This window comes from Allobosea sp. LjRoot9 (genome assembly GCF_964252745.1).
Taxonomy (GTDB): Bacteria; Pseudomonadota; Alphaproteobacteria; order Rhizobiales; family Beijerinckiaceae; genus Allobosea.
The window spans coordinates 1-114,256 of sequence record NZ_CAXUPC020000001.1 but is presented as its reverse complement, the minus strand read 5'-3'; the positions used below and the strand labels follow the sequence as shown (position 1 = coordinate 114,256).

Annotated in this window: 102 protein-coding genes and 1 tRNA gene (1 of these 103 cut by a window edge); 51 read left to right on the top strand and 52 right to left on the bottom strand. The window is 64.8% G+C overall.

Features of this window, described 5'->3' with window-relative positions:
* The 5 genes from ACSQ3P_RS00515 to lysM all read right to left on the bottom strand — a co-directional run.
* Window positions 1-1,961: the 5' portion of a xanthine dehydrogenase family protein molybdopterin-binding subunit gene (locus ACSQ3P_RS00515; RefSeq protein WP_436163761.1), read on the bottom strand. 349 nt of this gene lie to the left of the window's left edge; 1,961 of the gene's 2,310 nt are visible here — the first part of the coding sequence; it begins with the start codon at window positions 1,959-1,961; its stop codon lies beyond the left edge, outside the window.
* A 98-nt stretch (window positions 1,962-2,059) separates the two neighbouring features.
* A complete protein-coding gene (locus ACSQ3P_RS00510; protein ID WP_436163760.1) occupies window positions 2,060-3,010 on the bottom strand; it encodes a DUF3829 domain-containing protein in 951 nt (316 codons plus the stop codon).
* A 61-nt stretch (window positions 3,011-3,071) separates the two neighbouring features.
* Window positions 3,072-3,386: a rhodanese-like domain-containing protein gene (locus ACSQ3P_RS00505; RefSeq protein ID WP_436163759.1), complete on the bottom strand. Its 315-nt coding sequence runs from the start codon at window positions 3,384-3,386 to the stop codon at window positions 3,072-3,074.
* 14 nt (window positions 3,387-3,400) lie between these two features.
* The gene (locus ACSQ3P_RS00500) at window positions 3,401-3,523 is read right to left on the bottom strand and encodes a hypothetical protein (protein WP_436163758.1); all 123 of its coding nucleotides are present in this window, start codon (window positions 3,521-3,523) and stop codon (window positions 3,401-3,403) included.
* 197 nt (window positions 3,524-3,720) lie between these two features.
* The gene (gene lysM, locus ACSQ3P_RS00495; protein ID WP_310156890.1) at window positions 3,721-4,164 is read right to left on the bottom strand and encodes a peptidoglycan-binding protein LysM; all 444 of its coding nucleotides are present in this window, start codon (window positions 4,162-4,164) and stop codon (window positions 3,721-3,723) included.
* A 245-nt stretch (window positions 4,165-4,409) separates the two neighbouring features.
* On the opposite strand from lysM, the gene ACSQ3P_RS00490 reads away from it, so the two are divergent.
* The 3 genes from ACSQ3P_RS00490 to ACSQ3P_RS00480 all read left to right on the top strand — a co-directional run bounded on the left by ACSQ3P_RS00490 (window position 4,410) and on the right by ACSQ3P_RS00480 (window position 7,110).
* Window positions 4,410-4,838, top strand: a complete 429-nt coding sequence (locus ACSQ3P_RS00490; protein ID WP_436163757.1) for a GlcG/HbpS family heme-binding protein — start codon at window positions 4,410-4,412, stop codon at window positions 4,836-4,838.
* 86 nt (window positions 4,839-4,924) lie between these two features.
* Window positions 4,925-5,890: an IS481 family transposase gene (locus ACSQ3P_RS00485; RefSeq protein WP_436163756.1), complete on the top strand. Its 966-nt coding sequence runs from the start codon at window positions 4,925-4,927 to the stop codon at window positions 5,888-5,890.
* A 164-nt stretch (window positions 5,891-6,054) separates the two neighbouring features.
* Complete coding sequence (locus tag ACSQ3P_RS00480) at window positions 6,055-7,110, top strand: NAD(P)/FAD-dependent oxidoreductase (RefSeq protein ID WP_436163755.1); 1,056 nt, start codon at window positions 6,055-6,057, stop codon at window positions 7,108-7,110.
* A gap of 99 nt (window positions 7,111-7,209) precedes the next feature.
* On the opposite strand, the gene ACSQ3P_RS00475 is transcribed toward ACSQ3P_RS00480, so the two are convergent.
* On the bottom strand, window positions 7,210-9,711 hold the full coding sequence (locus tag ACSQ3P_RS00475; protein ID WP_436163754.1) for a hypothetical protein: 2,502 nt from the start codon (window positions 9,709-9,711) through the stop codon (window positions 7,210-7,212).
* A gap of 172 nt (window positions 9,712-9,883) precedes the next feature.
* Window positions 9,884-11,119 (bottom strand): urate hydroxylase PuuD, encoded by a 1,236-nt coding sequence (locus ACSQ3P_RS00470; RefSeq protein ID WP_436163753.1) that lies wholly within the window; start codon window positions 11,117-11,119, stop codon window positions 9,884-9,886.
* Window positions 11,120-11,445: 326 nt separating this feature from the next.
* Here ACSQ3P_RS00470 and uraH point away from each other — a divergent pair, with 326 nt between their 5' ends.
* Both uraH and puuE read left to right on the top strand, forming a co-directional pair.
* The gene (gene uraH, locus ACSQ3P_RS00465) at window positions 11,446-11,802 is read left to right on the top strand and encodes a hydroxyisourate hydrolase (RefSeq protein WP_436163752.1); all 357 of its coding nucleotides are present in this window, start codon (window positions 11,446-11,448) and stop codon (window positions 11,800-11,802) included.
* A gap of 5 nt (window positions 11,803-11,807) precedes the next feature.
* Window positions 11,808-13,229 carry an allantoinase PuuE gene (gene puuE / locus ACSQ3P_RS00460; protein WP_436163751.1) on the top strand — a complete coding sequence of 474 codons (1,422 nt, stop codon included), beginning with the start codon at window positions 11,808-11,810 and terminating at the stop codon, window positions 13,227-13,229.
* Between the two features lie 166 nt (window positions 13,230-13,395).
* On the opposite strand, the gene ACSQ3P_RS00455 is transcribed toward puuE, so the two are convergent.
* Entirely contained in the window at window positions 13,396-14,157 is a 762-nt protein-coding gene (locus tag ACSQ3P_RS00455) for an SDR family NAD(P)-dependent oxidoreductase (protein WP_436163750.1), read from the bottom strand.
* Between the two features lie 262 nt (window positions 14,158-14,419).
* Between ACSQ3P_RS00455 and ACSQ3P_RS00450 the strand changes: the two genes are divergently transcribed.
* The 3 genes from ACSQ3P_RS00450 (at window position 14,420) to glgX (ACSQ3P_RS00440) (ending at window position 19,241) form a co-directional block, all read left to right on the top strand.
* A complete protein-coding gene (locus tag ACSQ3P_RS00450; protein ID WP_436163749.1) occupies window positions 14,420-14,599 on the top strand; it encodes a hypothetical protein in 180 nt (59 codons plus the stop codon).
* Window positions 14,600-14,757: 158 nt separating this feature from the next.
* Window positions 14,758-17,235, top strand: coding sequence for a glycogen/starch/alpha-glucan phosphorylase (locus ACSQ3P_RS00445; RefSeq protein ID WP_436163748.1), 2,478 nt, complete (start codon window positions 14,758-14,760; stop codon window positions 17,233-17,235).
* Window positions 17,236-17,240: 5 nt separating this feature from the next.
* Complete coding sequence (gene glgX, locus ACSQ3P_RS00440) at window positions 17,241-19,241, top strand: glycogen debranching protein GlgX (protein ID WP_436163747.1); 2,001 nt, start codon at window positions 17,241-17,243, stop codon at window positions 19,239-19,241.
* A gap of 109 nt (window positions 19,242-19,350) precedes the next feature.
* Here glgX (ACSQ3P_RS00440) and glgX (ACSQ3P_RS00435) read toward each other — a convergent pair whose 3' ends face one another.
* Entirely contained in the window at window positions 19,351-21,438 is a 2,088-nt protein-coding gene (gene glgX, locus ACSQ3P_RS00435; RefSeq protein WP_436163746.1) for a glycogen debranching protein GlgX, read from the bottom strand.
* A gap of 222 nt (window positions 21,439-21,660) precedes the next feature.
* On the opposite strand from glgX (ACSQ3P_RS00435), the gene glgA reads away from it, so the two are divergent.
* Window positions 21,661-23,193, top strand: coding sequence for a glycogen synthase GlgA (glgA, locus tag ACSQ3P_RS00430; RefSeq protein ID WP_436163745.1), 1,533 nt, complete (start codon window positions 21,661-21,663; stop codon window positions 23,191-23,193).
* A gap of 50 nt (window positions 23,194-23,243) precedes the next feature.
* Here glgA and ACSQ3P_RS00425 read toward each other — a convergent pair whose 3' ends face one another.
* Window positions 23,244-23,486, bottom strand: coding sequence for a DUF2934 domain-containing protein (locus ACSQ3P_RS00425; protein WP_436163744.1), 243 nt, complete (start codon window positions 23,484-23,486; stop codon window positions 23,244-23,246).
* Window positions 23,487-23,671: 185 nt separating this feature from the next.
* Between ACSQ3P_RS00425 and glgB the strand changes: the two genes are divergently transcribed.
* Complete coding sequence (gene glgB, locus ACSQ3P_RS00420) at window positions 23,672-25,888, top strand: 1,4-alpha-glucan branching protein GlgB (protein WP_436163743.1); 2,217 nt, start codon at window positions 23,672-23,674, stop codon at window positions 25,886-25,888.
* A 62-nt stretch (window positions 25,889-25,950) separates the two neighbouring features.
* Window positions 25,951-28,014 (top strand): 4-alpha-glucanotransferase, encoded by a 2,064-nt coding sequence (gene malQ, locus ACSQ3P_RS00415; RefSeq protein WP_436163742.1) that lies wholly within the window; start codon window positions 25,951-25,953, stop codon window positions 28,012-28,014.
* Window positions 28,015-28,113: 99 nt separating this feature from the next.
* On the opposite strand, the gene ACSQ3P_RS00410 is transcribed toward malQ, so the two are convergent.
* Both ACSQ3P_RS00410 and ACSQ3P_RS00405 read right to left on the bottom strand, forming a co-directional pair.
* Window positions 28,114-29,553, bottom strand: a complete 1,440-nt coding sequence (locus ACSQ3P_RS00410) for an SNF2-related protein (RefSeq protein ID WP_436163741.1) — start codon at window positions 29,551-29,553, stop codon at window positions 28,114-28,116.
* The gene (locus ACSQ3P_RS00405; RefSeq protein ID WP_436163740.1) at window positions 29,550-30,518 is read right to left on the bottom strand and encodes a LysR family transcriptional regulator; all 969 of its coding nucleotides are present in this window, start codon (window positions 30,516-30,518) and stop codon (window positions 29,550-29,552) included. Before ACSQ3P_RS00405 ends, ACSQ3P_RS00410 begins: the two co-directional genes overlap by 4 nt.
* A gap of 158 nt (window positions 30,519-30,676) precedes the next feature.
* On the opposite strand from ACSQ3P_RS00405, the gene ACSQ3P_RS00400 reads away from it, so the two are divergent.
* The 4 genes from ACSQ3P_RS00400 (at window position 30,677) to ACSQ3P_RS00385 (ending at window position 35,688) form a co-directional block, all read left to right on the top strand.
* The gene (locus ACSQ3P_RS00400; RefSeq protein ID WP_436163739.1) at window positions 30,677-32,221 is read left to right on the top strand and encodes an ABC transporter substrate-binding protein; all 1,545 of its coding nucleotides are present in this window, start codon (window positions 30,677-30,679) and stop codon (window positions 32,219-32,221) included.
* A gap of 206 nt (window positions 32,222-32,427) precedes the next feature.
* Window positions 32,428-33,345 (top strand): ABC transporter permease, encoded by a 918-nt coding sequence (locus tag ACSQ3P_RS00395; protein WP_436163738.1) that lies wholly within the window; start codon window positions 32,428-32,430, stop codon window positions 33,343-33,345.
* A gap of 18 nt (window positions 33,346-33,363) precedes the next feature.
* Complete coding sequence (locus ACSQ3P_RS00390) at window positions 33,364-34,260, top strand: ABC transporter permease (RefSeq protein WP_436163737.1); 897 nt, start codon at window positions 33,364-33,366, stop codon at window positions 34,258-34,260.
* A 39-nt stretch (window positions 34,261-34,299) separates the two neighbouring features.
* The gene (locus ACSQ3P_RS00385) at window positions 34,300-35,688 is read left to right on the top strand and encodes a M20 family metallopeptidase (protein ID WP_436163736.1); all 1,389 of its coding nucleotides are present in this window, start codon (window positions 34,300-34,302) and stop codon (window positions 35,686-35,688) included.
* Window positions 35,689-35,700: 12 nt separating this feature from the next.
* Here the strand turns inward: ACSQ3P_RS00385 and ACSQ3P_RS00380 are convergent, their stop codons facing one another.
* The 6 genes from ACSQ3P_RS00380 to ACSQ3P_RS00355 form a co-directional block, all read right to left on the bottom strand.
* Complete coding sequence (locus tag ACSQ3P_RS00380) at window positions 35,701-35,958, bottom strand: hypothetical protein (protein WP_436163735.1); 258 nt, start codon at window positions 35,956-35,958, stop codon at window positions 35,701-35,703.
* A 179-nt stretch (window positions 35,959-36,137) separates the two neighbouring features.
* Window positions 36,138-41,387 carry an autotransporter-associated beta strand repeat-containing protein gene (locus tag ACSQ3P_RS00375; RefSeq protein WP_436163734.1) on the bottom strand — a complete coding sequence of 1,750 codons (5,250 nt, stop codon included), beginning with the start codon at window positions 41,385-41,387 and terminating at the stop codon, window positions 36,138-36,140.
* A gap of 1,535 nt (window positions 41,388-42,922) precedes the next feature.
* Window positions 42,923-42,998 (bottom strand) — tRNA-Lys (locus ACSQ3P_RS00370).
* 270 nt (window positions 42,999-43,268) lie between these two features.
* Entirely contained in the window at window positions 43,269-44,540 is a 1,272-nt protein-coding gene (locus tag ACSQ3P_RS00365; protein WP_436163733.1) for a solute carrier family 23 protein, read from the bottom strand.
* Window positions 44,541-44,974: 434 nt separating this feature from the next.
* Window positions 44,975-46,543 carry a 2-isopropylmalate synthase gene (locus ACSQ3P_RS00360; RefSeq protein ID WP_436163732.1) on the bottom strand — a complete coding sequence of 523 codons (1,569 nt, stop codon included), beginning with the start codon at window positions 46,541-46,543 and terminating at the stop codon, window positions 44,975-44,977.
* A 310-nt stretch (window positions 46,544-46,853) separates the two neighbouring features.
* A complete protein-coding gene (locus tag ACSQ3P_RS00355) occupies window positions 46,854-47,336 on the bottom strand; it encodes a hypothetical protein (protein WP_436163731.1) in 483 nt (160 codons plus the stop codon).
* A gap of 139 nt (window positions 47,337-47,475) precedes the next feature.
* On the opposite strand from ACSQ3P_RS00355, the gene ACSQ3P_RS00350 reads away from it, so the two are divergent.
* Window positions 47,476-47,811, top strand: coding sequence for a hypothetical protein (locus tag ACSQ3P_RS00350; protein WP_436163730.1), 336 nt, complete (start codon window positions 47,476-47,478; stop codon window positions 47,809-47,811).
* Window positions 47,812-47,823: 12 nt separating this feature from the next.
* Here ACSQ3P_RS00350 and ACSQ3P_RS00345 read toward each other — a convergent pair whose 3' ends face one another.
* The 11 genes from ACSQ3P_RS00345 to ACSQ3P_RS00295 form a co-directional block, all read right to left on the bottom strand.
* On the bottom strand, window positions 47,824-48,192 hold the full coding sequence (locus tag ACSQ3P_RS00345) for a hypothetical protein (RefSeq protein ID WP_436163729.1): 369 nt from the start codon (window positions 48,190-48,192) through the stop codon (window positions 47,824-47,826).
* A gap of 98 nt (window positions 48,193-48,290) precedes the next feature.
* Window positions 48,291-50,366, bottom strand: a complete 2,076-nt coding sequence (locus ACSQ3P_RS00340; RefSeq protein ID WP_436163728.1) for a M3 family metallopeptidase — start codon at window positions 50,364-50,366, stop codon at window positions 48,291-48,293.
* 157 nt (window positions 50,367-50,523) lie between these two features.
* Window positions 50,524-51,258, bottom strand: a complete 735-nt coding sequence (locus ACSQ3P_RS00335) for an NUDIX hydrolase (protein ID WP_436163727.1) — start codon at window positions 51,256-51,258, stop codon at window positions 50,524-50,526.
* Window positions 51,255-52,157, bottom strand: a complete 903-nt coding sequence (locus ACSQ3P_RS00330; protein ID WP_436163726.1) for a PhzF family phenazine biosynthesis protein — start codon at window positions 52,155-52,157, stop codon at window positions 51,255-51,257. The genes ACSQ3P_RS00335 and ACSQ3P_RS00330 overlap by 4 nt, the downstream gene beginning before the upstream one ends.
* Window positions 52,154-53,278, bottom strand: coding sequence for an endonuclease/exonuclease/phosphatase family protein (locus ACSQ3P_RS00325; protein ID WP_436163725.1), 1,125 nt, complete (start codon window positions 53,276-53,278; stop codon window positions 52,154-52,156). The genes ACSQ3P_RS00330 and ACSQ3P_RS00325 overlap by 4 nt, the downstream gene beginning before the upstream one ends.
* 6 nt (window positions 53,279-53,284) lie before the next feature.
* Window positions 53,285-54,133, bottom strand: a complete 849-nt coding sequence (pdxY, locus tag ACSQ3P_RS00320) for a pyridoxal kinase PdxY (RefSeq protein WP_436163724.1) — start codon at window positions 54,131-54,133, stop codon at window positions 53,285-53,287.
* A gap of 97 nt (window positions 54,134-54,230) precedes the next feature.
* Window positions 54,231-54,638, bottom strand: a complete 408-nt coding sequence (locus tag ACSQ3P_RS00315) for a nuclear transport factor 2 family protein (RefSeq protein WP_436163723.1) — start codon at window positions 54,636-54,638, stop codon at window positions 54,231-54,233.
* Between the two features lie 58 nt (window positions 54,639-54,696).
* Complete coding sequence (locus ACSQ3P_RS00310; RefSeq protein WP_436163722.1) at window positions 54,697-55,731, bottom strand: ABC transporter substrate-binding protein; 1,035 nt, start codon at window positions 55,729-55,731, stop codon at window positions 54,697-54,699.
* 124 nt (window positions 55,732-55,855) lie between these two features.
* Window positions 55,856-57,217 (bottom strand): DUF3592 domain-containing protein, encoded by a 1,362-nt coding sequence (locus tag ACSQ3P_RS00305; protein WP_436163721.1) that lies wholly within the window; start codon window positions 57,215-57,217, stop codon window positions 55,856-55,858.
* A 67-nt stretch (window positions 57,218-57,284) separates the two neighbouring features.
* Window positions 57,285-58,076 (bottom strand): ABC transporter permease, encoded by a 792-nt coding sequence (locus ACSQ3P_RS00300; RefSeq protein WP_436163720.1) that lies wholly within the window; start codon window positions 58,074-58,076, stop codon window positions 57,285-57,287.
* Window positions 58,073-58,897, bottom strand: a complete 825-nt coding sequence (locus tag ACSQ3P_RS00295) for an ABC transporter ATP-binding protein (protein WP_436165131.1) — start codon at window positions 58,895-58,897, stop codon at window positions 58,073-58,075. The genes ACSQ3P_RS00300 and ACSQ3P_RS00295 overlap by 4 nt, the downstream gene beginning before the upstream one ends.
* A 272-nt stretch (window positions 58,898-59,169) precedes the next feature.
* On the opposite strand from ACSQ3P_RS00295, the gene ACSQ3P_RS00290 reads away from it, so the two are divergent.
* Window positions 59,170-59,694 carry a DedA family protein gene (locus tag ACSQ3P_RS00290; RefSeq protein ID WP_436163719.1) on the top strand — a complete coding sequence of 175 codons (525 nt, stop codon included), beginning with the start codon at window positions 59,170-59,172 and terminating at the stop codon, window positions 59,692-59,694.
* Window positions 59,695-59,938: 244 nt separating this feature from the next.
* Window positions 59,939-60,304, top strand: coding sequence for a ComEA family DNA-binding protein (locus ACSQ3P_RS00285; protein WP_436163718.1), 366 nt, complete (start codon window positions 59,939-59,941; stop codon window positions 60,302-60,304).
* A gap of 368 nt (window positions 60,305-60,672) precedes the next feature.
* Here ACSQ3P_RS00285 and ACSQ3P_RS00280 read toward each other — a convergent pair whose 3' ends face one another.
* The 4 genes from ACSQ3P_RS00280 to ACSQ3P_RS00265 all read right to left on the bottom strand — a co-directional run bounded on the left by ACSQ3P_RS00280 (window position 60,673) and on the right by ACSQ3P_RS00265 (window position 63,308).
* Window positions 60,673-60,900: a hypothetical protein gene (locus ACSQ3P_RS00280; RefSeq protein ID WP_436163717.1), complete on the bottom strand. Its 228-nt coding sequence runs from the start codon at window positions 60,898-60,900 to the stop codon at window positions 60,673-60,675.
* 38 nt (window positions 60,901-60,938) lie between these two features.
* Window positions 60,939-61,160, bottom strand: a complete 222-nt coding sequence (locus tag ACSQ3P_RS00275) for a hypothetical protein (protein WP_436163716.1) — start codon at window positions 61,158-61,160, stop codon at window positions 60,939-60,941.
* A gap of 449 nt (window positions 61,161-61,609) precedes the next feature.
* Complete coding sequence (ilvC, locus tag ACSQ3P_RS00270) at window positions 61,610-62,629, bottom strand: ketol-acid reductoisomerase (protein ID WP_436163715.1); 1,020 nt, start codon at window positions 62,627-62,629, stop codon at window positions 61,610-61,612.
* 16 nt (window positions 62,630-62,645) lie between these two features.
* Window positions 62,646-63,308 (bottom strand): TetR/AcrR family transcriptional regulator C-terminal domain-containing protein, encoded by a 663-nt coding sequence (locus ACSQ3P_RS00265; RefSeq protein WP_436163714.1) that lies wholly within the window; start codon window positions 63,306-63,308, stop codon window positions 62,646-62,648.
* Window positions 63,309-63,492: 184 nt separating this feature from the next.
* On the opposite strand from ACSQ3P_RS00265, the gene ACSQ3P_RS00260 reads away from it, so the two are divergent.
* On the top strand, window positions 63,493-64,038 hold the full coding sequence (locus tag ACSQ3P_RS00260; protein ID WP_436163713.1) for a DUF924 family protein: 546 nt from the start codon (window positions 63,493-63,495) through the stop codon (window positions 64,036-64,038).
* A gap of 80 nt (window positions 64,039-64,118) precedes the next feature.
* Here the strand turns inward: ACSQ3P_RS00260 and ACSQ3P_RS00255 are convergent, their stop codons facing one another.
* Entirely contained in the window at window positions 64,119-64,844 is a 726-nt protein-coding gene (locus ACSQ3P_RS00255; protein WP_436163712.1) for a haloacid dehalogenase type II, read from the bottom strand.
* Window positions 64,845-64,951: 107 nt separating this feature from the next.
* The gene (locus ACSQ3P_RS00250; protein ID WP_436163711.1) at window positions 64,952-65,716 is read right to left on the bottom strand and encodes a helix-turn-helix domain-containing protein; all 765 of its coding nucleotides are present in this window, start codon (window positions 65,714-65,716) and stop codon (window positions 64,952-64,954) included.
* 485 nt (window positions 65,717-66,201) lie between these two features.
* Here ACSQ3P_RS00250 and ACSQ3P_RS00245 point away from each other — a divergent pair, with 485 nt between their 5' ends.
* Together ACSQ3P_RS00245 and ACSQ3P_RS00240 are read left to right on the top strand one after the other, a co-directional pair.
* Window positions 66,202-67,575 (top strand): AAA family ATPase, encoded by a 1,374-nt coding sequence (locus tag ACSQ3P_RS00245; protein WP_436163710.1) that lies wholly within the window; start codon window positions 66,202-66,204, stop codon window positions 67,573-67,575.
* On the top strand, window positions 67,559-68,422 hold the full coding sequence (locus ACSQ3P_RS00240) for a hypothetical protein (protein WP_436163709.1): 864 nt from the start codon (window positions 67,559-67,561) through the stop codon (window positions 68,420-68,422). Before ACSQ3P_RS00245 ends, ACSQ3P_RS00240 begins: the two co-directional genes overlap by 17 nt.
* A gap of 826 nt (window positions 68,423-69,248) precedes the next feature.
* On the opposite strand, the gene ACSQ3P_RS00235 is transcribed toward ACSQ3P_RS00240, so the two are convergent.
* From ACSQ3P_RS00235 to ACSQ3P_RS00215, 5 genes are all read right to left on the bottom strand, one after another.
* On the bottom strand, window positions 69,249-69,446 hold the full coding sequence (locus tag ACSQ3P_RS00235) for a hypothetical protein (protein WP_146055796.1): 198 nt from the start codon (window positions 69,444-69,446) through the stop codon (window positions 69,249-69,251).
* A gap of 23 nt (window positions 69,447-69,469) precedes the next feature.
* Window positions 69,470-70,012, bottom strand: coding sequence for an acetolactate synthase small subunit (gene ilvN, locus ACSQ3P_RS00230; RefSeq protein ID WP_069692444.1), 543 nt, complete (start codon window positions 70,010-70,012; stop codon window positions 69,470-69,472).
* A 36-nt stretch (window positions 70,013-70,048) separates the two neighbouring features.
* Complete coding sequence (locus tag ACSQ3P_RS00225; RefSeq protein ID WP_436163708.1) at window positions 70,049-70,738, bottom strand: glutathione S-transferase family protein; 690 nt, start codon at window positions 70,736-70,738, stop codon at window positions 70,049-70,051.
* Entirely contained in the window at window positions 70,735-71,442 is a 708-nt protein-coding gene (locus ACSQ3P_RS00220) for an aspartate/glutamate racemase family protein (protein WP_436163707.1), read from the bottom strand. Before ACSQ3P_RS00220 ends, ACSQ3P_RS00225 begins: the two co-directional genes overlap by 4 nt.
* A gap of 135 nt (window positions 71,443-71,577) precedes the next feature.
* Window positions 71,578-73,341: an acetolactate synthase 3 large subunit gene (locus tag ACSQ3P_RS00215; protein ID WP_436163706.1), complete on the bottom strand. Its 1,764-nt coding sequence runs from the start codon at window positions 73,339-73,341 to the stop codon at window positions 71,578-71,580.
* Between the two features lie 472 nt (window positions 73,342-73,813).
* Between ACSQ3P_RS00215 and ACSQ3P_RS00210 the strand changes: the two genes are divergently transcribed.
* On the top strand, window positions 73,814-75,286 hold the full coding sequence (locus ACSQ3P_RS00210; protein ID WP_436163705.1) for a diguanylate cyclase: 1,473 nt from the start codon (window positions 73,814-73,816) through the stop codon (window positions 75,284-75,286).
* A gap of 3 nt (window positions 75,287-75,289) precedes the next feature.
* Here ACSQ3P_RS00210 and miaA read toward each other — a convergent pair whose 3' ends face one another.
* Window positions 75,290-76,258, bottom strand: coding sequence for a tRNA (adenosine(37)-N6)-dimethylallyltransferase MiaA (miaA, locus tag ACSQ3P_RS00205; protein WP_436165130.1), 969 nt, complete (start codon window positions 76,256-76,258; stop codon window positions 75,290-75,292).
* Here miaA and serB point away from each other — a divergent pair.
* Window positions 76,229-77,113: a phosphoserine phosphatase SerB gene (serB, locus tag ACSQ3P_RS00200; protein ID WP_436163704.1), complete on the top strand. Its 885-nt coding sequence runs from the start codon at window positions 76,229-76,231 to the stop codon at window positions 77,111-77,113. The genes miaA and serB overlap by 30 nt on opposite strands.
* Window positions 77,114-77,228: 115 nt before the next feature.
* On the opposite strand, the gene ACSQ3P_RS00195 is transcribed toward serB, so the two are convergent.
* From ACSQ3P_RS00195 to ACSQ3P_RS00160, 8 genes are all read right to left on the bottom strand, one after another.
* Window positions 77,229-78,749 carry a Do family serine endopeptidase gene (locus tag ACSQ3P_RS00195; protein ID WP_436163703.1) on the bottom strand — a complete coding sequence of 507 codons (1,521 nt, stop codon included), beginning with the start codon at window positions 78,747-78,749 and terminating at the stop codon, window positions 77,229-77,231.
* 247 nt (window positions 78,750-78,996) lie between these two features.
* On the bottom strand, window positions 78,997-79,188 hold the full coding sequence (locus ACSQ3P_RS00190) for a DUF2065 domain-containing protein (protein WP_069692451.1): 192 nt from the start codon (window positions 79,186-79,188) through the stop codon (window positions 78,997-78,999).
* Window positions 79,189-79,208: 20 nt separating this feature from the next.
* Window positions 79,209-80,132, bottom strand: a complete 924-nt coding sequence (gene hflC, locus ACSQ3P_RS00185) for a protease modulator HflC (protein ID WP_092166790.1) — start codon at window positions 80,130-80,132, stop codon at window positions 79,209-79,211.
* A complete protein-coding gene (hflK, locus tag ACSQ3P_RS00180) occupies window positions 80,129-81,307 on the bottom strand; it encodes an FtsH protease activity modulator HflK (RefSeq protein WP_436163702.1) in 1,179 nt (392 codons plus the stop codon). Before hflK ends, hflC begins: the two co-directional genes overlap by 4 nt.
* 151 nt (window positions 81,308-81,458) lie before the next feature.
* A complete protein-coding gene (locus ACSQ3P_RS00175) occupies window positions 81,459-81,992 on the bottom strand; it encodes a dihydrofolate reductase (protein WP_436163701.1) in 534 nt (177 codons plus the stop codon).
* Between the two features lie 4 nt (window positions 81,993-81,996).
* Window positions 81,997-82,479, bottom strand: coding sequence for a GNAT family N-acetyltransferase (locus ACSQ3P_RS00170; RefSeq protein ID WP_092166793.1), 483 nt, complete (start codon window positions 82,477-82,479; stop codon window positions 81,997-81,999).
* Window positions 82,480-82,637: 158 nt separating this feature from the next.
* On the bottom strand, window positions 82,638-82,988 hold the full coding sequence (locus ACSQ3P_RS00165) for a RidA family protein (protein ID WP_436163700.1): 351 nt from the start codon (window positions 82,986-82,988) through the stop codon (window positions 82,638-82,640).
* Between the two features lie 35 nt (window positions 82,989-83,023).
* A complete protein-coding gene (locus ACSQ3P_RS00160; protein ID WP_436163699.1) occupies window positions 83,024-83,755 on the bottom strand; it encodes a GntR family transcriptional regulator in 732 nt (243 codons plus the stop codon).
* Between the two features lie 253 nt (window positions 83,756-84,008).
* On the opposite strand from ACSQ3P_RS00160, the gene ACSQ3P_RS00155 reads away from it, so the two are divergent.
* From ACSQ3P_RS00155 to ACSQ3P_RS00135, 5 genes are all read left to right on the top strand, one after another.
* Window positions 84,009-85,085 (top strand): ABC transporter substrate-binding protein, encoded by a 1,077-nt coding sequence (locus ACSQ3P_RS00155; RefSeq protein WP_436163698.1) that lies wholly within the window; start codon window positions 84,009-84,011, stop codon window positions 85,083-85,085.
* Window positions 85,086-85,105: 20 nt separating this feature from the next.
* Window positions 85,106-86,233, top strand: coding sequence for an ABC transporter ATP-binding protein (locus ACSQ3P_RS00150; protein ID WP_436163697.1), 1,128 nt, complete (start codon window positions 85,106-85,108; stop codon window positions 86,231-86,233).
* Window positions 86,230-88,023: an ABC transporter permease subunit gene (locus tag ACSQ3P_RS00145; RefSeq protein ID WP_436163696.1), complete on the top strand. Its 1,794-nt coding sequence runs from the start codon at window positions 86,230-86,232 to the stop codon at window positions 88,021-88,023. Before ACSQ3P_RS00150 ends, ACSQ3P_RS00145 begins: the two co-directional genes overlap by 4 nt.
* Before the next feature lie 42 nt (window positions 88,024-88,065).
* Window positions 88,066-88,782: an aspartate/glutamate racemase family protein gene (locus ACSQ3P_RS00140; protein WP_436163695.1), complete on the top strand. Its 717-nt coding sequence runs from the start codon at window positions 88,066-88,068 to the stop codon at window positions 88,780-88,782.
* Between the two features lie 277 nt (window positions 88,783-89,059).
* On the top strand, window positions 89,060-89,455 hold the full coding sequence (locus ACSQ3P_RS00135) for a carboxymuconolactone decarboxylase family protein (protein WP_436163694.1): 396 nt from the start codon (window positions 89,060-89,062) through the stop codon (window positions 89,453-89,455).
* Window positions 89,456-89,479: 24 nt separating this feature from the next.
* On the opposite strand, the gene thyA is transcribed toward ACSQ3P_RS00135, so the two are convergent.
* Window positions 89,480-90,037, bottom strand: a complete 558-nt coding sequence (thyA, locus tag ACSQ3P_RS00130) for a thymidylate synthase (protein WP_436163693.1) — start codon at window positions 90,035-90,037, stop codon at window positions 89,480-89,482.
* 196 nt (window positions 90,038-90,233) lie between these two features.
* Here thyA and thyX point away from each other — a divergent pair, with 196 nt between their 5' ends.
* On the top strand, window positions 90,234-91,175 hold the full coding sequence (gene thyX / locus ACSQ3P_RS00125; RefSeq protein ID WP_436163692.1) for an FAD-dependent thymidylate synthase: 942 nt from the start codon (window positions 90,234-90,236) through the stop codon (window positions 91,173-91,175).
* 550 nt (window positions 91,176-91,725) lie between these two features.
* Here the strand turns inward: thyX and ACSQ3P_RS00120 are convergent.
* Window positions 91,726-92,418 (bottom strand): hypothetical protein, encoded by a 693-nt coding sequence (locus ACSQ3P_RS00120; RefSeq protein ID WP_436163691.1) that lies wholly within the window; start codon window positions 92,416-92,418, stop codon window positions 91,726-91,728.
* A gap of 254 nt (window positions 92,419-92,672) precedes the next feature.
* On the opposite strand from ACSQ3P_RS00120, the gene ACSQ3P_RS00115 reads away from it, so the two are divergent.
* Window positions 92,673-93,065 (top strand): hypothetical protein, encoded by a 393-nt coding sequence (locus tag ACSQ3P_RS00115; RefSeq protein WP_436163690.1) that lies wholly within the window; start codon window positions 92,673-92,675, stop codon window positions 93,063-93,065.
* 73 nt (window positions 93,066-93,138) lie between these two features.
* Here the strand turns inward: ACSQ3P_RS00115 and ACSQ3P_RS00110 are convergent, their stop codons facing one another.
* Entirely contained in the window at window positions 93,139-94,149 is a 1,011-nt protein-coding gene (locus ACSQ3P_RS00110; protein ID WP_436163689.1) for a SphA family protein, read from the bottom strand.
* Window positions 94,150-94,423: 274 nt separating this feature from the next.
* Between ACSQ3P_RS00110 and ACSQ3P_RS00105 the strand changes: the two genes are divergently transcribed.
* The 21 genes from ACSQ3P_RS00105 (at window position 94,424) to ACSQ3P_RS00005 (ending at window position 114,128) form a co-directional block, all read left to right on the top strand.
* Window positions 94,424-94,669 (top strand): hypothetical protein, encoded by a 246-nt coding sequence (locus tag ACSQ3P_RS00105; protein ID WP_436163688.1) that lies wholly within the window; start codon window positions 94,424-94,426, stop codon window positions 94,667-94,669.
* Between the two features lie 122 nt (window positions 94,670-94,791).
* Window positions 94,792-95,622, top strand: a complete 831-nt coding sequence (locus ACSQ3P_RS00100) for a hypothetical protein (RefSeq protein ID WP_436163687.1) — start codon at window positions 94,792-94,794, stop codon at window positions 95,620-95,622.
* Window positions 95,623-95,770: 148 nt separating this feature from the next.
* Complete coding sequence (locus tag ACSQ3P_RS00095; protein WP_436163686.1) at window positions 95,771-97,360, top strand: arylsulfatase; 1,590 nt, start codon at window positions 95,771-95,773, stop codon at window positions 97,358-97,360.
* A 150-nt stretch (window positions 97,361-97,510) separates the two neighbouring features.
* A complete protein-coding gene (locus ACSQ3P_RS00090) occupies window positions 97,511-98,866 on the top strand; it encodes a DUF1254 domain-containing protein (protein WP_436165129.1) in 1,356 nt (451 codons plus the stop codon).
* Window positions 98,867-98,886: 20 nt separating this feature from the next.
* Window positions 98,887-99,915 (top strand): DUF1254 domain-containing protein, encoded by a 1,029-nt coding sequence (locus ACSQ3P_RS00085; protein ID WP_436163685.1) that lies wholly within the window; start codon window positions 98,887-98,889, stop codon window positions 99,913-99,915.
* 36 nt (window positions 99,916-99,951) lie between these two features.
* On the top strand, window positions 99,952-100,944 hold the full coding sequence (locus ACSQ3P_RS00080; protein WP_436163684.1) for an HAD family hydrolase: 993 nt from the start codon (window positions 99,952-99,954) through the stop codon (window positions 100,942-100,944).
* A gap of 32 nt (window positions 100,945-100,976) precedes the next feature.
* Window positions 100,977-101,495 carry a hypothetical protein gene (locus ACSQ3P_RS00075; protein ID WP_436163683.1) on the top strand — a complete coding sequence of 173 codons (519 nt, stop codon included), beginning with the start codon at window positions 100,977-100,979 and terminating at the stop codon, window positions 101,493-101,495.
* 76 nt (window positions 101,496-101,571) lie between these two features.
* Complete coding sequence (locus ACSQ3P_RS00070; protein ID WP_436163682.1) at window positions 101,572-102,600, top strand: DUF1254 domain-containing protein; 1,029 nt, start codon at window positions 101,572-101,574, stop codon at window positions 102,598-102,600.
* Between the two features lie 14 nt (window positions 102,601-102,614).
* Window positions 102,615-103,412 (top strand): hypothetical protein, encoded by a 798-nt coding sequence (locus tag ACSQ3P_RS00065; RefSeq protein ID WP_436163681.1) that lies wholly within the window; start codon window positions 102,615-102,617, stop codon window positions 103,410-103,412.
* An 18-nt stretch (window positions 103,413-103,430) separates the two neighbouring features.
* Window positions 103,431-104,372: a formylglycine-generating enzyme family protein gene (locus ACSQ3P_RS00060; RefSeq protein WP_436163680.1), complete on the top strand. Its 942-nt coding sequence runs from the start codon at window positions 103,431-103,433 to the stop codon at window positions 104,370-104,372.
* A 216-nt stretch (window positions 104,373-104,588) separates the two neighbouring features.
* On the top strand, window positions 104,589-105,575 hold the full coding sequence (locus ACSQ3P_RS00055) for an AAA family ATPase (protein ID WP_436163679.1): 987 nt from the start codon (window positions 104,589-104,591) through the stop codon (window positions 105,573-105,575).
* A 21-nt stretch (window positions 105,576-105,596) separates the two neighbouring features.
* Window positions 105,597-106,592: a DUF58 domain-containing protein gene (locus ACSQ3P_RS00050; protein WP_436163678.1), complete on the top strand. Its 996-nt coding sequence runs from the start codon at window positions 105,597-105,599 to the stop codon at window positions 106,590-106,592.
* A complete protein-coding gene (locus tag ACSQ3P_RS00045) occupies window positions 106,589-107,083 on the top strand; it encodes a DUF4381 domain-containing protein (protein ID WP_436163677.1) in 495 nt (164 codons plus the stop codon). Before ACSQ3P_RS00050 ends, ACSQ3P_RS00045 begins: the two co-directional genes overlap by 4 nt.
* A 2-nt stretch (window positions 107,084-107,085) precedes the next feature.
* Window positions 107,086-108,105 carry a VWA domain-containing protein gene (locus tag ACSQ3P_RS00040; RefSeq protein ID WP_436163676.1) on the top strand — a complete coding sequence of 340 codons (1,020 nt, stop codon included), beginning with the start codon at window positions 107,086-107,088 and terminating at the stop codon, window positions 108,103-108,105.
* On the top strand, window positions 108,102-109,019 hold the full coding sequence (locus ACSQ3P_RS00035; protein ID WP_436163675.1) for a VWA domain-containing protein: 918 nt from the start codon (window positions 108,102-108,104) through the stop codon (window positions 109,017-109,019). Before ACSQ3P_RS00040 ends, ACSQ3P_RS00035 begins: the two co-directional genes overlap by 4 nt.
* The gene (locus ACSQ3P_RS00030) at window positions 109,016-109,657 is read left to right on the top strand and encodes a tetratricopeptide repeat protein (RefSeq protein ID WP_436163674.1); all 642 of its coding nucleotides are present in this window, start codon (window positions 109,016-109,018) and stop codon (window positions 109,655-109,657) included. The genes ACSQ3P_RS00035 and ACSQ3P_RS00030 overlap by 4 nt, the downstream gene beginning before the upstream one ends.
* A complete protein-coding gene (locus ACSQ3P_RS00025; protein ID WP_436163673.1) occupies window positions 109,654-110,946 on the top strand; it encodes a hypothetical protein in 1,293 nt (430 codons plus the stop codon). Before ACSQ3P_RS00030 ends, ACSQ3P_RS00025 begins: the two co-directional genes overlap by 4 nt.
* A gap of 21 nt (window positions 110,947-110,967) precedes the next feature.
* Window positions 110,968-111,228, top strand: a complete 261-nt coding sequence (locus tag ACSQ3P_RS00020; protein ID WP_436163672.1) for a DUF3302 domain-containing protein — start codon at window positions 110,968-110,970, stop codon at window positions 111,226-111,228.
* The gene (locus ACSQ3P_RS00015) at window positions 111,225-112,166 is read left to right on the top strand and encodes an HlyD family secretion protein (protein WP_436163671.1); all 942 of its coding nucleotides are present in this window, start codon (window positions 111,225-111,227) and stop codon (window positions 112,164-112,166) included. Before ACSQ3P_RS00020 ends, ACSQ3P_RS00015 begins: the two co-directional genes overlap by 4 nt.
* Window positions 112,167-112,232: 66 nt before the next feature.
* On the top strand, window positions 112,233-112,682 hold the full coding sequence (locus ACSQ3P_RS00010) for a hypothetical protein (RefSeq protein ID WP_436163670.1): 450 nt from the start codon (window positions 112,233-112,235) through the stop codon (window positions 112,680-112,682).
* A 171-nt stretch (window positions 112,683-112,853) separates the two neighbouring features.
* Entirely contained in the window at window positions 112,854-114,128 is a 1,275-nt protein-coding gene (locus ACSQ3P_RS00005; RefSeq protein ID WP_436163669.1) for a porin, read from the top strand.
* Window positions 114,129-114,256: the final 128 nt, after the last annotated feature.

The window sequence follows — 114,256 nt, the reverse complement described above, 5'->3', positions numbered from 1 at the left end:
AGCATGATCGGGTTCAGCGTCACGCCAAAATCGTCAACCACGACATAGTTGAGGATCGCAGTCGCTCCGGTACCGGGATCGACCTCCAATTCGCAGACATGAGTGCCGTTGGGATAGGTCGCCTCCGGCGGCTCCCAACTCTGGTGCACCTTGAGCATGGCTGAGGTCGCGCCCGGCAGGGCGGCGATGGCGGCAAGGTCGAGCGCCTTGTCGGTGCCGACGACGCGCACCGCGCCATCGACGATTTCGAGATCGCCGACGCCAGCTTCGAGCTTCTCCGAGGCAAGCTGCTTGAGGTTGTCGGAGAGGATCGCAGTCGCCTTGTCGAGCGCCGCGCCGCCGACGGGGATCGAACGCGAACCGCCGGTGCCCGAACCCGTCTCGACCTTGTCGGTATCGCCCTGGATGACGCGGATGCGGTCCATCGGAATGTCGAGATGCTGAGAGACGAGCTGTGAATAGGCGGTCTCATGCCCCTGCCCGTTGGACTGCGTCCCGATCAGCACGGTCACCATGCCGTCCTTCTCGAGGATCACGGTCGAGCTCTCCGGCCCGCCGCCGCCACAGGCCTCGATATAGCAGGCGAGGCCGATGCCGCGGATCTTGCCGGCTTTGGTCGAGGCCTTGAGGCGGCTCTTGAAGCCCTTCCAGTCCGCTACCTCCATGGCGCGGCGCATATGCCCCTCGAACTCGCCGGAATCATAGACCGGCCCGGTCTGGGTCTTGTGCGGCATCTCGCCTGGCTTGACGAAGTTGAGCGCCCGCACGGCGTCGGGCGTCTTGCCGGTCTCGCGTGCGACCGCATCGACCAGCCGCTCGATCAGATAGGCGGCCTCGGGGCGGCCCGCACCGCGATAGGCATCGACCGGCGTCGTATTCGTCAGCACGCCCCTAAAGCGCACATGGACGGCGGGAATGCTGTAGCAGCCCGGCGTCATCGTGGTTCCGACCCAGGGAATGAAGGGTCCGTACTGGGAAAGATAGGAGCCCATCTCGGCCGCCAGATCGACCTTGAGGGCGATGAACTTACCCTTCTTGTCGAGCGCGACCGTCGCCGTCGCGAGGTTGGCGCGGCCATGGGTGTCGGCGAGGAAATGCTCGGTGCGGTCGGAGACCCAGCGCACCGGGCGCTTCAGCATCTCGGCCGCGACCATGGTCAGCGGGTATTCGCGATACATGAAGATCTTGGTGCCGAAGCCGCCGCCGACATCGGGCGTGACCACGCGGATGCGCTTGGGGTCGACCTTCAGGATATAGCTCGCCAGGATGTCGCGCGTGCCATGGCTGCCTTGGCTGCCGAGCGTCAGCGTCCAGCGCTTCGTCTCCTTGTCGTATTCGGCGATGCAGGCGCGCGTCTCCATATAGTTGGAGGCGAGCCGGTTGTTGACGATGGTGACGGAGACGGTGCGGTCAGCCTTGGCGAAAGCCGCCTCGGTCTTGGCCTTGTCGCCCTGCTCGGCCTCGAAGGCGACATTGCCCGGCCGGTCCGGCCAGACCTGCGGCGCCTTGGGCTCCAGCGCAGCGGCGATGCCGGTGATCGAGGGTAGTGTCTCCCAGGAAATATCGATGGCCTCGGCGGCGTCGCGCGCCTGGTCGAGCGTCTCGGCGACGATGAAGGCGACCGCCTCGCCGACATGGCGCACGGTATCGGTCGGCAGCACCGGCACGGGCAGCGGCACGACCGGCTCGCCCGAGATCGTCTTGATCAGCCCCTTGCAGGGAATGCCGCCGAGATGGGCGACGTCCTCACCCGTCAGGATCAGCTTCACGCCCTTCATCTTGCGGGCCGCGCTCTTGTCCCGGATCGTGAACTTGGCATGCGCATATTGCGAGCGCAGCACGAAGGCATGCAGCGCGCCCTCTACAGCCGTATCATCCGTGTAACGACCTGCGCCCGTGGTCAGGCGGTGATCCTCGACGCGCCGCACGGGCTGGCCGAATCCGAATTTCATGGGACGCATGAGCCGATATCCTCAGATAAGACGAATGAAAGACTGGCCTAGAAACGTGGCTCAGTCACCCCGGCGCGCGACACGCCGGGATGCATGCAGCGCATCGCTCAGCGGACGGTGCGGATTGCGGTCTCCGACAGCGAGACCATGGTGTTGTAGGAGCTGACGAGCCAGTTCGCGTCGTTGGCCGCACCGCGCCGGACATCGCCCTTGCCGCGACCGAGCTTGTCGCGAAAATCCCTCAGCCTGCCGAGCCAGGAACTCGCCTGGCTTTCGATGAAGGGCACGCCTTTGGGCTCGGTCTCCTTGAAGCGGTCCATCTCGCGCACCGCGCCGGCATAATCGGCCACGGCCGCGTCGAACGCCTTGAGGCCGACGAGCGGCTTCTCATTGCTCGGCATCAGGTCCATCACCCCCCGGGCGTTGATCATGACGTTGCGGACCTGCCAGCGCACTGAGCGACCTTCCCGCTGCTCGACAGCGGCGAGCTCGCGTTGATCGAGCCCTTTCTTGTAGACGCGCATCTGGGCATCGAGCGTCGCGCGCTCATCGAGGAAGGTTTTTGCGGCCGGCACCATGAGCATGTGCAGATTGCGCCCCTCAGTGGCGTTGTCGTCGCGATAATCCTTGCGCTCGTAATAGCGCTCCGCCTTGGTGATCAGGGGCGCGAGCTCCTGATAAGCCTTGATGTAGCGCCCGATCGTCTGGTCGATCTCCGGCAGCGCCGGCGCGCGGGTGACGGCCTCCTCGGCGCGTTTGATCTCGCCCGCAACGTCATAAAGGCTGTAGAGCCCGTAATCGATGTAGCGCTCCTTGCCGGTCGGCCCCTTCTTCATGTCGACCCAGCTCGCATAGCGCTCCCAGGACTGGATCGCACGCAGCGTCCGGTTCATCAGGGCGGTATAGGCGTTGGACTTGGCGATGGCGGCCTGGAGGCCAGCCTCGTCGGCAGCTGGCGCAGCGGTTGTCGCCACTCCCTGGGCCAGGGCGCCGGCAGGCGTCAGCGCCAGGAGCGCGAAGGCAAAGGCCGCGCTGCGGAAAAACATGGAAACCGTCATGTCTGAATCCTCGTCATCCGTCGCGGCTTGAAGGCCGCAGGCCGCCCGCCGGATCAAGCCTTCAGCGCTCGACCGGCCCGCCCCGCATCGCCCAATCCTTGAAGCCGCCGAGATAATGGCTGTCGATATCGAGGCCCGAGCTTTGCGCGAATTCGAGCGCGCGCAGCGAGCGCACGCCAGCGGCGCAGGAAAAGATGACGCGCTTGCCGGGCTCGTCGGGAATGGCGGCGGGGTCGAATTGCGAGAGCGGCAGCGAGGTCGAGCCGGGAATATGACCGGCCGCGAATTCATGCGGCTCGCGCACATCGACCACCAGGATCGAGCCATCCGCAAGTCCGGCCTTGACGGCGTCGATATCGAGATCCTTCACGATCAAGGCGCATCTCCAGCTCAATCCAGCAGATTTACCAGATAGAGCGTGAGCGCTGGAATTGCCACCACGATGCCGAGCCGGATCAAGCCTCGGATCAATTCGCCAACGATTGGATCTTCATCAAGCAGCTTGGCACGCATCGATCTGGTACAAGCGGAGCTTGGCGATCACCGCTCGAATGCGCGGCCGCTACGATCCGCGCATATCCCCATGCAGGAGATGGTGGAGAGTACGTCGCAAACAGGGCGCCTGCGGCCGCTCGGGGCCTGTCTTGCGGCTGCGCCCGGAGGGACGCAGCCTGTCTTGGGATCCGTTGCCGGATCGCGCAGAGCCGCGCTCAGGCCTTCGCCGGAATCCGCAGCACCCAGCCCGGCTGGATCAGGTCGGGATTTTTCACCGGCGGCGTGTTGGCCTTGACGATGTCGGTGTATTTGGCGCCCTGGCCCTTGCCGTAATGCTCTTCGGCGATCTTCCAGAGCGTGTCGCCCTTCTTGACCGTGTAGAACACGGCAGCGGCGGCTTCCTTGGTCACCGCGAGATCGGATTCGACCGAGGCAACTCCGGTCGTGTTCCCCAGCGCCAGGATGATCTTCTCGGCCTGCTCGGTCGAAACCGCCTTGCCCGAGACCTTCACCTTATCGCCATCGATCGAGATCGCGACGTCGGACGGCAAGCCATGACCGGCCAGCTCTTTCTGCAACTCGTCCGCCGTGGCGGCCTTGGCTGGGCTCGAGCCGAAAATTTTCGCGCCCGCATCCTTGATGAAACTGAACAGACCCATGAGGCTTCTCCATCTGTTGGGGGGCATATCAAGCCCTCTCAGCATGATAAGTTCAAGACAGACGTTGCATTTTTGCGCGAACACAACTCTTCCTTGCGTCACCTGACAGGCCCTTTTCGGCACAACTGCTCTGACGCGGCGGCCTCTTCCCCCCGCAATGACGCGCTGGCACAAGCGCCCCAGAACACCAGCCCCAAGACACCAGCCTCAAGACACCAGCCCCAAGACACCAACGGAGTTCACCGATGCTGACGCTCGCCCAGGCCCAGACCATTCTCGCAGCCGCCCTTAGCTATGCCGAAAAGGGTGGGTTCAAGCCGCTCACCATCGCAGTTCTCGACGCGCGCGGCGCGCAGAAGGTCTTCGCGGCGCAGGACGGCACCAGCCTGAAGCGCGGCGAGATCGCCCTTGGCAAGGCCCATGGCTCGGTCGCAATGGGCCTCGGCTCGCGCGCGCTCCACAAGATGGCGCAGGAGCGGCCCTATTTCATCGAGGCGGCGACGCATGCGGTCGGCGGCTCGCTCGTGCCCGTGCCCGGCGGCGTGCTGATCCGCGACACGAACAACATGCTGCTCGGCGCGGTCGGCGTCTCCGGCGACACCTCGGACAATGACGAAGCGGCCGCCCTCGCCGGAATCACCGCTGCCGGCCTCAGGGCTGACACTGGCGCCTAGATGTGAGCTCTCAATAGGTTGTCCATCCGGTCCCGAGCGAGGAAGCTGAGGTTGCGAAGCTTCAGTATCCCTCGGGGAGGAACCGGATGAACATCCACAAGAATGCCCGTCTGACGCGGCTGGGTCGAGAGCGGATTGTGCGCTTGGCGTCTGCTGGCTCGGCATCTGCTGTGATCGCCAGCGCGGTTGGTGTCAGCCTGAAGACGGTCCATAAATGGATCGCACGCTTCGCCACCGAGGGCGTGGCTGGGCTGGCGGATCGCTCGTCGCGTCCGCACCGGCTGCATCGCCCGACGCCTGCCAGCCAGGCCGAGCAGATCATCGCGCTGCGTCGCCAGCGCCTGAGCGGTCAGGCCATTGCCAAGCAGGTCGGCGTCTCACCGGCGACGGTGAGCCGGATCCTGCGGCGGGCGCGATTGAGCCGGATGCGAGACCTCGAACCGGCCGAGCCGGTGCGCCGTTACGAGCGCGCCCATCCCGGCGAGTTGATCCACATCGACATCAAGAAGCTCGGCCGCATCGACGGTGTCGGCCACCGCATCACCGGGGACCGGACCCGCCAGAGCAACCGGCGTGGACGCGGCGAAGGTCTCGGCTGGGAGTTCGCCCATGTCTGCATCGACGATGCCTCGCGGCTCGCCTTCGTCGAGATGAAGCCCGACGAGAAGGCCATAAGCGCGGTCGCTTTCCTCAGGGCGGCGGTGGCCTATTACGAACGCCTCGGCGTCACCGTCACCCGCGTCATGACCGACAACGGCTCATGCTACAAAGCCTTCGCCTTCCGCGATGCCTGCCGCGATCTCGGCCTGCGACACATCAGGACCAAGCCCTACACGCCCAAGACCAACGGCAAGGCCGAGCGCTTCATCCAGACCGCTCTGCGCGAATGGGCCTATGCCAGGCCCTATGACCACTCAGACCGCCGAACCGAAGAGCTGCCGCGCTGGCTCCACCACTACAATTGGCATCGACCACATGGCGGCATCCAGGCCAAAACCCCAATCAGCAGACTCGCTCTCGACGAGGACAACCTGTTGAGGCTCCACACCTAGAGCACGCGCCGATCAGGTCGATCCGACCTGATCGGATCCGGCTCTAGTCTCTGCCTGAAAACACGCGCGAACCCGAAAACACTTGCCAGACGCCGCGCGAGGCATCATGTCACGCGCGGCGCTGTTCGGTTTGCAGAATTTTTGAACGTTTCAAAGGAAATGAGATGAGCGACGTGGCCGTTCCCGGTGAGGTCATCACCACGGATGTCGTGATAGTCGGCGCGGGTCCGTGCGGGTTGTTTGCGGTGTTCGAGCTGGGTTTGCTCGACATCAAGGCGCATCTGGTCGACATCCTGCCCAAGGTCGGCGGGCAATGCGCCGAGCTCTATCCGGAGAAGCCGATCTACGACATTCCCGGCTTCCCGATCGTCACCGGCCAGGGCCTGGTCGACAACCTCGTCGAGCAGATCAAGCCCTTCGGCCCGACCTTCCACTTGAACCAGATGATCGAGGCGCTGGAGCCGATCGGCACGACTGAGGCCCCGCGCTTCCGCGTCACCACCGATGCCGGCACCGTGTTCGAGACCAAGACCGTCGTCGTCGCCGCCGGCGGCGGCTCGTTCCAGCCCAAGAAGCCGCCGATCCCCGGCATCGAGGCCTATGAGGGCAACTCGGTGTTCTATGCCGTGCGCAAGATGGAGGCCTTCCGCGGCCGCGACATCCTGATCGTCGGCGGCGGTGACTCGGCACTCGACTGGACGCTCAACCTGCAGCCCATCGCCAGGCGCGTCACGCTGATGCATCGCCGCGACGATTTCCGCGCCGCGCCCCATTCGGTCGAACAGATGCGCGCGCTCGTCGCTTCCGGCCAGATGGACATGAAGCTCGGCCAGGTCACCGGCCTCAAGGGCGAGGGCTCGGCGCTCCAGGCTGCGATCTGCCGTGACAGCGAAGGTCAGACCTTCGAGATCGCCTGCGATACGCTCCTGCCCTTCTTCGGGCTGACCATGAAGCTCGGGCCGATCGCCGATTGGGGCCTGAACCTCCACGAGAACCTGATCCCGGCCGACACCGAGAAATTCGAGACGAGCACACCCGGCATCTTCGCCATCGGCGACATCAACACCTATCCCGGCAAGCTCAAGCTCATCCTGTCGGGCTTCCATGAGGCAGCACTCGCCGCCCAAAAGGTCCATCGCTACGTCTATCCCGACAAGCGGCTGACCTTCCAGTACACGACCTCCTCCACATCCCTCCAGAAAAAGCTCGGAGTCGCGTGAGCGGACGACGGACGGGGCCACGCGCCCCATCTCTCATCTACAGAGTGAGAGCAGGCTGCGAAAAACCGGTTTCCACTTTTTCGCAGCCTGCTCTCGCGTTCAGTACTCCCGCGTCGAGGACATGTGCGAGCGCTCGCCAATCTGAGGCTGCGGCACCGAACCGAGACGCAGCGTCTCCAGCGTCGCGCGTGACGGAGTCGCCAGCGCAGGCTGGAAGCGACCAGCGGCATCTCCGGACGCGACCTGCGGCTGCAGCGGCCCGGGCACCGGCAGATCGTCCTCGATATCGCGCGGCGGATCGACGCGATCTCGGAACTCGGCCAGCGCGCCTTCGATCGGATGGAAGCTGAAACGGACCTTATGCGTCCCCGCCGGCACCTGCACGGCGCGGAACAGCACATTCGCCTTCAGGATCTCGGTATCGACACCATCGACCTGCGCCTGCCACCAGGGATGCCAGATGTCGTTGAGCACGACGAACCCGGCTTGTGTCGCCGTGACCTCGATCTCGATCTCGGTGTTCTGGTAGCGACCAAGCTTGACCTCGGCCTGGGCCGTGCTCGGCCCTTCCGGCAACGCATCGGGCGGCTCGGAATCGAGCAGCACGGCCTGATGCGGATCGACATCCGGCCAGCGCCCGCCAGCCTTCATGCCGTCGAAATCGGCCATCTGCCAGCCACCGACGAACATCACACGCGGCAGCGCGCGGGGGTTCTCGTAAATGTACCCCTCCTTGGTGCGCGCGACGAGCTTGAGGTCGCCGTCATGCAGCTTGTAGTCGACCTGGCCGATCGGCACCGGCGTCGCGATGTAGCGCAGGCCGAGCAGATCGGCCAGGCGGCAGCGATAGGACGGGAAAAGCGGCGTGAACTTGCGCTCTTTCGGGTCGCCGATCGAATCGCGCGTACCGACGGCGTCGGAGAAATCAGCGAGCCGCAAGGGATTGTAGCCCAGCGTATGGTCGAAGCCGTGCACCATGCCGACATTAGGCCATTCGAAGCCCATGCCGAGCAGCTCGACCCGGTCGCGGCGCGGCGAGCCCGTGGGCTGGGCGACGAGCCGCTTCAACGCCCGGACGGTCTCGTTTTGCGTGTCGGGACGCAGCACGTCATAAAGGTCGGGCGACAATGCGGTCGATTCATTGGGGCCGTTGTTGCGGCCGAGATCGGCGCCGATGACGCCCGTGACCAGGACGGCCGCGGCAAGCGGGCCGATGCCATTGCGCCAGCGCATCAGGACGCCCACCACCAGCAGCGACGCGCCAAACCATCCCACGGCGGAGGCTGCGGGCCACCAGGCATCGCGCAGATGCTGCTCATCGGCCGAGACCACGAGCGCCAGCACGATCACCGCCGCGACGACCCCAGCCCCGATCGCGAAATCGCGCTTCAACGAGCCCAGATTCTCCTCCGACAGCAGGCGGTGCAGCACATAGCCCGCGAGGATGGCGCCGAGCCCACCGATCAGGAAGGTCGAATCCGCCGGCCTGCGAAAGGCCTTCACGCCCGGCAGATAGTCGTAGAACAGGTGGAAGGCCGGCGTGTAGCGGCCAAGCGCGAACAGCACCATGAAGAGGAAGAGCAGGCTGAACGGCCGGGCGGCCTTGTCCCAGAGCCAGCCTCGCGTCAGGCCGGGCGCGATCAGCAGGAGCAGCGGCAACGCGCCGATATAGACCTGTCCCATGTTCTGCGACAGGAACAGCTCCTTGGCATTCCAGGCGGGGCTGTAAGGGCCCCAGAAATCGACCGCCGGATCGCGCGCGCCGAACAGATCCGCGACGAAGGCGGTCAGCAGCGAGGCGGGATGCAGCGAGCCGCGGCCTGCCTCGACGAAATCGATTTCCGGTCGCGTCGTCGCTTCGGCGAAGAGCCAGGTCCAGAGCAACGGCATGGCGATGGTCAGGATGCCGGCCAGGCTCGCCACCGTGATCGGCGCAAGGCTGGTGCGGACAGCCGCCCAGCCGCCCGAGAGCCAATGCGCCAAGACCATGCCGATCAGCACATAGGCGCCGAGCATCGCGACCTGGTCCGGCTCCAGCACCATCATGCCGCCGGCGAGGCCAGCGAGCGCGCCGGAGACCAGCGAGGAGCGTTGCAGCATGCGCGCCGTCAGCCAGAAGGCGATGGCGAAGAAGGCAAGGCTCGCAATCTGCCCGACATGCTGCACGCGCCACGCGGCCGAGGCGCCGAAAGCGAATACGATCGCCGCGAGCAGGCCGCCGGCGGGGTGCCATTTACGGTCGCGGAAGAACATCAGCAGGGCAAGGCCACCCGCAAGCAGATGCGCCAGCACATAGGCATCGACCTCGCGGAAGCTCGGCGACGATGTCAACAAAGCGAGCAGGATCGCGGGCGAAAAGATCAGCGATTGCGGATCGGCGACCTGGGGGGAGCCACCGAAGACATTATGCGTCCAGAACGGCGACTGGCCGCTGTGCAGCGCCTGCGCCAGGAACTGGATCTGCGCCTGGAAATGCGCCTTGGCGTCGAACGGAATCGTGACGGAACCTGAAAGCCATGGCCAGCACAGGATCACCCAGACACAAACAAAACCCACGGCCGCCAGCCGATAGCTGACGCCCTTCTTCAGAAAAGTGTTCAAGCGGACCCCCCGGCCCCCTCAGTACTGGACGATCCCGGAGTCGGAACCAGCCTCCATTCTGTCAGTGCCGGAGAAAATGCAGTGGTCGATGTGAACCGAAACTGAATGAAATCGGCGAGGCGTTCAGCTTCCACACGACAAGGTCAAGGCTTGGTGAGCGTCTTCATCCGTTTCAGCGGGTATTCCCGAGCCAGGCGGCCAGCACCCGGCGTTCATCCGGGGTCATGCCGGAGAGATTATTGGGCGGCATCGCATGCGTCATCACCGCTTGCACCCTGATGGCGCGGGCATGGGTGGCGATGAGTTCCGGCTCGTGCAGCAGCACCCCCTTGGGCGCGATCTGGATACCGGGCCAGGACGGCTCCGGCGCATGGCACATGGCGCAGCGCCCGCTGACGATGGTGCTGATCTCAACCGGCGGCAACGCCATTCCCGCCAGCAAGACGGGCTTGGCCGCAGCGAGCGGTGAAAGCCCCAGCCGCTCGCGCCCGCCCGGTGAGGACGCCATCGCGAGCCAGAAGGCGAGCCAGAGCGTCAGGATCGCGACGCCCCAGCACCACCAGGGCGACTTCGCATGGTCGGCGTGGCGGAGATTGTAGAAATGCCGGATCAGCGCGCCCGCGACGATGATCAGCGCCACCAGCGCCGGGATCACCGCCGAATTGGCGTAGGTCACCGGATAATGGTTCGACAGCATCAGGAACAGCACCGGCAGGGTGATGTAGTTGTTGTGCGTCGAGCGCTGCTTGGCTGCCTTGCCGTATTTCGGATCGGGCTTTTCGCCCGCCGTCAGCGCCGCGATCACCTTGCGCTGGCCCGGCATGATGTTGAAGAAGACATTGGCGGTCATGATCGTCGCCATCAGCGCGCCGGTATGGATCAATGCGCCGCGCCCGGAAAAGACGCTGGCGAAGGCCCAGCTCGCGGCGACGACATAGCCGAAGCCGAAGAGCCCGAGCAGCACATCGTTCCGGCCCAAAGGCGATTTGCATAGGAAGTCGTAGAACAGCCAGCCCAGGGCCAGCGCCGCGATGCCGATCGCGCCCGCCGCGAGCGGCGACAACGCCATCACCGCCGGATCGATCAGATAGAGCTCCGACTGCGCATAATAGACCCAGACCAGCAGGAAGAAGCCCGAGATCCAGGTCCAGTAGCTCTGCCATTTATGCCAGGTCAGCTCGGCCGGCATCACGGCGGGAGCAACCAGGTATTTGCGCATCTCGTAGAAGCCGCCGCCATGGACCTGCCAGGCGCGCCCGCCCTCGCCTGGAGGAATGTCCGCCGCAGGCCTCAAGCTGGCGTCGAGATGGATAAAGAAGAAGGACGAGCCGATCCAGGCGATCGCCGTGATCACATGCAGCCAGCGCAGCAGCATGCTGCCCCATTCCATGAGATAGGCGTCAAGCATCCCCCGCCGCCCTTCCCTTCTCCCCTTGCGGGAGAAGGTGGCGCGCAGCGCCGGATGAGGGGTCGCGCCGCGCTTGCCGGCTTGTCGTCTCGCGAAGGCCGCGATTGGAAAGGGCAGTGCGCCCCCTCACCCCAACCCTCTCCCGCGGGGGGAGAGGGGGCAGGTCGCGGTCCCCGCATGACATGATCGCCCTGGTCGCGAATGCGAGCGATTGACAGGGCCGAATCCGGGGTGGAACTCTCATGATGCGTCCAGACTAGGGTTGGCCTTTTCACGAAGGCAAGCTTCGTTCCGAGCCGCGCGCATCCGCAAAGGTATCATGACGAATGGGACGCCTCTCCACCCATGTACTGGACACGGTCAACGGCAGGCCGGCGCCGGGCGTGGCGATCACGCTCGACCGCCTGCTGCCGGATGGTTCCCGCCACCGCCTCGTCGAGACCCGGACCAATGCCGATGGCCGCACCGATGCGCCTCTCCTGAGCGGAGACGGGCTGACCACCGGCACCTATGAGCTGAGCTTCGCGATCGGCGCCTATTTCCGCACACTGAGCACAGCCCTGCCCGAGCCCGCCTTCCTCGACATCGTGCCGCTGCGTTTCGGCATCGCCGACGCGCAAGGCCATTATCACGTCCCGCTCCTGGCCTCGCCCTGGAGCTATTCAACCTATCGCGGCAGCTGAACCTCATGACCGACACCGCCTATCCGCGCGACCTCAAGGGCTATGGCCGCGACGCCCCCAATCCGCATTGGCCGGGCCAGGCCCGCATCGCCGTCCAGTTCGTGATCAATTACGAGGAGGGCGGCGAGAACAACATCCTGCATGGCGACGCGGCCTCGGAGGCCTTCCTGTCCGAGATCGTCGGCGCGGCGCCATGGCCCGGCCAGCGCCACATGAACATGGAGTCGATCTACGAATACGGCTCGCGCGCCGGCTATTGGCGGCTCTGGCGCATGTTCACCGAACGGAAGATGCCGGTCACCGTCTTCGCGGTGGCGAGCGCGCTTGCGCGCTATCCCGAGATCGTCGCCTCGATGCAGGAGGCCCATTGGGAGATCGCGACCCATGGCCTGAAATGGATCGACTATCGCGATGTGCCCGCCGAGCGCGAACGCGCTGACATTCTCGAAGCCATCCGCATCCAGACCGAACTCACCGGCGAGCGCCCGCTCGGCTGCTATCAGGGCCGCACCTCGCAGAACACGATTCCGCTCACCATGGCGGAAGGCGGCTTTCTCTACACGGCCGATATCTATGCCGACGAATTGCCCTATTGGCTCGCCGGCCCGAGCGGCCCGCAGCTCGCCGTGCCCTATACGCTCGACGCCAACGACATGCGCTTCGCCACGCCGCAGGGCTTCAATGCCGGCGACCAGTTCTTCGCCTATCTGAAGGACTCGTTCGACACGCTTTATGCAGAGGGCGAGACGGCGCCCAAGATGATGTCGGTCGGGCTGCATTGCCGGCTCGTCGGCCGGCCCGGACGCGCCGCGGCGCTGGCGCGCTTCCTCGACTATGTTCAGAGCCATGATCGCGTCTGGGTCGCAACAAGGCTCGAGATCGCTCGGCACTGGATCAGGCATCACCCGCCTGCAGGCGATTATGTGCCCTCGAAACTGCCCAAGGCGCTCTTCGTCGAGGTCTTTGGCCGGGTCTGGGAGCATTCGCCCTGGGTCGCGGCAGCCACCCATGACGCCGGCCTGGCCGCGGGCGAGGACAGCGCCGCCGGCCTGCATGCGGCGATGGCAAAAGCGATGCGCGCCGGCTCGCGCGACCAGCAGAAGGCGCTCCTGCTCGCCCATCCCGACCTTGCCGGCAAGCTCACAGCTGCAGGCGAATTGACGCCGGAATCGAGCCAGGAACAGGCCTCCGCCGGGCTCGACCGATTGACCAGCGACGAGCGCGTTCGCTTCACCGCATTGAACGAGGCCTACAAGGCCCGCTTCAGCATCCCCTTCATCATCGCCGTGAAGGGGATGGGCAAGGACGAGATTGTCGCGGCTTTCGAAGCGCGCCTGAAAAGTTCGCCTGAACAGGAATTCGAAACAGCGCTGGGTCAGGTCGAGACGATCGCGCTGCTGCGGCTGAGGGAGTTGCTGCCGGTTTAGTCGAGGAGCCACCCCGTCATTCCAGGGCTTCGCGCAGCGAAGAACCTGGAACCCAGAGCCGATACCGGTTCTCCATAATGCACTCACATGATGCGCTTCACGGATCGAGCGCATCGGTTCTGGGTTCCGGGCTCGATCCTTCGGATCGCCCCGGAAAGACGGAGAGTTACAGTCCGCTGACCAGATGCCCGCCATCGACAGCGATAACCGACCCGGTCATGAAGCGCGAGGCATCGGCGCAGAGCAGCAACAGCGCTCCGTCGAGATCGCCGAGATCGGCGGCGCGGCGCATCGGGATGCGCTTGATCAGCGCTTGCCCCGGCTCGGTCTCGAAGAAATCGCGGTTGAGATCGGTGATGACATAGCCCGGCGCCAGCGCATTCACCCGGACCTTGTGGCGCGCCCATTCCAGCGCCAACGCCTTGGTAAGCTGGATCAGGCCGGCCTTCGCCGCCGCATAGGGCGCGACCGAGATCGCGACCCGCTCGCCCAGGATCGAGGCGATATTGACGATCGCGCCGCCGCCATCCTGCTTGGCCATGATCCGCGCCGCGGCCTGCGCGGCAAAGAAGCAGCCCTTCAGATTGACGTCGAGATGCGCGTCCCATTGCGCCTCGCTCAGATCGAGCGCGCGCTCGGGCTCGGCGACGCCGGCATTGTTGATCAGCACGTCGAGCCCGCCCATCGCCGCACTCGCCTCGGCAAGCCCGGCCTCGATCGCAGCGACGGAAGCGACATCCAAGGCGAGCGGCCTTACCGTGCCGGGAAGGCCTTCGCAGGCTCGCGCCAGCGCGCTCAACCGGTCGAGCCGTCGTGCTGCCGCGACGACCTCGGCGCCCTGCCCCGCCAGCAGCGCGACGAAATGCGCGCCCAAGCCCGACGACGCGCCCGTCACCAGCACGCGCTTGCCCCTCAGATCCTCGAACATGCCGGTTCCCTGTTTCCTTCCCGCAGCGAGGGGACACCGCGAAGCCGGGCGGGTCAATCGGCTAGAGTGTTTTCGAGCGAAGTGGATACCGATTCCCTCGCGACAAACGCGAAGCGTTTGCGCGGGGAAAACGCGTTAAAACAAAAGATTAGAGCAATTGAACGATCCAATTGGATCGTTCAATTGCTCTCGCGGACGCCCCGGAAAGGAACCCTCCTGGCCGGGGCGCGTTGATTGGACTGGGTGGACATGGGAGGGATAGATGTTTCGTCTTCTTTTGATCATCGCGGTGCTCGCGATCGGCTATGACGCGGTCGTGCATCAGGGCGCCTATACGCGTAGCGCCTGGACCAGCATCGTCGGCCTCGCCGATTCAGCGGTGACCAACGCCAAGAACATGAGCGGGACAGCGCGCGAGGAACCCCGCAGCCAGACCAACTGAGCGGACGCGCATCCGCGAAAGCCGGCAGCCGGACGGTCGCCGGCTTTCATCCGTCTGGCCGAGCCCCCGCGAAAGATGCTGCAGTGCGGTGGTTTCGGCTGGACTTGATCGGGCGTTGCCTCGACACTCGCGGCAGCGAAACAGCCGGGGTTCCACGCTTGACCGAAACAGCCTCCGAAGCAAGGCCGGCATCCGCCGCTGAATCGAAAGATCTGGTCGAAACGCTGAAAGCCGAGATCGTCAGGAAGCTGACCTATTCGCTCGGCAAGAACCCCTCCGTCGCGCAGCCGCATGATTGGGTAACCGCGGTCATCCTCGCCGTGCGCGACCATGTCGTCGATGTCTGGCAACGCTCGACCCATGAGAGCTACCAGACCGGGCGCAAGCGGGTTTACTATCTCTCGCTCGAATTCCTGATCGGCCGTTCGCTCGCCGACGCGCTGAACAATCTCGGCCTCACCGGCCCGGTGGCGCAGGCCATGGCCGATCTCGGCGTCGATCTCGGCGCGATCGAGACGATCGAGCCCGATGCGGCGCTGGGCAATGGCGGCCTGGGGCGTCTTGCCGCCTGCTATCTTGAGGCCATGGCTTCAACCGGCGTTCCCGCGCTCGGCTACGGCATCCGTTACGACCACGGCCTGTTCAAGCAGGTGATCGATGGGGGCAAGCAGGTCGAGGTGCCCGAGGACTGGCTCTCCTTCCGCAACCCATGGGAGTTCGAACGCCGCGAAAGCGCCTATCAGATCGGCTTCGGCGGCTCGGTCTCCGGTACGGAGAAACCGGGAGAGGTCGTCTGGGAGCCGGAAGAGACGGTCTTCGCCGTCGCCTATGACACACCGATTATCGGCTGGCGCGGCCGCGACGCCACCACGTTGCGGCTCTGGCGCGCCCGCGCCATGCACCCGCTGAAACTCGACGCCTTCAACCAGGGCGACCTCATAGGGGCCGTCGCCGAGCGAAACCGCGCCGAGGCGATATCCAAGGTTCTGTATCCGAACGACTCGACGCCGGCCGGACAGGAATTGCGCCTGCGCCAGGAGTTCTTCTTCACCTCCGCCTCGCTGCAGGACCTTGTGCGCCGGCACTACCGCCAGTTCGGCAAGCTCGACAACCTGCCCGACAAGGCCGCGATCCAGCTCAACGACACGCATCCGGCGCTCGCCGTCGCCGAACTGATGCGCCTCCTGATAGACGAGCGCGGCTTCGCCTGGGAGGACGCCTGGGCCATCACTAACGGCACAATCTCCTACACCAACCACACCCTCCTGCCCGAGGCGCTGGAGACTTGGCCAGTCGCGCTGATGGAGCGGCTCTTGCCGCGCCACATGCAGATCATCTTCGGCATCAATGCGCGCTTCCTCGACGGCGTACGCCGCTCGACAGGCGGCGATAAGGTCGAGCTTTCGACGGTCTCGCTGATCGACGAATCCCATGGCCGGCGCGTGCGGATGGCCCATCTCGCCTTCGTCGGCTCGCATACAGTCAACGGCGTCTCGGCCCTGCATTCGCGCTTGATGCAGGAAACGGTCTTCGCGCCGCTCCACGCCATCTTCCCCGACCGCATCACCAACGTCACCAACGGCATCACGCCGCGGCGCTGGCTGCTCAGCGCCAATCCGGGCCTGACCAAGCTGCTGCAGGATGTCTGCGGTCCAGGCGTGAGCGACGACATCACCCAGATCCATAAGCTCGCGGCCCATGCCGGAGATACCGCCCTGCATGAGCGCCTGGTCGAAATCCGCCGCCAGAACAAACTGAAGCTGGCGCAGGTAATCCGCCAAGAGACCGGCGTCGTGGTCGATCCTGCGGCGCTGTTCGACGTGCAGATCAAGCGCATCCACGAATACAAGCGCCAGCTGCTCAACATCCTGGAGACGATCGCGCTCTATGACGCGATCCGCTCCGAGCCCTATCGCGACTGGGCACCGCGCGTGAAGATCTTCGCCGGCAAGGCCGCCTCGAACTACGGCACGGCGAAAGCGATCATCAACCTGATCAACGACGTCGCGAATGTGGTGAACAACGACATCACCACCCGCGACCGGCTCAAGGTCGTGTTCCTGCCGAACTACAATGTCAGCGCGGCCGAGATCATCATTCCCGCCGCTGATCTCTCCGAGCAGATCTCGACTGCCGGCATGGAGGCATCGGGCACAGGCAACATGAAGTTCGCGCTCAACGGCGCGCTGACCATCGGCACGCTCGACGGCGCCAATATCGAGATCGGCGAGCGCGTCGGCGCCAACAATATCATCATCTTCGGCATGACCGCGGAAGAGGTCGAGGCCGCCAAGCGCAATCCACGCCCGACCGAGGAGGTCATCCGCTCCACCCCGCATCTCGAAGGCGTGCTCGACGCCGTCGCCGGCGGCGCCTATTCGCCACGCGAGCGCGACCGCTATCAGGGCCTCGTCGCGGGCCTGCGCGCCAATGACTGGTTCATGGTGTTGAACGATTTCGAGAGCTATCGCCAGGCGCAGCGCCGCGTCGATACGCTCTGGGCCGACCAGGCGGGCTGGTGGAAGAGCTCCGTCATCAACACCGCTCATTGCGGCTGGTTCAGCGCCGACCGCTCGATCCGCGAATATGCCGAGCGCATCTGGCATGTGCCGGCGCGCCCGGCACCGCAAGGCTGACCCGCTTGGCCGACGCCTGGCGGATCGCGCCCTGCGCCCTGCCGGTGCGGATGGGCGCGAACATCACGCGGCACGGCGTCGCGTTCGCGGTGTTCTCGCGCAATGGCGACAGCGTTCAGCTCTGCCTGTTCGACGATGCCGGCGAGCGCGAGATCGCCCGCCTGCCCCTGCCCTGCCGCAGCGGCGATATCCATCACGGCCTGCTGCCGGGCGCGAAACCCGGCCTGCGCTATGGCCTGCGTGTCGAAGGGCCCTGGCAGCCCGAACGCGGCCACCGCTTCGATGCGACCAAGCTGCTGGTCGATCCCTATGCGACGCTGATCGGTCGGCCCTTTCGCTGGGATCCCGCCTTGGCGGCTCCGCCCTCGGCCGGGGCAGATACGGCTGCACTCGTGCCGCGCTGCATCGTCGTGGGAACCGAGCCAGCCCAGATCAGGTCGGGCCGGGAGCAGACGCCCGCCTTCATCTACGAACTCGGCGTCAAATCCTTCACGATGCGCCATCCCGGTGTCCCGCAGCCTCTGCGTGGAACGCTCGCGGCGCTCACCGCCGAACCTGTCCTCGCCCATCTGCAACGGCTCGGTGTCAGCCATGTCGAATTGATGCCGGTTGCAGCCTGGATGGATGAGCGCCATCTGCCGCCGCTCGGGCTGAGCAATGCCTGGGGCTACAACCCGGTCAATTTCTTCGCGCTCGATCCGCGCCTCGCTCCGAGCGGCGAGGCCGATCTGCGCGCGCTCTGCGCGACCTACGCCCAAGCCGGCATCGGCGTCATCCTCGACATCGTCCTCAACCACACGGCCGAGAGCGACGAGCATGGCGCGACGATCTGCCTGCGCGGCCTCGACAACGCCGTCTATTACCGTCACGCTATCGATGACCCCGGCTGCCTCGTCAACGATACCGGCTGCGGCCATACGCTGGCGCTGGACCGCGCGCCGGTCCTGCGTATGGCAACGGATGCGCTGCGGCATTGGCGGGCCTGCGGCGTTGCAGGCTTCCGCTTCGATCTCGGCACGGTGATGGGCCGCTCCGATAGCGGCTTCTCGGCCGAAGCCCCACTATTCGCCGCGCTCCTGCAGGATCCCGACCTCGCCAACGCGCTCTTGATCGCCGAGCCCTGGGACATCGGCCCCGGCGGCTATCGGCTCGGCGAATTCCCCGCTCCCTTCGCCGAATGGAACGGTCGCTATCGCGACGATGTCCGCCGCTTCTGGCGCGGCGACGCAGCTGCGGCAGGCGCGCTGGCGACGCGATTGTCAGGCTCGGCCGATCTCTTCGCCGGCCGGCATCGCGGCCCCAAGGCCAGCATCAATTTCATCGCCGCCCATGACGGCTTCACGCTCGCCGACCTCGTCGCCTACGCTGCCAAGCACAACGAGGCCAATGGCGAGGGCAACCGCGACGGCGACAATGACAGCCACAGCTGGAACAACGGCACGGAAGGCGCCAGCGACGACATAGCTGTGAAGGCCGCGCGTGACCGCGACATCCGCGCGCTGCTCGCAACTCTGTTTCTCTCGCGCGGCATTCCGATGCTGACGGCCGGCGACGAATTCGGCCGATCCCAGTTCGGCAACAACAACGCCTATGCCCAGGACAATGACAGCTTCTGGCTAGATTGGCCGAAAGCGGATCAGGAGTTGATCGCCTTCGTCGCCCGGCTGGCCGCCCTGCGCGAAGAGTACCCCCTGATCCGTGGCGAGAGCTTTCTGACGGGGCAGCCTTCGGAGGGCTCGGCGCGTCGGGACGCGACCTGGCTGCGCGCCGATGGGACGCCTCTCGCTGACGACGACTGGCGCGGCCTCGATGTTTTTGTGCTGCGGCTTACAGGTCCCAATGCCGCCGTGCTGATCGCGTTCAATCGCCGACATGAACCGGCAGTCTTTGCGCCGCCGGACGCCTTGGCGGGAAGAGCCTGGCGTCAAGTCTTCTGCAGCTCCGCTGCCGGAGACGCAGCCCAGCTGCCGCCACGCAGCATTTCGCTGTTCGCAGAGGCCTCCTGACCTACGCCGTCATTCTCGGGCGAAGCCCTCGGGTCCGATCTTCGATCGGCCCAAGGATAAACTCAGCGCCGGCCTGAGAATCTCTGAACAGATCTGCTCGGATGCTCGCTTACATCAGTACGATCAGGGACCTTGCCGAGAGTGTCAGTTCGCTCTCGGCCTTCAAGCCCTTACGTCCCTCATCCGAACCCGGTCCCGTCTCGGTGTCGAGCACAACCGACCAGGCTCCCTGCTTCACCCGCGTCGGCAACTCGAACACCACCTCGCCGTCGAAGGCATTGAACAGGATGAGCGCCTCGTCGCCGCCTTGCTCGACGTCTGGCGTGTGCATCAGGAGCCCGATGGCGCGCACGCCGTCATCGTCCCAATGCCCCTCTTGCTGGTCGCCGCCGGCCGGGTTGACCCAGCGCAGCACGCAACCGTCGCGGAAGCTGGCCCGACGGAAGATCGCGTGCTCTGCGCGCAAGCTGGTGATGCGCCGCACGAACGCGGTCAGCGCCTTGTCGCGCTCGGTTAGCTTGTCCCATTTGATCCAGGCGAGCTCGTTGTCCTGGCAGTAGACGTTGTTGTTGCCATCCTGCGAATGGCCGAGCTCGTCGCCTGCCAGGATCAGCGGCGTGCCATGCGAGAGCAGCAGGGTCGCGAGCAGATTGCGCTTCTGGCGTTCGCGCGCGGCGATGACGCTCTCGTCATCGCTCGGTCCCTCGACGCCGAAATTGAAGGACAGATTATGCCCGTGACCGTCCTTGTTGTCCTCGCCGTTCGCGTCGTTGTGCTTCTCGTTGTAGGAGACCACATCGTTCAGCGTGAAACCATCATGAGCAGTGATGAAGTTGACGCTCGACCAAGGCCTGCGCCCGCGCAGATCATAAACATCGCCCGAACCCGTCACGCGCGCCGCGAGATCGCGGATGATGCCCTCCTCGCTCTTCCAATAAGCTCGCGCGGTGTCACGATACTTGTCGTTCCACTCGGCCCAGCCGGGCGGAAAACCACCGACCTGATAACCCCCCGGCCCGATGTCCCAGGGCTCCCCGACCAGCTTGACCTTGCGCAGAACCGGATCCTGGCCCATCGCATCAAAAAAGCCGCCGCGTTGGTCGAAGCCGTGCGGCTCACGGCCTAGGATGGTGCCGAGGTCGAAGCGGAACCCGTCGACCTCCATCACCTCAGTCCAGTAGCGCAGCGAATCCAGTACCATCTGCAGCACGCGCGGATGGCTGGTGTTGACCGTGTTCCCGGTGCCGGTGTCGTTGACGTAGAAGCGCGCCTCGTCGGGCATTGTGCGATAATAGGAGAGGTTGTCGATGCCCTTGAAGGAGAGCGTCGGGCCAAGCTCGTTGCCCTCGGCCGTGTGATTGTAGACGACGTCGAGAATGACCTCGAGGCCGGCATCGTGGAATTTGCGCACCATGTCGCGGAAGGACGCCAATCCAGCCCGCCCCTCGTAGCGCTGCTCGGGCGCGAAGAAGCCGATCGTGTTGTAGCCCCAGTAATTGGTCAGGCCCTTGGCGACGAGATGGTGGTCGTCGAGATAGGCATGGACCGGCAGAAGCTCGACCGAGGTAACGCCAAGGTTCTTGATGTAGTCGACGATCGCCTGTTGCCCGAGCCCGTCGAAAGTTCCGCGCATGTCTTTGGGCACCGCCGGATGCAGCTTGGTGAAACCGCGCACATGGGTTTCGTAGAAGATCGTCCGATCCCACGGAATCAACGGCCTGGCCGGCGCCTCTGGATCGGCCAACAGATCACAGACGACGCATTTTTGCGTGAAGGGCGCGCTGTCGAGCTCGCTGAAGCTCAAATCCTGGTCGACCTCGGTGTTGACGTCATAGCCGTAATGGGCGGCATTCCAGGCGATATCGCCGGCGTATTCCCTGGCATAGGGGTCGAGCAGCAACTTGTTGGGGTTGAAACGATGGCCCTCTTCCGGCGCGAAACGGCCATGGACGCGATAGCCATAGCGTTGTCCCGGCCTCACGCCCGGCAAATAGCCGTGCCAGACTTCATTGGTATATTCCGGTAGAGTGATGCGGGCGATCTCGCTCTGCCCGCTCTCATCGAAAAGGCAAAGTTCGACGCGCTCGGCAGACGCCGAAAACAGCGCGAAATTCGTGCCGCCTCCGTCGAAGGCAGCGCCCAGATCTCCCGCCTGCCCAGCCTCGACATCAAAGCGCGCGCCATTATTGTCAGCCATGCCTGCCCCTCTTGGCGGAACAGGCGCAGCGGCGGTCGTAGCGGCAGCTGCTCCTTATCCGCCGCATCGTGCGTTACACCTGCCGCGACATCTGCAACGTCTCCGCCGCCCAAGCAGTTCCGGAGATCGGCCCGGAATTTGCATTAATTTTTTGCATTGCAACATGGAACCTTAACTTTTCCGAAGTGTTCTGAAAGCAGCGTTCAGGCAGGAATTGCGACGATGTCCGAAGTGCCTATGCAGGCCACAGTCGACACCAGTTCCGCTACCTCCGGCCACGCTTTGACCTACGCCGCGGCGGTCAAGGACGGAGCCCCCGATCCTCGTTCTGCCCTGCCGTCGGCCACCAAACTTCTCTTCGTGACCTCGGAGATGGGCGACTTCATCAAGGCCGGCGGCCTGGGCGAGGTCTCCTCGGCCCTGCCACGCCAATTGCGCGCGCTCTGCGATGTCCGCGTACTCATCCCCGGCTTCAGGAAGGTTCGTGCCGCCAAGCCGGCCATGGACATCGTCGCGCAGTTGCCGCGCACCGCGAGCCTGCCGCCCTGGTCGCTCGGCCGCTTCAACACGCCAGACGGGCTCACCATCTACGCGGTGCTCTGCGACGAGCTTTATGACCGCGAAGGCTCTCCCTATGGACCCTTCGCGGGCGGTGACTTCACCGACAACGACATCCGCTTCGCCAGGCTTTCATTGGCCGCGGCCGAGATCGCAGCCGGTGAGGCCGATCCGAACTGGAAGCCCGACATCATCCACGTCAATGACTGGCCCTCAGCCTTGGCGCCAGGCTATCTGCGCTGGAAGGGGCTCAGCACCCCCTCGATCCTGACCATCCACAACCTGGCCTATCAGGGTCTCTACCAGCCGGCTCGCATGGGCGCGCTGGGCATTCCCGACCTCGCCTTCTCGGTCAACGGCGCTGAATTCCACGGCAAGATCTCGTTCCTGAAGACCGGTATCTATTACGGCTCACATGTCACCACGGTGAGCGAGACCTATGCCCGCGAGATCACCACAGCCGAGCATGGCTGCGGCCTCGAGGGTTTGCTCAAAACGCGAATGGACGAAGGCCGCCTGACCGGCATCGTCAACGGCATCGACGATAGCTGGGCCTCGCCGATCGCCGGCGAAAAGACGCCTACGCGTTTGATCCGTCAGTGGAAACAGAAGAACGCGACCGATATCCGCCAGACCTTCGATCTGCCGCAATCGCGCGGTCCGCTGTTTTCGATCATCTCCCGCCTCGTCCACCAGAAAGGCATCGATCTGTCGATCGAGGCAGCCGAGACCATCGTCGCCAATGGCGGCCAGCTCATCGTCACCGGCCGCGGCGAGCCACGATTGGAGGATGCGATCGAGCGGCTCGCCCGGCAGAATCCGCAAGCCATCGCCGCCCGCATCGGCTTCGACGATGCCGAGGCGCGGCGCATCTTCGCTGCCAGCGATTTCCTGCTGATGCCGTCGCGCTTCGAGCCTTGCGGGCTGAGCCAGATGTACGCTCAGCGCTTCGGCACGCTACCGATCGCCTACCGCACCGGGGGATTGGTCGACACCATCGAGGACGGGCTCTCCGGCTTCCTGTTCTCCTCGCCGACCGGCGCCGGGCTGACCTCGGCGGTGACGCGTGCCTTGCAGGCGTTCAAGACGAAGCGGGCCTTCAAGCAGATGCGCGAGCACGCCATGGCCAAGCGCTTCGACTGGGCCCGCCCGACCCATCGTTATGCCGATGTCTATGCCAGGGCGCTCGCGGCTTGAATTCGCCCGCTTTTTTGCTCGCCGGCCACAGGACTACCGCGCTTTCTCGCTCAGCCCTTCCTGACGGGCGCAGCCTTGGTTGCGGCCGTCTTGGCGGGTGGCGCTGCTTTGGCCGAGGCCTTTGCGACGGAGACGGGCGCCTTGCCCTTGGCTATGAGCTTGGCTTTCGCAGCCGCGCTCGCGGCGACGCGCGCTTCGGCCTGCTGCCAATGCGCCAGATCGCGCCCCTCGGGCTTTCCCTCCGCCTCCCAGATCGCATAGGCGGTGTCACGAACGATCTGTTCTCGGCTCATCGCATTTCTCCCTTTCACACGCCGCCCGCGCCGTGTGACAACCGCAATTGTAAAGCTTGGTTCCATGTCCAGCGCGGCACCGAACACAATCTCCCCGGCGCGGAACGCAACGTGACTCTGTTGCGTTGCATCATCGAGAATTCCGCGCCGTCAGCGGGGTTCGATTCACGATGGGACCAGGATAGATGACGCGCCAGATTCCGCTCCGCCTCCCCAGCCTGCCGGCGCGCGATCTCGCCCTTCTGGAAGACGGCCGCCACCCTGATGCCTTCGCCGTGCTGGGCCGCCACACCGTGGGCGACGTCACCATCGTGCGCGCCTTCCTGCCCGGCGCGAACTATGTCGAGCTGATCCTCGGCGAAGGCCGTGACGCCGTTGCCATGATCGGCCAGGGCACCGGCCTGTTCGAGGCGCCCGCCCCTGCTGAGGGGCCATATCGATTGCGCGCGGCCTGGCAGGGCGGCATCACCGAGAGCGCTGACCCCTACAGCTTCGGCCTGCTGCTCTCCGAAGACGACATCTATCTCTTCGCCGAGGGCCGCCATTTCGACCTCGCGACGCGGCTCGGCGCCAACCTGCGCACAATCGACGGCGTCGAGGGCGCACTCTTTGCCGTCTGGGCTCCCAATGCCTCCCATGTCGCGGTCGTCGGCGATTTCAACAGCTGGGACGGCCGCCGCCATTCGATGCGCCGCAGGCTCGGCCCAGGCGTCTGGGAGCTGTTCATCCCCGGCGTCGAGGCCGGCGCGGTCTATAAATACGCGATCATCGCGGCATCGGGCGAACGCCTGCCCTGGAAGGCCGACCCGCTGGCCCGCCGCACTGAGGCGCCGCCGCGCACCGGCTCCGTCGTCGCTCAGCCAGCCGAGTACAGCTGGAGCGACGAAGCCTGGCTTGCACATCGCGAGCGCGCCCACCCGATGGCCGAGCCGATGGCCTGCTATGAGGTCCATGTCGGCTCCTGGCTGCGCACAGAATGGGGCCAGATGGGCTCCTGGGACGAGGCGGTCGACCGGCTGATCCCTTATCTCCAGCATATGGGCTTCAGCCATATCGAACTGATGCCGATCACCGAGCATCCTTTCGGCGGCTCCTGGGGCTACCAGCCGCTGGGCATGTACGCCCCGACCGCGCGGCTCGGCCCGCCCGAGGCTTTCGCCCGCTTCGTCGATCGCTGCCATGCCGCCGGCATCGGTGTGATCCTCGACTGGGTGCCGGCGCATTTCCCCTCCGATGAACACGGCCTCGCACGGTTCGACGGCAGCGCGCTCTACGAGCACGAGGATCCGCGCGAGGGCTTCCACCGCGACTGGAACACGCTGATCTACAATGTCGGCCGGCGCGAGGTGCGCGGCTTCCTGATCGCCTCGGCACTGTGGTGGGTCGAGACCTTCCATCTCGACGGCCTGCGCGTCGATGCGGTCGCCTCGATGCTCTACCGCGACTACAGCCGCCTGCCGGGCGAATGGGTGCCCAATCAATATGGCGGCCGCGAGAATCTGGAGGCCGTCAGTTTCTTTCAGGAACTCAACACGCTGATCGGCGCGCGCGGGCGCGGCGCAGTCACCATCGCCGAGGAATCAACCGCCTGGGCCGGCGTCACCTCGCCGGTCCACCATGGCGGGCTCGGCTTCCATTTCAAATGGAACATGGGCTGGATGCACGACACGCTGCGCTATTTCGCACGTGATCCGATCCATCGCGGCCATCACGGAGACGACGTCACCTTCGGGCTGCTCTACGCCTTCTCGGAGAATTTCGTGCTGCCGATCTCGCATGACGAGGTCGTGCACGGCAAAGGCTCGCTGCTCTCGCGCATGCCGGGCGACGACTGGCAGCGCTTCGCGAACCTGCGCCTCTGCCTGGCGCTGATGTGGAGCCATCCCGGCAAGAAGCTGCTCTTCATGGGCTGCGAGTTCGGCGCGGAGGACGAGTGGAACGTCGATGCTCCCTTCCCCTGGCCTCACCCCGATGACGAGCGACGCCGCGGCGCAATGCAACTCGTACGCGATCTCAACGCGCTCTACCGTTCGACCCCCGCCCTCCACCGCCTCGACCATGCGCCCGAGGGCTTCGCCTGGGTGATCGCCGACGATAGCGCCAACTCGGTCTTCGCCTTCCGCCGCTCAGGGGGCGCGGACACGCCCGACATCCTCGTCGTCGCCAATATGACGCCGGTGCCACGCCACGATTATCGCATCGGCGTGCCCAGGAGCGGGCTCTGGCGCGAGCGGCTCAACAGCGATGCGGGCGTCTATGGCGGTGCCGATATCGGCAATGGCGGGCAATGCCGAACCGGTTCTGTCGCTCGGCATGGCCAGCGCCAGAGCCTGTCGCTGACGCTGCCCCCCCTCGGCCTGGTCGTGCTCGAGCACGATGCGGCGGGGCATCTCAAGACCTAGATGCCTAACCACTCAATCACCGCGTCATCCCGGCGGAAGCTTAGATCCTTGCGGAGCCCTCGATGAGCGACGACACCCTGCGCCAGCTCGCGGCCAAGGCCGGCGTCGCGCCGCATTGGACAGACCAGACCGGGGCGGAGCGCGCGGTTACGCCTGAGAGCCTGCGCGCCATCCTGTCAGCGCTCGGCCTGCCGGCCGACAGCGATTCAGCCCTGCGCAACTCGCTCTCGATGCTGGAGAGCGGCGTGAATGCGGCAGCAGTCTCGCGCTTCACCACGGCGCGCATTGGCCAGCCAGTCAGCCTGCCGCTGAGCGCACCGGGCGGGACGACGGTCGAGATCGTGCTGGAAGGCGGCGCGCATCGCGTCGTGACCTCCGAAGAGGGCTATGACGGCGCTTTGACGCTGCCGGCCTTCGCCGAGCCCGGCTATCATACCGTCCGTACCTCGGAGGGCGATTTCTCCATTGCGACCGCGCCCGAGCGCTGTATCACCTTCGCCGACCTTAATGCGGGCGCCCCCAGCTGGGGGCTGGCGGCGCAGATCTATTCGCTGCGAACAGCCGGCGATGGCGGCATCGGCAACTTCGCCGGCGTCGCAGCCTTGGGCCGCAGCGCCGCCGGGCGGGGGGCCGATGCGTTGGCGATCAGTCCGGTCCATGCGCTTTATGGCGCCGAACCCGCCCTCTTCAGCCCCTACTCACCCTCCACGCGCCTGTTCTACAATCCGCTTCACGCCGCCCCCGGAGCCGTGCTTCCAGGCGAGCTGATTCAGGATCTGATCGCGAAGCTCGGCCTCGCCGACGAGATGGCGAAGCTCGAATCCCTGCCGCAGGTCGACTGGCTTGCCGCGACAGCGAAGCGCTGGACGCTGCTGCGGGCGCTGTTCGACGCCCTGCGCGATCCCGCCTGCGCAGCCGAGGCTCCGCGAGCCGATTTCGAACGCCATCTGGCTGAGGCCTCGCCGCTTCTGAAAGCCCATGCCGCCTTCGAGATCTTGCACACGGCTGAGCTGCGCCGCGACCCTGCCGTCAGGAACTGGCGCGACTGGCGGCCGGCCTATCGCGATCCCGACAGCCCCGAAGTCGCTGCCTTCGCCGCCGAGCATCAGGACGAGGTCGCCTATCAGATTTTCCTGCAATGGCTGACGGGCCGCTCCTATGGCGAGGCTCAGCGGGTCTGCCGCGAGAGCGGCATGAAGGTCGGGCTCGTCGCCGATCTCGCCATCGGCATGGACGGCTCCGGCAGCCACGCCTGGAGCCGCCAGCATGAGGTGCTGGGCGGCCTCAGCATCGGCGCACCGCCCGACTATTATGCGGAGGAGGGGCAGAACTGGGCCCTGACCACCTTCTCGCCGCGTGGCCTCGCTGCATCAGGCTTTGCGCCCTTCATCGAGACGCTGCGCGCGAGCCTGCGCTATGTCGGCGGCATCCGCATCGACCATGTTATGGGCATGAACAGGCTCTGGCTGATCCCCGAAGGCGCGGGCGCACTCGACGGCGCCTATGTCAGCTTCCCCACTGAGACACTGTTTCGCCTGATCGCGCTCGAATCCTGGCGGCACAAAGCGATCGTCATCGGCGAGGATCTCGGCACGCTGCCGAACGGCTTTCGCGACGATCTGCACGCGCAAGGCGTCGCCGGCCTACGCGTGCTGCGCTTCGAGAAGACGCAGCACAGCTATGTGCCGCCGGAACAATGGGATGCCGGTGCGGTCGCCCTGACCACGACCCATGACCTGCCGCCAACCGCCGGCTGGTGGGCCGGAGCCGATATCGACCCCGGCGACGACAGCATCGACCAGGAAAGCGTACGTGCCTGGGATCGCGGCGTGCTCTGGGGCGCCTTCCAGAATGCCGGGTTGGTCGAAGGCGAGCGCCCGGCGCCCGACGACACAGACCCGGTGGTCGATGCCGCGATCCGCTACATCGCCCGGACGCCCTGCACGCTGAAAATGCTGCCGATAGAGGACGCGCTTGGCATCAGGACGCAGCCCAACGTGCCCGGCACGACGACGGAGAAGCCGAACTGGCGGCATCGGCTCGACGGCGAAGCGGGCGCTCTGCTGGATGACGCAACCGTACAGGCAAGGCTGCGTCATCTCGGCTCACCGCGCGAGGAACCGTGACGCACTATCCGTCATTGCGCGCGTAAGCGAAGCAATCCGGGGTCTCGCACGGTCCTCCTGGATTGCTTCGTCGCTGTATGAGGCCCACCGCAACCGCGGCTAAGCCGCCGCCCGCGCCTCGACGATGCCCGCTATCGCCTCCAGCATGCGCGTATCGTCGCCTGCCAGCCCCTCCATCGCCGCCATGCGCGCGATGACGGTGCCGGCGACCGCCTCCTCAACCGTGTCCTCGGCATAGGCATAGAAGATCGTCGCGTGCTGGCCGTCGCGGTGGCAGCGCCCCTCGATCTGCTGGAGCTGGATCGCGGAGTGGCGCATGTCGTGGATGACGAGCGAGCGCTCGCGCTCGCCGCCCGGCATCTCGCCGCGATGCAATGAGATCGATTCCGTCACGGTGAAGATCACAGCGTCGAGGCGGCCGGTCTGGAAGGCGATGCGCGTCTCCTCATTGACCGCGCCGGAGCGCTCGCCATTGATCTCGCCGACCTTCCAGCCGCGCCCGCGCAAGGCCTCGGCCAGCATGGCACTGGTTTCCAGGAAGGCGACCGAGACCGCGACCTGCTCGTCATTGCCGAGCAGATCGTCGCAGAAATCGACCGTTCCCGGAATCCGCAGCAGGCTCGCTTTCTGGCGGAAGCGCAGATCGGCGGCCCAACCCTGCGGCTTGCGTGTCGAGCCCCCAACCAGCCCCAATTCGCGCCGGAATTCGCGCCAGGTCGCATCATAGAGTTTTCGCGCCGCGCTATCCAAAGCCACCGGCGCAAGCTCGCGCTGCACCTCCGGCCAGCCGGCGATCTCTTCGGGTCGACGGCGCAGGCCGATGGCGCGCTCGCCGCGATAGAGCAGCCCGGCCATTACCTTGCGATCGGCCTCGTTGGGCTCCCAGCTCCAATTCTTCCAGCGCCCTTTCGCCCGGCCGATCCTGAGCTGCTTCATCAGCACGCGAAACCCGTCGAGATCGGCGCTCGGCATGCCCGCCGCCCGCGCCAGCAACGGCCCGAGATAGGAGAGCTCATGCGGCGATTGGCCGGCGGTCGCGCTCATATAGATCGTGAAGCGCGCCGCCGCCGCCATCTGGCGACAGACCAGCCCCTGTTGCGAATTCGGGTTGCGGATGCGATGCGCCTCGTCGATCACGACCAGCGGCCAGACGCGCTTGGGCGCGCCACGCTTGGCAAGCTCGTTGTTCTTCGCCCGGATCGAGCGCTTCTTGCTGTCGGCCGGGGCTGCCAGCAGCGACTTCGTCCGCTCGAAATTCATCAGCGTGACGCGCTTGGCCGGCAGGCCCGACAGCGCCATCGTTCGCCGCCATTGCGGGATCGCTCCCTTCGGGCAGATCACCAGCACCTCATCCTCGGGCATCGCCGAGAGAGCGAGCCAGGCCGAGAGCGTCTTGCCGAGCCCAGTCAGGTCGCCGAGCAGGAAGCCCGGCGCAGCCTTGGCGCGTGCCGCGAGAATGGCGTCGCGCGCCACGAGCTGATGGGCGTGCGGCACCATCAGGGCGGCGCCGCCGGCTTGCGTCCCGGAGATCGAAGTCATGCCGTCTGCGTTGCCATGTCCACGGCCTGCGCCGCAAGTCCGGAGCCCCGCGCCGCCGCTGGCGCGAGCCTGTCAGCGCTCTCCAGCTCCTGCACCAGAAGCGCCAGGAAATTCGTCACCAGCCGCGGCAGGACACGGCCCGACATGGTTTGCAATTGCAGGCTGCGTGGGGGCATCTCGGCGTCCTTCAATGGCAATGCGACGAGCGAGCCGTCGCGTTCCGAAGCCCCGAAGGCGATGCTGCTGGCGAAGGTCACCGCCCCACCGAGCCGGCAGAAATGCAGCACGCTGGTGACATTGGTCGAGGTCAGCACCGGGTCCAGCGTCAGTCCCCGTGCCGCGCAATGGATGTCCATGACCTTGCGCACCGTCGCCTCACCATCGAGCATCGCAATCGGATAGGCGAAAACCTCCTCCATGCTGACCGGTGCCCGCGCCAGCAGCGGATGGTTCGAGGCGACATAGGCATAGGTCGGGACGGCGCGCTGCCAATGGGTCGCGACGCCACGCTCGGAGGTCAACACGAAGGTCGCGCCGATATCGACCGAGCCGATCCGCACCTGCTCCGTCACCACCAGCGGCGACATCACCTTGATGTCGAAGGCGACCTCCGCATGCCGCTTGCGGAAGGCGTGGATCATCTCGGGAATGAAGCTGATCGCCAGGCCCTCGGTAACGCCCAGCCGGATCAATCCCTTATCGGCGCTGTTGAGTTCGCGGATTTCGCTGACGACCTGCTCGCTCTCCAGCGCCAGGCGCTGCGCATAGGCGGCCAGCGTCTCTCCGGCCTGTGTCAGGATCATGCCGCGCGCGCGCCGCTCGAACAGCAGCGCGTCGAGCTCCTTCTCGAGATTGGAGACCTGTCGGCTGACCGCAGACGCGGCCACGCGCAGGCGCTGGGCCGCCGCGCTGACCGAACCGGTCCGCGCCACCTCGAGGAAATATCGCAGGGCCGATGACTGCATGGGAACGCCTGTAGCCGTCCCTTGCCCAAACGGCAACGATCCGTTCGATTCATTCTTATGGCGGCAAGCGCAATCCTTGGGCAGATTTGTTTCCGCACAAAGGAACGGCAGAGACGGCAAAGCCGCGACACCGCAAACCGCTTCGAGGGGACCGAAGAATGACATTGATAGCCAAGGCTTGCGCGCTGATGAAGGCTTGCGCGCTGATGCTGGCTTCGACCGCGCTGGTGGCGACGGCATCCAGCCCGGCGCTCGCCCAGAAGGCCGCCAACACCGTCCGCTTCGCCTATGATCAGGCGCCCGAGAACGTCGATCCGTTCTTCAACAATGTCCGCATCGGCGTGATCATCGGCGCCAATGTCTGGGACACGCTGATCTACCGCGACCCCGACACCAACGCGTATAAGGGCCAGCTCGCCAAGAGCTGGAAGCAGATCGACGACAAGACGATCGAGTTCGATTTGCGCGAGGGCGTCAAGTTCCACAATGGCGAGGAGTTCGACGCCGACGACGTCGTCTACACGCTGAACTTCATCGCCAAGCCCGAGAACAAGGTCGTCACCCAGGGCAACGTCAACTGGCTCGAGAAGGCCGAGAAGCTCGACAAATACAAGGTCCGCGTCACGACCAAGGAGATTTTCCCGGCCGCGATCGAATATCTCGCCGGCCCGGTCGTGATCCATCCCAACGAGTATTACGAGAAGGTCGGCCCCAAGGGCCAGAACGAGAAGCCGGTCGGCTCGGGCCCCTACAAGGTCATCAACTACGTCCCAGGCAAGTCGATAACGCTCGAGGCCAACAAGGACTATTTCAAGGATTCGCCGAAGAAGCCGGGCAAGGTCGGCAAGATCGAGATCCGCTTCATCCCCGATCGCCAGACCCAGATGGCCGAAGCGCTGTCGGGCGGCGTCGACCTGATCATGCATGTCCCCAAGGACCAGGCCGACCAGCTCAAGGCCGTGCCGACGCTGCAGGTCGTCTCGGGCGAGACGATGCGCATCGTCTTCATGCAGATCAACTCGCTGGAAAACACGCCCGCGCCGGCGCTGAAGGACGAGCGTGTCCGCAAGGCGATCAACCACGCCATCGACCGCGAGGCCATGGTCAAGAATATCGTCGGCGAGGGCTCGCGCGTTCTCAACACGATCTGCTTCCCCTCGCAGTTCGGCTGCACCGACGAGGGCGCGGCGCGCTACCCCTATGATCCCGCCAAGGCCAAGGCCTTGCTCGCCGAGGCCGGCGTCAAGGATCTGACGCTCGACATCGTCGCCTATCGCGAGCGCAACCAGACCGAAGCCCTGATCGGCTATCTCCAGCAGGTCGGCATCAAGACCAATCTGCGCTTCCTGCAATATGCCGCAATGCGCGAGGTCATCAGCAGCAACAAGGCCAACCTGACGCACCAGACCTGGGGTTCCTTCTCGGTCAATGACGTCTCGGCCAACACGCCGAACTACTTCGCCTTCCGCACCGAGGACATCACCAAGGACGCAACCGTCCGCGACCTGCTCAACAAGGGCAACAACTCGGTCGCGCCTGATATCCGCAAGGCGGCCTATCAGGAGGCGTTGAAGATCATCGCCGACAAGGCCTATGCCGTGCCGCTTTACTCGCTGCCGGTCTACTACGTCGCCAGCAAGGACCTGGGCTTCAAGGCCTATCCCGATGAGATGGTGCGCTTCTGGGAGATGGCCTGGAAGTAGGCTCGGCCCAGCCGCCAACCTCTCGCCGTCATTGCGAGCACCCGGGTCTTGCCTTCGGCAAGCCCGAGTACAGGCTCCGCGAAGCTATCCAGAAAGTCGCGCGCGACAGCCCCTGGATTGCTTCGTCGCTGCGCTTCTCGCAATGACGGTCTCGCGTCGGAAGGAGTTTGCATGCCGACGATTCTCAAAGCGCAGGGACCTACCCCTTGCTAGGCTTCATCCTCAAACGCCTCGGCCTCGCGGTTCTCGTCGCGCTGACGGTATCGGCGCTGGCCTTCATTCTGCTGCGCCTCTCCGGCGATGTCGCGGTCGCGATTGCCGGCGAAGGCGCGCAGCAGGCCGATATCGACCTGATCCGCGAGACCTACGGCCTCAACCGCCCCATCATCATCCAATATCTCGACTGGCTCTGGCGGACGCTGCAGGGCGATTTCGGCACTTCGATCTATTTCAAGACCGATGTCGCGGCTCTCGTCTTCTCCAAGCTCCCGGCCACGCTGATCCTCGGCCTGAGCTCGCTCGTCTTCGCGCTCGCGATCTCGATCCCGCTCGGCGTGCTGGCCGCTGTCTACGCCAATAGCTGGATCGACCGGCTGGCGCTCGCCATTGCCGTCGTCGGCCAGGCCCTGCCGAATTTCTTCTTCGCCTTGTGCCTTGTGATGCTGTTCTCGATCACGCTGCGCTGGCTCCCCGTCTCCGGCTCGCAGAGCTGGCAGCATTACGTCATGCCGACGATCGCGCTCGGCTACTACGCCGCGCCGGCCTTCATGCGGTTGATCCGTGCCGGCATGATCGAGGTGCTCTCGGCCGACTATATCCGTACCGCCCGCGCCAAGGGCGTCGCGCCGCGCAAGGTCGTCTTCACCCATGCGCTGCGCAACGCGCTCGTGCCGGTCGTGGCGCTGACCGCCGTGCAGCTCGGCTTCCTGCTCGGCGGCTCGGTGGTGATCGAGACGATCTTCGCGCTCGATGGGCTGGGTTATCTCGCCTATCAGAGCATCACCTATAAGGATTTCCCGGTCATGCAGATGGTCGTGATGCTGCTTTCGGCTGTCTATGTCCTGCTGACGCTCGCGGCCGACATCGCCAATGCCTGGCTCGATCCGCGCATCAGGGTGTCCTGAGATGCAGGATATTCCACGATGAGCGACGCTCCCCTCGCCCTGCCGCGGCCCACCGCCCTGCCCCAGGGCAAGACCCTGCTGCAGCGCATGCTTTCGCAGACGACGCTGATGATCGGGCTCGGCCTGCTGGCCTGCTTCATCGCCATCGCCGTGCTTGCGCCCTTGCTCGCCCCACACGACCCCTATGTCCAGAACCTGACGGCCCGCAACATCCCACCCTTCTGGTACGACAAGGGCAACTGGGCCCATCCGCTCGGCACCGACCCGCTCGGCCGCGACTATCTCTCGCGCCTGCTCTATGGCGCCCGTATCTCGCTGCTGATCGGCATTAGCGTGGTGATTCTGTCGGGGCTGATCGGCGCGACCATGGGCCTGCTCGCCGGCTATTTCGGCGGCCGCACCGACCTTGCCGTCACCTTCATGGTGACGACGCGGCTCGCCATGCCGGTGATCCTGGTCGCACTCGCGGTCGTCGCCATTATCGGCTCTTCGCTCTGGGTCGTGATCCTCGTGCTCGGCCTGCTGAAATGGGACCGCTTCGCCGTGGTGATGCGCAGCGCGACCCAGCAGGTGCGTTCGCTCGACTATATCGCGGCAGCTCAAGCCTCGGGCGCATCGACGCTCCGCATCATCCTGAAGGAGGTGCTGCCCAACGTCATGCCGCATCTCATCGTCGTCGCGACGCTGGAGGCTGCGAGCGCGATCCTGCTGGAGGCCGCGCTCTCTTTCCTTGGCCTCGGTGTGCAGCCGCCGCTGCCCTCCTGGGGCCTGATGATCTCCGAGGCGAAGGCTTACATGTTCTTCGGCTTCTGGCTCATCGCCCTGCCGGGCTCGGCGCTGGCGCTGCTGATCTTCGCGATCAACCTCGCCGGAGACGGTCTGCGCGACGCGCTTTCGCCACCCCGCAATGTTTGATTCCATCGACCCTTTCTGCCGCTGAACGGAGACTGCCCCATGACCCGCGCCCAGGCCATCGCGCATGCGCAAGACTATTTCGACTCCGGCAGCTTCAAGAGCGATCTCGCCCGCCTCGTCGCCATGCCGACCGAGAGCCAGAATCCGGAACGCGCGCCGATGCTCGCGGAATATCTCGAAACCGAGATGCGCCCGCTCCTGGAGGGCTTCGGCTTCACCTGCCAGACGCTGACCCACCCGCTGTCGCGCGGCCCCTTCCTGCTCGCCACCCGCATCGAGGACCCGGCCCTGCCGACGATCCTCGGCTATGGCCATGGCGACGTCATTCGTGGGCTCGACGCGCAATGGAGCGAAGGTCTCTCGCCCTGGCGGCTCGTCGAGAAGGACGGGCGCTGGTACGGCCGTGGCGTCGTCGACAACAAGGGCCAGCATGTCATCAACATCAACGCCCTGCGCGCCGTCCTCGAAACCCGCGGCAAGCTCGGCTTCAACGTCAAATACCTGATCGAGATGGGCGAGGAATCCGGCTCTCCCGGCCTGCGCGAACTCTGCACCGAGCAGAAGGAGCTGTTCAAGGCCGATGTGCTGATCGCCTCCGACGGGCCGCGCCTCAATGCGGAGCGGCCGACGGTTTTTCTCGGCGCACGCGGCGGCGTCACCTTCGATCTCTCGATCGTCGCCCGCGAGGGTGGCCATCATTCCGGCAATTGGGGCGGCATCCTCTCCGACCCGGCAATCCAGCTCGCCCACGCCATCGCCTCGATCACCTCCCCCAGCGGCCAGATCCGCATCCATGAATGGGTGCCCAAGGAGCTGCCGGCCGCCGTGCGCAAGGCGCTGGTCGGCTGCGAGATCGATGGTGGCCCGGACGGCCCGACGATCGACCCCGACTGGGGCGAGCCTGGCCTGACCCCGGCCGAGCAGGTCTTCGGCTGGTGTTCCTTCGACGTGCTGGCGATGAAGTCCGGCGTGCCGGAGACGCCCGTCAACGCCGTGCCGCCGAGCGCCTGGGCGCGCTGCCAGCTGCGTTTCGTCGTCGGCATCGACCAGAACGACATCGTGCCGGCCCTGCGCCGCCACCTGCAGCGCAACGGCTTCCCGATGGTCGAGGTTTCGTTGTCGCGCGAGGCGATCTTCGGCGCGACCCGGCTCGACCCGGAAGACCCCTGGGTCGATTTCGCCCTCGCTTCGATCGCCAGGAGCACCAACAAGAAGCCGGCGCTCCTGCCCAATCTCGGCGGCTCCTTGCCCAACGACATCTTTGCGGATGTGCTGGGACTGCGCACGATCTGGGTGCCGCATTCCTATCCCGGCTGCTCGCAGCATGCGCCGGACGAGCACCTTCCCGTCGCGATCGCCCGCGAGGGCCTGACGCTGATGGCCGGGCTCTACTGGGATATCGGCGACGGCTCGGCGCCTCCGGTCTGAGGGCCCGGGCGGCTATTCCTGCGGCTGGCGCGGATCGCGGCCGGGCGGCAGGTCGATCGGCGTCGCTGGGGGTCCTTCGGGCGGCGCGTTCGGCGGCAGCTCAGGCGGCGGCTCGGTCGGAATGCCGGCCGGCTCCTCATCCGGCGGCGATTCGACCGGAGGCGCCGGCGGAATCTCGGTCGGCATCAAGGGCGGCGCCTCGGGCGGCGGCTTCGGCGCTGCCGGCGTGCCGCCGGGATCGGCGGCCTGGTGTCGGAGCAAATCGATCATGCACTGTCCTCCACCGGAGGAAACGCCTGATCCGACCGAAGGTTCGCAACGAGAGCGCTTTCAAGCGAAGCGGACACCGGATCGCATGAGGAAAACGCGTTAAAGCAAATTGCTCTTGGGCGGAAAACAAACGGCCGCGCTGGAGCGCGGCCGTCATCTTGAGGCGGATCTGGAACCGCTCAGAACTGGTAGCGCAAACCACCATTGAAGGCGTAGCCTTCGATCCGTTCGCCGAAGCGCAGATCGGCACGCACGAAGCCCGACAGGCCGGGCGTCGTCGAGGAGACGGCGAGACCCGCGCTGAACTGCCCATAGGTCCCGACCCGGTCCGTGGTCGTCGGGAAGCTCAGGCCGCCGAACTCGCCCGAGGCCTTGCTCTTGCCGGCGAATTCGCGCCAGACGCTGGCCGCGATATAGGGCGCGAGCACGATCGTCTCGGTCGGCTGGATGAAGGTGCCGAGCTGCACGCCGAAGCGGCCGGTGACGCTCTCGATCGGCTGCCAGCTGACATTGGCCTGCGGCGTCCGCAGCGGGTCGACCTCGGCGCGCGAATAGAGCACCGCGACGGAGGGGTCGATATAGATGCTGTCGGTGATGTTGAAGCGCTGGCTCATCGAGGCCAGGCCGCTCCAGCCATCCGCCTTGAACTTCGCATTGGTGAGGCCGGCCGAGGGGGAGTTCAGCTTCAGGTCGAAATTATCCCGCCGCACCAGCACGTCGAAGGCGAAGCCCGAGCCGCTCCGAACCGCGCCATAAACGCCGTAGAAGGGCTGCTCGACCTCGAGGCGCGTCTCGGGGGTCGTGACCTTGGCATCGACCTTGCCGCCATGGATACCGAGATTGGCGGTCCAGCCGGTGCCGTTGATGTTGTAGAGGCCGGCATCGACGCCGAGCTGGAAGCCGTTAAAGCCGGCCTCGTTGACGCTTCGGAACGAGCGCGACACGCCGCCGACGCTGCCGACCGTGCTGTTCGAGGTGATGTCGAAATGCCCGCCGCGCGCACGCCCCCAGGTGCCGAACGAGAGAGTGTTCGGCTGCGGGTCGGCCGGGCCGTTGATGAAGGCCGAGGCCGGCTCGCTGAAGGCGTTGATCGAGGCCAGGGCGCTCGACACGGAGGCGACGAAGCCCGTGGCCGCGGTAACGTTGAGATCCGGCCGCACGACATAAGTGCCCGAGCCGGGCGTGGCCTCGCCGAACCAGTACTGCACCAGGCCGTTATTGGTGATGAGCTGGCCAGCGCCATTCGGGAACGGGCTCGGCCCGGTCGGAGTCAGCGCATTGGCGGCGACGAACTGGGCGCCAGCTGCGCCGTTGACCACCAGGACGTCGCGACTGATCACCGCGGATGTCACGCTCAGCTGTGCGAAATCGACCGTGGTCAGGCCCGAGGACGCTCCGCCGACGCTGATCCGGTCGGCCGCCGCATTGACGATGTCGAGATCGAGCCCGACCCGGCCATTGCCGGACCAGCCGCCGCCGACCGTGACGAGGTTGTTGGTGGCGCCGTTGCGCAGCTCGATCATGCCGGTGTTGGCGAGATTACCGGAGGTCGTCAGCCTCGCACCCTGGCCGAGGCTGACGCTGCCGGCATTCGAGAGCGAGGCAAGGCTGGCGGCGAGATTGGCCGCGATGGTCACCTGGCCGGTATTGCTGAGAGGGCCGACGACGTTGAGATTGCCGCTAATGAGGTTGATCGCGCCGGCATTGTTGACCTGCAGGCCGCTGCTCAGCGTCGCCGTCCCGCCGGGGCCGTTGAAGTTAATCACGCCGCCGGCGAGGTTGTTGATCGCGCCTGCATCGAGGATCACGCCGTCCGCGGCGACATTGATCGTCGCGGCGTTGTTCAGCGTGTTGGCGGTGCCTTGCAGCATCGCGCCGACATCAAGCGCGATCGTGCCGGCATTGTTGGTGATCGTGCCTGCCGACAGCGTCCGGCCGGCGCCGATCGTGATCGAGCCGGCGTTGACGAGGCTGGCGAGCCCGGTGAAATTGCCGCCGTTCACGGCCAGGATGGCGCCACCGGCATTGCTGAAGGCGCCATTGCCGGCAAGCACACCGCTCACCGTGAAGGTTCCGGCATTGTTGGCAATCGCGCCATTGATCGTGCCGGCCGCATTGACCGTGCCGCTATTGGTGACGCCGCTCTGGATCGTGCCGGTCGTCGTCAGCGTGCCCGTATTGGTCACGCTCCCCGCGATCAGGCCGCTGTTGTTCGTCGTGCCGCTATTGATCACCGAGGCGTTGACCGTGCCGGCATTGTTGAACGCGCCGACCGCGGCCACCGTCACATTCGAGGCCAGCACGCCGCCGGCGAGCAGGCCGAGCGTGCCGTCGGAGACCGTCGTGCCGCCGGTATAGGTGTTGACGCCGCTGAGATTGAGCGTGCCGGCGCCGACCTTGATCAGGCTCGTGCCCACGCCATCGACGATCGCCGAACTGATGGTTGCCGTCAGGCCAAGGCCGTTGACATTGATCGTGCCCCCGCCGGCGACGCCGATGCCGAGCTGGCCGCCATCCAGCGTATAGCCGTCGGTATTGAACTGCAGCGTGTCGAAAGCCTGCGTCCCCCCGACGGTGACGACGCCGGCCGTGCCCTGGAACACGGCGACCGAGCTCTGCCAGGAGGCGTTCACCCCGGCCTGGCCGGGCAGGCCGGTCCAGCTCGTATCGGTGGCGTTCCAGTTGCCCGCGCCGCCATCGACCGTGCCGTTGCCGAGCGTGTCGGCCCCGTCCCAGAACTGCATGATCTGGCCGGCGCCGAGCACGGCGAGGTTGACCTGCTCCGCCGCACCCGGGGCGTTGGTGTAGACCTGTCCGGTGAAGCCCGCGACATTGACCGTGGCGTAGTTCCCGGTGATCGCCCCGCCGCCGACGACGCTGATCAGCCTGTAGAAGCCCGCGGATGCCGCCGTCGCGGTCAGCGTACCGCCGAGCTGCACCGGCCCGTTGGAGATCACGAGATCGTTGGTGACGCCGCCGACCGTGCCCGGATTGTTGAGCTCGAACACCGAATTGGAGCCGGCGTTCAAGGTCAGCGAGCCGACTGTCAGCGTGCCCGGGCTTTGCCCGGCCGAAAGCGTGCCGCCGGCATTGACCGTGACCGCGCCGCCGAGCGTGCCGATGCCCGACAAGGTGCCGGTGTTGTTGACCGCGACAGCAGTATTGCCGAGCGAGCCGTCGACCCGCAACTCGCCGCCATTGATCGTCGTCGCCCCGGTATAGGTGTTGGCGCCGCTCAGCGTGAACCTGCCGGTGCCTTGCTTGACGAGGCCTCCGCCGCCGCCGTTAATGGCGCCGGAATACGTCGTCGAACTGTTGTCGCCGCCTGTCGTTAATGTGACGCCGGCGCTCAGATTGACGCTGGTTCCAGTGGCGCCGGTCAGCGAGCCGATCGTTTCATTTTGAACGACGTCGATCTGGCCGCCGTTCAGGATGACGGCGCTGGCGTCGCCGATCGCGGAGTTGACCGGCCCGGCCCCGAAGCTTACTTGCAACGTGCCTGCATTGACCGTGACAGAGCCGGTGAAGGTATTCACGCTGTTCAGCGCAAGAAGGCCGTTGCCATCCTTGATGAGCGCGCCGTTCCCGGTATTGAGTCCGGCGTTGATGATGACGGCGCCTCCACTGCCGCCGACCGTAAGCGTCTGGCCGGCGCCGGTGATCGCGCCATCCGTCTGCACGATTCCTGAGTCCGAGTTGATGCGCGTCGCTGAAAGCAACGTGATCGCGCCGCCATAGCTGTTGTTGCCGGAAATATTTCTCAGCGCGCCGCCCCCGGCGACGCCAGTGCCGCTCAGCGTCAGCGCCTCGGCCCCGACAAAGATGCCGCCCTGCATTTCCAGCGCCGCGCCGGACGCGACCGTGACGCCGCCGGCCACGGTGCCGAGCGCGGTGGCGTTGCGGATGTTCACCACACCGGCCGTGATCGTCGTGACGCCTGCATAACTGTTGGCGCCGGAGAGGATCAGCGCGCCGGCGCCCGAATTGGTCAGCCCGCCGGCGCCGGTGATCGCGGTCGTGCTGACGGTGGTGGTGCCTGGTCCATTGAAAAAGAGCGTGTTGGCGCCCAACGCGATGCCGCCGGTCAGCGTCAGCGCCTGGCTTGCCTGGACGGCAATGGAGCTGTTCGCCGTGAGGCTGATCGCATTGGCTACGGTGACGGCCGCCGCGCTGGAGTTGAGCGTGCCGCCGGCGAGCGTGATCGTCCCCGTGCCGAAGCCGCCGGCCACGGAGGTCGCCGCATTGGCCCCAGCGGCGATCGTCGTCCCGCCAACATAAGTACCCGCGGCGTCGATCAGGGCGATTCCGCTCCCGACAATAACCGAGCCCGCACCCGTAATGCCAGCCGTCGCGACGTTGATCAGACCGCCGCCGAATGTCAGCGTGTTCGCCCCGAGCGCGACACCGCCCGCCAGAGCAAGCGCGTCAGCCGCAGAGACGATCGAGGCATTGCTGCCAAGCGTGATCGCGCCGCCATAGGTGTTGATACCGCTGACATTGCGCAGCGCGCCGCCGCCCGCCACGCCGGTGCCGTTCAGTGTCAGCGCCTCGCCCGCGACAGTAATGCTGCCCTGCAGCTCCAGCGCGGCGCCGTTCGCGACCACGGTGCCAGCGGCCGTCGTGCCGAGTGCGGTCACGGCCTGGATGTTCAGCACGCCCTGGGAGATCGTCGTCAGGCCGGTATAGTTGGAGGCTCCGCCGGCATCGCTGAGTATCAGCGTTCCGGTGCCGGTCTTGGTCACGGTGAGGCCGACACCGGCACCCTCCTCGATGCGGCCAGCGAAGACCGTGGAGGTATTGAGAGCACCGATGGTCAAAGCTGCGCCGGCCGACGAGGCAAGCACGCGAGAGCCGCCCCCGCCGCTCAGTTCGCCGAGCGAAACTGCACTGGCCGTCTGGATGAAGATATTCCCGGCCCCGCCGAGCACGAAGCTGGCTGCGGCAGCCGAGCCGGTTCCCTGGAACGAGACGCCACCATTTCCAGCGGTGGTGTAAACCACATTGGATCCGGCATCAGCAGCACCACCGAAAACCACCCCTTGGCCGGCGCTGATCACGAAATTCTGCGTCACGCCGGAGTTGTTGACGACGCCGGCGCCCGTTAGGGCCAAGGTATTGCCGACGGTAATCGTATAGGCCTGCGCGCCGGCATCATAGGTGATGCCGCCAACCGTCGTGGAGGCCGAGATCGCGAGCGCCGCGGGCGCGATCGCACCCTGGAAAACCGCAGTCTCACCGGCGGTGTCGGGGACATTGGCGGGTCCAGCCCAGTTCGCGGCCGTGTTCCAGTCGGTACCGGGTCCAGTCCAGACCTGCTGCGCCTGCGCGGCGCCGGGCTGGAACAGCATCATTCCGACGATCACGCCCGTCGCCAGGGCGGTCGTCGCTACGAGTCGCCGCAAACCTTCGCTGGCGGTCCCGGTCGGCATAGACGCGCTCAGTCTGCGAGCGTCCAGAACGTCGGCCGTCTTCAGCATCTAGGACCTCGAGATCGCATTTGCAGCGTGTCTGTGCCGTCGGCCTGGCGCCCGAGAGAAGCGAAGTGGAAACAACTCAGCCGCCAAATCGACAAGATTTCACCCGAATCCATCCCCTGTTTGCTCCCCTTAAGTCAATACCATGCCCGAAAGTCAGAGGCCGACGTCGCCAGCTTTGCGCGCACATGACGCAAGTGCAATATTTAGCTTATTCTTTTTAAATCAAAATGTTGCCGCAAATTCCTCAAGAACCGACAACGCACTTGCGAACTCCGGCGAGATCACGGCGGCCATTTTTGCGGACGCGTTACAGAAATACCACGCAGATGCCGGCTAAATGGCCATTCATCGGCCCGCAGCAGCGTCTTACTTTGCTCGTCATCATGCGCGCCGCCCGCTGCGCGTCGACGGACGTAGAGAAAATCGATGTGAATCTCTCAACTTACACGGGTTTCTCAATGTTGCCGATACACAAATACCCGACGGAAGCGCGCGCCGGGCAGTATTCGCGCCTCAGACATCGTTGCCGCGCGGATATCCCGCAGGGTCAGGGCTAGGCTGGGCGGCGAACCCCGGCGCGCTGCACGGAGTGCGTCTCTCGCCACATTCAGCGCCTCACGCCCGCCGCGAAGCGTGATTCGAGCGAGCACGACGCAAGGCCGGCAACGCCAAGCGACCTGTGCCAACTCCATGCCGTGAGCCACCTGATGCGGCTTGGCTCCAGCCTCAAACAAAAAAGGGAGCGCTCAACGCGCTCCCCAATCCGCAAACGGTGCAGTGAAGGAATGCCCCGTTGTCAGGGCTCCCCGTCCGATCAGTATCTGTCGTAGCGGCGGTAGCCGGGAGGCGGGCCATCGTAGCCGCGCCGCGGTCCGTATCCGTAGCCAGGTCCGCGCCCGTAGCCAGGCCCGCGCCCGTAACCTCTGCGCCCGTAGCGCTGCTGGCGCTGGGTTTCTTCGATAATCATGAGGCGGCGCTGCTTGGCCGCAGTCATCGTGAACTCTACAGCCTGCCCGTCGAGTTGATGAGCCACAGTGGCAGGCAATGTCTCGGCGGCGTTAACTGCCGTCGAGGCAGCAATCGCAGCACTCGCGAGAGCAATGGCACCGACCAAGCCGGCAAAGATAGACTTCCTATTCATATTAAATCCTCTCGTGCCACATCAGGCGGGCAAACAACAACGCGAAGAGCGTCGAATCGTTCCATTCAACTTACCGGGAAGGTTGCGCCGCGTTCAAGCCTCGCCGCACTGCGGCCCGGGCGCCATGAGCGCTCCGGCGCTACGTCTATACTTCTCCAGCGCCCCGGATGAATGCCGTCATCGCGACGGTAGAAGCGGCCATCGGCAGGATCGCCGGAGCGATCAACAGTGCCGTTTCGGCGTTCGACGTGCGGAAGTTGCGAAATAAAACACAAAACGCACAGACCGTTCCGGCTTTGTGTCGCCGGCCGATCTGTCTATGCTTTCGTTTTCGCGGAAGTTTCCGTGGTGGGTGATGTAGGGCTCGAACCTACGACCCGCTGATTAAGAGTCAGCTGCTCTACCAACTGAGCTAATCACCCATACGCCACGAAGCGTCGCCATCGCTGCGGCCAAGGCCGCGTCAGGCAGGCCGGCGATGTAGCAAACGCCCCCCGCCCTGTCCACCCATCTGCGACAGAAATATGCCAAGCCGCGGAAATGAATTCGGCGATGGAGCAGGATGCGAAAAAGTGGGAACCGGTTTTTCGCGTCGATCCTGCTCTAACTCTTTGATGAGAGACGGATTCAGATTTCAGATCGGATCACTTGGTGACCCGATCTGAAATCATCCGGCTCTAGGCGCGACGGCCTCATCCCGGCCGGCGATTCAGCAGGTGATAGAGCGCGATAGCCCCGAAGGTCGCGGTGCCGATGCCGCCGAGTTCGAAGCCGAAGAGCGGCAGCTTCAGATCGCCCGCGCCCAGGATCAGCGCGGTCGCAACCGTCAGCAGATTCTTCGGGTTCGAGAAGTCGACCTGGTTCTCCACCCAGATTCGCCCGGCAGTCGCGGCGATCAGGCCGAAGACGACGATCGCCAGCCCGCCGAGCACCGCGACCGGAATCGTGCCGATGACCGCACCGAATTTGGGGGAGAAGCCGAGCACCAGCGCGATGATTCCCGCCGCGACGAAGACCAGCGTCGAATAGACCCGCGTCACTGCCATCACGCCCATGTTCTCGGCATAGGTCGTCACGCCCGTGCCACCGCCGGAGCCCGCGATCATGGTGGCAAGCCCGTCCGCCATGAAGCCGCGCCCGATCAGCGGATCGAGATTGCGCCCGGTCATCACGGCGATGCCCTTGATGTGCCCGAGATTCTCCGCAACCAGGATGAGCGCGACCGGAGCGATCAGCGCCATCGCCTTGAAATCGAACACCGGCGCGACGAAGTTCGGCATCCCGAGCCAGGCGGCGGCGCCGATCCGCCCGAAATCGACCGCCGGGGCGCCGAAGCTCGGTGCCGTCGCCGCGTAGAGGATATAGGCGCCGGCGCCGCCGATCAGCACCGGCAGGCGCTGTGCGAGACCTCTGCCATACACCGCCACCAGCGCGACCGCGACGACCGTGAACAGCGCGATCCATTTGGTGTAGGGGCTGGCCGAGATCATGCCCATGGCGACCGCGGTCAGGTTGAGACCGATCGCGCCGATGACCGCACCGGTGACGACCGGCGGCAGCAGCTTCTCGATCCAGGCCGTGCCGACGCCCTGGACCAGCAGGCCGATGGCTGCATAAAGCGCACCGCAGGCGATGATGCCGCCGAGCGCCACGGCGATATTCGCGTTCGGTCCCGAGCCGGCATAGCCGCTCGCCGCGATCACCACTCCGATGAAGGCGAAGGACGAGCCGAGATAGCTCGGCAATTGCCCGCGCGTGATCACGAAGAACAGCAGCGTCGCGATGCCGGAGAAGAAGATCGCCACATTGGGGTCGAACCCCATCAGGATCGGCGCCAGTGCGGTCGCGCCGAACATGGCGACGACATGCTGCAGACCTGCGATGAAGGTCTGGACGGTCGACAGACGCTCGTCCGGCATCACCGCGCCGGAGGTCTTCAAGGTCCAGTTCGGAAAATAAGACATGGCGCGCTCCCCAGCGGGCGCGCGCTCTTTCCGGCCGCGCCGAGACCGAACTACAGGCAAAGATCCTGTTCACGCCAAGCCCGCCCTGGCGGGACGCGTGCGATTTCAGGGGAAAACCAAGCCTGCAGCGCCCTCAGGAGGCGATCTTCGCAAGCTGATGGCTGCCGTCGCCGCGCTGCAGCAGCGGGGGCGCGCGGCAGCACGCTGCCCGGCATCGCCGAGATGCGCTCCGCCTTCGTCCTGGCGACGATCAAGCCGGACAAGGGCTGGTCGGTGTGAAGGGGGCGTAGCGTGTCATCCCGCGCGCGCTGCGGCACAGAGTGCCGCTGCGCAGATGCGGGATCAATACCCGGATGAAGCGCCTTCTGGTCGCGCGGTCCCGTGTCTGCGCCGCGGCATGAATGCCGCAGCGCGCACGGGATGACACGGCGCCCTTACTCCGCCGCGGCCTGCGCGTGCAGGCGCACGCCCTTGGCGACGAGCTTGTTGAGCGCCACCAGATAAGCCTTGGCCGAGGAGACCAGCGTATCGGGGTCAGCGCCGCGCCCAGTCACCGACGAGCCCTCATGCGAGAGCCTGACCGTCACCTCCGCCTGCGCGTCGGTGCCCTCGGTCACGGCGTGCACGTCGTAGAGCTCCAGCACCGCCTCATGCGGCACGATCGCCTTGATGGCGTTGAACACGGCATCGATCGGCCCGTTGCCCTCGGCTTCCTCGGTAACAAAGCGGCCATCGACATCGAGCTTCATCGTGGCGCGCTGCGGCCCGCGCGTGCCGGCGATCACGGTCAGCGAAACCAGCCTGACGCGGTCATGCGCCGAGGCCAGATTCTCGTCGACCAGCGCCTCGATATCCTCGTCATAGACGTGCTTCTTGCGGTCGGCCAAGGCCTTGAAGCGCGTGAAGGCGTCCTCGAGCTGGTTGTCGCCCAGATCGTAGCCCATCTCCTTCAGCTTGGAGCGGAAGGCGGCGCGGCCGGAATGCTTGCCCATCACCAGGGAGGTCTTGGAGACGCCGACCGATTCCGGCGTCATGATCTCGTAGGTCGTCTGGTTCTTCAGCATGCCGTCCTGGTGGATGCCGCTCTCATGGGCGAAGGCGTTCCGGCCGACGATCGCCTTGTTGTACTGCACCGGGAAGGAGCAGGCGGTCGAGACGGCCTTCGAGGCGCGCGTCAGCAGCGAGGCGTCGATGCCGGTGTCGTAGGGCAGGACATCGCCGCGCACGCGCAGCGCCATCACCACCTCTTCCAGAGCGGCATTGCCGGCACGCTCGCCGATGCCGTTGATGGTGCATTCGATCTGCCGCGCCCCGCCCTCGATGCCGGCCAGCGAATTGGCCACCGCCAGCCCCAGATCATTGTGGCAATGCACCGAGAAGATCGCCTTGTCGGCATTGGGCACGCGCTCGCGGATCTGGCGGAACATCGCGCGATACTCGTCGGGCACCGCATAGCCGACCGTATCGGGCAGGTTGATCGTGGTCGCGCCGGCCTTGATCGCGGCCTCGACCGTGCGGCAGAGATAGTCGATCGGGGTGCGGGTCGCGTCCATCGCCGACCATTCGACATCCTCGACCAGGTTGCGGGCCTGGGCCACCGTCTTCGTGATGATCTCCAGAACCTCGTCTTCGTTCTTGCGCATCTGGTGCTCCAGATGGATCGGCGAGGTCGAGACGAAGGTGTGGATGCGCGGCTTGGCGGCATGACGCACCGCCTCGCCGGCGCGTGCGATGTCGGCGCTGATCGCCCGGGCGAGGCCCGCGACGGTCGCACGCTTGATCCGCTTGGCGATAGCGGAGACCGCCTCGAAATCGCCGTCAGAGGCAATCGGGAAGCCGGCCTCGATGATGTCGACGCCCATCGCGTCGAGTACGTCGGCGACCTCGAGCTTCTCCTCGAAGGTCATGGTGGCGCCGGGGCATTGCTCGCCGTCGCGCAAGGTGGTGTCGAAGATCAGCACGCGGTCCTTGGAGGAGGAGGCGTTCCGGGTCGCATCGGTCATGGTCGTGATCCTGTAGAGGGTCGCGCCGCTATGGTTGAAGGCAGGCGCAGAATGTCTGGAAGGCGGTTCTCGTCACTCCCCTGAGCGCCCAGGCATGCATGCCCGGCCGGCCCTCAGGGGCGGCTAAGGAGAAGAAGCAGTCCAAGACCAAGCGGAGCGCGCATGCCGGCAGCCCGCGCAGCAGCGCGGTTCTGGCTCAGGGCATGGGTGGCGGATGCGGCCACAGACGTTCCTCGTATCGACCGAAACTGCATAACCGATAGCAGGGGGGCAAGGCAAGGCAGGGTTTTCCATCTCGCCCTACCCTCACTCACACCGCTGCGCTGCTGCGGGCCTTGACCACGGCGAGCGGGGCCGTGGGTGCGGGCCAGAGCTGGACACGATAGAAGTCGTCGCCATCGAGCCCATCCTCGCTCACCGTGTCGAGGCCGGCATAGGAGACGCGAACCCGGTAGCTTCCCGGCGGCACGCTGAGGCGCGGCGCATCGGGCAGATAATCCGTGCAGCCGGCAATCGCGACGCGGCCGGAGCGAACGGTGAAGGAGCCCTCATTGACCATGTCCCACTCGCCGAAATCGGCGGGCGGCTCCTGCGCATGCAGCGAGACGACGACCGGCACGGTCATGTTGCGCGCCGTGCCGACACCGATGGATTGCGCTGAGGCCGCAAACAGCCGCTCCACGGCCGCCTCCGTCCAGAGCGAGCCGAAATCGTCATTGGCCGTCTCGTCCTGGATGTAGAATTGGAAATAATCGGCGAAGATCGCGAGTTCGATCGTGGTCTCCGTCGTCATGGGCGCTCCTCTTACAACAGTGCCGGCAACCTCCGGCGCGACCATGTCGAGAGTGTGTCTCACCACGAAGCCGCGCATGTTGGCGGCCACCCCGGAATCGGTCATGGTCGCAAGTCTTTCGTCGATCGGACATGCCGCCATGCGCGCTCTTGCTCTCCTCGCCACCCTCGGCATCGCCCTCGCCGGCTGTCAGACCCGGCCCGTCGCCCCGCCAGCGCCACCACCGGAGCAGGCTTATCCCGGCGTGACGCCGAGCACCTTCCATATGCCGGGCGGTTCGGGGTGCTCCGGCGAGGTCGAGCGCTTCCAGGCCGTGATGGATAACGACCTCGCCACCGGCCACACCACCAAGGGCGTCCACGCCCGCGTCAGCGCCGAGATCGCAACCGCCCGCTCGAGCTGCACTGCGGGCAATGAAGGCGGCGCGATGGGGCAGCTCCACGCGACCAAGACGAAGTTCGGCTATCCGGGGTGAGGCCGGAGAGCCTTAACGCTCGTTGAGGTTATGGACCTTGGTGGTGGTGTTGCCGCCGCAGGTGTAGCAGCACTCGGTGCATTTCTGCTTGCCGCCCTGGCCCATGCCCCAGTAGCGCGTCGCATTGCCCTTGAGCCAGGCACCGTAGCAGATCTTCTCGCCCTTGATGCAGGTCAGCGGGTAGCTCACCGTGTCATAGGTGCGGTTGACATAGACCTTGCCGCCGCCCGGCCATTCATTACGCCGGTTCTGCGAGTAGAAAGCGACTTCGATCGCATTGGCCGAAAAGCTCCGCAGCTTCCAGGTCATGACGTCGGCGGATGCGGCCGACGGCATCAAAACGGCGGCCGTCAGCAGGCCCGCAAGGCAGTGTCGCAGCATGAATCCCCCCGGTGGGGAGCAATCCTCCCCTTAGGTCAATCGTGCTCATTTAGCCAAATAAGGCAAGGGCTTGCCCGAGGTAGCAAAACCCGCCGCGCTCACGCCGCCAGCCCACGCTTCTCCAGCAGCGCGTCCGGCGTCGGCAACCTGCCCCTGAACAGCGTATAGGCCTCGGCCGGGTCGCGCGTATCGCCGGCCGAGTAGATGTAGCGCTTCAGCTTGGCCGCGACCTCGGGCGCGAAGACGTCGCCCGCCTCGACGAAGGCGTTGAAGGCGTCGGCATCCATTACCTCCGACCAGAGATAGCTGTAATAGCCGGCCGAATAACCGTCTCCGGAGAAGACATGGGTGAAATGCGGCGTGCGGTGGCGCATGATGATCTCTGCCGGCATGCCGATCCGCTTAAGCTCTGCCGCCTCGAAAGCCAGCGGGTCGATCTCGCCGGGGTTCTCCAGCGAATGGAAGGCGAGATCAACCAGCGCCGACGAGCTGTACTCCACTGAGGAGAAGCCCTGATTGAAGGTCTGCGCCTTTTTTATCTTGTCGATCAGCGCCTCGGGGATCGGTTCGCCAGTCTCGGCATGCAGGCAATAGGCCTGCATCACCTCTGATGTCAGGAACCAGTGCTCATAGAGCTGCGAAGGCAGCTCGACGAAATCGCGCGAGACCGAAGTGCCGGCGAGCGAGCCGTAGCGCACATCCGACAGCAAACCATGCAAGGCATGGCCGAATTCGTGGAACAGCGTGCGCGCATCATCGATCGAGAGCAGCGCCGGCTTGCCCTCTGCGGGTTTGGCGAAATTGCAGACATTGACGATGATCGGCCGGACCTCACCGTCGAAATTGCGTTGGCCGCGATAGGCGCTCATCCAGGCGCCGGAGCGCTTCGAGGCACGGGCGAAATAATCGCCGAGGAACAGGCCGATATGCCGGCCGCTCGCCGCCTCCTTGACCTCCCAGATCCGCACATCCGGGTGATAGCCCTTGAGCGCGGGCTTCGCCTCGAAGGCAAGCCCGAACAGCTTGCCGGCGACATCGAAGGCCGCATTGATGATGCGGTCGAGCTGGAGATAGGGCTTCAGCACCGCCTCATCGAGCGCATAGGTCTGCTGACGCACCTTCTCGGCATAATGGCGCCAGTCCCAGGGGCGGATCGGTCCGTTCTCGCCCTCGGCCTGCGCCAGCGCGGCGAGATCGGCGGCCTCCTGCGCGGCGCGAGCCTTGGCCGGTTTCCAGACCAGTTCGAGCAGGTCGCGGACATGGGTCGGCGTCTTCGCCATGGAATCGTCGAGCTTGAAATGCGCGAAGGTCGGGAAGCCGAGCAGCTTCGCCTTCTCGGCCCGAAGCTTCACCATCTCGGCGACGATGGCGCGGTTGTCGGTTTCGCCGCCATTCTCACCGCGCTTGCTCCAGGCAATGAAGGCCTCCTCGCGCAGATCGCGACGCGTCGAGAAGGTCAGGAACGGCTCGATGATCGAGCGCGACAACGTCACGGCATGTTTGCCGTCATGACCGCGGTCGGTAGCGGCGCGCGCCATCGCCGCGATCAGGAAGGCCGGCAAGCCGGCGAGCCCCGCCTCATCCTCGATGATCAGCGCATAGCTCGATTCATCCTTCAGCACGTTCTGGCTGAACTGCGTGCCCAGTCCCGCAAGGCGTTCGTTGATCGCGGCGAGCCGCGTCTTGTCCTCCGGGCCGAGCTGGGCACCCGAGCGGACGAAGCCGCGATGCGTCCGCTCCAGGAGCCGTGCCTGCTCGGCGTCGAGGCCGAGCGTCTCGCGCCTGGCGAACACTGCAGCGACGCGGGCAAACAGCGCAGGATCCATCATGATCGCCGACCAGTGCCGCGAGGTGATCGGCGACATCTCGCGCTCGATCGCCTGCAGCGCCTCGTTCGTATCGGCGCCAGTGAGGTTGTAGAACACGCCACCGACGCGGCTGAGCGCCCTGCCCGCACGCTCCAGCGCCTCGATGGTGTTGGCGAAGTCTGGCTGGGCGGCCTCAGTGGTCAGCGCGTCGATCTCGGATCTGTGCTTGGAGAGCGCCGCCTCAAAAGCCGGGCGGATATGCTCGGGCGTGATCGCGGCAAAAGGCGGCAGGCCGAAGGGCGTGTCCCAGACACGCGAAAACGGATTGATGGCGGGCAGCGACAGGGCTTCGGGGGCAAGCGTCATCGGGGCATCCGGTTGAATTGAGGGCGCGAAACGCGGGCGCACAAGACTAGAGTATTTTCGAGCGAAGTGGGCACCGGTTCGCGTGAAGAAAATGCGATAAAACAAGGAGCTAGAGCATTCCCGCGCTTCGAAGAAACGCGGGAATGCTCTAGAAGGATCAGTCTTGCCGCCAGATATGGGCAAGATAAGGCCGCATGAAGTGTGGCATGTCGAGGCGCTCGGCATCCTCGGGGCCGCGGACGATGGCGATGTCGGCAAGCTCCGGCTCGTCCTGCGTCGCCATGCGTGCGAGCATCAGCGCGCGCGCCGCTTCGGCCGGCATGGCGACCGTGACGGGCCGCATGAAGGCGATGCGCCCGGGCAGGATCACCGCCGTCCAGCTCTCCTCCACCGTGATCTCGTCAAGCATCAGCCCGGTCTCTTCGCAGAGCTCGCGCGTCACGCTGCCGGCGAGGTCGAGCGTGCCGTCGGGCCGCGCATCCTCGCGGTCGGGCGTACCGGCGGCGAAATAGACCTTGCCGGGATTGGCGGTGTGCTGCCCCATCACGCCGCACAGGAACGCGCCATCCGCGGCGCGCAGGGCCGCCATTGCAAAGCCGTTGCGCACCACCGGACCCGGATGGCCGAAATCGCGCCAGCTGATGAAAGCGGCATAGTCGGTCTCGAAATAGCCAGCCCGGAAGACGCCGTCGACGATCGCCGCGCGGTGCTGCAGCATCACCTTGCCGTTGAACATCGCCGGCTTGCCGGCGCTGATACTGCCCCAATGCGCCGCGATCTCGTCGGCACGCTCCCGCGCGAACAGCCAGTCATAAGGCTCGATCAGCGCCTCCAGGCCGGCAAGCTCGACAATCGCGCCATCGACGATGCCATTCTGTCCGAGCGACGTCACAGCAGCACGCCCTCGCTGACCAGCACCGCCGAGCCGCCGATGCGCGCCGAAACCAGCGCCCCGTTCTCGACCGTCAGTTCGAGCGCGATCTGCGAGGGCCGGCCCATCTCATAGCCCTGCTCGATGACGCAGCGATGCTCGCCATCGCCGGGCTTGTCGAAGGCCATGACCACGCCGGCGAAGGCGGCAGCAGCCCCACCGGTCGCGGGATCCTCCGCGATCCCGGCTCCCGGCCAGAACATGCGCGCGTGATAGTGATGCCCCGTCTCAGCGGTCTGCCGGCAGTAGACGAAGGCGTTGGGATGCTCAGCGGGCTTCATCACCGCGTCCCAGCGGGATAGGTCGAGCTTGACCCGGCCGATTGCATCGAGGCCGGTCACCGGCACGAACGTAAACGGGACACCGGCCGAAAACACAGCGGCGCGATGCCCCTCGAACCCGATTTCGCTCTCCTCGAGCCCGAGCACGGCCGCGAGCGCGGCGTTGGCGGACGCCGCCTCGATCTCCTGCGGCAGGCGCGGCATGGTGAAGACCGCATGGCCGGACCGAGGCCCGTCAACCGAGACCGCACAAGGCACGAGCCCGACCTTCTCCTCCAGCACCAGGAGATCGGCCCTCTTACCCTCGGTCGCATCGCGCAAGGCCAGCAGCACTGCCGCGCCGACCGTCGGATGTCCCGCGAAGGGCAGCTCCCGGCCGGGCGTGAAGATGCGGATCGCGGCGCGATGGCCGGGCTGCGTCGGCGGCGCCACGAACACCGTCTCCGACAGGTTGAATTCGCGCGTGATCGCCTGCATCGCCTCGGTGTCGAGCCCGTCGGAATCCAGCACCACAGCCAGCGGGTTGCCGGCATGCGCCCGGGTAGTGAAGACGTCGAGCGTGACGAAGCGGCGCTTCATGAAGACGATCCTTCGGGAATGACGAGATCAATGGTCAGTGGGCTGTGGTCGGAGGCTTTCGGCCGGTCCCAGCCGACGCGCGGATAGCGGTCGGCACAGGTCGCAAGCCTTGCCATCGAGCGGTCGGGCGAGCGCGGATCGAGCGGCACGCGATAGGGCAGCCCCCGACGGATCATCTGCATCGCGGGCGCGGGGTTCGCCGCCGCCAGCGCCGGCGAGAGCAGGATGTGGTCGAGCGGCATGTGGCTGTCGATCAGCCTCTCCTGGCTTTCCGACCAGAAGCGTCGAAAATGCGTCCAGCGCTCATGTGCAGGCAGCGCCTCCATCGGATCGATGGCGAAATCCTCGAGCAGCGGCTCGATGCCGCTCTCGCCCTCGTCGACGATCTCGGCCAGAGGGCCGAGCCCATAGCGATAGGCATTGAGATCGCCGAGCACGATCCAGTTCGCCTCGCGCCAGCCGCCGCCGAAGCGCGTCTTGACCAGATGCTTGACCGCCCTCGCCTCGGCGCGGCGTACCGGCAGCGTCGCCTGGCGGCCGTCGTCGCGGCCATTGTTCATCGATTTCAGATGGCAACCGAACAGGCTGAGTCGCCGCCCGCCGAAATCCAGCGCGACCTCCAGGCAATCGCGCGCAAACACCTTGCCATCGGGGCCGATGCCAAGCGCTGCAAGATCGCGATCATGCACGCCAGCCTGCGCGAAGGTCAGGTCCTTGTGGGAGCGCACCGCGACCGCCTGCGGCGCCAGCAGGTCGCGCCGCGCCGCGAAACCGATGTCGATATCGCGCCGGTCATTGCCGTCGAGCAACGCGAAATGGCCATAGCGATGGTCGGAGCTGCGGTGGACGTAATTGGCGAAGAAGGCCTGCAGGCTGGCGAGTGAATCGACCTCCTGCAGCATCCAGAGATCGGCCTGCGCCTCGGCGATGGCGAGCGCAGTCATCTGGCGCTTGTCGTCCTCCAGCGCGACCGCCAGCGAGCGCTCGACCGCGTCGCGTTCGTCCGCACGCGGAAAATGGAACAGCGACATCGCCGCATCGGTCTCGAACCGCCCGCTCGGCCCGAAGCGATGCCGCGTCAGCAGGTTCTCGACATTGAAGGTGCCAATGCGCAGCTTCATGCCGGTTCAGATCGCCTCCGGCACGAACTGGTGCGATGGCGTCACGAACTCATCCTGCGCGGCAACCATCAGGATCTCGCGCGAACCCGCCTCCTTGGTCCGCTTCAGCAGGCCGTAGACCGAGGCCGAGGCCTTGGCGAGCGCCGCTGCCGCCGATCCCTCGCGCAGATAATGGGTAAAGAACAGCGCCGCGATGGCGTCCCCAGCGCCATTGAGGCTGACATCGAGCTTCGGTGTGCGCACGCGCCAGGCCCCCTTGGCGTCGGAGGCCATCATATCGATGGCGTCGCCGGGGGTCTCATTGGTCGAGAGCGATGTCACCATTACGACCTTCGGCCCGGTGTCGCGCAACGCCTCGATCGCGCGATGCGCATCGGCAATGGTCTTGACCTCGATATCGGTCAGCAATTCCAACTCGAATTGGTTGGGCGTCACGATATCGGCCGCCGGCACCGCCTGCTCGCGCATGAATTCGGGGATGCCCGGCCGCACGAAGATCCCGCGCCCGACATCGCCGATGACGGGATCACAGCAATAGAGCGCCTTGGGGTTGGCCGCGCGCACGCGCTCCACCGCCGAGAGGATGGCATGCCCAACATCGGCCGAGCCCATATAGCCGGAGAGCACGCCGTCGCAGGACGGCAGCACGCCACGCTCGGCAATGCCTTCCATCACCTCGTCGATCATGCCGCCGTCGAAGACGCGGCCCTTCCAGGCGCCATAACCGGTGTGATTGGAGAACTGGACGGTGTGGATCGGCCAAACCTCGACGCCCAGCCGCTGCATCGGGAACACGGCGGAGGCATTGCCGACATGGCCATAGGCGACATGCGACTGGATCGAGAGGATGTTCATGAGGCAACGCGCTTGGTGACGGAAACGAAAGCTCTACCCGCTCGCCCCGCCTCGCCGCAAATCGAAAGCGGTGATGGCCGCGATCAAGCCTTCAGGGTCACGCCCCAGTCAGCTGGGCGACGCCGGCCGTATCGGTGAACTGGACCAGACTCAGGATCTTGCCGTCCGCGATCGTGAACAGGTCCATGATCTCGAAGGGCGCGCTGCGCCCGCTCGGGACGCACAGCACATCCGCACGCCAATGCAATGCCGCCCTGTCGCCCTCGATCGTCAGCGCAAGCGTCTCGACATTGCTGAAGACGAAGGCGCCGATCAGTCCTGCCATCTGCGCACGCACGGCGGCATGGCCGGTCGGCTGCATGAACATCGGCGCGGGCGCCGACGCTCCTGAAAGCCGATAGCTGCAATCGCGATGGAAATAGCCCATCACGGCGTCGAGGTCGCCGCGATGGCGCGCCTCATAGGCATCCTTGATCAGGGTCTCGATCGCAGCACGCCCGGTCATCTCGCCTCTCCTTGCGTCAGAAGCGAGTGTGACCAGCGCACCGGACAATGTCGAGAGGTCAGGAGCCGGACGCCGCCTTCTTCGCGAAGCTATCGATGAAGGTCTTCTTCAGATCGACATTCGACGTCGCCAGTTCCGGGTCGAGCAGCTTCAGCGCGTCATAGACGCTCTGCTGGCCTTCGGGCGGCGAGATGCCGGTGCGCGAATAGCTCTCCTGCGAATTCTTGACCGCGCGCAGATAGAGCGGCTTGTCGCCGAGCAGATATTCCGGCGGCACGAGGTCGGCGACATCCTCGGGCTTGGCCGTCTCCAGCCATTTCAGCGCCTTGACGAAGGCGTTGACGAGCTTTTGCGTCGTCACCGGGTTCTTCTCGGCGAACTCGCCCTTGAGATAGAGCACGGCCGCCGGGTTCGAGCCACCGAAGAGCGCGCGCGTGCCGGCCTCGGTGCGGGTGTCGATCAGCGTGACGATGTCGCCGTCGGCTTCAAGCTTCGAGGTCACCGGGTCGAGGTGCGAGATGATGTCGACCTGGCCCTGCTTGATCGCCGCGACCGCGCTCGCGCCCGCACCGATGCCGATGATCGGCGCATCCGTCGCCTTCAGCCCAGCCTTGACCATGGCGTATTGCGCGGTCAGCGCCGTCGATGAGCCCGGCGCGGTGACGCCGATCTTCAACCCCTTGAAGTCAGCCGCCGATTTGACCTTGCCGGCGAGCTCCTTGCGCACGGCGATGGTGATCGCGGGGAAGCGCCCGAGCTCGACCACGGCGCGCACATCCTGGCCCTTGGCCTGCATCCGGATGGTGTGCTCATAGGCGCCGGTGACGACATCGACGGAACCGCCGACCAAGGCCTGCAGCGACTTCGCACCGCCGCCGAAATCATTGATCTCGACCTCGAGCCCCTGCTCCTTGAAGAAGCCCTTCTTCTCGGCGACCGTCAGCGGGAGATAATAGAGCAATTGCTTGCCGCCGACGCCGAGCGTCAGCTTGGGTTTTTCGGCGTTCTGGGCCAACGCGGCCGAGGTAAAGCCCGGAGCGCTCCAGGCCGCCAGCACGACGCCGGCCGCCATGATCAGATCTCTGCGGTTCATCGGGTTTCCTTCCCTGAGGATGCTTTGCTTTGAAAGCCTTGTTGGGAAGCAGTTCTAGATTAGTCGCAGGCCTCGCGCCAACCCCGCCTTGAGTCAAAGGGGTTGCGGAAGCGAGCCGGCGATTTCATCGAAAGATGTGGCTGGTGTAGAGCGCGACCCCGAAGCAGAACAGCGCGACCCCCAACAGGATCCAGCTCGTGCCGGTCGGATTCTCCAGCGCCGCCTGGGAGGGGTTTGCGGGGTCGTAGTGCACCTCGACCTCGGCCCCGGCCGGATAGCGGTTGGCGACCTTCTCCGCGCCCCCTTGCGAGCCGGACATCTGCATGCCGAGCGCGATCTGGCGGCTGCTGAAGCTGTGGCCGCGAACCTGATAGGTGAATTCGACAACCGCCGCGTAGCTCGTGCGGGCCCGGCCGTCTTCCGTGCTCCTGCGCTGCTCGACACGGCTCACGGTGACGCGCCCCGGCACGACCGGCCAGGAATTGGCGCGTGCGAGATAGCGGCGATAACCGAGGAAAAACAGCAGCGCCGCACAGCCGAAGCAGAAGGCGAACAGCATCACCGGCACCTCGGCCTGCGGCATGCTCGCCTGCAGCGTCTGCGCCCCTTGCGTGAGCGCCCAGTACCCGCCCGCGCCCAGCAGAGCCAGCACCAGGAGAACCGCGCCGCAGCCCTTGAGCGCGCCCTTGGGCGCATCCCGCTCCAGCACGCAGTTCTCGGGATCGGCGGGATCGTAATACACCGTCACCGCCGTGCCGACCGGATAGCGCGCCAGCGCCTCCTCGGCGAAGGGCCCGCTGATGTCGCCGATGCTGAGCCTCCCGCCCTGATAGCTCCGCCCGCCGGCCGAGAAGCTGTATGCGACGGCGGGAATGTTGACGATGGTGGCGTCCTCGCCCACTCCGGACCGGCGGGTCGCCATGCGCGAGCTCGTGATGCGCCCCTGCGCCGGAAGCCAGCTCTTGGCGCGGCGCAGCTGGATCGCCTTATTGGCAACCATCGCGATGATCATGACCACGATCGGAAGGGCGATCAGCCCGATCACGCCCAGCGTCGTATTGGGGATCGGCAGCTTCTCCAGCCAGCTATCGGGCAGATTGGTGACCAGGAAGATCAGCGCGATCGAGGCGATGACCGCCGCAATCGCCCAGACAGGCGGTTCGCCCGCCGCCTCGGCGGCTTTCGCCGGCGACAATTGGCGCAGCCACACGCGGTCGCCGCGCCAGCCAACCTCGCCCCGCAGGGCCGCCAGCAGGATCGCCTTCAATGTCGCGGCATCGACCGGATCGGCAGCAGCGAAGCGATCCTTGCCGTCATGATAGGTCAGCCGGAACGAGCCGTCGCCGTTCAGGAAGGCTTCGACATCGCCGTCATCGTCGCTGAGATTGACGAACCAGCCGGGCTCGCCGCCATGCCCGTCGATGGCGGCGGTGATGTCGGCAGGCTTCGGCACCTCTATGATGCGGCCGTTGAGTTCGAGTTCCATGGCATGCCTCCGCCATCCCGGAGACGAGCATGAGCCTGCAATCGTTGGCGATCAAGCGAAGATGACGTTACGTCGTCGTGGTCGAACTCTGCCCCGGCCGCCAGACCAGCAACCGCTTTTCCACCATGGTCACAGCTGCGTCGATCGCGATCACGAAGATCGCCAGGATCAGCATGCCGGAGAACACGCCGGTGACGTCGAAGACGCTCTCGGCCTCGTGGATCTTGTAACCCAAGCCCGCCGAGGAGCCGAGATATTCGCCGACCACCGCTCCGACCAGCGCAAAGCCCACCGAAGTGTGCAGCGAGGAGAACATCCAGGTCAGCGCCGAGGGCCAATAGACATGGCGGAAGAGCTGACGCTCGTTCATGCCGAGCATGCGGGCGTTCGCCAGCACGGTCGGCGAAACCTCGCGCACGCCCTGGTAGACGTTGAAGAAGACGATGAAGAAGACCAGCGTGAAGCCGAGGGCCACCTTCGACCAGATGCCGAGCCCGAACCAGAGCGCGAAGATCGGCGCCAGCACGACACGCGGCAAGGCGTTCGCCGCCTTGATATAGGGGTCGAAGACCGCAGCCAGCAATTCCTGCCGCGCGAAGGTGAAGCCGAAGAAGATGCCCGCGAGCGAGCCGATGACGAAAGCGAGCACGGTCTCGGTCAGCGTGATGCCGAGATGCCAGTAGATGTCGGGTCCGATCAACTGGTTGAAGGTCCGCCCCAGCACGGCGGCCGGCGTCGAGAAGAAGAACTGGATCGTCTTGACCTCGCCGAACAGCGGATAGGCGGTGACGACGTGCCAGATCAGCAGGAAGACGACCATGACCAGCGCCTGCAGGCCAAGCAGCTTGGCGCGGTTCATGGCGAGGCTCCTTCGACCAGCTCGCGCCCATCGCCCATCGCATAAGCCTTCTGAACCTCGACCCTGAGCGAGGCCCAGATGTCGCGATGGATCTCGTGGAAGGCCTTTTCCAGCCGGATCTCGGCGATGTCGCGCGGGCGCGGCAGCGGCACGCGGTAATCGGCGACAATGCCGGCGGCAGGCCCGGCCGACATCACGACGACGCGGTCGGAGAGCGAGATCGCCTCCTCCAGATCATGCGTCACGAAGATCAGCGCCTTGCGATCCTTCGACCAGAGATCGAGCAGGAGATTGCCCATGATCTGCCGGGTCTGCGCATCGAGCGGGCCGAAAGGCTCGTCCATCAGCAGGATTTCCGGGTCGCGGATCAACATCTGCGCGAGGCTGACGCGCTTGCGCTGGCCGCCTGAAAGCATATGCGGATAGCGATCGACGAAGGCGCGCAAGCCGACCCGGCCGAGCCATTCGCGCGCCCGGGCGTCGGCCTGCGCATCGGAAACGCCCATCGGCTCCAGCGCGACCTTGACGTTCTCGAGCGCCGTCTTCCACGGCATCAGCGCGTCGGCCTGAAAGAGATAGCCGGCCCGGCGATTCAGGCCCGAAAGCGGCTTGCCGAAGATGCCGACCGTGCCGGCCGAGGGCACGAGCAGGCCCGCCGCCGCATTGAGCAGGGTCGACTTGCCGCAGCCGGTCGGCCCGACGACCGAGACGAACTCGCCCGCCGCAACCGAGAGGTTGATCCCGGTGACCGCCTTGTAGCGCTTGCCGCCATCGATGTGGAAGGTGATGTCGAGCCCGCTGAGGGCGACCGCAGGCGACATCTCGCCTGCTCCCGCATCGCGCTGCGGGGGGTGGTGCGACTCCATGAAATCCGTTTCCCCGTCGGCCTGGCGCACCGATCCGCGCTCGCCGCTCACGCCTTGATCTTTGCGGCCAAGACCTTGACCTTTGCTGCTAAGACTATGCGATCCCCCGGCGAAGGCAAAGTCGTCCTTCGGCGAAGGAGGTCGCCCTTCGCTCAAGGCCAGCGGTTGCATAACCTTGCGGTAGACGCGATAAGCCGGCGCCTCCCGCCGGAAAGATCGCGCTCGCCATGGCCCAACTCGAACTCTGGATGCAAGCGCTCGTCGAGTTCATGCGGGCCCATCAGGAATGGGCGATCCCGATCGTCTTCCTCGTCGCCTTCTGTGAATGCGTCGCGGTTTTGTCCTGGCTCGTGCCGGCAACCGTGTTCTTCACCGCCTTTGGAGCCGCGGCAGGCGCGTCGGGCCTGAATCTGATCCCGCTCGCCGCCGCCGCCTCGGCCGGAGCGGGCTGCGGCTTCTGGGTCTCGTATTGGGCGGGCCTGGTGCTAGGCCCACGCGTCGGCGACTACTGGCCGCTCAACAAAAACCCGCAATTGCTCGAGCGCGGCCATGCCTTCTTCGAGAAATGGGGCGTCGCCAGCATCCTGATCGGCCATTTCTTCGGGCCGCTGCGCGCCGTGATCGCGATCGTCGCCGGCATCGTGCAGATGCCCTTCTGGCCTTTCCAGATCGCCAACTGGATCGCCTCGACCGTCTGGGGTTTCGCGCTGCTTTACGGCGCTGGGCGCCTCGCCGAGTTCATGACGCGGTAACACGGGCGCTGGTTTCTCTCGATCGGAAACCCGGCACCGAAACACTGCAATTGGCTGAATGCGCCATTCAGCGCGGGTTCACGCCGCCCGGCGCGATATGGCGGCGTCACGTCGGCGCCCCGTCACCAAGCGGTTCGACGCTGCCGTGACACGCTGGACCGGCCCCAGGCCGGCAGCGTCGTCTGGCGAAGGGCCCGGCCTCCGTCAGATGCGACAATCCGGGCCGAACACTGAGGTCCATGACATGACGATCTCCCGTTTCCTGATCCCCCTCGCCGCGCTCGCTCTGACCGCCGGCCAGGGCTTCGCGCAGACAGCAACGCAGCCCGCGACGCCTGCCAAGCCGACCGCTCCGGTCACCGCCCCGGTGGCTCCCGCGGCTCAGCCCGCCAAGCCGATAGCGACGCAGCCCGCCCAGACCAAGAAGATCAACATCAACACGGCGACCGCCGCCGAACTCGACACGCTGAAGGGCATCGGCGAGGCCCGCTCCAAGAAGATCATCGAGGAGCGCGCCAAGACGAAGTTCAAGGACTTCGCCGATCTGGTGAAGCGCAACGTGCTGCCCTCCAATGTCGAAGCCGACATCAAGGACAAGATCACCTTCTGAACATCATCTGCTGAACCGGCCTCCGCGCCGGTTCGGCAGCGAGACGAAGCGAGGCCCGGCGGAACACCGCCGGGCCTTTTTCTAAAGCAGCGTCCGATCCAATAGGATCGTTCAACAGCAGCTCTGGCTGTTTGTTCAACGCGTTTTCTTCACGCGAACCGGTATCCGCTTCGCTCGAAAACGCTCTCCTATCGGGATAGGCCGGTCAGCTCCGGATCAGGCCGGCGATGACCGCCGCCATCAGGCCGAAGCACAGCCCCAGCACGATGCGCGTGAGGGTCTGCGAGTCGAGCAGCTTCAGAACCGTCATGTCACCCTCCTCCGTCATGTCGAAAATCCTGCATGTCGAAAGCCGTGAGCCTTACGGCTCAGCTCAGAAACGCTCCGACGAGAATGCCCGCTATGGCGGTCAGGATCAGGGCGACGACGAGCACCAACAGGACTGGCTTGCCGAGAAAACCCTGACGCGCCTCGACGGGCGTCTCGACCGCGGGATCGGCATCGGAATGGTCGTCGGCCCGCATCGGCGGAATTCGGTCGCCATGCTGCAGCCCTTCGGATTGCGCCTTGGCGCGTTCCTCTGTCTCGGTCGTCATCTGAGCCTCCTTCCCCAGCCGCGATCACCGCGGATGGATCAATCGGGCAGCAGGCCGACGAAGGTGTTGGCGAGCAGCGCCACCACGAGGCCGCCCAGAAGCGCGATCAGCAACGGCCAATTCGGGCCGCCCTCCTGCTGAAGGACATCGCCAGGGTCGGCCTCGGTCTCGCGCGCCAACCGGTCGCGCTCGTGGAGAGCCCGTTCGCTGGAATCCCGATCCCGTGCCATGCCCGTGCCCCGGTTGATCCTGCTAGCCATGGAAACGCACCAAGCGCGCCTCGGTTCCGCCCAATATGGCGGGCCCACGCTCCGCAACGAAAAAGGCGGGCGCATCGCTGCGCCCGCCATCTTCTGAAATCAAGATTATCTTAAATTTACCAAGATCTTCCCCCGAGAAGCGGAATCAAGCCGACAAGACGTTGAATCAGAATGTCAGCGGCCTGGCAGACGTCAGATCAGGTCTTGGTCTTGTCGACGAGAGCCTCGGCCTTGATCCCAAAGGCCCAGCGTGAGCCGGGCCGTCGCAGGAGAAATCTGGATCAGTTCTTGGTCTTGTCGACCAGGGCCTTGGCCTTGATCCCAAAGGCCCGGCGCGAGCCGGGCCGTCGCAGGAGAAACCTGGATCAGTTCTTGGTCTTGTCGACCAGGGCCTTGGCCTTGATCCCAAAGGCCCGGCGTGAGCCGGGCCGTCGCAGGAGAAACCTGGATCAGTTCTTGGTCTTGTCGACCAGGGCCTTGGCCTTGATCCAGGGCATCATGTCGCGCAGCTTGGCGCCGACTTCCTCGATCGGGTGGGCGGCCATGCGGGCGCGGGTCGCCTTGAACGAGGTCTGGTTGACCTTGTTCTCCAGCATCCAGTCGCGGGTGAACTTGCCCGACTGGATGTCGGTCAGCACGCGCTTCATCTCGGCCTTCGTCTCAGACGTGATGATGCGCGGGCCGGTGACGTACTCGCCATACTCGGCCGTGTTCGAGATCGAGTAGTTCATGTTGGCGATGCCGCCCTCATAGATCAGGTCGACGATCAGCTTCACCTCGTGGAGGCACTCGAAATAGGCCATCTCGGGGGCGTAGCCGGCCTCGGTCAGCGTCTCGTAGCCGGCCTTGATCAATTCGACGATGCCGCCGCAGAGCACGACCTGCTCGCCGAAGAGATCAGTCTCGCACTCTTCCTTGAACGAGGTCTCGATGATGCCGGCGCGGCCGCCGCCATTGGCGCTGGCGTAGCTGAGGCCGAGGTCATGGGCGTTGCCGGTCGCGTCCTGGTGGATCGCGATCAGGGTCGGCACGCCGCCGCCACGCTGATATTCCGAACGCACCGTGTGGCCGGGGCCCTTGGGGGCGACCATCAGCACGTCGAGGTCCTTGCGCGGCTCGATCAGGTTGAAATGGACGTTGAGGCCGTGCGCGAACAGAAGGGCAGCGCCCTCCTTCATGTTGCCGTGCAGTTCGTCGCGATAGATGTCGCCCTGCAATTCGTCGGGGGTCAGCATCATCATGACGTCGGAAACCTTGGCGGCCTCGGACGGGGTCATCACCTTGAAGCCCGCCTCTTCGGCCTTCTTGCGCGTCGCCGAACCGGCCTTGAGCGCAATGATGACGTCCTTGACGCCGGAATCGCGCAGGTTCAGCGCGTGGGCATGGCCCTGCGAGCCGTAGCCCACGATGCAGACCTTCTTGCCCTTGATCAGATTGATGTCCGCATCACGATCGTAATAAACGCGCATTGGGTGTCTCCTTTTGTCACGCGTTGGTCTTATCCAGGCCCGGATCGTTTTTCGCCGTGCCGTAGAGGGTGAGAAACTGTTCTGTCGCGCGCTCCGCATCGCGCTCGATCTCGGCCTGTCCGAGCGTCAGCGCATCGCCCAGCAACAGTCGGATCTGCACGTCGCGGCCGACAAGGCCGAGGAAACTGCGAAACGCCGTCTCGGTATCGTCATAGGCCAGGAGACCGGCCTCGCGCCCGGCATCGAGGACCGGCTTCAGGCGCTCGCCGATCGCGAAGCGCCCATTGGCGAGCACGATGGCGCCGAGATTGCCGGCCCGCGAGCCCGCCTGGCTGATCGCGATGCGGTTCAGGGCGACCGAGGTCGAGCTTGAGATCACGCCGAGCCAGTTCGCGGCGAAGCGCGTCAGGCTGTCGCGCAGGCCAAGCGCATTGAGCGTCTGCCGGTCGTAATTGCCCGCCCGGACTTTTGATGCCTGCCACTGCACGGTCGCCGTCAGCAAACCATCGCGGTCGCCGAACCATTTATAGAGCGTTTCCTTCGAGCAGCTCGCGCGGCGGGCAACCGCCGTCATGGTCAGGTGATCGCCCTTCTCCACCATCAGCCCCAGCACGGCGTCGAGCACGGCCTGCTGGCGCGCGGTCGGACCTTCCTGCTGTGTGTCGATGGGACTGGCCATGAAAGGAGCCGCAATTGCGTACCGTACGTTACGGTTCTGCCGTCTACAGGAGCGCGCGCGGCGATGCAAGCGGCTTGGTCACTGTCGCGGATTTTCCTTGGCCGCCCGCGGGACCCAGGCTACCCGTCCAGCGAGGCGCTTTCGCCTGATCTCAAACGCTTTCGCCTGATTTTAGGAGACGCCCGTGAACCTGTCCTCCGCAGCGGACATCGTCGCCTTCTGGCGCGAAGCCGGCCCGGACAAATGGTTCACCAAGGACGCGGCCTTCGACGCCGAAATCCGCCGGCTCTTCCTGGCGACGCATGAAGCTGCGGCGGCCGGCACGCTGACCGATTGGGAGGCTACGCCCGAAGGCGTCTACGCATTGCTGATCCTGCTCGACCAGTTTCCGCGCAATCTTTTCCGCGGCAGCCCGCGCGCCTTCGCCACCGACGCGATGGCGCTCGGCATCGCCGAGCGCGCGGTCGCCAGGGGCTTCGACCGCGCCTTCGCGCCGCCCGAGAGCCGCTTCATCTACATGCCGTTCATGCATGCCGAGGATCTCGGGCATCAGGAGCGCTGCATTGCGCTCTGCGCGACTTCGGACGATCCCGACGGCGTGAAGTTCGCCGAGATCCACCGCGACATCATCCGCGATTTCGGCCGCTTTCCGCATCGCAACCCGGTGCTGGGGCGGCAGACGACGGCGGACGAACAGGCCTTCCTCACCGAAGGCGGCTTCAGCGGCTGAAGCCGGCATCACACCAGCCGCTGCGCGAAAAAATGGTACCGGCTTTTCGCGTGAGCAATGCTCTCAACTTTTAGACGCGATCAGGCTGCGGCTGCCTCCCGATGGGCCTGCGCCAATTCGGCGAGGCTCTTGAAGCGGAAGTTCACCTCCGGCTGGTGTTCAGGCAGCGGAGTCGCGCCGCTGCCTGACTTGCCGAAGCGCCGGTCGATCCAGGCGCAAGCCAGCCCCGCCTCCTTGGCCGGCACATGGTCATGGTAGAGGCTTTGCGCCGTATGCAGCACCGCGCTCGGGCCGAGGCCCAGATCGGCCGCGAGATGTTCGAGCAGATAGGCGAAGTTGCGCGGATCGGGCTTGTATGAGCCAACATCCTCGGCGGTGTAGATGCCGTCGAAGCTCACGCCGAGTTTCCTGTTGCTGGCTGCAAAGCTCTGGCGGTCGACATTCGACAGGATGACGAGGCGGTAGTGCCGCTTGAGATAGGCGAGCGCTTCGGCGGAGTCCGGAAAGGCCGGCCAGTCCGGCACGGACGCACCGAAGCGCTCATTCAGATCGGCATGGATGCGCACGCCGAGATCCCTGGCGAAGCGCGCGTGGATCACGGACAGCAGCGTGGAATAGCGCAGCGATGGCGTCGCCTGTTCCTGCTCGCTCTCATAGCGCCCGAAACGAGCAAGCGCCTCCTCGCGCCCCAGATCGAGTTGCCCGGCGCTCAACAGCGGCTGCAGCGCGTTCCAGATCCCGGTTTCCCAGTCGATCAGCGTCCCATAGCAATCGAATGTCAGAACCTTGAATTCGGTCAGCTTCATCGAAAGGCCTCCTCATACGGCATGATGAGGCTTGACCTTAGCGGCGCCCTGCAAGGCCGTGATGAGGCTAAGCTCCGAACAAGTTGACCGAAGCTGCGATCCTCGACTCAGTTCCCCGCCTGGTTGCGGCTGGCGGCGCGGAATTCGGACGGCGTGAGGCCGAAGCGCCGCTTGAACTGCCGGTTGAAGGACGAGGCGTTCTGATAGCCCAATCCGTAGGCGATCTCTGATATCGGCGTGGACGTGACGACCAATGCGTCGACGGCTCTCTCGAACAGCTGGCTGAGTTGCAATTGCTTCGGCGATTGGCCCGTAGTCGTCCGAAACAGGGCATGGAACTGGCTCTGGCCGAGGCCGGCCATCCGGGCCATCTCCGCCACGCTCGCCGTCTGCGCATCCCCCACGACGCCGAGGACACGGTGCTCGGACCGCGACCAGGGCCGAGGCCGCATGCTCGGCTCGACGAGATGCAGCCCCGCCAGCGCCAACTGGGCGGCATCGCGAGCCCGGCATGCTCCGGCTTCGACCTCGGCGCCGAGTTGGCGGAACATCCGCCACAGCCAGGGCTCGATCCGCGTAAGCGACGGGCTCGCATTGCACAGCAAAGTCGGCATCGCCTCGCCGGCGAACGCCGCCGTTTCGACGTCGAGGACGAGCATGCTGCAATCCGAGCTCGGCACGAAGTCGTGCTCGCAGTCCTGCGGGACGATCGCGACGCAATTGCTCGAGACGATGCCGGACCGTCCCTCGATATCCAGCCTCATGGCGCCATGCATCGGCAGCAGGATCTGGCTGAAGTCGTGGCGATGGCGGTCGCCGCCGCAATAGCTTCGGATTTCGAGATGGACCGACATCGCGTCCCCAATCGACATCGCGCGCCCATGCGCCCGGGATCATGCCGGTCCATTTGCCGCCAACGACCCCGGCTGATCAAGAGCAGGCCGTTCATCCCCAGAGGTGTTTCCGAAAAACAGCCGCGCATGGAGGCCGTTAGGGACGCTGCTTAGAAATCCAAAAGCATAACAATTTCAGTGTCTTTATGCAGGCTGGCCGCCGCGTGTATACCACGTAAGTATCGCAGTATGAAACCAATTGGAGACGGCTAAGTTCGCCGAACTGTCGCACAATTAGGACTTCGGGCGCGCGCGAAACGTCTGACTTGCACACCGTTGATGAACATGCTTGCAAGCAACCAAACCTAACGGTCGTGGGGGGAGTCCGCACCAAGCACCCCGTAGGCGAGCGGAATGACTCCCTAAATTTTGCGACGGTGCATGGAGTGCCTAGTTGGCATTGGGCGAAAATCGCGTAATGCTTGCATAAGTTCGGTCGGTCCGAGCCCCAAGAGTATCAACGTATGCGCCTCGCAAAATTCACAGTTACCGGCCTTTTTGGTCTTTTTGACCACGAAATTCCTTTTTTCCTCGACAAGCGCATCACCATTATACATGCGCCGAACGGCTATGGAAAAACGATCCTGCTTAAAATGATTTCCGGTCTTTTTGGGGGATCTCTCGAAGTCTTCTCTTCGACTGAATATGTATCAGCTGCGTTTGAATTCGACGACGGCAGTTCACTCTCCATCATAAAAGCTGAGGAGGACGCTGAGAGCGAAGGACCCACGCCGAGGTCGAAACGACGACCGCGGTCGTATAGCATGATCTATACAACGAACGCTGAGACACTTGAGTGGGACCCACGCAAAATCAATTTAGACTATAAGATCCCGCACTCCGACAACATCATGTTTGAGCGTTATCTTCCTCAGCTTGATCGAATTGGGCCGAGAACTTGGCATGATCAAACGCAGGGAGATAATTTGGATGAAAACGAAGTTATCGAACGGTATTGGAATGTGCTTCCTGCACTTCGGTTTCGTAAGCGATATCAACCAGAATGGCTAATTAAGCTTCGGGGCAGCATCGGCTGCCAGCTCATTGAGACCCAGAGGCTTCTCTCTGTGGAAAAAATAGCTGGGCGGTATGGCTCAGACGAGCCGAAATTGACGCCTGTTGTAAAAAAATACGCGACTTCGCTCAAGGAGGCAATTTCAGAACTGCTAGCTCACTCAGCTACGCTTTCTCAATCGCTGGATCAGACATTTCCAAATAGATTACTGCTTCATTTGCGCGAGGCATACGCTACACCCAGTGAAAATGTACTGCGCGAGCAGCTTGCAGAGCTTGAACTGAAGCGTAATCGCCTTGCACGCGCAGCTCTAATCGACGCCAGTGATAAAAGTGGCTTGATCCAAGCTGATGATAAACCGGAGGACCATACCCTCCGACTCTTATCACTTTACGCCGAAGACTCAGGCTTAAAACTCGAGGTCTTTGATGAGATGCTGGAGAAGATTGAGTTATTTATGGATATTATAAATAGTAGATTTCAATTTAAGAAGATTAGCATTAATAGATCCCAAGGATTTGAGTTTAAAGATTACCTCGGACGCGATATTTCGCCCGAAATGCTCTCCTCCGGAGAGCAGCATGAGCTGGTACTTATATATGATTTACTATTTAAAACAGCGCGAGACTCTCTAATTCTCATTGATGAGCCGGAAATATCGCTTCACGTCGCTTGGCAACGTCGCTTTCTATCTGATCTCGAACGCATTATCGCGTTAACACATATCGATGCCCTGGTCTCGACACACTCCCCGCAATTGATCGCCGATCACATCGAGCTTGCCGTTCAACTTAAGGCGCCTAAGCATGTCGATCTTCAGTGAAACCGATGGAAAGTCTTTAGCTGCCGAACTGGAAATGATGCGCCTCACGACAAGCAAAACCTTTGTCGTTCTAGAAGGCAAGAATGACAAAAAGATTTTTGTCAATTTTCTTGACAATATCGGCGTGGATATATTTGTCGCTAACGGTCGCGAGTTTGCAGAAATTGCGACTCGTAATGCCAAGTCGCGGGGTGTTATTGGGATTTTGTGCATCGTCGATCGAGATTTTTCTGATTTCCTTGGTTCGATAGTCCCTGATGCCGATATCATCGTCAACTCCGACCACGATATCGAGATTTCCATGGTGAAGTCGGCTGCTTTCGACAAAGTTTTGCGGGAATTTGGATCAGTAGAGAAAATCAAGAACCATACGGACGCCGGGCGAAATCCACGGGATATTATTCTTACGTGCGCGGGTACGTGGGGTATAATGAGGCTATACTCTTTAGCAAATGAATTAAATTGGAAATTTGAGGATATACGCTATCAGAGCGTAGACCGAGACCTAGCGACTGACGATCGGGCCGCGCTGATAGAGGTCCTTAACCATTCCAAACTGCCTCATCGCGACGTAGACGACGCCCTCAGGTTTGTGACTGAGACGCGCGCGATGGGCGCAGATCGGTGGATGTTATGCTGTGGCCACGATTATACGACAATCTTTGGACGCGCGTTGAGAAGCCTTCTGGGTACGAATAATGCCCTATTAGTTACGCAGGAGGCAATTGAAAAGGCTTTACGGCTTGCATTTGGCGCCGAAGAGTTCAACGAGACGAGCCTGTATGCCGAGATCCGCCAGTGGGAGCGACGAAATTCTCCAAGGAGCGTTCTGCGGGCGGGTGTCTAGGAACTGCACACAATTGCATCTACCTTACGGCTTGATTGCTTTGATACGTAATTATTTCAGCGTACCTTTTGTTCGCGCACATAATTATCTAGCTATTGGCAAGAATCATGACGACAATAGAACCAATACCGATGAGACAATCTCCACGTAATAGACATCAGCACAGATAGCATATACGCGATCTTCGTATTGCGATCCTTTTCACTCTGAAGGAAACACTAATTATAGAAATATATTGAACGCATCTGTCTTGAAACAATGCATACTACGCTGTATTACGCGCATTGAAAGACGGCCACTAAATTGCGCCCTGAGATTCTCAGGAACGCTTCCTATTTGGGTTATGGATAGATGCTATAATACGGGAAGCCGATGAGCCGCCGGCAAGCTGTGAGGTCCACCAACGACGCCCTTGCCGTGCGCTTGGAGCCTCAACGTTGGAGCTTCGGCTAGGGCGTGGTTGGCACGCCCGTAGGGCCTTCCTGGACGCAGCGACCGCAACGCGTTGCTGTCGAGCAAAAGCTACACCCAGGCCTTGACCCGAATAGTCGTCATCGAGAACCATGCGTGTCCGCTTCTAAATTTCCAGCAGGCTGCGACGCAGTCTCTCACGAGCCCGCAAATTGATTTTGTCGAGCAGGTTGTGGATTGTGCCCTGGGACGGTTGGTCGAAGGCATTTTCTGGGACGAGCACGATTGCTGTCGCTAACAAACGCTCACGGGTGAAATCGTCCGTGGGGTCGCGCAATGCCCCAGGCCGACATAGAATTGCTGGTTCCTCGGGGGACCAACCACTTAAGAAGTGGTTTGTGGAGCTGAGGGGACGCTAGCCGCCCATCTGCTGGCTCGCGATCCGCTGCAGGAAGATCGCCGCGATCGTCAGGATGAAGCCCACCCACCACAGCGGCGAGCGCAGGCTCTTGCCGCTGCCGGGAGCCTCGGGCTCCGCCTTGCCGTTCATGCGCTGGATGATCGGCCAGGCGAAGCAGGAGAAGCCCACGATGCCGAGGCCAAGGGCAACCATATTCAAGGTTTCGGGAGGCATCGTTACATCGCATCCGGGCCACGGCTCATCGCCGCGATGCCGGTGCGCGAGACTTCGGTCAGGCCGACCACCGTCATCAGCTTGATGAAGCGCTCGATCTCGTCGGTCGATCCCGTCAATTCGAAGACGAAGGAGGTCAGCGAGGCGTCAAGCGTGCGCGCGCCGAAGGCTGCGGCCAGGCGCATCGCCTCGACCCGATGCTCGCCCTTGCCGACGACCTTGACCAGAGCGAGCTCGCGTTCCAGCGCCTCGCCCTGCAAGGTCAGGTCGACGACGCGGTGGACGGGCACCAGCCGATCAAGATGCGCCTTGATCTGGTCGATGATGTGGGCCGTGCCCGACGTCACCACCGTGATCCGCGAGATATGCTTGTCGTGCTCGGTCTCCGAGACCGTGAGGCTCTCGATGTTGTAGCCGCGTCCCGAAAACAGGCCCGCAATGCGGGCGAGCACGCCGGGCTCGTTGTCGACGATCACGGCGAGCGTGTGCCGGGCAACGGGCTCGGCCTTGGGGGCGTTGGGATAATGCGTGGCGGAGTTGGGCATCGGACAACCTGTGAGCGTCGCGGAAGGAAACAGGGGTTAAGAGCGGCGGAGATCTACCAGGGCCGGCTCATCGACTTCGTCTTGATCGAGGATCCAGGGTTCGGCGAGCGCAGCCTCGAGCCAGTCGCGATAGGCGGGATGCGCCAGCACCACGTCGCAGTAGTCCTGGCATAGGGAATCCACCGCGATCCCGTAGGTGTCGAGGCGGCTGACCACCGGCGCGAACATCGCGTCCGCGGCGCAGAACTCGCCATAGAGATAGGGGCCGCCAGCCGGCATGCCGAAACGCTCGCGCGCCGTGTGCCAGAGCGCGTTGATGCGGGCGACATCCCTGGCGACTGCCGCGCCCCGGTCGCGGCTGGCGAAGCGCTTGCCGAGATTCATCGGGCAGGTGCTGCGAAGCGCCATGAATCCGGCATGCATTTCGCTGACGGCGGCCCGGGCATGGGCGCGCGCCGCAGCATCGCGCGGCCAGATGCCGTGCGTGGGATAGCTCTCGTGCAGATATTCGAAGATCGCCAGCGTTTCCCAGACGGCGACCTCGCCATCGATCAGCATCGGCATTGTCCCGCCACTGCCGGGCGCATAGGCGAAGATCGCTTCCTTGAAGCCAGGCTGATCGAGCAGGATGAGCACCTCCTCGAAGGCGATGCCCTTGGCGCGCATCAACAACCAGGCGCGCAGCGACCAGGACGAATAGCATTTGTTGCCGATAAGGAGCTTCATGCCGCAGCGCTCGCGGACTCTGCCAGCGCATCGAGCGCCGCCTCGACATGCAGCGCCGTGGTGTCGAACACCGGAATGGCGAAATCGGCCTGGGAGACCAGCAAGGTGATCTCGGTGCAGCCGAGAATGACGCCGTCGGCTCCCTGCCCTGCCGCCTCCGCGACGATATCGAGATAGCGCGCCTTGGAGGCAGGCTCGATCACGCCCCGGCACAGCTCCTCATAGATGATGCGGTGGACATCGCCACGCTGCGCGGCATCGGGCACCATCGCATCGACGCCGAAGGCGCGCAGGCGGTCACGGTAGAAATCCTGCTCCATGGTGAAGCGCGTCGCCAGCAGCAGCGGCCGCCGCGACGGGCTGCGCTTGATCGCCTTGGCGGTGACGTCGGCCAGGTGCAGGAACGGCACGCGCGTCGCCCCGGTGATCCTGTCGGCCAGCTTGTGCATCGTGTTGGTGCACAAGACGATGCAGCCGGCGCCGGCCTGTTCGAGCCGCCTGGCGCTGTCGGCCAGCACATCGCCGGCCGCTTCCCAGTCGCCCCTCGCCTGCATCTCGGCGATCGGCCCGAAATCCAGCGAATGCAGCATGATGTCGGCTGAATGCAGCCCGCCCAGGCGCGCGCGCACGCCCTCGTTGAGCAGGCGGTAATATACCGCCGTCGATTCCCAGCTCATGCCGCCGATCAGGCCGATTGTCGTCACGATGGTTCCCTTCCCTGCCGCGCCGATCTCGTCATTCCCGGGCGCAGCGAAGCGCGAACCCGAGAATCTCGGGCAGGATGAGACGTCCCATCCGGCCAGAGATGCTCGGGTCCAGCCCGAGCATGACGACTGCGTTCAAACGAGCTGCTTACCCTTGGCGTCGATGATGTCGCCGGTGGCGCCTTCGAAATCGGGCAGGATCATCTCGTTATGCGCCTTGCCGGACGGGATCATCGGGAAGCAGTTCTCTTCCTTGGCGACGAGGCAGTCGAAGATCACGGGCTTGGGCGTGTCGATCATCTCCATGATCGCGTCATCCAGCGCGGCCGGATCGGAGCAGCGGATGCCGTGCCCGCCATAGGCTTCGGCGAGCTTCACGAAATCGGGCAGCGATTGCGAATAGCTCTCCGAATAGCGCCCGCCATGCAGCAATTCCTGCCACTGGCGCACCATGCCCATATACTCGTTGTTGAGGATGAAGATCTTGACCGGCAGCCGGTACTGCACCGCCGTCGACATCTCCTGGATGTTCATCAGGATCGAGGCCTCACCGGCGACGTCGATGACGAGGGCCTTCGGATGCTTCATCTGCACGCCGATCGCTGCCGGCAGGCCGTAGCCCATCGTCCCGAGTCCACCAGACGTCATCCAGCGGTTCGGCTCCTGGAACTGGAGATATTGCGCCGCCCACATCTGGTGCTGCCCGACCTCGGTCGTGATGTAGGTGTCGCGGTCCTTGGTCAGCGCATGCAGCCGCTCGAGCGCGTATTGCGGCTTGATGATCGAGGACGAGTTCTTGTAGGCGAGGCTTTTGCGCGCCCGCCAGCCATCGATCTGCGTCCACCAGGCGGTCAGCGCGGTCTTGTCGATCTGGGGCGAGGTCTCGCGCCAGATCCGGACCATGTCCTCCAGCACATGGGCGCAATCGCCGACGATGCCGATATCGACCTTGACGTTCTTGTTGATCGAGGACCGGTCGATATCGACATGGATCTTCTTCGAACGCGGCGAGAAGGCGTCGAGCCGGCCGGTGATGCGGTCGTCGAAGCGCGCACCGATATTGATCATGACGTCGCAGTCATGCATCGCGAGGTTGGCCTCGTAGGTGCCATGCATGCCCAGCATGCCGAGCCATTGCCTGTCGGCGGCGGGATAGGCGCCAAGCCCCATCAATGTCGAGGTCACGGGATAGCCGGTCAGCCGCGCGAGTTCGCGCAGCAGCGCCGAAGCGTGCGGCCCCGAATTGATCACGCCACCGCCGGTGTAGAACACCGGGCGCTTTGCCTTGGCGATCAGTTCGATCGCGGCCTTGATCTGGTTCAGATCACCCTTGACCGTCGGCCTATAGGTCTTGTGCTGGTTGTCGCGCGGACGGCTATAGGCCCCGGTCGCGAACTGGATGTCCTTGGGGATGTCGACGACGACGGGGCCCGGACGGCCATTGGCGGCGACATAGAAGGCCTCGTGCAGGACGCGCGGCAGATCCGCGATGCTCTTCACCAGGTAGTTGTGCTTGGTGCAGGAGCGCGTGATGCCGACCGTGTCGCATTCCTGGAAGGCATCGGACCCGATCAGATGGGTCGGAACCTGGCCGGTGATGACGACGATCGGGATCGAATCCAGCAGCGCGTCGGTCAGCCCGGTAACGGCATTGGTCGCGCCGGGACCGGAGGTGACGAGCACGCAACCGACCTTGCCCGAAGAGGAACGGGCATAGCCCTCAGCCGCATGGACCGCGCCCTGCTCGTGCCGGACGAGGACATGCTTGACCCTGTCCTGCTGGAACAGCGCGTCATAGATCGGCAGCACCGCGCCGCCGGGATAGCCGAACAGATGTTCGACGCCCTGGTCCTGAAGCGCGCGGACGACCATTTCGGCTCCGGTCATCATCTCGCTCATAACGATCTCCTGCGGCAGCTATGTTGAGGTCGGTCGGGGGAAAAGCGGGCAATAAAAAAGGCCCTCGGAGGGGCCTGGACGTGCGCTGGCGTCGGGGACGCGCGGTTTGTTGAAACCGGCCCCTACCAGCGCACCCGTACGATAATAAGCTTGCGCATCGCGCTTCCACCTTTTGCAGATATTGCCGGACGCTAGCCGAGGCGCCGCGCCCGGTCAAGCGGCAAGGCGAAGCGCCTTCCCGCAGTCGCGCGAGCGGGCTTTCGTCGCCCCGCCGCTAACTCCGAGAATCGCTTGACCGAAGGGAACACTTTTTCAAGGTCGCGCTGATAGAGCATTGCGCGGAAAAGTGGGAACCGGTTTTTCGCATGAGCAATGCTCTAAACTTTTAGAATCGATCACGTTTTTCGCATTCGGACGAAGCCGTCCGAATGCGACGTGATCTAGAGTCCGCCGACTTGGAACCGGGAACGCCATGTATCAGGAAGTCCACACCGAAAACATCGTGGCGCGGGCCCATGCGAAGGAGATCGCGGAGATCCTGCACCACTTCACGCAGCATGCCCGGGATGAGGGCGGCGCGCCACATGAAGCGTTCTGCGACGAGGTTCTGCCGCAATTCGGTGAGGATATTATGGTGCTCGCCCCCACAGGGGACGGCGACTACGCCTATGTCCATTACGGCCGCGAGATCACGCGCTATGTCGGCGGCAGCCGGCTCGGCGAGCGCATCTCCAGCATGACGCCCCAGGTCGCGCGCTTCACCGCCGCCTGCTACGATCAGGCGCTCAGTGACGGCAAGCCGGCCTATACTGTGCATCGCTCGCTCAAGACGGTTCGCGTCTGCCTGTGGGAGCGGCTGGTGATGCCGACCACGGCACGCAATGGCGAGCGCTTCCTCGTCGTCTTCAGCCGACCGCTGCAATTCCATGAGGAGCTTCTCACCACTGTCCTGGAGACCTCGCCCTCGGGCATCGTGGCGCTGCGGGTCATGCGCGACGACCGAGGCGACATCATCCGCACGATGATCATCACCGCCAATCAACGCGCGGCGGTGATGGCGGGCCGGGGCGACGAGAACCTGCACGATACCGATGCGCGCGAGAGCCTGCCCTTCCTCGCCGACGCCATGATCTGGCGACGCTGCCTCTACGCCATCGAACTGCGGCGCAGCGACATGATCGAGACCTCCTTCAACCATGGCGACAGAGTCACCTGGCTGCAGATCGCCATCGCACCGCTCGGCGACGGGCTCGTGATGACGATGACCGACGTCTCCGAACTCATGGTCGCCAACCAGACCCTGCAGAGCCGGGCAGCAACGCTGGCGCTCGAGATCGGCCGCGAACGCGCGACGCGCCGGGCCCTGTCGCAGGAGATCGGCCAGCGCGAGGAGCGCGAGCAGGAATTGCGTCGCCTGGCCGAGACCGACCCGCTGACGGCACTCTTGAACCGCCGCTCCTTCATCGAGAAGGCCAACGACGCCATCGCGGCCTGCGATGCGAGCGGCGACGACACCTCCTTGATCATCGTCGATCTCGACCATTTCAAGAGCGTCAACGACAGCCACGGCCACGCCGCCGGCGATGCCGTGATCCGCGCCTTCGCCGATCTGCTGCTCGGCACGGTTCGCTCGGACAGCGACCTCGTCGGCCGCTTCGGCGGCGAAGAGTTCGCCGTCTTTCTGCCTCGCGCCAATGCAGCGACGGCGCGGCGCATGGCGCAGCGCATGCAGCACACCCTCGAAACCAAGCGCTTGCCGGTGTCGGAGACGCTGGCCCTGCAGGTTTCGGCGAGCTTCGGCATCGCCACGCGGCAGAAGGGCGAGAATTTCACCGCCTTCATCGAGCGCGCCGACCGCGCGCTTTACCGTGCCAAGAACGACGGCCGCGACTGCATCAGGCTGGCCGAGCCCGCCCTCGTCACCACGGCCGCAGCCGCGGCCTGATCCTCAGGATGCGGCCTCGATCGCCTGCAAGGCCGCATCCAGCGCAGCGCTGGGCGCGACCGCCGTCCATCCCGCCATCTGATGCCGGAACCAGGTGACCTGCCGCTTGGCATAGGCGCGCGTATCGGCCTGCCCACGCGCGATCGCCTCCGCCAGCGAGAGATCGCCATCGAGATGGGCGATCAGCCCCGGCACGCCATGGGCGCGCATCACCGGCAGCAGCGGGTCGAGCCGGCGCTCGCGCAGGCGCGCGACCTCGTCCAGCGCGCCTTCCGCCATCATCGCCTCGAAGCGCCGGTCGATCCGCGTGCGGATCTCCTCACGCTCCGGCGCCACGAAGAGGCGCAGCAGCGGCAGGCCGTCGAGAGGCCCCGGCCGGCGGTCGCCCTGGAAACTCGCCAGCGAACGCCCCGTCGCCTCCAGCACCTCCAGCGCCCGCATGGTCCGCATGCGGTCGCTCGGCCGCACCCGCTCGGCCATGGCCGGATCACGCGCCCGGAGTTCATCATGCAAGGCGACGGTCTCCAGCCCCTCGACGCGGGCACGGAACGCCGCCCTCACGGCCTCCGGCACCGGCGGAATCGCCGAGAACCCTTCGGTCAGCGCCTTGAAATAGAGCCCGGTTCCGCCGACCAGCACCGGTAGCGAGCCGGCTTGCCGGAGCTCCGCCAGCAGCGCGCCGGTCGCGGTGGCGTAACGCATCGCCGAATAGTTCTCCGCACCGTCGACATGGCCATAGAGCCGATGCGGCACGGACGCTTCCTCGGCTTGCGTCGGGCGCGCCGTGATGATCCGGAGATCGGCATAGACCTGCATGGAATCGGCATTGACCACCGTGCCGCCAAAGCGCCGCGCAATCGCCAGCGCCAGCGCGGACTTGCCGCTGGCCGTCGGACCTGCGATGAGCACCGCCCTGATCGTCACCCTGCCCGGTCCTTCCTCATGCTCGTCGCCACGCTCGTTTCCGCCCATGGCCAGGCGCTGGTCGATGACAGCTTGCTGAGCCATCTCTCAGCAACCATCCCCGGCCTTACGCGCAGCGCACGCCTCGACGGCGAGATCGCCGCCGACGTCTTCGCGGAAGAAAACGACGCGCGCAAGCTGGAAGCCGAGATCCGTTTCGCGCTCGCGGGCGCCGCGATCGATATCGTCGTCCAGCCGGAAGCGACGCGGCGCAAGGCGCTGTTCCTCGCCGATATGGATTCGACCATGATCGGTCAGGAGTGCATCGACGAGCTCGCCGCCTATGTCGGCCTCAAGGAGAAGGTCTCCGGCATCACCGAGCGCGCCATGCGCGGCGAAATCGCCTTCGAGCCCGCCCTGCGCGAGCGCGTCGCCTTGCTGAAGGGCGTGCCGCTTTCGGTGGTCGGCGAGATCATCGCTGAGCGCATCACGCTGACGCCGGGCGGCTCGGCCCTTGTGCGCACCATGCGCGCCCAAGGCGGCTATACAGCGCTGGTCTCGGGCGGCTTCACCGTCTTCACCGGGCCGATCAGCACGACAATCGGCTTCGACGAGCACCGTTCCAATGTCCTGCTCGCGCATGAGGGCGTGCTGACCGGCGAGGTCGCCGACCCGATCCTCGGCAAGCAGGCCAAGCTCGATGCGCTGCTGGAATTGCGCGGGCGTCTTGGCCTCTCCCCAGCACAGACGCTCGCCGTCGGAGATGGCGCCAACGACCTCGCCATGCTGGGCGAAGCGGGCCTGGGCGCAGCCTTCCGCGCCAAGCCGGCGGTCGCCGCCGCCGCCCATGCGAGGCTCGACCATGCCGATCTGACGGCGCTGCTCTATGCCCAGGGCTATACCGGCGCAGAGATCGTCAGGTAGCACCTGGCCTCGGAAGCTCCGGAATCTCGACGCCCCGGAACAAAGCCTCCAAAGCGACAACACAAAAAAGGGCGGCCTCGACGGCCGCCCTTTCGCAAATCCATGACGACCAGCGTCAGTTCATCGACACCGCGACGAAGCGGACCTCGCCCTGCGCGTTCGAGACCAGAAGCAAGGCGGACTTCTTGCCGTCCTTCTTCAAGGCATCGAGACGCTTGGTCACGTCCTCAGGCGAGTTCACCGGCTCCTGGCCGACCTCGACGATCAATTCGCCGACCGAGATGCGCTTGTCGGCGGCGTTCGAATTCGGGTCGACCTTGGTAATGATGACACCCTTGGTGCCTTCCTTGATTGCGTAGCGCTTCTTCAGCTCCTCGGTCTGCGGCGAGAATTCGAGGCCGAGAGCGCTGGTCACGGCAGGCTTGGCCGGTTCGGCCGGCGTGCGTGCCGAGGCGGGCTGGACCTTCTCGCCATCTTCGAGGCGGCCAAGCTTGACGGTCTTCACCTCTTCCTTGCCCTTGCGCACGATGCTGACAGGCACATCCTTGCCCACAGGCGTGGCGGCGACGATGCGCGGCAGGTCGCGCGAATCCTTGACCTCCTTGCCATCGAACTTGACGACCACGTCGCCGATCTCGAGGCCCGCGGGCTTGGCCGGCCCCTTGTCGTCGATGCCAGCGATGAGCGCGCCACGCGCCGTGCCGAGGCCGAGCGCCTCGGCGGTGGCGTCGTCAACGCTCTGGATGCGCACGCCGAGCCAGCCGCGGCGCGTCTCGCCGAACTCACGCAACTGCTCGACGACATTGGCCGCGAGCGAGGACGGCACGGCGAAGCCGATGCCGACCGAACCGCCCGTCGGCGACAGAATCGCCGTGTTGATGCCGATGACCTCGCCCGCCATGTTGAACAGCGGCCCGCCGGAATTGCCCTTATTGATGGCAGCGTCGGTCTGGATATAGGTGTCGTAGGGTCCCTGGCTGATGTCGCGGTTGCGCGCCGAGATGATGCCCGAGGAGACCGAGCCCCCGAGCGCGAACGGATTGCCGATCGCCATCACCGGGTCGCCGATGCGCATCGCATCGGAATCGCCGAACTTGACCGCCGGCAGCGGCTTGTCGTGCTTCACCCGCAGCACGGCGAGATCGACCTTGGCGTCCTTGCCAATGACCTCGGCCTTGAGGCGCAGGCCGCTGGGAAAGATCACCGTGATCTCGTTGGCGTCACCGATGACGTGGTTGTTCGTCACGACGATGCCCGACGCGTCGATCACGAAGCCCGAACCCGCCGATTGCGAACGGCGCGGCTGCGGCGCCTGGCGCTCGCCCTGCTGGTTCTGGCCGTCGCGGCCCTGGCCGCGCCGGTTGAAGAATTCCTCGAACAGGTCGCCGAAGGGCGTGTCGGGGCCGAGCTGCGGCAATTGCGGCAGGGTGCGGCCCTTGGCGTCTCCGGTCGTCACCGCTGAGATGTTGACCACCGCGGGCATGACCTTGTCGACGAGATCGGCCAGCGAAACCTGGCCGGCCAGCACGGGCGAATTCGCCTGCGCGGGAACCGAAACGGCGCCCAGCGGCAACAAGGCCGTGCTGCAGACCAATGCAATCCGGGCGAGCCGAAGAGGAGACTGTTTGAATGCCATCAGGGTCCTCATGAGAAGAATGGGCAGGCAATCAGCCTGCCAGAATAGGCCCAAGTAATGAACCTGAAAATGCGGCGGAAGCGCGATGCAGCGTGAATCGCGGTGCACGATCGCGTCATCGGACGCCCGGCGCCGCTCCGATCAGGCTCGCGGAGCGCGCCGCTACGCCTAAGCCAGCGGGAGGCCAGCTGACGCAAGGGCATAAACGCAACGTTGAACGGCGGTCCGCCCGCCGCACAGGCGCGGCCTAAACGCCGCCGCGCACCAGCCAGACCAGGACCACGCCGAGCACGGCGGAGCCGATTCCGATCAACCGCATGCGGTCGACCGGCGTCTCGGCTGCGCTGCGCAAAGCATCCTTGGCGAGGTTCGGCACCGCCGCGAACAGGATGCCCTCGATGGCGAAAACCAGGCCGAGCGCCGCGATGAAATCCCACATACGCGGCGCCCGGGTTCGAATCAGGGCCGCGCCGGCGCGGCCGGCACGGTCGTCGTTGCGCCCGCATCCCGCTGGGCTTGCGGCCCATTGAAGAAGCGGAAGAACGGGGTATCGGGCGAGAGCACCATGCGCGTATCGCCCGGCTTGATGCTGGCCTCATAGGCCTGCATCGAACGATAGAACGCGAAGAACTCCGGATCCTTGCCGAAGGCTTCGGCGAAGACGCGGTTGCGCTCGCCTTCGCCCTCGCCGCGAACCTCATCCGAACGGCGCTGCGCCTCGGCGACGATCACAGTCGAATCCCTGTCGGCACGCGCCCTGATCTCCTGCGCCTGCTGGGCGCCGAGCGCGCGGGCTTCGGCCGCCTCGCGCTGGCGTTCCGTCTGCATGCGCTGGAACACGGCTTGCGAATTGGCCGCCGGCAGGTCGACGCGGCGCAGGCGCACATCGACGACGGTCATGCCGAAGCGCGCCGCCTCGCGGTTCACATCGTCACGAATACGGCTCATCAACCGCGAACGGTCGGTACGGACCATGGCGGTGAAGCTCGCCTCAGCCAACACGCTGCGGACATTGCCGTTGACGATCGAGGCCAGTTGCGAGTTGGCGCGCGGGATGCTGTTGACCGCCTGATAGAACTTCAGCGGATCGGAGATCCGGTAGCGCGTGAAGGCATCGACGACGAGCCGCTTCTGGTCCGAGGCGATGATTTCCTGCGACGGCAAGTCCAGATCGAGAATGCGGTTGTCGAGGAAGGTCACCGTCTCGAACGGCGCCGGCAGCTTGAAGTAGAGCCCTGGTGCGGTCGCGATGGTACGCACCCGCCCGAACTGCAGCACGATGGCCGATTGCGTCTGCTGCACGACGAAGGTGCCGGCATAGAGCAGGACCGCGGCGAGGCCGACGAGGATGAGCGCACCAACGCGCAGGATCGAACCGTTCATCGGACCGCTCCTCCCTGCTGAGCGCCCGGCGCCGTGCGCCGCTGCTGGAGTTCGTTGAGGGGCAGATAGGGCACGACGCCCTGGCTACCATTCTTCTGGTCGATGATGATCTTGTCGGCGCCGCCGAGCACGCGCTCCATCGTCTCGATGAAGAGACGCTCGCGGGTCACCGCCGGCGCATTCTTGTACTGCGCATAGACCGCATTGAAACGGCTCGCCTGACCCAGCGCTTCGGCCACCGTCTGGTCCTTATAGGCTTCGGCCGACTGGACGAGCTGCGCCGAGCGGCCGCGCGCTTCCGGCACGACGCGGTTGGCGTAGGTCTGTGCTTCGTTGCGCAGGCGCTCCTGGTCGGCGCGCGCCGCCTGGACGTCGCGGAACGAATCGATGACCTGCTGCGGCGGATCGACCTTCTGCATCTGCACGAGGCGGATCTGGACGCCTGCCTTGTAGGTGTCCAACGTCTCCTGCATCAAATGGCGCACCTCGGTCTCGATCGCGCCGCGATCGGTGGTGAGCACCGGCTGGATGTTGCGGCGGCCGACGACTTCGCGCATCGCGCTCTCGGCGACGGCCTTCACCGTGCCCGGCGGATCCTGGATGTTGAAGACGTAGTTCTCGGGCGCGACGGGGTCGATCTGCCACTGCACGATGACGTCGACATCGACGATGTTCTCGTCGCCGGTCAGCATCAGGCTCTCTTCGATCACGTCGGTCTGGCGCGAGGTGCGCACCGATTCGACCGTGCGGAAGCCGACCTCGGTGGTGACGACATTGGTCACCTGGGGCTTGATCACGCCGCCGATCGGATAGGGCCAGTTCCAGTTGGCGCCTTCGCCGGTCTTGCCGATATATTTGCCGAAGACGGTGTTGAGGCCGACCTCGTTGGGGCGCACGAAATAGACGCCGGTCGCAAGCCAGATCAACACCAGGACGAGCACGCCGAGCACGAGACCGCGCCCGCCGACATTGCCGCCGGGAAGCAAATTCTTGAGCCGGTCCTGGCTGCGCCGCAGGATCTCTTCCAGATCGGGCGGCGAACCGCCACCGCTGCCGCCGCCATTCGAGCCGCCGCCCCAAGGGCCGCCACCGCCGCCGCTTCCACCGCGATTGCCCCAGGGTCCGCCCCCGCCGCCACCGCTCCCACTACCGCCGCTCTGGTTGCTCCAAGGCATACTTGCGCCGTTCCCTTACGCTCGTGTCAGGCCGTGCAATAGGCGAATGCCGGCCATTTGTCAGCGCCCTTGCGGGGCCGTGGCGCTGACTTGGGCATGGGACATGGATTCGTCAACGGCGCAAGTCATTCATTGTCAACGGAAAGCCGGCTCATGGCCGGCGGCGAAAGGTCGCGAAGGTGAAGGCGTGCTCATCATCGGGGCCGTGGGGATGCTCTTCGCGCGCGACGCCTTCGAAGGCAGCGCGATTCCAGTCCGGGAAAACCGCATCGCCCTGCGGCGCCGCATGCACGAAGGTCAGTTCGAGCCGGTCGGCGAAAGGCAGGGCCTGACCATAGATCTCCGTGCCGCCGCCGATGATGACCGAATGCGCCCCCATCGCGCGGCCCAGGCTCTGGGCGAGCTCGAGCGCTCCTTCAAGCGAATGCGCGACATGCACGCCCTCAGCGCTGAAATGCGCGTCCCGCGTCAGCACGATAGTCTCGCGTCCCGGCAGCGGCTTGCCGATCGAGAGATAGGTCTTGCGCCCCATGATGATCGGGCAACCCGTCGTCAGGCGGCGGAACCGCCGCATGTCGGTCTTCAAGCGCCAGATCAGCTTGTTGTCGTCGCCGATGACATTGTTGTCGGCGATGGCTGCGACAATGACGAGGGGAAGAGCTGGGACGAGGGGAAGCGCTGGCATCGTCTCAGCCCCCCTGCCCCAACCGCGCCAAAGCCTCGCCTTCGAGCCGCTTCACCGTCCACTCGTCCTGTGCGGCGGCTCCGATCGAGCGATAGAACACCCGCGACGGCTCGTTCCAGTTCAGCACCCACCAGGCCAGGCGCGGCAGCCCCTCCTCGACGCAGCGCCTGGCAAGGTGCGCGATCAGCCCCTTGCCGATACCGCGCCCGCGCTGACCGGGCCGCACATAGAGATCTTCCAACCAGATGCCATGCCGGCCGCTGAAGGTGGAATAGGTGTAGAACCAGACCGCGAAGCCGACCGGCTCGCCCTCCCACTCCGCGATGTCGCAGAATGTGCGCGGATTCGGGCCAAACAGCGCCAAGGCGATATCGGCCTGCGTCGCCGCGACCTCATGCAGCAGCTTCTCGTATTCGGCCAGTTCCCTGATGAAACCGAGAACGAGGCCAGCCTCGTCTGGACGGGCGGGGCGGATGGTCAAGCTCATGGCAGAAGCCCTGCGACGACGACCGCCGCGTTCATGGAAGCGTGAAGTTCTTGGAAGCATGCAGTTCTTGGAAGCATGAAAGAGAATCGGCAAGCCGACGCCCTCTGATTTGTCTCGTGCATAACCCAGAAAAACGCCAGCCGGCAGAACCGCCGCGCTCAGGCGGCGGCCGTCACGACGATCTCGACGCGAAAATCCGGATCGGCCATGCCGACCGTGCCGCAGCTGCGCGCCGGCGCGTTGTCCCGGTCGATCCAGGCATCCCAGACTGCGTTCATGCCGTCGTAATCGTCCATGGTCCTCAGCCAGATCGTGGCTGAGAGGACCTTGCTCCGGCCGCTTCCGACTTCGGCGAGCGCAGCATCGACCTTGGCGAGAGCCTCTTGCGTCTGCTGGGCGATGTCGCCGCGCTTGTCGTCGCAGACCTGCCCGGTCAGGTAGATGACGCCGCCATGCACCACCGCGCGGCTGCGGCGGCTATTCGCGCCGATACGCTGGATATCGTTCATGTCCTGTCCTTGTCGCTGGTGAGAAATGTCGCCGTTCAGGCGCTGGCGAGGGCCGGCGCCTCGACGACGCCCTCCGCCTGGCGCCAGGCGAAGCCCAGATGGGCCTGGAGCAGCCGGTTGAGCAGCGGTCCGTCGCGATCGAGGAAGGCCTTCAGGATATCGGCGTGCTGATAGGCCGCCGAGGTCCAGTCCTTGATCTGCATGACGGCGAGATAGCGGGTGCGATAGAGCCTGAGGTTCAATTGGCCGTGGATCTCGACCAGCGTCGGATTCCCCGAGCCGGCGACGATACCGAGATGGAAGGCCTGGTTCGCCTGGAAATAGGCGGAGCGGTCCTTGGCCTCGAACGCCGCCTGCAACAGGCCGTATTGCAGCTCGACCTCGGCCACCTGCGCCGGCTGGGCGCTGAGGCAGGCGAGTTCGCCGCCGAGCCCATCGAGCATGCTGTAGACCTTCAGCATGCCGCGCAGATCCTCGACGCCGGGATTGGCCACGAGGGCGCCCCGATTGGGCAGGATGTCGACGAGCCGTTCCGTCGCCAGGATCTGGAGCGCCTCGCGGATCGGCGTGCGCGAGACCCGCAATTGCTCGGAGATCGGCTGCTCGCGAATGCGCTCTCCGGGCTTCAGGCCGTCATGGATGATCAGATCGCGGATATGGTTCGCGATCTGCTGCGTCAGAGGCTGGGCCGCCACAGTCAGGGACAGCCTCGGCACGGCTTCGTCGGAGACCGGGCTCGGGCCATCCGGAACGCGGGTCAAGCTCATGATGGTCTCATTTCTAGCAATCGCCTGCCTGGCAGCCGCTTATTTGCGCTTGCAAGACTAGCGCGCCTGCGTATTGTCGACAATATGGAAAATGGATATCCGCGAGAATGATTGTCGTCCCCACGACGCCACGCCGCTTGCCAAGCGGTGTCGGCAGAGACCGTGCCGGGCCGATCGCCAGCTTGCGGACGCTATCGCCGACAGCCTCGTTTCACACATTGCCTGAGTGACGATCGAAGGGGAGAGATGCGCCATGACGACGACAGATGATCGAGACGTAACCCCGAAGGCGACGCGCCGGGACTTTCTCGCCACCGCCGCGCTGGCCACGGCTGCAGCGACGATGGGCTCGGTTTCATCGGCGCTCGCCGCCGAGAAGATCACCGTCGCCGACCCGGGCGGCATCTACGGAACGGGCTTCGGCGCCGCCTTCTACAAACCCTTCCAGGCCGAAACCGGCATCGAGATCGTCAATGTCGCCCGTGAGGCCGAGCCGACCAGCCAGATCAAGGCGATCGTCGAGGCGAAATCCTATGTCTGGGACGTGGTGTCGGTCACGCTTTCGTCGCGCAAGCTGCTCTCGGACCAGGGGCTGCTCGAGCCGCTGGACTGGAGCGGGCCCGAGATGGATGCGCTCATCCCGGCGGCGCGCCAGCCCGACTGGATGGGCACCAACGTCTTCGCCAGCCTGCTCGCCTATCGCAAGGACACGATGAAGACCGCGCCCAACAGCTGGGCGGATTTCTTCGACGTGAAGAAATTCCCCGGCCGCCGTTCGCTGCCCAAGAGCCCGATCATCGTCCTGGAAGGCGCGCTGCTGGCCGACGGCGTTCCGCTCGACAAGCTCTACCCGCTCGACGTCGACCGCGCCTTCCGGAAACTCGACGAGATCAAGCCGCATGTCAGCGTCTGGTGGGCGAGCTTCGGCCAGACGACCCAGTTGCTGCAGAGCGGCGAGGTCGACATGCTCTACAGCAGCAATGCGCGCATTCAGGCCGCGATCGACAGCGGCGCGCCGGTCCAGCTGATCTGGAACCAGGCGCTCTATGGCCTCGAAGGCTGGGCGATCCCGAAAGGCTCGCCGCGCGCCGCGCTCGCCAAGCGCTTCATCAAATACTGCGCCAACGGCGCGCGGCAGGCCGCCTATACCAGCGCCCTCGCCTATGGCCCGACCAACCCTGCGGCCTTCGACAAGATCGCGCCGGAGCGGGCGAAATTTCTGCCGACCGCGCCCGAGAATTTCAAAGGCATGGCCCAGATCAACGACGACTGGTGGGGCGCCAACAAGGACAAGATGTTCGACCGCTTCAACGCCTGGCTGCTGCGCTGACGGCTGCGGACCGACACGCCATGGCCATCGGCAAATTGCCCGAGAACAACAAATCGCCCGAGAACAAGTCACTGAAGAAGCTGAGCATCGTGGAGGTGTCGAAGCGCTATGGCGAGGTCGCGGCACTCGACAGCACCGATCTCGATATGGCCGAGGGCGAGTTCCTGACCCTGCTGGGGCCATCCGGCTCGGGCAAGACGACACTGCTCTCGATCGTGGCCGGGCTCACCAGCCCGACCACAGGCGAGGTCTGGATCGACGGCCATTGCTCCACCAGGCTCCCGCCGTTCAAGCGGGGCATCGGCATGGTGTTCCAGAACTATGCGCTGTTTCCGCACCTGACGGTGTTCGAAAACATCGCCTTTCCGCTGCATATGCGCCGCCTGCCCGCAGTGGAGGTGGAGCGCGAGGTGCGCCGCGTTCTGGACATCATCAAGCTGCCCCAGGTCGCCGACCGGTTTCCGCGCGAGCTCTCGGGCGGGCAGCAACAGCGCATCGCGCTGGCCCGCTGCATCGTCTACAGCCCGTCGATCGTGCTGATGGACGAGCCGCTGGGCGCACTCGACAAGAATCTGCGCGACCACATGCAGATGGAGATCAAGCGCCTCCACACCGAGATCGGCATCACCGTCCTCTACGTCACCCACGATCAGGAGGAGGCGTTGGCGATGTCAGACAGGATCTGCCTGATGAACAATGCCCGCATCGAGCAGGTCGGTACGCCCGATGATCTCTATTTCCGGCCCAAGAGCATCTTCGCGGCGAGCTTCCTCGGCGAATCCAACATCCTCGACGGCGTCGTCCAAGCGATGGGCGAGAAGGCCGTGATCAGCGACCAGGCCGGCGCGACCTTCGAGGCCCGGCCGGATGCGCGCTTCAAGGCCGAGGAGCGCCTGTGCTGGATGGTGCGGCCCGAGAGCCTGCGCGTGACGCGCGATGCGGGCCCGCCGGGCAATATGCTGCGCGGCCGACTGCAGGATGTCGTCTTCGCCGGCGGCGTCACCAAGATCCATGTCCGCACCGAGCAGGGCGGAATGCTCGTCGCCAAGCAGTTGACCACCGCCAATGGCGTGCCCAATCAGGGCGAGGAGGTTTTCGTCAGCTGGAGCGGCGAGGATACGGTCCTGCTGCCGGCGGCCACGCCGTGACCAGCGAGGTGACGACACTGCGCCCGGCCGCGCGCTCCTGGCCGCTATCGCCGCTGCTTGCGCTCTGGCCGCTGCTGCCGATCGCCCTGTTCCTGGGCGCCTTCTTCGTCTACCCGGTGCTGCAATTGCTGACCCTTTCGGTCCGCACGCCGGCAGGCGAGATGACGGCCCAGAACTATCTGCGCATCGTCTCCGACCCGATCTACGCCAATGTGCTGGCGATCACCTTCAAGATCGCGTTCTGGACCACGCTGGTCTCGATCCTGGGCGCCTATCCCGTCGCCTATCTCCTCGCCACCGCCTCGGCCAAGCGACGCAACAGCCTGATGATCTGGGTGCTCGTGCCGTTCTGGACGAGCTTCCTGGTGCGGACCTTCGCCTGGATGATCCTGCTCGGACGCAATGGCGCGATCAACCGCCTGCTGATCTCCCTGGGCATCACCGATGCTCCGGTCGCGCTGATCTACAACCTGACCGGAACGCTGATCGGCATGAGCCATGCCATGATCCCGCTGGCGATCATGACCATGCTGCCGGTGATGCAGACGATCGACCCCAATCTCGCGCGGGCCGCCGACACGCTTGGCGCCCGGCGCGGCCAGACCTTCTGGCGGATCTATTTCCCGCAATCCATGCCCGGCGTCAGCGCCGCCTGCATCATGGTGTTCATCACCTCGCTCGGGTTCTTCATCACGCCCGCGCTACTTGGCGGCGCCCGGGAGACGATGATCACACAGGTCATCATCACGCAGGTCCAGGAGCTGCTGAACTGGGGCTTTGCCGGCGCGCTTGCCGTCTTCCTGCTGGCGGCGGCGCTGCTGGTCTTCGCGCTCTATGACCGCGTCGTCGGCATGGCGACGCTGGCCGGCGCCTCGGCATCGCTCGGCCGCTCCCGCCCCTCCATGCTGGGGCGCATCGGCGTGCGCCTGGGCGGCGCCATCCTCAGTGCCCTCGGCAATCTCTGCGCGGCGGTCGCCGAGCGCTGGGAGCAGATCATGCCGGGGAGCGTACAGGGCGTGCTCGGCAAGGCTGCGCTGCGGCTCGCCTTCGGCCTGGTCATCGGCTTCCTGATCCTGCCGGCGCTTTTCGTCATCCCCGCCTCCTTCACCGCAGGCGCCGCCGTCGAGTTTCCGCCGCGCGGCTTCTCGCTGCGCTGGTACCAGACCTATCTCTCCTCGCCGGACTGGATCAGCGCGACCTACAACTCTTTCGCCATCGCCACGATGTCGGGGCTGGTGGCGCTGCTGATCGGGACGATGGCCGCCTTCGCCCTGACGCGGCGGCGGATCCCGGGCAAGACGGCGGTTCTCGCCCTGGTCCTGTCGCCATTGATCGTGCCGCGCGTCGTCATCGCGGTGGCGCTGTTTTACCTCTATTCGCGGCTTGAACTGGTCGGGACGATCACCGGCCTCATCATCGGTCATGCCGTCCTGGCAGTGCCCTATGTCGTCATCACGGTGATGGCGGTGCTCAGCACCTATGACCAACGCTACGACCAGGCGGCCTCGACGCTGGGCGCCAGCCCGCTGCGCACACTCTGGCGCATCACCCTGCCGCAGATCAGGCCGGGCCTGATCGCCGCCTTCCTGTTCGCCTTCATCACATCCTTCGACGAACTCACCATCGCCCTGTTCGTGACTGGCGGCGCGGTCTCGACGCTGCCGCGCCAGATGTGGAGCGATATGCTGCTCCAGATCAATCCGACGCTGGCAGCCGTCGCCACGATCCTGCTGGTGGTGATGACGCTGCTTCTCTTCGCCGGCGAATATCTGCGCCGGCGCAGCCCATGAGCGGGGCACTCTCGTCCCCTCGCTTATCTCAGGACATCGCCCATGCAGCCCATGAAGAAGACCTATTACGGCGTCACCCTCGGCATCCTGATGGTGAAGAGCCATTTCCGCCGGTTCCATGGCGATATCGGCCATGCCGGCACCTGGTCGTTCCCGGTGCAGTATCGCATCGTCGCCGATGCCGTGCCGTCGCGGATGACGGAGATGCACAATGTCAGCCTGCTCGAGCCGTTCAAGGCCGCCGCCCAGGAGCTGATCGAGGCCGGCGTCGACGGCATCACCACGACCTGCGGCTTCCTGTCGATCTATCAGCGCGAGCTCGCCGATTTCTGCTCAGTGCCGGTGGCGACGAGCGCATTGCTGCAGGTGCCGATGGTCGAGCGCATCATCCCCAGCAACAAGAAGGTCGGCATCCTGACCTATAACGGCGATGCCCTGACGGGCCGCTATCTCGAGGCCGCGGGCGTCGCCGCCGACACGCCGGTCGTCGGCATGCCCCCGACCTCGGAATTCGTCCGCTCGATCCGCGACGGCGACGACAGCGTGCCCTTCGAAGTCTTGCGCGAGGAGGTGCTGGCGACAGCCGGCACGCTGATGACCCGGCATCCCGACATCGGCGCGATCGTCTCCGAATGCACCAATCTGACGCCGTTCAGCGCCGATATCGCGCAGCGCTTCCGCGTGCCGGTGTTTGACGCCGTGACCATGGTCAACTGCTTCCACGCCGCGCTGAAGCCGCAGCGCTTCGCGCAGGACTGAGCCGGAGCCCCGCCGCGTGACTGATTCCAGGAATTGAGAGCATTGCTCCTGCGAAAAACCGGTACCCACTTTTTCGCGCAAGGCTCTGGCGTCCACGGATTGCGGGGCGATCGGCAGCGCCAGCTAGATCTTTGTTTTAACGCGTTTTCTCCGCGCAAACGCTTCGCGTTTGTCGCGAGGGAACCGGTATCCACTTCGCTCGAAAACGCTCTAAGCCGGTCGCGATTGGCGACGCCGCCGGCTCCGACAAACAGATCGCCATCTGGAGGGAACCACCATGGGCAAGCCGACACCGATCGAATACGCCGATGCCTCGCCGGAGGTCCGCGCCGTGTTCGACGACATCATGACTTCGCGAAACCTCAAGGACGTCAACAATTTCTGGAAATATCTCGCGCGCGACCCCGTCTCGCTGCGCCGGACCTGGGAGAGCGTCAAGGAGGTCATGGCGCCGGGCGCTCTCGACCCGCTGGTCAAGGAGATGGTCTATCTCGCCGTCAGCGTGACGAATAGCTGCGGCTATTGCATCGCCAGCCACTCGGCGGCGGCAGCCAAGGCCGGCATGAGCGAGGCCATGTTCGGCGAGCTCATGGCGGTCGTGGGCATGGCCAACGAGACCAACCGCCTCGTCAACGGCTATCGCGTCCCCATCGACGCCGCCTTCGAGCGCTGACGACCCGGCTCGGCAGCGCCCCCTCTAGACCGCGATCGGCGCCTTGATTGCCGGGTGCGGATCGTAGCCTTCGATGAGCACATCCACGAAGGAGAAATCCTCCAGCCGCTTCACATCCGGATTCAGCGTCAGCTTCGGCAGGGGGCGCAACTCTCGCGTCAATTGCAGCCGGGCCTGGTCGACATGGTTCACATAAAGATGCGTGTCGCCGAAGGAATGAACGAAGTCGCCCACCGCCAGCCCCGTCACCTGCGCCACCATATGCGTCAGTAGCGCGTAACTCGCGATGTTGAAGGGCACGCCGAGCAGGACATCGGCCGAGCGCTGATAGAGCTGGCAGGAGAGCTTGCCGTCCAGGACGAAGAACTGGAACAGGCAATGGCAGGGCGCCAGCGCCATCTTCGGAATGTCGACCGGGTTCCAGGCCGAGATGATCAATCGGCGCGAATCCGGGTTGCGCTGGATCTCGCTGACCAGCCAGGCGATCTGGTCGATCGTCGTGCCGTCGGGCGCCGGCCATGAGCGCCATTGCCTTCCGTATTCGTTAAGGCATCCATATCGTGACATCATGAAATACGGCATGCGTGGGCTTCCCAAGGCCGTCCGACGTATCGCATTGTCGACTGCCACAGTCCGCATCTGTTCGCTCGGTGTCATGCCGTCAGGCTGGGGAGGCTGCGGTGATCGATGCCCGCGCTGTTGCGCCAAAGTGGCCAAAGGCAATCTTGCTAGCAGCCGAGCGGTGCCGTACTCGATTGCTGCACGTGAAAGGAATCCGATGAGCATCACCGGCCACCAACTCGAAGAGATCCGGCAGAGCCGAGCGGCGGCGTCCCAGACACTCCGCCCAACTGTCGCCGCACTGGAAGAGATTCTTTATGAGCCTTTTCCCGTTCTGGATCACGGCTTCGTTCGCGTCATCGACTACATGGGTGACGATAGCGCGGTAGTGCAGGCCGCACGCGTTTCTTATGGCCGCGGCACAAAGAAGGTGAGTGAAGATCGCGGCCTTATCATGTACCTGATGCGTCATTGGCATACGACGCCTTTCGAAATGGCGGATATCAAATTCCATGTGAAGCTACCGATCTTCGTGGCCCGGCAGTGGATTCGACACCGGACTGCAAGCGTCAACGAATACTCCGCTCGCTATTCGATCCTCGACAAGGAATTCTACATTCCAGAGCAGCAGCATCTAGCGGCACAATCCAGCATTAACAGGCAGGGTAGAGGCGAAATCCTCGAGGGCGATGAAGCCCGACGCGTTCTTGAACTGCTGACCAGTGACGCGGAGCGAACCTATTCCAATTACGCTTGGATGCTCAACGAAGAAGCCGAAGGCCACTCCGTTGATGTAGATCGGTCGGGGTTGGCTCGGGAGCTTGCCCGGATGAACCTGACACTAAACACCTATACGCAGTGGTACTGGAAAGCCAATCTGCATAACCTCATGGGGTTCCTCCGTCTCAGGGCAGATCCTCATGCTCAGTATGAGATCCGCGTTTATGCGGAAGCGATGCTCGAAATTATGAAGCGCTGGGTTCCCATAAGCCATGAAGCCTTTATGGAACACCGGATGGGCGCCGCGTCGCTTTCCCGCACCGCAATCGAAGCGGTGAAGCGGATGGTTTCTGGGGAAAGAGTTTCGGCGGCAACGAGCGGCCTCTCCACTCGCGAGTGGCGAGAACTCTGTCGCACTCTCGACGTTCCCGCAGAGTGACAAATCAAAGAGTTGGCAGCCTCGCGATAAGTGGACCAATCCTGACAGCAGCTCGTGATTGCCTCCAAGGCTGAGTGCGATTTCCGGCAACCCGCATTAGGAACGACCCCATCGTCAATAGAAAAAGGAGGGCCGCCGTATTGGAGGCGGCCCTCGGTCGTCTGCCAGCCATTGGTCAAAATCGACCTCTACGTGTCACGTGTCAGCACATAGCCGCATTTGACTGCATGAGCTGATGTCGCTTCGGTGGGACCCGAGATAGAATTTTGGGGACGGGAGGGTGCCGGCCAAGCTAACCGTTCTGTCGGATAAAGGGATCACCATAGAGCGACATGGCGAGAGCGCGCTTCGGATGGCGCAGCAGCAAGCCGGGCAATGAGCCGCTTGTCTCTTGCAGGATCCCGATCTGAATATTGTAATGCTGCCGCCCAGAGGCTCCGCGCGGGCGTACGGCATTGCTGCAATCGTCGCATCACACGGTCATCGGGTGGGTGGGGGCAGCAGCGCTGGCGCTCAATTAGGTCGAACAGGTCGCAGAATTTGGAGTACGCTATGCCATCGCCTCGGCGCGCGAAGAACTCAGCGACGCGCGTGTCGTTCCCGGCCAACAGCTCCACATAAGCGAAACCGATATCATCAAGCCGCTCGGAGGCCTTGCCGGGATCGAACGCCTTGCCGGCTTTGCCCTTGCTAGCCAAATTATGCCAATCGATCGCGCGGCTCGCATTGCGCCTCGCCTCAGCACAACGCCCGCTTCGTCCGAGGCCTGTCGTGCCGTGGTCACCGCCTGTGTCAGTCGTTGGCGGAAAGCGCGGAGCAGGCTGGAGGGCTCCGAGATCGGTAGCAGGATGTCGCACAGGCCATGTCCGGCGAGGAGGTTGGCAAGATGGACCAGGGTCTTTTCAGAACGGTGCCGGCCGTCGGCGGGATCGCGCCAGCGACCTGCACCAAACCCGTCAAAGATCACGACCTGGTCACGCAGGCCCAGCGTCGCAGCTAGGCTCTGCATCAGGACTGTCTTGCCCATGCCACCCGCGCCATGAATGATCAGCGGCAGCCCGGGTTCGCATGCCATTGCGGCTGCCTCGCCGACGATCGGTCGCGCAATGAGCGTGCCTATCGGCGGGAAGGCGTCTTCGGTGGGGTAGAGCTGGTCTTCATGGGCGACCTTGAGCTCGGCCAATACCGCGACGCGGTTGATCCGCTTATCACCGTCATCGTTCGCCCCGGCCTTGGTGCGCACCAGATTGCGTAGCTTGAGCAGTCGGAGCTCGGCTTCGGGGTCGCTGGTTTGGCAAGAACGGCTCCAGCGCGGATGTGGGCGTGGCTTTGCCGGGTGTAACAGTTACCTGTCACGCGCACCTTTCGGCCTCCATCGATCCAGCGGAAAATGCCCGTTCGCGACACTTCGCTCGCGACTCTTTCCAAAGACGCGACCGACCAAGTCCGGCCGCTGAACCGAACGGGTGATCGATGAGGCAGATAAGAACAATCCTTGTGCTGCTGCTAGCCGGCGCTGCTGTCGCAATCTCGGATCGCCCAGGTTGGGCATCCCCAGAACGGCTGCAGGGGGCCTGGGCCACGAGCGCGGCGAGCTGCGACCAGGTCTTTACCAAGCGCAATGGCCGGTTGGTCTTCAACAGGCAGTTCGGCGACTCCTGGTCAGGGTTCATCGTCAGCGGCAAGCATGTGAGGGGCGCGCGAGCGACCTGCGATCTGATTTCATCGAAGCACAAGGGGGATATCCTGACATTCCTCCTCGGCTGCGAGAGCGAGATCATGTTCGACACAATGACCATCTCCGTCCGCTTCAATGGAGACGACAGCCTGGTGCGGTTCGACCCGGAATTCCCGGAGGTCGAGACGCCCTATGACCGCTGCGCCCGCTGATGCGGTCGAAGGCTCGGCCCGCATTACGGCTCGGCGGCTTTCCGCTGGAGCTCTGTTTCGGCACTTGATGACTTCAGTGCTTGACGACCTGCGGACCGGCCGGCTGCGGCGGCTTCGCGACGTAACCGATCGGGAAGCCGATGCTGATCAGGCCGATCGTGCCGCGCGAGCGGTTCTCGACATCGACTTCCCGCAAAACCTTCAGTCGTGCGGAAACCGGCGTCCCAGCAACGTCGAAGGTGTAGGCGATCGTTCCACCAACCGCAGTCACGCGGCCCTTATAGGAACCAAGCGACGCCCCGCTGCCGCTATCGCCGCTGACCTGCTGGTAGTGCGAGGCCAGCACGCCGATCGAGAACTCCTTGCTGAGATACTGGCTGACGGAAAGATCGGCATGGAAGGCGTTGCCGCTCTTGTAGTCGGTCGCATTGTTCTTGCCGTTGATCTCGAAGCCGACGGCGCCTGAAATATCGAGCCCGATTTTGGGGTCGAGCCAGGTCCCGGCGGCGTAGACGTCGCCGATCCAGCGGTTCAGGGCGACGTTCGACAGCTCGCCGTCCTGGTAGGCGCCTCCCGGGATATTGACGGAGGCGCCGACCGACCAATGGAAATTGCCGGAATGCCAGCCGACGAAGCTGGAGACGACGGGGTCGCCGATATTGAGGGTTGCATCTCGCTGCTTGAAGCCGAAGACACGGCCCAGCCGCGGGGCCGTGATCAGGGCGCCCGCGCTGATCCGGGGGACGCCGAAGGGCAGCGTGACCGCGAAGCCCAGATTGCCGCCGAGGACCTCGACCGGTGTGACCCAGGTCGGCGTCAGGAAGTTGATCCGGGCCTGAACCTTGACATTGCTCAGGACCGCGCCGCCGAGCTGCGTTTGCGTCGCTGCCGAAAGCCGCCCGGAATAGCTATAAAAATCATTCTCGAAATAAAACCCGGGAGGCGGCACCACGCCGGCCAATGGACCCCGCAGGCCCGGAACGTACAGACTTGCGCCGCCTTCCGTGGCGTAGGCCGGGTTGAACGGCAGGGCAGCGCACAGGCAGCTCGCGGAAGCAATAAAAGCGGCTCTCAATCGCTTCATGTCAGACACCCCCGCGCTGAATTGACGTCAAGCTGATCCTGATTCTGATAAAGGGTCAAGGTTAGAGGCGATGATGAACCGGGCGGCGTCGAGCCTTTAGTAACAGTTACGGTCAGCTTTCAGGTTCCCATGTCCTTGTCGACGAATCCCCGAGAACGCTCATGGAACGTCGCGCCCTCGCTGGCTGCATCGGTCGGTAACGGTTAAATCTACATCTGGACCAGCGATCGCGCAGTATGAGCCTAACCGGCTCTTACCGTGTCCGGAGGTGGCCATGGACCAGGCACAAAAGCGTGGGCTTGCGCGGCTCATGCTCCGCTGGCCGGAACGGCGTGCGGCGCTGCAGCAACGCTTTCGCCATGACCAGAGACTGGTCGAACTCTGTGAAGCGTATGAAACAGCCTGCGAGGCTATAAGCTATTGGAGCAAGTGCCCGGCGCCGGTCGGGCCGGCGCGGATGCAGGAATATCAGGCGCTCGCATCGGCTACAGAGCAAGATATCCTGATCAGACTTGCTTAAGCCATATGAGCACAGCGCAGAACGGCGCGCGCGCTTCCGCCTTGCCGGCATCTGAGCGCTAAGGTAGCCTGAAGCTCTCACGATAAGACGACGAGACGGAAATCCTAGCTTGGGGCGGAGCGATGGATAGGCAGGTTTTAGGTCGGCGTGAAACGCAACCTCCGGTTGACGATATCCTGGCTGCACTCGATGAGTTGTTGGCCTCGGAGACATTGCGGCTCTCGGAAAGAAACCGCCGCTTCCTGTCCTTCGTGGTGAATCAGGCGGTCGCAGGACACGCCGACCGGATCAAGGCTTACCTCATCGGCGTCGATGTCTTTGGCCGTGACGAGACGTTCGATCCCAACATCGATCCGATTGTGAGGATCGAGGCGACACGCCTTCGGTCCGCGCTCACGGCCCATTACGATGGGAGCGGCGCAGACGTGCCGGTCAGGATATCCATTCCGCCCGGCAGCTATGCTCCGGTGTTCAGTTGGTCGTCAGCTGCCGGGAGCGGTGAGGAGCCCTTGCAGCCCGCCCTTTCGCGGGTCGGCCTGACGGAGCCGCACCATTCGACGATCTTGCTCAAGGATCAGACCGTACAGTCCGATACTGAGACGGCATTGCGGGCGGGGCTCTTTGCAGACGCTCTTGCGATCCGTCTGAACCAGGCGCATTTCAAGGTTTTTGCCGTTCCGCCGGTGGAGCACATCGCGGCAACCCGCGCGCTCAACGACCTCCTGGCGCAGCCCCATAACGCCTATGCGCTCGACGTTGTCGTGCGCGAGATGGGCGATTCCAGGCGGTTTTCCTGGCGGGCCAGCGATCTGCGCAATGGCGAGATCAGATGTGGCGACTTCCGTGACCTGCGCGCCGCCTCTACGCCCTGTTTTGCAGCGATCGACGCTATCGCGGACGTGGTTGTCGCGTCACTTTGCTCGGAGCTCGGGGTTCAGTCGGCAGCGCATTGATGCATGAGCCACAGGCGTGCTCCCCTATCGTAACCGTTACATCCTTAAGCGCCTCAACACGCCATGCGAGCATTCCTCGGCGCGCTTGGATCGGTGTTCTTGGTATCGAGCCTGACCCAGAGCGGCGATCCGGAACCGGGAGTGCTTCATGGAACGCCATAAATTTTTGGCTGCCGCAGCGTTGGGGCTGGTCCTCGGCCTGTCGGCGGGCCCGAGCAAGGCCCAGACTGCGCCGGCCCCGACCCGTCCCAACATCCTGGTGATCTTCGGCGACGATATCGGCCAGTCCAACATCAGCGCCTATACGCATGGGCTGGTCGGCTACAAGACGCCGAACATCGACCGCATCGCCAGGGAAGGCATGATGTTCACCGACTATTACGCGGAGAACAGCTGCACGGCCGGTCGCTCCTCCTTCATCACGGGCCAGACGCCAAAGCGCACCGGCCTGACCAAGGTCGGCATTCCCGGCGCGCCGGTCGGCCTGCAGGACCGTGACATCACCATCGCCCAGGCGCTCAAGGCGCGCGGCTACACGACCGGACAATTCGGCAAGAACCATCTCGGCGACCGTGACGAGTACCTGCCGGTCCGGCATGGCTTCGACGAGTTCTTCGGCAATCTCTACCACCTCAACGCCGAGGAAGAGCCCGAGCGGCCCTATTGGCCGAAGAGCGACGCCGCTTATGTGAAGGCTGCTTCCCCGCGCGGCGTCCTCAAGGCCTCGGCCGACGGCAAGATCGAGGATACCGGCCCGCTCACCAAGAAGCGGATGGAAACCATCGACGACGAGACGACCGCCGGCGCGATCGATTTCATGCAGCGTCAGGTGCGGGCCAACAAGCCGTTCTTCACCTGGATGAACACCACCCGCATGCACGTCTTCACGCATATCCGCGAAGCCAACAAGGGCAAGAGCGGCATGCCCGGCAACGACTATGCCGACGGCATGCTCGAGCATGACGGAGATGTCGGCAAGCTGCTGAAGGCAGTCGACGATCTCGGCATCGCCAACAACACGATCGTCATCTACGCCACCGACAACGGCCCCAACCGCTTCTCCTGGCCGGATGCGGCGACCTCGCCTTTCCGCAACGAGAAGGATTCGAACTGGGAAGGCGCCTTCCGCGTGCCTGCGATGATCCGCTGGCCTGGCCGCATCAAGCCGGGCGAAATCTCCAACGAGATGTTCTCCGGCCTCGACTGGTTCCCGACCCTGCTTGCGGCGACCGGCGACACCGACATCAAGGACCGCCTGCTGAAGGGCGCCCCGATCGAAGGCAAGACCTTCAAGGTCCATCTCGATGGCTACAACCAGCTGCCCTATCTCACCGGCCAGCAGCCCAAGGGCAACCGCACCGAATTCGCCTATTTCAACGATGACGGCGTGCTTGTCGCCTTTCGGCATGAGAACTGGAAGGCGGTCTTCTGCGAGATGAAATACCCCGGCGGCTTCGACGTCTGGAAAGAGCCCTTCGTCTGCCTGCGCGTGCCAAAAATCTTCAATCTGCGCATGGACCCGTTCGAGCGCGCCGACATCGTCTCGGATCAGTACAATGCCTGGCTGGTCGACAACGTCTATCTGGCCGGCTGGTTGGTGACCAAGGCCGCCGGCTTCCTCCAGACCTTCATCGAATATCCGCCGAGCCAGGAAGCTCCGAGCTTCTCGATCGACCAGGTCGCGCGCGACGTCGAGATGAAGATCAAGGCCAACGCCGCCAAGGCGGCGCCGAAATAGTCCTCCCGATCCTGTCGGCCGGCAAACCGCCGGCCGATTCCCTTTGCATCGAGGACCATCATGGATTGGATTCCAGGAGAACAGCGCGGAGCGATGCCGAGCCGGCGTTCGATCCTGATGGGTGGGGCGTCCCTGCTCGTCAGCAGCGTCATGACGCCGCTACCTGCTTTCGCCCAGACGCTGTCGGCAAGCGAAGCGCGCGCGATCGCCAGGGAGGCCACGATCTACGGCTTCCCCATGGTCGACAGCTACCGCATCCAGCATTCCTATTTCGTCGATCGCGGCAGCTCGGAATACAAGGCGCCCTGGAACACGCTGGTCAACAATGCGCGGGTCTATACGCCCGAGGACAAGGCTATCCAGACGCCTAATTCCGACACGCCCTATTCCTATGTCGGCGCCGACCTGCGGGCAGAACCGCTCGTCTTCACCGTGCCAGCGGTTGAGAAGGGGCGCTACTATTCGCTGCAGTTCATCGACCTGTACACCTTCGACTTTGCCTATGTCGGGAGCCGGGCCACCGGCAACGGCGTCGACAGCCATCTGCTCGCTGGGCCAGCCTGGAAAGGCCGCAAGCCCAAGGGCATCAAGTCGGTGATCCGCTGCGAGACCGATTTCGCCTTCGTGCTCTATCGGACGCAGCTTTTCGATCCGGCCGATATCGAGAAGGTCAAGGCGGTCCAGGCCGGCTACAAGGTCCAGCCACTCTCGCAGTTCCTGGGCCAATCCGCGTCTGCAGCCGCGCCCGCTGTGGCGTTCGCAAAGCCGCTCGGCCCCGAGCAGGAGCGCAGTTCGCTCGAATTCTTCGGCCTCCTGAACTTCCTCTTGCAGTTCTGCCCGCCCCATCCGTCCGAGCGGGCGTTGATGGCGCGCTTCGCCAGGATCGGGATCGGCGCCGGTAAGCGGTTCGACGCCGCCGCGCTCTCGCCGGAAATTCGCCAAGCCCTGCAGGACGGCATGGCCGATGCCTGGAAAGCCTTCGCAGACTACAAGGCAACGCAACTCGATACCGGCAAGCGCACCAGCGCCGACGGCTTCGGCACGCGGGCCTTCCTCAAGAACGACTACATGGCTCGGATGTCGGCCGCCGTGCTGGGTATCTACGGAAATTCGAAGCAGGAGGCGATCTACCCGCTCTATTTCGTCGATTCTACCGGGCAAAAGATGGAAGGCGCCAACCGCTATGTCCTGCGCTTCGCGCCCGGCCAACTCCCGCCGGTCAACGCCTTCTGGTCGCTGACCATGTACGAGCTGCCGGCGAGCCTGCTCTACGCCAATCCGATCAATCGCTACCTGATCAACTCGTCGATGCTGCCGTCGCTGAAGCGCGACCCGGACGGCGGCATCACCATTGCCGTCCAGAACCAGTCGCCGGGGAAGGATGGCGAGCCTAACTGGCTCCCTGCGCCCAAGGGTCCGTTCTTCGTGGTGATGCGCCTGTATTGGCCGAAATCGACCGCGTTGAACGGAAAATGGAAAGCGCCGCCGCTGGCGCGCGCGGTTTGATGAAAAGGACGTGCCTCACGATGACCAGACAGATGATCTCGGCCCTCGCCATGCTCGTGGCAGGCTCGGCAGGCGCACAGGCGCAGGCCATCGGGGGGGCCTCCAAGCCGGTCGGCGTAGACAACTTCGTCCGCGCCGAAACCGATCTCTACATGAGCAACATGGCGAAGGACGGCAGCTTCGGGAAGTTCCTGCATCGTCGCGAGCCGGCCTCGATCGACAACCAGACCGTCATCCGCCTCAACCGCGACACGCTCTATTCGGCGGCGGTGTTCGATCTCGATGCCGGGCCGGTGACGATCACCTTGCCGGATGCCGGCAAGCGCTTCATGTCGATGCAGGTGATCAGCGAGGATCACTATACGCCGGCCGTCTACTACGGCGCAGGTACTCACACCTTGACCAGGGCCAGCGCGGGCACGCGCTACGTCGCCGTCGCCATCCGGACCCTGGTCGATCCTTCTGAACCCAAGGATATTCAGCAAGTCCATGCCCTGCAGGATGCGATCAAGGTCGGCCAGAAGAACTCCGGCAAGTTCGAGGTGCCGAACTGGGATCAGGCCAGCCAGAAGAAGGTGCGCGATGCGCTGATCGTCCTCGGCTCGACCATTCCCGACTTCAAAAAGGCCTTCGGAACGAAGAAGGAGGTCGATCCGACTCGGCATCTGATCGGGTCGGCGTCGGCCTGGGGCGGCAATCCCGACAGGGACGCGACCTATCTCAACATCACCCCGAGCGGAAATGACGGCAAGGCGGTCTACAGGCTCAATGTCAGGGACGTGCCGGTCAACGGCTTCTGGTCGGTCAGCCTCTACAATGCCGAGGGCTACTACCAGAAGAACCCCTACGACGCCTACACGCTCAACAACCTGACCGCGAAGAAGAGCGCCGACGGCTCGATCGCCATCCAGTTCGGCGGCTGCGACGGCAAGATCGCCAACTGCCTGCCGACCATGGCCGGCTGGAACTACACGGTGCGGCTCTATCGCCCGCGCGCCGAAATCCTGAACGGCAAATGGACCTTCCCGCAGCCGCAGCCCGCATCGTGAGCCGAGCGCTGCGAACGAGATTCGAAGGAGAGTCCCATGTCGAAATTCCGCATCGCGGTCGCCGCGCTGTTCCTCGCCGCCTCCTGCGCCTGGAGCGCCGGCGCTTTCGCCCAGGCCGACCCGCTGCCGTCCTGGAACGAGGGCAAGAGCAAGCAGGCCATCCTCGATTTCGTCGGCAAGGTGACCCGCGAGGGCGGGCCCGACTTCGTCAGGCCGGCCGAGCGGATCGCGACCTTCGACAATGACGGCACGCTCTGGGCCGAGCAGCCGGTCTATTTCCAGCTCCAGTTCGCCTTCGACGAGGTCAAGCGGATGGCGGCCGAGAAGCCTGCGTTGCAGGCTACGGAGCCCTATCGTTCGGTGCTCGCCCGCGACCTCAAGGCGCTTTCGGCGAACGGTGGCAAGGGCGTCTTGCAGGCAATGGCACTGACGCATGCGGGAATGACCACCGATGCGTTTAATGCCGCCGTAGACAAGTGGTTGTCGATCGCCCGCCACCCGACCAAGCAGCGCCCCTACACCGAGATGGTCTACCAGCCGCAGCTCGAGCTGCTCGCCTATCTCCGCGCCAACGGCTTCAAGACCTTCATCGTTTCCGGAGGCGGCGTCGAGTTCATGCGCGTCTTCGCCGAGAAGGTGTACGGCATTCCGCCCGAGCAGGTCGTCGGCTCATCCGGCGTGGTCAAGTTCCGGCTGACGGTGGACGGCAAGCCCGAGCTCTTCAAGGAACCCAAGAACGAGTTCATCGACGACGGACCGGGCAAGCCGGTCGGCATCAACCGCTTCATCGGCCGGCGCCCGATCCTCGCCTTCGGCAATTCCGACGGGGATCTTCAGATGCTCCAGTACACCGTCGGAGGACTTGGCTCCCGCCTCGCGCTCATCGTCCATCACACCGACGCGGAGCGCGAATGGGCCTACGACCGGACCTCGCATATCGGCAGGCTCGACAAGGCCCTCGACGAGGCCGCCGCCAAGGGTTGGACCGTGGTCGACATGAAGACCGACTGGAAGACAATCTTTCGCTGAAAACCGCTCCTAGCGGGCCATGGAGAGACACCATGAACGTCATTCGCCTGTCGTCTGCGCTGCTGTTAGCCTGCCTTCTCCTGCCGCAACAGGCAACGGCCGCGGCCATGCCGCTCGTCCCGCAGGTTGGCGCAGCGGCCCCCAACCTCGTGGAGGACGTCCAGCTCGGTGGCGGCGGCTTCCGTCGCGGCGTCGTGGTCGGCCCGCGGGGCGGCGCCATCGCCGGCCGCGGCTTCGTCGCCCGCGGTCCGCGCGGTGCCATCGGCGGCAGGGGCTACGTCGCCCGTGGCCCGCGAGGCAACGTCATCGCTGGCCGAAGCGGCTTCGTCCGGCCCGGTTACCGCCCCGGCTATCTCCCTGGACCCTGGGTCCGTCCGGCCTCCTACTGGTGGCATCCCGGCTTGGCGATCGCCTCGGGCGCCGCGATCGGCTTCGTCACGGCCGGGGCGGCATACGCCTATGCGAACTCGCAAGCCCCGGCGCCTGGCTACTGCTGGTTCTACACCGATCCGCAGCGCACCCAGGGCTTCTGGGACGTCTGCCCTCACTGAACCACCGGCATGCCGGAGAAGCCAAATCCCAACCTGTCTTCGCCCCCGCCAATCCTGGTGTCGAAATGGAGCGACCATGAAGATCCAGCCCCTGCTTTTCAGCGCCGCCTTGACGCTTGCCATGATCGGCGGCGCACTCGGCCAGTCGGCGACCACGCCGGTCCCGGTCAACCCGGACAATTTCGTACGGGCCGAAACGGATATGTACTTCAGCAACCTGCTGAAGGACGGCACCCTCGGAAAATTCAACCATACGCGCGAACCGGCGTCGATCGAACGCCAGTCGATCATCCGGCTGAACCGCGACACGCTTTACTCCTTCGCCGTCATCGATCTGGACGCCGGCCCCGTCACGGTCACGCTCCCCGACGCCGGCAAGCGCTTCCGCTCGATCCAGGTCGTTGACCAGGATCAGTTCACGCCGCGCGTGATCTACAAGGCCGGCACCTACACGTTCACCAGGAAGGAGATGGGCACGCGCTACATGGCGCTGCTGATGCGCGTCCTCGTAGATCCCGGCGACCCGGACGATCTGAAGAAGGTCCACGCGGTTCAGGACAGCGTCCGCGTGACGCAGAACGGCGCCGGCAGGTTCGAGGTGCCGAGCTACGATCCCGGCAGCCATAAGAAAGTGCGCGACGCGCTGCTGGCGCTGGCGTCCACCATGAAGGACTTCAAGGGCGCCTTTGGTCCCAAGGGCAAGGTCGATCCGGTCCACCGCCTTATCGGCACCGCGGCCGGCTGGGGCGGCAACCCCGACAAGGACGCAACCTATGTCGGGAACACGCCGGAGAAGAACGACGGCAACACGGTCTATAAACTGAAGGTGAAGGACGTGCCCGTCGACGCCTTCTGGTCGATCAGCGTCTACAACGCGCAGGGGTACTTCGAGAAGAACGCGGAGAACGCCTACACGGTCAACGACATCACTGCGAAGCGGGAATCGGACGGATCGGTTAACGTCCAGTTCGGGGGCTGCGACGGCAAGGTCGTCAACTGCCTGCCCATCGCCAACGGCTGGAACTACCTCGTCCGGCTTTACCGACCGCGTGCGGAAATCCTGAACGGCAAGTGGAAGTTCCCGGACGCGCAGCCCGCGTCGTGAACTCGGACATGGCCATGTCACCTAGAGTTCTGGCAGGTGCCACCATCCTGGCGGCGATCGCGTTGCCACAGGCGCCTGCGCTCGCCCAAGACGCCGACGAGCTGTCGAAGAAGCTCGCCAATCCCGTGGCGAGCATGATCAGCATTCCGATCCAGACCAACTTCGACTTCCGCGGCGGGCCGGGACGGAACGGCCTTTCGTCGACGACGAACATCCAGCCTGTCATCCCGGTCTCGCTCAATCAGGACTGGAACCTGATCGTCCGGACGATCCTTCCGGTGATCCACCGCGACCGCTACGGCACCGCGGACGGAACCGGGCTCGGCGACATCACCCAAAGCTTCTTCTTCACGCCGAAGAACCGTTCGGGCGGCATCACCTGGGGGATCGGCCCGGCCTTCCTGTGGCCGACCGCGACCGATGATCGCTTCGGCTCGGGCAAATGGGGAGCGGGTCCGACCGCGCTTGTCTTGACGCAACAGGGTGCATGGACGGTCGGCGGCCTCGCCAACCACATCTGGTCCTATGCCGGCCCTAACGGCCGTCAGGACGTCAGCGCAACCTTCCTTCAGCCGTTCCTATCCTACCAGTTCGGCAAGGGCCTGAGCGCCTCGCTGAACGCCGAGGCCAGCTACGACTGGATCGCCCGCCAATGGACCGTTCCAATCAACGTCGGCCTCGCCCAGGTCTTCAAGGTCGGCGAGCAGGCGATGAGCGCCAGCGTCGGCCTCAAATATTACGCCGTCAGGGCCTCGGAAGCGCCTCGCTGGGGTGTCCGCGCCACGCTGACCTTCCTGTTGCCCGAACGATGATTACGGGAAACTATCGGAATGCTGGACAGAGCCCCACTTATCCCCGGAATGCGCCAAATCGAGGCCGGAACCTTTCTTATGGGTTCCGACCGCCACTATCCTGAAGAGGCGCCGAGCCACCGTGTCTCGGTCGATGCTTTCTGGATCGACGCGACGCCGGTCACGAACCGGCAGTTCCGTGCCTTCGTCGAAGCTACAGGCCATGTCACCCTGGCGGAGATCGTGCCGGACCCGAAGGACTACCCCGGCGCGCTGCCGCATATGCTGCGGGCGGGCTCGCTGATGTTCGATCCGCCCACGCACCCGGTCGACCTGCGCGACTGGTCGCAATGGTGGACCTTCCAGTTCGGCGCGACCTGGCGCAAGCCTTATGGCGCAGGCTCCTCGATCAAGGGCCTCGACGACCACCCGGTCGTGCATGTCGCCTATCGCGACGCCGAGGCCTATGCCGCCTGGGCGGGGAAATCGTTGCCGACCGAGGCGGAGTGGGAGTTTGCAGCCTGGGGCGGCAGGGAGAATGCCGAGTTCGCCTGGGGCGACGATCTGGTGTCGGAGAGCCGGCACATGGCCAATATCTGGCAGGGCAACTTCCCGAGCGAGAACACCAAGGAGGATGGCTTCGCCCGGACCTCGCCGGTCCAGGCGTTTCCCGCAAACGGCTATGGCCTCTACGACATGATCGGCAATGTCTGGGAATGGACCTGCGACTTCTGGTCGACGCGCCACCCCGGCGACGCGCCCAAGGCCTGCTGCGTGCCGCAGAACCCGCGCGGCGGCCCCGAGGCGGAGAGCTACGATCCGCGCCAGCCGGAGATCCGGATTCCGCGCAAGGTCCTGAAGGGCGGCTCGCATCTCTGCGCGCCGAGCTATTGCCGGCGCTACCGCCCGGCTGCCCGGCACGCCGAGCCGGTCGACACCTCGACCAGCCATGTCGGCTTCCGCTGCGTGGTGCGTGGTTAGAGCAATGTCCGATCCAGTTGGATCGTTCAATTGCTCTAGATCATTATTTTAACGCGTTTTCCTGGCGCGAACCGGTGTCCACTTCGCCCGAAAACGCTGTAGCGCTGGGTGAGGCTGGCACGCCCATGTCGCGGTAACTGTTACACGGCTGACTTGCCCTTTGCTTCGTCCACAATCCTGAGGGTGCGATGACTATGCCTCCTGAAGGATCCGACAATGGACGGAAGCGCCGCCCCGGCTGCACGTGATGCCATTCTCGAGCTTCAGGGCCGGATCAATCAGGACATCATCGGCCAGGAGCGCGTCGTCGAGCGCATCGTCATCGCGTTGCTCGCCAACGGAAATGCGCTGATCGAAGGGCTGCCGGGCCTCGCTAAGACGCGAGCGATCAAGAGCCTGTCGAAGAACCTCGAATCCGACTTCAGCCGCATCCAGTTCACGCCCGATCTGCTGCCGTCCGACGTCACGGGCGGCGAGATCCTGCGCCAGGACGGGCAGTTCGAGTTCCACAAGGGGCCGGTCTTCGGCAATCTCATTCTCGCCGACGAGATCAACCGGGCGCCGCCAAAGGTGCAGTCGGCCCTGCTCGAGGCAATGGAGGAGCGCCACATCACCGTGGCGGGTAAGCGCTACGATCTGCCGCCGCTGTTCATGGTGCTCGCGACGCAGAACCCGATCGAGCAGGAGGGGACCTATCCCTTGCCGGAAGCGCAGATGGACCGCTTCCTGATGCATATCCGCATCGACTACCCCTCCGACGCCGACGAGGTGAAGGTCATGCGGCTGGTCCGCTCCGAGAGCGCGGCCGCCCAGGCGAATTCCGCTCCGCCGCCGGCAAAAATCCCACAGCAGGCGGTCTTCGACGCAAGGGCCGAGATCGACCGGGTGACGACGAAGGATGTCGTCGAGACCTACATGGTCGCGCTCATCGCGGCGACGCGCCGGCCGGCGGAGTTCGGCGACCACCTCAAAAACTGGATCGCAGTCGGCGCCAGTCCGCGCGGCTCGCTCGCGTTGGATCGCTGCTCGCGCATCTCGGCCTGGCTCCAGGGCCGCGACTACGTCACGCCCGAGGATGTTCAGGCCGTGGCGCATGACTGCCTGCGCCACCGTCTGTCGCTGGCCTACGAGGCCGGAGCCGACGGTATGACCGCCGACACGGTGCTGGACGAGGTGATCAAGCAGGTTGCCGTTGCCGTTTGAGCGAGGTCGATGATGGCGCTGATGCGCGAAAGAGCAAGGACAGGCCACAGCGCTCCGATCGCCGGAGCCCGCGCCTTCGTCACGCTCGAGGACCTGCTTCGCCTCAAGCATCGGGCGCGTGGCTTCAGCTTCCAGCCGCGCCAGCCCGTGCACAGCCTGCTCGCGGGTCGCCATGCCTCGCGCCTGCGCGGCCGCGGGCTCAATTTCGAGGAACTGCGCCGCTACTCCGAGGGCGACGATACCCGCACGATCGACTGGCTCGCGACCGCCCGGCTCGGCAGCCCGCATGTCCGGGTCTATTCCGAGGAGCGCGACCGGCCGGTCCTGCTGCTGGTCGACCAGCGCAGCACGATGTTCTTCGGCAGCAGGCGGGCGATGAAGTCGGTCGCGGCGGCGGAGGCTGCGGCGCTCGCCGCCTGGCGCGTCACCTCGCTCGGCGACAGGATCGGGGCGGTGGTCTTCGGGGAGGCCGGCATCGTCTCGGTGAAACCGCAGGCGCGCGACCATGGCGTCGTCCGCGTGCTCTCCGAGATCGCCCGCCAGAACGCGGCGCTGGCGCATCCCTCAGCGCAGGAGACCACGACGGGAGGGCTCAACGGCGCCCTGCGGATGGCTGTCCGCATGGCCACGCATGACTGGCTGATCTGCTTGATCTCGGACGCCGCCGGCGAGGATGACGAGACTACGCGGCTGGTAACACGGCTTTGCGCCCATAACGATGTGCTCGCGATCTTCGTCCACGACCCGCTCGAGCAGGAATTGCCCGATATCGGGCCCGCGACCTTCAGTTCTGGGCAGGCACAAATCGAAGTTGACGCCTCCGCGTCGGCGCTCCGCGAACGCTTCTCCACCGACCACACGCAATGGCGGGACCGACTGGCGCAGCTCTCCCGGAGCCGCGCCATCCCTGTCCTGCCGATCTCGACCGCACGCGATGTCACCGACCAGTTGCGCGAGCTGATCGGCCGTCGCCGCGTCCAGACCCTGGCCACTGCCAGCGGGCGGGCACCGCCATGAGCGCCGATCCGGGAGACCTTGCCAATCTGGCTGACCTCGCCTTGCCGCCGCCTGCGCCGTTCTGGCCGCCGGCCATCGGCATCTGGATCGTCGCGGTTGCAGCCTTGGCGGCGCTCACGGTGTTCGCCTGGCGGGCGCTCCGCCGCTACCGCGCCGACGCCTATTTGCGCGAGGCCTTGAGCGAACTCGACGCCCTTGCGGCGGTCCAGCGACCAGATCAACAGGAGGCGATCGAGGCCGTCTCGTCGATCATGAAGCGGGTCGCCCTTGTTCGCTATGGCCGGGAGCCTGTCGCATCGCTGACCGGGGCGGCCTGGACAGCCTTCATTGCGCGGACGGCGCCGCGAGACGCGCAGACCGATGCGATAGCCGATTGTCTGGCGACATCGCCCATGCCTGGGAACACATCTGCTCCGTCCGATCGGCACTTCTTCGCTCAGGCAAAGGCCTGGCTCCGCGGCCAGCGCGGCCGCACTGCCGCGGAGGCCTGACGATGCTCTCCTTGGCCTATCCCTGGATCGCCCTGCTCGTGCCGCTGCCGCTGGCGATCTGGTTTTGGCTGCCGGCCCATGCCGAGCAGCGTCCCGGCCTGCGCGTTCCGTTCTTCGACAGGCTCGCGCGGCTCAGCGGCCAGAGGTCCGTCTCCGGTGGCGTCGTGGCGAGTCGTGGAGCCGCGCGGCTGACCGTGCTCGGCCTGTGCTGGCTGCTCGCGCTCGGGGCCCTGGCACGTCCGCAATGGATCGACCCGCCGCTGCATCGCGACCTGCCGACGCGTGATCTTTTGGTTCTGGTCGACCTCTCCGGCTCGATGGACACGAGCGATTTCGTCGATGCCTCCGGTCGGACGGTCAACCGGCTGACGGCGGTCAAGCAGGTGCTGGACGATTTCCTGTCGCGCCGAAAGGGCGACCGGGTTGGCGTCGTCGTCTTCGGTGACGAGCCCTTCGCGCTCGCACCTTTCACCACCGACCTCGATCTCTGCCGGGTGATGTTGCGTGACACAGCCGTCGGCATGGCTGGCCCGCGCACGGCTTTCGGCGATGCGATCGGCCTCGGCATCGGGCTGTTCAACCGCAGCACCGTCAAGGCCAAGACCATCATCGCGCTGACCGACGGCAACGACACGACGAGCAAGGTTCCGCCGGTCGAGGCGGCGCGCATCGCCAGGGACAAGGGCATCGTCATCCACACCGTTGCGGTTGGCGATCCGCAGGCAGCCGGCGAGGACAAGCTCGACGAAGCCGCGCTGAAGGATGTGGCCGACGCCACGGGCGGCGGCTTCTTCCGTGCGCTCGACCGCGCGCAGCTCGCCGACATCTACCGGCAGCTCGACCAGATCGAGACGCGCCGGATCGACACGGTCAGCTTCCGCCCGAAACGTGACGTCTATTGGATCCCGCTTGGCGCCGGGCTGGTGCTGACACTCATGGTTCAGGCGGCGCGGTTACTGCGACGACGCATGCAGTGGTTCGCGCCGGCAGCAGCCCAACCGTTGGCGGGAGCAGCGCCATGATCGCGCAACTCGCACCCTTTCATTTCGAACGGCCTCTCTGGCTGCTGGCGCTGCTTCCGGCGGCGGCGCTCTGGCTGCTTGATCGTCACGGCTCGGACGCGCTGCTCAAATGGCAGCGCGTCATCGATCCGGCCCTGTTGGCTCATCTGGTCGTGGGCGAGAGCCGGCGCCCGGTCGCGACGCCCGCCAACGCGCTGCTGGTTGTCTGGATGCTTGCGGGCATTGCCGTGGCTGGCCCGGCCTGGCAGCGCGAGCCGTCGCCTTTCGCCGATGCGAAGCCTGCCGTTGCCGTCGTGCTCAAGGTCACGCAGTCGATGCTGACGGAGGATCTGGCGCCGACCCGGCTTGATCGGGCGCGGCAGAAGCTGGCGGACATCCTCGCTGCACGCGAAGGCGCGGCGACCAGTCTGATCGCCTATGCTGGCTCGGCGCATCTCGTCCTGCCGCCGACGCCCGACAGTATCGTCGTCCTGGATCTCGCCAAATCGTTGTCGCCCGAGATCATGCCTCGGGAGGGCGACGACCTCGCTGGCGCGCTCGCTTTGGCGAAACGTGCGCTTGCCAGCCATGCCGATGGCGGCTCGATCCTGATCATGGCGGATGAGCTCGGGCCCGACATCGACGGGCGGCTCGCAGATAGCCGGAGCCCATCCGTGACCATCCTGTCGCTTCTCGGCCCGGAGTCCGGAGCCGAACGTTTTGGTGAGGCCGCCCGAGCCTTGAATGCGTCGGTCGTGGCGACGACGGCGGACCAGAGCGACGTCACCGCGGTCGTATACCGTCTCGATCGCGCCGATCAGGCGCCCGGCATCGATGGCGAGGGTCAGCATTGGCGCGAGGCCGGCTACTGGCTCACTCCGCTGATCGCGCTGCTGGCGCTGCTCTGGTTCCGACGCGGATGGGTGCTGGCATGAGACGGCTCGCCGCGCTGGTCGCCTCGCCCTACGCGAGCATCGGGATCGCCTCAGGGATCGCATTGCTGGTGGCGGGCCATCGCCTGGGTTGGCGCGACCTCTGGCTGACGCCCGATCAGCGTGGCCGTGTGCTGATCGGCGAAAGCCGCCCGGCGGATGCCGCCAAAGCCTTCCGCGATCCGCTTTGGCGCGGTGTCGCCTTGTTCCGGGCCGGTGACTTCAAAGGCGCGGCCCAGGCCTTCGCCACCGCCGACACGCCCTCTGGCGCTTTCGACCAGGGCAATGCGCTGGTGATGCTTGGCCAGTACGACGATGCACTGAAGCGTTACGATCGTGCCTTGGCGTTGCGTCCTGGCTGGACGGCGGCGTTCACCAATCGCGAGATTGCCCGGGTTCGCGGCACGCGCAAGAAGGCGGAGGGCGGGGAGACCGGGCAGACCGACTCCCGCCCCGACGAGGTCGTTTTCGACAAGACCAAGAAGGGCGGTGAGGACACGAGCATCGAGGCGGCGATGCCAATGTCGGACGAGGCGGTCCGCGCGCTCTGGCTGAAGCGGGTCCAGACCAGGCCAGCCGATTTCCTGCGCGCGAAATTCGCCTACCAGCTTCGGGCGCAGCTGGGGGTGGCAGCTCCATGAGGCTCGTCGTGGCATGGCTGGTGGTCGTGTGGCCCGTGGTTGCTTTGCCCGCCCTGGCCCTGGCTCAGGTTCCGGGCAGCGCTCCGCTCGTGCGCATGTCGCTTGACCCGGCCGACGGTATCGTCATCGGACAGCCGGTGCGGCTGCTGGTCGAGGTCATGTTTGCAGGGGACATGCCGCATCCACCGCTGGTGAAGCTGCGCGATGCGCCCGGCGCGCAGATTCTGCGCTTCGAGACGCAAGCCGTGACGATCCGCGACCACGTCAACGGCCAGGACTATGTTGGTCAGAGCTTCGAGTTCCTGGTCTTTCCGCGCCGTGGCGGCGAGATCGCAATCCCTCCTCCCGATATCACGCTGCTCGACCGCAAAGGAGATCCGGCGGGTTCGGTGGCCGGCGATGCCACCACGATCGCCGTCACCGTGCCGCCAGGGCTGGATGCATCGGGCCCCGTTCTCGTTGCTGACAAGGTGACGGTGAGCGAAAGCTGGTCACCCGATCCCGCCTCGGCCAGCTTCAAGGCAGGCGGTGCGATCACCAGGACTCTCCGCAGGCAGGCGAACGGCGTCCCGGCGCTAGGCATGGCCGAGTTCCGCTTCGCGGCTCCCGAGGGCGTGCGTGTCTATGTCGACCCGCCCGTCATCGACGATCGCGCCAACCGGGGCGTGGTCGAGGGCGTCCGGACCGACAAGGCGACCTATGTCTTCGAGAGGCCGGGCCGCTACGCCTTGCCGGAGCTTTCGCAGCCCTGGTGGGACATGGCAAACAAGCAGGCGCGAACCGAGGCGCTGCCGGGGCTCACCATCGCGGTCGCGGCTGGAGCAGCGGGTGCGACCAGCGCCACCACAACGTCATCGCTACGTTGGCAGTCACCCCTGATCGCGATCGGCTTCGGGACGATTCTGCTGCTGGCGTTGCCCGCCATTTTTTGGCATCCGCTCAGGGCCGGCTTGGATAGGTTTCTGCAACGTCGACGCTCGTCCGAGGCCTTCGCGCGCAAGGCGCTACAGCGTGCGGCGGCATCCGGTGATCCCACCGAGACCTATCATGCCCTGTCGGTTTGGTTCGACCGCCTCCCACCCACGGATGCCAACCGCATACGGGTCGATCCCCGCCTCCAGCCGCTCATAGACAAGCTCGACCGTGCGCTGTTCGGCACTGGCGCCGGCTGGAGCGGCCAACACGGAGCGGAACTGTCGGAAGCAATTGCTGCCGCCCATCGCGGCGGGCCGATGGCCCCAACCAGGCCCGACCCACTCCCCCCTCTCAATCCAGCCTTTCCGCGCTGACCCCGACCTCAGGAGAATTTCATGGCAGCCCTCGATGTCTTCGCCTGGATCGTCCTGGCCGTGCTGGTCCTCAGCACGGTCGTCGTCGTCGTCTTCATGGCGATGCTACCGGGCATTGTCGCCCGCAAGCGCCAGCACCCCTGGGCCGAGGCTGTTGCGGTCGGCGGCTGGGTCACGCTCTTCCTCGGCTTCGTGCTGTGGCCGGTGATGCTGATCTGGGCCTATGTCGACGTCCCGACCAATCCGCGTTCGAGCCTGAATCAAGGGGAGGCGGTTCGATGATCGTTGTCTTGCTCAACGTCTATCTCGCGCTGCTCTTCATCCTCGTGAAGCTGAGGATCGTGCCCTTCAACCTGTTCTGGAAGGTGTCGCCGGTCTTGGTCTTCCTGTTGCTGATGATCGGCCTGTTCATCCCGATGAACTGGGGCGCGCCGCAGGGTCCCGCGCTTGTGGTGCGCAATTCCGTCGCCATCGTGCCGGACGTCGCCGGCGAGGTCGTGGACGTCCCCGTCACAGCCAACCAGCCGCTTAAGGCGGGCGACGTCCTGTTCCGGATCGATCCGGTGCCGTTCCAGTCACAGGTCGACGCGCTCGCGGCGCAACTCAAATTCCAGGAGACGCGGCTTGCCGAGATGACCCAGCTCCAGAGCCGCGGCACTGGCCGGACCTTCGATGTCGAGCAGCGCGAGGCCGAGGTCGAGCAGCTCAAAGCCCAACTCGTCGGCGCAAAATGGAACCTGGAGAAGACGACGGTCCGCGCGCCCGCCGACGGCTACGTTACCAATCTGGCTCTGCGCAAGGGCGCCAGGGTCGCGAACCTGCCGCTCGCGCCGGTGATGGCCTTCATCGACACCTCGGACACGATCATCGGCGTCGAGATCAACCAGATCGACGCGCGCTATCTGGCGCGGGGTCAATCGGTCGAACTGACCTTCAAGATGACGCCCGGCACGGTGCAGACCGGCAAGGTCGAGAGCATTCTGCAGGCGGTCGCTTCGGGGCAGGTGCAGACCTCCGGCCTTGCGGTCGCCCCCAAGGCGGTCCAGGCAGCGCCGTTCGTCGTGCGCGTGCAGCTCGACGACGCGGCTTTCGCAAAGGCGCTGCCCGCAGGCAGCGTCGGCGACGCTGCGATCTTCACCGATCGCGTCACGGCCGCCCATGTCATCCGCAAGGTGCTGCTGCGCCAGATCGCGATCACCAACTACGTCAACCCGTTCTAGCTGCGCGGGCTCCCCGCGCATTTCTCCGCAAACGCGCCAACCAAACGCACCAACAAGGAGATGACGATGACAGCCTTCAAAGCCTCACTGGCTTCCCTCGCGGCTTCGCTGGCGCTAGCGGTGCCGGCTCTGTCGCAGCAGCGCTCTTTGGGACCGGCGACGGGATCCGTGCGGATCCAGCAGGTCCAGGTCGCCGTCGTCGGTTCTGGAGAAATCGGTGGGGGGACGCTGAATTTCCGCGGCCGATCTTATGGCATCACTGTGGGCGGTTTGGGTTTTGGCGGCATTGGCGTCTCGCGCCTCACTGCGACGGGCACGGTTTACGGTCTCGCCAGGGCCGAGGATTTCGCCGGCGCCTATGTCCAGCTTCGGGAAGGTTGGGCAGTCGGCGATCAGGGACGGGGGCGGCTCTGGCTCCGCAACAGCAAGGGCGTCACGATGCGGTTGGCCACACGCCGGCAGGGATTGCAGCTTTCTCTTGGGGCGGACGGCGTGTTGATTGGCTTCAAGCAGTAGATCGAGCGAGGTTGGAAGAGATTTGTCGGTCCCCGCGCATCTACGATCCCGCGATAGGCCGCCTTCGTTCTTGAATATCGACTGTCCCTCGCTTTCAAGGACGATTGATCACGGCTCGTTTGGGATTGCCTTCCCAGGTGGCTGCAGGAGTTCGAATGGTCGATGTGGATCATGAGCCGCAATGCAGCCTTGCTGGCACTCTTCATTAGCACCGCGCTCATCCCGAACGCGCAAGCGGCGGGCCGGCCGCCGAGCTTCCTGCGGAGCTGCGTGATCGCGGCTCCCGATCCTGTCCCGCTCTTCCCTCCTTCCGCCGCCGCTCGCGCCAGGAGTGCCTCTGATGGCGAGGAGAAGGATGGCGCGAACGATACGGCAGACGACGATGAGGATGAGGCGGAGGACAGTCCACGCGGCTTCCTTTCGCCGGGCTCCAGCACCTGCATCGCTATCTCCGGGACGGTGAATGCGGGCCCCCAGCGCGACGACTACCGAGCGAACGCGCTGACGCGAGCAACAGGCCAGGTGCCACTCAACGCGACGAGCTTTCCGTTGAACACGACCTTTCGGATCGAAACCGGGCAAAGCCTTGCGAATGGCCTGTTTCTGGCGAGCGCCTTCGAATTTTCCATCGACACGAGCAGCAACGCCTCCGGTGATGTCACACTCAGCGAGGCCAGTGTCACGCTCGGGCCGCTCAGCTTCGGCGTAGCCGGGTCACGCTTCGACTTTTGGGCGGGCGACGATTTTGCCTTCGTCGGGCGGATCCCGAGCCGGACCGTCGCAATCATCGGCTACGAACGGCAGTTGACGGAGAGCCTCAGCCTGTCGATCTCTGCGGAAGACGTGTCCATCGATCAGCGCACGCCCCTGCCTAGCGCCGGCCGCCGCATGCCAGACGGCGTCGCGCGGCTGCTCTATCAGCATGACACGCTGACCCTCCATGGAGCCGTCGCCATGCGGGACGTGCCACGCATCGGGGCCTCCAGCCTTGTCGGCCGCGCGGCGGTTCTCGGTGCGACCTGGGACGGGTCCGTGCTGAAGAAGCCACTGACGCTCTCGGCTCAGATCGCGGGGGCGGTGAATGCGGCGCCCTATATCGGCTCACAGCTCGACCGGCGCGTCGCCTTCCCGCTGCTGAGCGGCGATGAGGCGACGCGCGGCTGGTCCGGCGTGGTCTCGATCGGCCGGGGATGGACCGACGAATGGTCGAGCAACGCCTATATCAGCCGCTACGAGCTCACCTTACCGCGCATTGGCGGCGAGAAAGGGCGGATCCGGATCGACCGCGTCGCGGCAAACGTCGTCTGGAAGCCGCTGAAAGGCCTGCGAATCGGCCTTGAAGCCTCGCTCGCCTGGCAGCGCATTGATCTCGCCGGACCCGCGCTCGCCGCGAGCTTCAACGGCAGGCAAAGCTCGGCGCAACTCTTTCTGGAGCGGACTTTCTAAATTGATGACAGATGCATGCGCACGAATGTCCGATTCTGGGTAACGTCCGGATGTCTGGTGCTCGCGCATTTCGCCCGGAGGAGCGACCGACGTTTGTGGCCCATTGCGGACGCTGCAAAGGTCTGCTT

Coding starts and splice junctions, on each gene's coding strand:
- ACSQ3P_RS00025 (WP_436163673.1), top strand. CDS start 109,654: ATGAGGCTCGTCGTGGCATGGCTGGTGGTCGTGTGGCCCGTGGTTGCT.
- ACSQ3P_RS00360 (WP_436163732.1), bottom strand. CDS start 46,543: ATGACCGATGCGACCCGGAACGCCTCCTCCTCCAAGGACCGCGTGCTG.
- ACSQ3P_RS00390 (WP_436163737.1), top strand. CDS start 33,364: ATGAGCGACGCTCCCCTCGCCCTGCCGCGGCCCACCGCCCTGCCCCAG.
- ACSQ3P_RS00005 (WP_436163669.1), top strand. CDS start 112,854: ATGAGCCGCAATGCAGCCTTGCTGGCACTCTTCATTAGCACCGCGCTC.
- ACSQ3P_RS00235 (WP_146055796.1), bottom strand. CDS start 69,446: ATGGTTGCCCTTGGCCTCGGCATCGTGGGCTTCTCCTGCTTCGCCTGG.
- ilvC (WP_436163715.1), bottom strand. CDS start 62,629: ATGCGCGTTTATTACGATCGTGATGCGGACATCAATCTGATCAAGGGC.
- ACSQ3P_RS00355 (WP_436163731.1), bottom strand. CDS start 47,336: ATGACGACGGAGACCACGATCGAACTCGCGATCTTCGCCGATTATTTC.
- ACSQ3P_RS00330 (WP_436163726.1), bottom strand. CDS start 52,157: ATGAAGCGCCGCTTCGTCACGCTCGACGTCTTCACTACCCGGGCGCAT.
- thyX (WP_436163692.1), top strand. CDS start 90,234: ATGAGCATCACCGGCCACCAACTCGAAGAGATCCGGCAGAGCCGAGCG.
- ACSQ3P_RS00065 (WP_436163681.1), top strand. CDS start 102,615: ATGTCACCTAGAGTTCTGGCAGGTGCCACCATCCTGGCGGCGATCGCG.
- serB (WP_436163704.1), top strand. CDS start 76,229: ATGCTCGTCGCCACGCTCGTTTCCGCCCATGGCCAGGCGCTGGTCGAT.
- ACSQ3P_RS00365 (WP_436163733.1), bottom strand. CDS start 44,540: ATGTCTTATTTTCCGAACTGGACCTTGAAGACCTCCGGCGCGGTGATG.
- ACSQ3P_RS00075 (WP_436163683.1), top strand. CDS start 100,977: ATGAACGTCATTCGCCTGTCGTCTGCGCTGCTGTTAGCCTGCCTTCTC.
- ACSQ3P_RS00400 (WP_436163739.1), top strand. CDS start 30,677: ATGACATTGATAGCCAAGGCTTGCGCGCTGATGAAGGCTTGCGCGCTG.
- ACSQ3P_RS00240 (WP_436163709.1), top strand. CDS start 67,559: ATGTCGATCTTCAGTGAAACCGATGGAAAGTCTTTAGCTGCCGAACTG.
- ACSQ3P_RS00480 (WP_436163755.1), top strand. CDS start 6,055: ATGAGCGACGTGGCCGTTCCCGGTGAGGTCATCACCACGGATGTCGTG.
- ACSQ3P_RS00280 (WP_436163717.1), bottom strand. CDS start 60,900: ATGACGACCGAGACAGAGGAACGCGCCAAGGCGCAATCCGAAGGGCTG.
- ACSQ3P_RS00350 (WP_436163730.1), top strand. CDS start 47,476: ATGCGCGCTCTTGCTCTCCTCGCCACCCTCGGCATCGCCCTCGCCGGC.
- puuE (WP_436163751.1), top strand. CDS start 11,808: ATGACCGACACCGCCTATCCGCGCGACCTCAAGGGCTATGGCCGCGAC.
- ACSQ3P_RS00160 (WP_436163699.1), bottom strand. CDS start 83,755: ATGAGCTTGACCCGCGTTCCGGATGGCCCGAGCCCGGTCTCCGACGAA.
- ACSQ3P_RS00135 (WP_436163694.1), top strand. CDS start 89,060: ATGGGCAAGCCGACACCGATCGAATACGCCGATGCCTCGCCGGAGGTC.
- ACSQ3P_RS00215 (WP_436163706.1), bottom strand. CDS start 73,341: ATGAGCGAGATGATGACCGGAGCCGAAATGGTCGTCCGCGCGCTTCAG.
- ACSQ3P_RS00040 (WP_436163676.1), top strand. CDS start 107,086: ATGCTCTCCTTGGCCTATCCCTGGATCGCCCTGCTCGTGCCGCTGCCG.
- ACSQ3P_RS00325 (WP_436163725.1), bottom strand. CDS start 53,278: ATGAAGCTGCGCATTGGCACCTTCAATGTCGAGAACCTGCTGACGCGG.
- ACSQ3P_RS00015 (WP_436163671.1), top strand. CDS start 111,225: ATGATCGTTGTCTTGCTCAACGTCTATCTCGCGCTGCTCTTCATCCTC.
- ACSQ3P_RS00425 (WP_436163744.1), bottom strand. CDS start 23,486: ATGAGCCGAGAACAGATCGTTCGTGACACCGCCTATGCGATCTGGGAG.
- ACSQ3P_RS00410 (WP_436163741.1), bottom strand. CDS start 29,553: ATGACTTCGATCTCCGGGACGCAAGCCGGCGGCGCCGCCCTGATGGTG.
- ACSQ3P_RS00315 (WP_436163723.1), bottom strand. CDS start 54,638: ATGACCGGGCGTGCTGCGATCGAGACCCTGATCAAGGATGCCTATGAG.
- ACSQ3P_RS00340 (WP_436163728.1), bottom strand. CDS start 50,366: ATGACGCTTGCCCCCGAAGCCCTGTCGCTGCCCGCCATCAATCCGTTT.
- ACSQ3P_RS00045 (WP_436163677.1), top strand. CDS start 106,589: ATGAGCGCCGATCCGGGAGACCTTGCCAATCTGGCTGACCTCGCCTTG.
- ACSQ3P_RS00010 (WP_436163670.1), top strand. CDS start 112,233: ATGACAGCCTTCAAAGCCTCACTGGCTTCCCTCGCGGCTTCGCTGGCG.
- ACSQ3P_RS00195 (WP_436163703.1), bottom strand. CDS start 78,749: ATGGCATTCAAACAGTCTCCTCTTCGGCTCGCCCGGATTGCATTGGTC.
- miaA (WP_436165130.1), bottom strand. CDS start 76,258: ATGGGCGGAAACGAGCGTGGCGACGAGCATGAGGAAGGACCGGGCAGG.
- ACSQ3P_RS00210 (WP_436163705.1), top strand. CDS start 73,814: ATGTATCAGGAAGTCCACACCGAAAACATCGTGGCGCGGGCCCATGCG.
- ACSQ3P_RS00450 (WP_436163749.1), top strand. CDS start 14,420: ATGTTTCGTCTTCTTTTGATCATCGCGGTGCTCGCGATCGGCTATGAC.
- pdxY (WP_436163724.1), bottom strand. CDS start 54,133: ATGAACATCCTCTCGATCCAGTCGCATGTCGCCTATGGCCATGTCGGC.
- lysM (WP_310156890.1), bottom strand. CDS start 4,164: ATGGGTCTGTTCAGTTTCATCAAGGATGCGGGCGCGAAAATTTTCGGC.
- ACSQ3P_RS00265 (WP_436163714.1), bottom strand. CDS start 63,308: ATGGCCAGTCCCATCGACACACAGCAGGAAGGTCCGACCGCGCGCCAG.
- ACSQ3P_RS00385 (WP_436163736.1), top strand. CDS start 34,300: ATGACCCGCGCCCAGGCCATCGCGCATGCGCAAGACTATTTCGACTCC.
- ACSQ3P_RS00170 (WP_092166793.1), bottom strand. CDS start 82,479: ATGAGCTTGACCATCCGCCCCGCCCGTCCAGACGAGGCTGGCCTCGTT.
- ACSQ3P_RS00155 (WP_436163698.1), top strand. CDS start 84,009: ATGACGACGACAGATGATCGAGACGTAACCCCGAAGGCGACGCGCCGG.
- ACSQ3P_RS00080 (WP_436163684.1), top strand. CDS start 99,952: ATGTCGAAATTCCGCATCGCGGTCGCCGCGCTGTTCCTCGCCGCCTCC.
- ACSQ3P_RS00070 (WP_436163682.1), top strand. CDS start 101,572: ATGAAGATCCAGCCCCTGCTTTTCAGCGCCGCCTTGACGCTTGCCATG.
- ACSQ3P_RS00035 (WP_436163675.1), top strand. CDS start 108,102: ATGATCGCGCAACTCGCACCCTTTCATTTCGAACGGCCTCTCTGGCTG.
- glgA (WP_436163745.1), top strand. CDS start 21,661: ATGTCCGAAGTGCCTATGCAGGCCACAGTCGACACCAGTTCCGCTACC.
- ACSQ3P_RS00250 (WP_436163711.1), bottom strand. CDS start 65,716: ATGTCGATTGGGGACGCGATGTCGGTCCATCTCGAAATCCGAAGCTAT.
- ACSQ3P_RS00455 (WP_436163750.1), bottom strand. CDS start 14,157: ATGTTCGAGGATCTGAGGGGCAAGCGCGTGCTGGTGACGGGCGCGTCG.
- ACSQ3P_RS00020 (WP_436163672.1), top strand. CDS start 110,968: ATGGCAGCCCTCGATGTCTTCGCCTGGATCGTCCTGGCCGTGCTGGTC.
- ACSQ3P_RS00175 (WP_436163701.1), bottom strand. CDS start 81,992: ATGCCAGCGCTTCCCCTCGTCCCAGCTCTTCCCCTCGTCATTGTCGCA.
- glgX (WP_436163746.1), bottom strand. CDS start 21,438: ATGGCTGACAATAATGGCGCGCGCTTTGATGTCGAGGCTGGGCAGGCG.
- ACSQ3P_RS00305 (WP_436163721.1), bottom strand. CDS start 57,217: ATGGAACTCGAACTCAACGGCCGCATCATAGAGGTGCCGAAGCCTGCC.
- ACSQ3P_RS00290 (WP_436163719.1), top strand. CDS start 59,170: ATGGCCCAACTCGAACTCTGGATGCAAGCGCTCGTCGAGTTCATGCGG.
- ACSQ3P_RS00470 (WP_436163753.1), bottom strand. CDS start 11,119: ATGCTTGACGCCTATCTCATGGAATGGGGCAGCATGCTGCTGCGCTGG.
- glgB (WP_436163743.1), top strand. CDS start 23,672: ATGACGCGCCAGATTCCGCTCCGCCTCCCCAGCCTGCCGGCGCGCGAT.
- ACSQ3P_RS00085 (WP_436163685.1), top strand. CDS start 98,887: ATGACCAGACAGATGATCTCGGCCCTCGCCATGCTCGTGGCAGGCTCG.
- ACSQ3P_RS00140 (WP_436163695.1), top strand. CDS start 88,066: ATGCAGCCCATGAAGAAGACCTATTACGGCGTCACCCTCGGCATCCTG.
- ACSQ3P_RS00060 (WP_436163680.1), top strand. CDS start 103,431: ATGCTGGACAGAGCCCCACTTATCCCCGGAATGCGCCAAATCGAGGCC.
- ACSQ3P_RS00095 (WP_436163686.1), top strand. CDS start 95,771: ATGGAACGCCATAAATTTTTGGCTGCCGCAGCGTTGGGGCTGGTCCTC.
- ACSQ3P_RS00190 (WP_069692451.1), bottom strand. CDS start 79,188: ATGTGGGATTTCATCGCGGCGCTCGGCCTGGTTTTCGCCATCGAGGGC.
- ACSQ3P_RS00105 (WP_436163688.1), top strand. CDS start 94,424: ATGGACCAGGCACAAAAGCGTGGGCTTGCGCGGCTCATGCTCCGCTGG.
- ACSQ3P_RS00405 (WP_436163740.1), bottom strand. CDS start 30,518: ATGCAGTCATCGGCCCTGCGATATTTCCTCGAGGTGGCGCGGACCGGT.
- ACSQ3P_RS00485 (WP_436163756.1), top strand. CDS start 4,925: ATGAACATCCACAAGAATGCCCGTCTGACGCGGCTGGGTCGAGAGCGG.
- ACSQ3P_RS00165 (WP_436163700.1), bottom strand. CDS start 82,988: ATGAACGATATCCAGCGTATCGGCGCGAATAGCCGCCGCAGCCGCGCG.
- ACSQ3P_RS00510 (WP_436163760.1), bottom strand. CDS start 3,010: ATGACGGTTTCCATGTTTTTCCGCAGCGCGGCCTTTGCCTTCGCGCTC.
- ACSQ3P_RS00150 (WP_436163697.1), top strand. CDS start 85,106: ATGGCCATCGGCAAATTGCCCGAGAACAACAAATCGCCCGAGAACAAG.
- malQ (WP_436163742.1), top strand. CDS start 25,951: ATGAGCGACGACACCCTGCGCCAGCTCGCGGCCAAGGCCGGCGTCGCG.
- ACSQ3P_RS00295 (WP_436165131.1), bottom strand. CDS start 58,897: ATGTCGCCTGCGGTCGCCCTCAGCGGGCTCGACATCACCTTCCACATC.
- thyA (WP_436163693.1), bottom strand. CDS start 90,037: ATGCCGTATTTCATGATGTCACGATATGGATGCCTTAACGAATACGGA.
- ACSQ3P_RS00380 (WP_436163735.1), bottom strand. CDS start 35,958: ATGATCGATTTGCTCCGACACCAGGCCGCCGATCCCGGCGGCACGCCG.
- ACSQ3P_RS00275 (WP_436163716.1), bottom strand. CDS start 61,160: ATGGCTAGCAGGATCAACCGGGGCACGGGCATGGCACGGGATCGGGAT.
- ACSQ3P_RS00375 (WP_436163734.1), bottom strand. CDS start 41,387: ATGCCGACCGGGACCGCCAGCGAAGGTTTGCGGCGACTCGTAGCGACG.
- ACSQ3P_RS00285 (WP_436163718.1), top strand. CDS start 59,939: ATGACGATCTCCCGTTTCCTGATCCCCCTCGCCGCGCTCGCTCTGACC.
- ACSQ3P_RS00310 (WP_436163722.1), bottom strand. CDS start 55,731: ATGAACCGCAGAGATCTGATCATGGCGGCCGGCGTCGTGCTGGCGGCC.
- ACSQ3P_RS00345 (WP_436163729.1), bottom strand. CDS start 48,192: ATGCTGCGACACTGCCTTGCGGGCCTGCTGACGGCCGCCGTTTTGATG.
- ACSQ3P_RS00100 (WP_436163687.1), top strand. CDS start 94,792: ATGGATAGGCAGGTTTTAGGTCGGCGTGAAACGCAACCTCCGGTTGAC.
- ACSQ3P_RS00245 (WP_436163710.1), top strand. CDS start 66,202: ATGCGCCTCGCAAAATTCACAGTTACCGGCCTTTTTGGTCTTTTTGAC.
- ACSQ3P_RS00255 (WP_436163712.1), bottom strand. CDS start 64,844: ATGAAGCTGACCGAATTCAAGGTTCTGACATTCGATTGCTATGGGACG.
- ACSQ3P_RS00490 (WP_436163757.1), top strand. CDS start 4,410: ATGCTGACGCTCGCCCAGGCCCAGACCATTCTCGCAGCCGCCCTTAGC.
- ACSQ3P_RS00110 (WP_436163689.1), bottom strand. CDS start 94,149: ATGAAGCGATTGAGAGCCGCTTTTATTGCTTCCGCGAGCTGCCTGTGC.
- ACSQ3P_RS00090 (WP_436165129.1), top strand. CDS start 97,511: ATGACGCCGCTACCTGCTTTCGCCCAGACGCTGTCGGCAAGCGAAGCG.
- hflC (WP_092166790.1), bottom strand. CDS start 80,132: ATGAACGGTTCGATCCTGCGCGTTGGTGCGCTCATCCTCGTCGGCCTC.
- ACSQ3P_RS00030 (WP_436163674.1), top strand. CDS start 109,016: ATGAGACGGCTCGCCGCGCTGGTCGCCTCGCCCTACGCGAGCATCGGG.
- ACSQ3P_RS00050 (WP_436163678.1), top strand. CDS start 105,597: ATGCGCGAAAGAGCAAGGACAGGCCACAGCGCTCCGATCGCCGGAGCC.
- ACSQ3P_RS00500 (WP_436163758.1), bottom strand. CDS start 3,523: ATGCGTGCCAAGCTGCTTGATGAAGATCCAATCGTTGGCGAATTGATC.
- ACSQ3P_RS00055 (WP_436163679.1), top strand. CDS start 104,589: ATGGACGGAAGCGCCGCCCCGGCTGCACGTGATGCCATTCTCGAGCTT.
- uraH (WP_436163752.1), top strand. CDS start 11,446: ATGGGACGCCTCTCCACCCATGTACTGGACACGGTCAACGGCAGGCCG.
- hflK (WP_436163702.1), bottom strand. CDS start 81,307: ATGCCTTGGAGCAACCAGAGCGGCGGTAGTGGGAGCGGTGGCGGCGGG.
- ilvN (WP_069692444.1), bottom strand. CDS start 70,012: ATGCCCAACTCCGCCACGCATTATCCCAACGCCCCCAAGGCCGAGCCC.
- ACSQ3P_RS00300 (WP_436163720.1), bottom strand. CDS start 58,076: ATGAACCGCGCCAAGCTGCTTGGCCTGCAGGCGCTGGTCATGGTCGTC.
- ACSQ3P_RS00225 (WP_436163708.1), bottom strand. CDS start 70,738: ATGAAGCTCCTTATCGGCAACAAATGCTATTCGTCCTGGTCGCTGCGC.